Annotated in this window: 112 protein-coding genes and 2 tRNA genes (2 of these 114 running past the window's edge); 69 read left to right on the forward strand and 45 right to left on the reverse strand. The window is 55.0% G+C overall.

The window, feature by feature from the left end; genetic code table 11:
- The 4 genes in view from rutD to rutA are tightly spaced (at most 11 nt apart) and all read right to left on the reverse strand, a layout consistent with a single transcriptional unit that may run on beyond the window.
- Positions 1-572, reverse strand: partial view of a pyrimidine utilization protein D gene (rutD, locus tag INF61_RS03680; protein WP_193547533.1) — the 5' portion only. Its footprint begins 229 nt before the window's first position; 572 of the gene's 801 nt are visible here — the first part of the coding sequence; its start codon is at positions 570-572; its stop codon lies off the left edge, out of view.
- A gap of 7 nt (positions 573-579) precedes the next feature.
- The gene (rutC, locus tag INF61_RS03685) at positions 580-966 is read right to left on the reverse strand and encodes a pyrimidine utilization protein C (protein WP_015570870.1); all 387 of its coding nucleotides are present in this window, start codon (positions 964-966) and stop codon (positions 580-582) included.
- 11 nt (positions 967-977) lie between these two features.
- A complete protein-coding gene (gene rutB / locus INF61_RS03690) occupies positions 978-1,667 on the reverse strand; it encodes a pyrimidine utilization protein B (RefSeq protein ID WP_032670160.1) in 690 nt (229 codons plus the stop codon).
- On the reverse strand, positions 1,667-2,758 hold the full coding sequence (gene rutA / locus INF61_RS03695) for a pyrimidine utilization protein A (RefSeq protein WP_062938613.1): 1,092 nt from the start codon (positions 2,756-2,758) through the stop codon (positions 1,667-1,669). Before rutA ends, rutB begins: the two co-directional genes overlap by 1 nt.
- Positions 2,759-4,201: 1,443 nt before the next feature.
- On the opposite strand from rutA, the gene INF61_RS03700 reads away from it, so the two are divergent.
- Complete coding sequence (locus INF61_RS03700; protein WP_127850780.1) at positions 4,202-4,942, forward strand: hypothetical protein; 741 nt, start codon at positions 4,202-4,204, stop codon at positions 4,940-4,942.
- A 932-nt stretch (positions 4,943-5,874) separates the two neighbouring features.
- Here the strand turns inward: INF61_RS03700 and INF61_RS23095 are convergent.
- Entirely contained in the window at positions 5,875-6,048 is a 174-nt protein-coding gene (locus tag INF61_RS23095; RefSeq protein WP_015570867.1) for a VOC family protein, read from the reverse strand.
- Between the two features lie 429 nt (positions 6,049-6,477).
- Entirely contained in the window at positions 6,478-6,663 is a 186-nt protein-coding gene (locus INF61_RS23100; protein WP_015570866.1) for an N-acetyltransferase, read from the reverse strand.
- 502 nt (positions 6,664-7,165) lie between these two features.
- Here INF61_RS23100 and rutR point away from each other — a divergent pair.
- Positions 7,166-7,804, forward strand: a complete 639-nt coding sequence (gene rutR, locus INF61_RS03715; RefSeq protein WP_003858090.1) for an HTH-type transcriptional regulator RutR — start codon at positions 7,166-7,168, stop codon at positions 7,802-7,804.
- On the opposite strand, the gene INF61_RS03720 is transcribed toward rutR, so the two are convergent.
- Positions 7,801-8,196 carry a lysozyme inhibitor LprI family protein gene (locus tag INF61_RS03720; protein WP_017384770.1) on the reverse strand — a complete coding sequence of 132 codons (396 nt, stop codon included), beginning with the start codon at positions 8,194-8,196 and terminating at the stop codon, positions 7,801-7,803. The genes rutR and INF61_RS03720 overlap by 4 nt on opposite strands.
- Positions 8,197-8,295: 99 nt before the next feature.
- Positions 8,296-12,258 carry a trifunctional transcriptional regulator/proline dehydrogenase/L-glutamate gamma-semialdehyde dehydrogenase gene (gene putA / locus INF61_RS03725; RefSeq protein WP_193547534.1) on the reverse strand — a complete coding sequence of 1,321 codons (3,963 nt, stop codon included), beginning with the start codon at positions 12,256-12,258 and terminating at the stop codon, positions 8,296-8,298.
- Positions 12,259-12,680: 422 nt separating this feature from the next.
- On the opposite strand from putA, the gene putP reads away from it, so the two are divergent.
- Positions 12,681-14,189, forward strand: coding sequence for a sodium/proline symporter PutP (gene putP, locus INF61_RS03730; RefSeq protein ID WP_193547535.1), 1,509 nt, complete (start codon positions 12,681-12,683; stop codon positions 14,187-14,189).
- A gap of 72 nt (positions 14,190-14,261) precedes the next feature.
- Entirely contained in the window at positions 14,262-14,681 is a 420-nt protein-coding gene (locus tag INF61_RS03735) for a DUF3574 domain-containing protein (protein WP_048247562.1), read from the forward strand.
- A 72-nt stretch (positions 14,682-14,753) separates the two neighbouring features.
- Here INF61_RS03735 and INF61_RS03740 read toward each other — a convergent pair whose 3' ends face one another.
- Positions 14,754-15,938 carry a NupC/NupG family nucleoside CNT transporter gene (locus tag INF61_RS03740; protein WP_131492736.1) on the reverse strand — a complete coding sequence of 395 codons (1,185 nt, stop codon included), beginning with the start codon at positions 15,936-15,938 and terminating at the stop codon, positions 14,754-14,756.
- 251 nt (positions 15,939-16,189) lie between these two features.
- Between INF61_RS03740 and efeU the strand changes: the two genes are divergently transcribed.
- From efeU to INF61_RS03765, 5 genes are all read left to right on the forward strand, one after another.
- Positions 16,190-17,023 (forward strand): iron uptake transporter permease EfeU, encoded by an 834-nt coding sequence (gene efeU, locus INF61_RS03745; RefSeq protein ID WP_017384765.1) that lies wholly within the window; start codon positions 16,190-16,192, stop codon positions 17,021-17,023.
- Positions 17,024-17,063: 40 nt separating this feature from the next.
- A complete protein-coding gene (gene efeO, locus INF61_RS03750; protein ID WP_023303411.1) occupies positions 17,064-18,191 on the forward strand; it encodes an iron uptake system protein EfeO in 1,128 nt (375 codons plus the stop codon).
- 3 nt (positions 18,192-18,194) lie between these two features.
- Positions 18,195-19,478, forward strand: a complete 1,284-nt coding sequence (efeB, locus tag INF61_RS03755) for an iron uptake transporter deferrochelatase/peroxidase subunit (RefSeq protein WP_063413426.1) — start codon at positions 18,195-18,197, stop codon at positions 19,476-19,478.
- 499 nt (positions 19,479-19,977) lie between these two features.
- Complete coding sequence (gene phoH / locus INF61_RS03760) at positions 19,978-20,769, forward strand: phosphate starvation-inducible protein PhoH (RefSeq protein WP_032670149.1); 792 nt, start codon at positions 19,978-19,980, stop codon at positions 20,767-20,769.
- Between the two features lie 418 nt (positions 20,770-21,187).
- Positions 21,188-22,693 (forward strand): sodium:alanine symporter family protein, encoded by a 1,506-nt coding sequence (locus INF61_RS03765; protein ID WP_017384761.1) that lies wholly within the window; start codon positions 21,188-21,190, stop codon positions 22,691-22,693.
- Between the two features lie 244 nt (positions 22,694-22,937).
- On the opposite strand, the gene INF61_RS03770 is transcribed toward INF61_RS03765, so the two are convergent.
- From INF61_RS03770 to INF61_RS03780, 3 genes are all read right to left on the reverse strand, one after another.
- A tRNA-Ser gene (locus INF61_RS03770) sits at positions 22,938-23,025 on the reverse strand.
- A gap of 137 nt (positions 23,026-23,162) precedes the next feature.
- A complete protein-coding gene (locus tag INF61_RS03775; RefSeq protein ID WP_003858068.1) occupies positions 23,163-23,840 on the reverse strand; it encodes an isochorismatase family protein in 678 nt (225 codons plus the stop codon).
- A 19-nt stretch (positions 23,841-23,859) separates the two neighbouring features.
- Complete coding sequence (locus tag INF61_RS03780; RefSeq protein ID WP_015570855.1) at positions 23,860-24,720, reverse strand: pirin family protein; 861 nt, start codon at positions 24,718-24,720, stop codon at positions 23,860-23,862.
- A gap of 109 nt (positions 24,721-24,829) precedes the next feature.
- Between INF61_RS03780 and INF61_RS03785 the strand changes: the two genes are divergently transcribed.
- On the forward strand, positions 24,830-25,735 hold the full coding sequence (locus INF61_RS03785; protein ID WP_126291280.1) for a LysR family transcriptional regulator: 906 nt from the start codon (positions 24,830-24,832) through the stop codon (positions 25,733-25,735).
- Positions 25,736-25,855: 120 nt separating this feature from the next.
- On the opposite strand, the gene INF61_RS03790 is transcribed toward INF61_RS03785, so the two are convergent.
- A tRNA-Ser gene (locus tag INF61_RS03790) sits at positions 25,856-25,943 on the reverse strand.
- 229 nt (positions 25,944-26,172) lie between these two features.
- On the opposite strand from INF61_RS03790, the gene ghrA reads away from it, so the two are divergent.
- The 4 genes from ghrA (at position 26,173) to INF61_RS03810 (ending at position 29,086) form a co-directional block, all read left to right on the forward strand.
- A complete protein-coding gene (ghrA, locus tag INF61_RS03795) occupies positions 26,173-27,111 on the forward strand; it encodes a glyoxylate/hydroxypyruvate reductase GhrA (protein ID WP_040117483.1) in 939 nt (312 codons plus the stop codon).
- 84 nt (positions 27,112-27,195) lie between these two features.
- Positions 27,196-27,933 carry a phosphatase gene (locus INF61_RS03800; RefSeq protein ID WP_003858061.1) on the forward strand — a complete coding sequence of 246 codons (738 nt, stop codon included), beginning with the start codon at positions 27,196-27,198 and terminating at the stop codon, positions 27,931-27,933.
- 19 nt (positions 27,934-27,952) lie between these two features.
- On the forward strand, positions 27,953-28,507 hold the full coding sequence (locus INF61_RS03805) for a molecular chaperone (RefSeq protein WP_023296296.1): 555 nt from the start codon (positions 27,953-27,955) through the stop codon (positions 28,505-28,507).
- A 96-nt stretch (positions 28,508-28,603) separates the two neighbouring features.
- Positions 28,604-29,086 (forward strand): DUF1097 domain-containing protein, encoded by a 483-nt coding sequence (locus INF61_RS03810; RefSeq protein WP_072203222.1) that lies wholly within the window; start codon positions 28,604-28,606, stop codon positions 29,084-29,086.
- 43 nt (positions 29,087-29,129) lie between these two features.
- On the opposite strand, the gene csgG is transcribed toward INF61_RS03810, so the two are convergent.
- The 4 genes from csgG to csgD are packed head-to-tail and all read right to left on the reverse strand — an operon-like array spanning position 29,130 to position 31,477.
- Complete coding sequence (gene csgG / locus INF61_RS03815) at positions 29,130-29,963, reverse strand: curli production assembly/transport protein CsgG (RefSeq protein ID WP_003858055.1); 834 nt, start codon at positions 29,961-29,963, stop codon at positions 29,130-29,132.
- A gap of 26 nt (positions 29,964-29,989) precedes the next feature.
- A complete protein-coding gene (gene csgF / locus INF61_RS03820; protein ID WP_003858054.1) occupies positions 29,990-30,406 on the reverse strand; it encodes a curli production assembly/transport protein CsgF in 417 nt (138 codons plus the stop codon).
- Between the two features lie 26 nt (positions 30,407-30,432).
- Positions 30,433-30,822, reverse strand: a complete 390-nt coding sequence (gene csgE / locus INF61_RS03825) for a curli production assembly/transport protein CsgE (RefSeq protein ID WP_017384755.1) — start codon at positions 30,820-30,822, stop codon at positions 30,433-30,435.
- Positions 30,823-30,826: 4 nt separating this feature from the next.
- Positions 30,827-31,477, reverse strand: a complete 651-nt coding sequence (gene csgD, locus INF61_RS03830; protein WP_017384754.1) for a biofilm master transcriptional regulator CsgD — start codon at positions 31,475-31,477, stop codon at positions 30,827-30,829.
- Between the two features lie 743 nt (positions 31,478-32,220).
- On the opposite strand from csgD, the gene csgB reads away from it, so the two are divergent.
- From csgB to ymdB, 5 genes are all read left to right on the forward strand, one after another.
- Entirely contained in the window at positions 32,221-32,676 is a 456-nt protein-coding gene (gene csgB, locus INF61_RS03835) for a curli minor subunit CsgB (RefSeq protein WP_017384753.1), read from the forward strand.
- A gap of 39 nt (positions 32,677-32,715) precedes the next feature.
- Positions 32,716-33,171 carry a curli major subunit CsgA gene (csgA, locus tag INF61_RS03840; RefSeq protein WP_003858043.1) on the forward strand — a complete coding sequence of 152 codons (456 nt, stop codon included), beginning with the start codon at positions 32,716-32,718 and terminating at the stop codon, positions 33,169-33,171.
- Between the two features lie 56 nt (positions 33,172-33,227).
- Complete coding sequence (gene csgC, locus INF61_RS03845; RefSeq protein ID WP_017384752.1) at positions 33,228-33,560, forward strand: curli assembly chaperone CsgC; 333 nt, start codon at positions 33,228-33,230, stop codon at positions 33,558-33,560.
- A gap of 153 nt (positions 33,561-33,713) precedes the next feature.
- The gene (locus INF61_RS03850; RefSeq protein ID WP_017384751.1) at positions 33,714-34,034 is read left to right on the forward strand and encodes a type 1 fimbrial protein; all 321 of its coding nucleotides are present in this window, start codon (positions 33,714-33,716) and stop codon (positions 34,032-34,034) included.
- 80 nt (positions 34,035-34,114) lie between these two features.
- Positions 34,115-34,651 (forward strand): O-acetyl-ADP-ribose deacetylase, encoded by a 537-nt coding sequence (gene ymdB / locus INF61_RS03855; protein ID WP_015570849.1) that lies wholly within the window; start codon positions 34,115-34,117, stop codon positions 34,649-34,651.
- A 41-nt stretch (positions 34,652-34,692) separates the two neighbouring features.
- Here ymdB and mdoC read toward each other — a convergent pair whose 3' ends face one another.
- Positions 34,693-35,832: a glucans biosynthesis protein MdoC gene (mdoC, locus tag INF61_RS03860; protein WP_017384749.1), complete on the reverse strand. Its 1,140-nt coding sequence runs from the start codon at positions 35,830-35,832 to the stop codon at positions 34,693-34,695.
- A 255-nt stretch (positions 35,833-36,087) separates the two neighbouring features.
- Here mdoC and mdoG point away from each other — a divergent pair, with 255 nt between their 5' ends.
- From mdoG to INF61_RS03875, 3 genes are all read left to right on the forward strand, one after another.
- Positions 36,088-37,641 (forward strand): glucans biosynthesis protein MdoG, encoded by a 1,554-nt coding sequence (gene mdoG / locus INF61_RS03865; RefSeq protein ID WP_015570847.1) that lies wholly within the window; start codon positions 36,088-36,090, stop codon positions 37,639-37,641.
- The gene (gene mdoH, locus INF61_RS03870) at positions 37,634-40,162 is read left to right on the forward strand and encodes a glucans biosynthesis glucosyltransferase MdoH (RefSeq protein ID WP_015570846.1); all 2,529 of its coding nucleotides are present in this window, start codon (positions 37,634-37,636) and stop codon (positions 40,160-40,162) included. The genes mdoG and mdoH overlap by 8 nt, the downstream gene beginning before the upstream one ends.
- A gap of 84 nt (positions 40,163-40,246) precedes the next feature.
- A complete protein-coding gene (locus tag INF61_RS03875) occupies positions 40,247-40,474 on the forward strand; it encodes a YceK/YidQ family lipoprotein (RefSeq protein WP_003858030.1) in 228 nt (75 codons plus the stop codon).
- 7 nt (positions 40,475-40,481) lie between these two features.
- Here the strand turns inward: INF61_RS03875 and INF61_RS03880 are convergent, their stop codons facing one another.
- From INF61_RS03880 to INF61_RS03890, 3 genes are all read right to left on the reverse strand, one after another.
- A complete protein-coding gene (locus INF61_RS03880; RefSeq protein WP_003858026.1) occupies positions 40,482-40,856 on the reverse strand; it encodes a MysB family protein in 375 nt (124 codons plus the stop codon).
- A 79-nt stretch (positions 40,857-40,935) separates the two neighbouring features.
- Positions 40,936-42,171: a multidrug efflux MFS transporter MdtG gene (gene mdtG, locus INF61_RS03885; RefSeq protein WP_017384746.1), complete on the reverse strand. Its 1,236-nt coding sequence runs from the start codon at positions 42,169-42,171 to the stop codon at positions 40,936-40,938.
- 141 nt (positions 42,172-42,312) lie between these two features.
- Positions 42,313-43,239 carry a Kdo(2)-lipid IV(A) acyltransferase gene (locus INF61_RS03890; protein WP_003858019.1) on the reverse strand — a complete coding sequence of 309 codons (927 nt, stop codon included), beginning with the start codon at positions 43,237-43,239 and terminating at the stop codon, positions 42,313-42,315.
- A 218-nt stretch (positions 43,240-43,457) separates the two neighbouring features.
- Here INF61_RS03890 and INF61_RS03895 point away from each other — a divergent pair, with 218 nt between their 5' ends.
- Positions 43,458-44,507: a rhodanese-related sulfurtransferase gene (locus INF61_RS03895; protein ID WP_015570841.1), complete on the forward strand. Its 1,050-nt coding sequence runs from the start codon at positions 43,458-43,460 to the stop codon at positions 44,505-44,507.
- Between the two features lie 38 nt (positions 44,508-44,545).
- Here INF61_RS03895 and INF61_RS03900 read toward each other — a convergent pair whose 3' ends face one another.
- The 9 genes from INF61_RS03900 to mdtH form a co-directional block, all read right to left on the reverse strand.
- Entirely contained in the window at positions 44,546-45,124 is a 579-nt protein-coding gene (locus INF61_RS03900) for a YceI family protein (RefSeq protein WP_017384744.1), read from the reverse strand.
- Position 45,125: 1 nt separating this feature from the next.
- A complete protein-coding gene (locus INF61_RS03905; protein ID WP_017384743.1) occupies positions 45,126-45,692 on the reverse strand; it encodes a cytochrome b in 567 nt (188 codons plus the stop codon).
- A 226-nt stretch (positions 45,693-45,918) separates the two neighbouring features.
- The gene (locus tag INF61_RS03910) at positions 45,919-46,032 is read right to left on the reverse strand and encodes a YceO family protein (RefSeq protein ID WP_003858014.1); all 114 of its coding nucleotides are present in this window, start codon (positions 46,030-46,032) and stop codon (positions 45,919-45,921) included.
- 50 nt (positions 46,033-46,082) lie between these two features.
- On the reverse strand, positions 46,083-47,201 hold the full coding sequence (solA, locus tag INF61_RS03915; RefSeq protein ID WP_017693647.1) for an N-methyl-L-tryptophan oxidase: 1,119 nt from the start codon (positions 47,199-47,201) through the stop codon (positions 46,083-46,085).
- Positions 47,202-47,315: 114 nt separating this feature from the next.
- Positions 47,316-47,570 carry a biofilm formation regulator BssS gene (gene bssS / locus INF61_RS03920; protein WP_015570838.1) on the reverse strand — a complete coding sequence of 85 codons (255 nt, stop codon included), beginning with the start codon at positions 47,568-47,570 and terminating at the stop codon, positions 47,316-47,318.
- 274 nt (positions 47,571-47,844) lie between these two features.
- Positions 47,845-48,090, reverse strand: a complete 246-nt coding sequence (gene dinI / locus INF61_RS03925) for a DNA damage-inducible protein I (RefSeq protein ID WP_003858011.1) — start codon at positions 48,088-48,090, stop codon at positions 47,845-47,847.
- Positions 48,091-48,164: 74 nt separating this feature from the next.
- A complete protein-coding gene (gene pyrC / locus INF61_RS03930) occupies positions 48,165-49,211 on the reverse strand; it encodes a dihydroorotase (RefSeq protein WP_045347286.1) in 1,047 nt (348 codons plus the stop codon).
- Between the two features lie 128 nt (positions 49,212-49,339).
- On the reverse strand, positions 49,340-49,900 hold the full coding sequence (locus INF61_RS03935) for a lipoprotein (protein WP_017384739.1): 561 nt from the start codon (positions 49,898-49,900) through the stop codon (positions 49,340-49,342).
- A 98-nt stretch (positions 49,901-49,998) separates the two neighbouring features.
- Positions 49,999-51,207 carry a multidrug efflux MFS transporter MdtH gene (mdtH, locus tag INF61_RS03940; RefSeq protein WP_193547536.1) on the reverse strand — a complete coding sequence of 403 codons (1,209 nt, stop codon included), beginning with the start codon at positions 51,205-51,207 and terminating at the stop codon, positions 49,999-50,001.
- Positions 51,208-51,443: 236 nt separating this feature from the next.
- On the opposite strand from mdtH, the gene rimJ reads away from it, so the two are divergent.
- The 4 genes from rimJ (at position 51,444) to murJ (ending at position 55,279) form a co-directional block, all read left to right on the forward strand.
- Positions 51,444-52,028 carry a ribosomal protein S5-alanine N-acetyltransferase gene (gene rimJ, locus INF61_RS03945; RefSeq protein WP_003858007.1) on the forward strand — a complete coding sequence of 195 codons (585 nt, stop codon included), beginning with the start codon at positions 51,444-51,446 and terminating at the stop codon, positions 52,026-52,028.
- Positions 52,029-52,037: 9 nt separating this feature from the next.
- Entirely contained in the window at positions 52,038-52,688 is a 651-nt protein-coding gene (locus tag INF61_RS03950; protein ID WP_023303423.1) for a YceH family protein, read from the forward strand.
- 2 nt (positions 52,689-52,690) lie between these two features.
- Positions 52,691-53,614 carry a Gfo/Idh/MocA family protein gene (locus tag INF61_RS03955; protein WP_017384736.1) on the forward strand — a complete coding sequence of 308 codons (924 nt, stop codon included), beginning with the start codon at positions 52,691-52,693 and terminating at the stop codon, positions 53,612-53,614.
- Between the two features lie 129 nt (positions 53,615-53,743).
- Entirely contained in the window at positions 53,744-55,279 is a 1,536-nt protein-coding gene (gene murJ, locus INF61_RS03960) for a murein biosynthesis integral membrane protein MurJ (protein ID WP_193547537.1), read from the forward strand.
- A gap of 59 nt (positions 55,280-55,338) precedes the next feature.
- On the opposite strand, the gene flgN is transcribed toward murJ, so the two are convergent.
- From flgN to flgA, 3 genes are all read right to left on the reverse strand, one after another.
- Positions 55,339-55,764 (reverse strand): flagella biosynthesis chaperone FlgN, encoded by a 426-nt coding sequence (flgN, locus tag INF61_RS03965; RefSeq protein WP_003858003.1) that lies wholly within the window; start codon positions 55,762-55,764, stop codon positions 55,339-55,341.
- Between the two features lie 4 nt (positions 55,765-55,768).
- Positions 55,769-56,062 carry a flagellar biosynthesis anti-sigma factor FlgM gene (flgM, locus tag INF61_RS03970; protein WP_003858002.1) on the reverse strand — a complete coding sequence of 98 codons (294 nt, stop codon included), beginning with the start codon at positions 56,060-56,062 and terminating at the stop codon, positions 55,769-55,771.
- Between the two features lie 93 nt (positions 56,063-56,155).
- Positions 56,156-56,815, reverse strand: coding sequence for a flagellar basal body P-ring formation chaperone FlgA (gene flgA / locus INF61_RS03975; protein ID WP_023296301.1), 660 nt, complete (start codon positions 56,813-56,815; stop codon positions 56,156-56,158).
- Between the two features lie 157 nt (positions 56,816-56,972).
- Here flgA and flgB point away from each other — a divergent pair, with 157 nt between their 5' ends.
- From flgB to flgL, 11 genes are all read left to right on the forward strand, one after another.
- A complete protein-coding gene (flgB, locus tag INF61_RS03980; protein WP_003857999.1) occupies positions 56,973-57,389 on the forward strand; it encodes a flagellar basal body rod protein FlgB in 417 nt (138 codons plus the stop codon).
- Between the two features lie 3 nt (positions 57,390-57,392).
- Entirely contained in the window at positions 57,393-57,797 is a 405-nt protein-coding gene (gene flgC, locus INF61_RS03985; RefSeq protein ID WP_003857997.1) for a flagellar basal body rod protein FlgC, read from the forward strand.
- Positions 57,798-57,808: 11 nt separating this feature from the next.
- Entirely contained in the window at positions 57,809-58,519 is a 711-nt protein-coding gene (flgD, locus tag INF61_RS03990) for a flagellar hook assembly protein FlgD (protein ID WP_003857994.1), read from the forward strand.
- A gap of 26 nt (positions 58,520-58,545) precedes the next feature.
- Positions 58,546-59,754: a flagellar hook protein FlgE gene (gene flgE / locus INF61_RS03995; RefSeq protein WP_015570832.1), complete on the forward strand. Its 1,209-nt coding sequence runs from the start codon at positions 58,546-58,548 to the stop codon at positions 59,752-59,754.
- A 20-nt stretch (positions 59,755-59,774) separates the two neighbouring features.
- A complete protein-coding gene (locus INF61_RS04000) occupies positions 59,775-60,530 on the forward strand; it encodes a flagellar basal body rod protein FlgF (protein ID WP_003857990.1) in 756 nt (251 codons plus the stop codon).
- Positions 60,531-60,541: 11 nt separating this feature from the next.
- Positions 60,542-61,324, forward strand: coding sequence for a flagellar basal-body rod protein FlgG (gene flgG / locus INF61_RS04005; RefSeq protein WP_000625853.1), 783 nt, complete (start codon positions 60,542-60,544; stop codon positions 61,322-61,324).
- A gap of 57 nt (positions 61,325-61,381) precedes the next feature.
- Entirely contained in the window at positions 61,382-62,080 is a 699-nt protein-coding gene (gene flgH / locus INF61_RS04010) for a flagellar basal body L-ring protein FlgH (protein WP_003857987.1), read from the forward strand.
- Between the two features lie 12 nt (positions 62,081-62,092).
- A complete protein-coding gene (locus INF61_RS04015) occupies positions 62,093-63,190 on the forward strand; it encodes a flagellar basal body P-ring protein FlgI (protein WP_017384733.1) in 1,098 nt (365 codons plus the stop codon).
- The gene (gene flgJ, locus INF61_RS04020; protein ID WP_017384732.1) at positions 63,191-64,144 is read left to right on the forward strand and encodes a flagellar assembly peptidoglycan hydrolase FlgJ; all 954 of its coding nucleotides are present in this window, start codon (positions 63,191-63,193) and stop codon (positions 64,142-64,144) included.
- A 75-nt stretch (positions 64,145-64,219) separates the two neighbouring features.
- Positions 64,220-65,860, forward strand: coding sequence for a flagellar hook-associated protein FlgK (gene flgK / locus INF61_RS04025; protein WP_045141457.1), 1,641 nt, complete (start codon positions 64,220-64,222; stop codon positions 65,858-65,860).
- Between the two features lie 16 nt (positions 65,861-65,876).
- The gene (flgL, locus tag INF61_RS04030; protein WP_017693643.1) at positions 65,877-66,830 is read left to right on the forward strand and encodes a flagellar hook-associated protein FlgL; all 954 of its coding nucleotides are present in this window, start codon (positions 65,877-65,879) and stop codon (positions 66,828-66,830) included.
- Between the two features lie 75 nt (positions 66,831-66,905).
- Here flgL and INF61_RS04035 read toward each other — a convergent pair whose 3' ends face one another.
- Positions 66,906-68,117, reverse strand: a complete 1,212-nt coding sequence (locus tag INF61_RS04035) for an MFS transporter (RefSeq protein ID WP_048247544.1) — start codon at positions 68,115-68,117, stop codon at positions 66,906-66,908.
- A 94-nt stretch (positions 68,118-68,211) separates the two neighbouring features.
- On the opposite strand from INF61_RS04035, the gene INF61_RS04040 reads away from it, so the two are divergent.
- On the forward strand, positions 68,212-69,165 hold the full coding sequence (locus INF61_RS04040) for a LysR family transcriptional regulator (RefSeq protein ID WP_032671510.1): 954 nt from the start codon (positions 68,212-68,214) through the stop codon (positions 69,163-69,165).
- Positions 69,166-69,205: 40 nt separating this feature from the next.
- On the opposite strand, the gene rne is transcribed toward INF61_RS04040, so the two are convergent.
- Entirely contained in the window at positions 69,206-72,322 is a 3,117-nt protein-coding gene (gene rne / locus INF61_RS04045) for a ribonuclease E (RefSeq protein ID WP_023303426.1), read from the reverse strand.
- A 570-nt stretch (positions 72,323-72,892) separates the two neighbouring features.
- On the opposite strand from rne, the gene rluC reads away from it, so the two are divergent.
- Entirely contained in the window at positions 72,893-73,840 is a 948-nt protein-coding gene (gene rluC, locus INF61_RS04050) for a 23S rRNA pseudouridine(955/2504/2580) synthase RluC (protein WP_193547538.1), read from the forward strand.
- A 95-nt stretch (positions 73,841-73,935) separates the two neighbouring features.
- Here the strand turns inward: rluC and INF61_RS04055 are convergent, their stop codons facing one another.
- Positions 73,936-74,520, reverse strand: coding sequence for a nucleoside triphosphate pyrophosphatase (locus tag INF61_RS04055; protein WP_017693639.1), 585 nt, complete (start codon positions 74,518-74,520; stop codon positions 73,936-73,938).
- A 140-nt stretch (positions 74,521-74,660) separates the two neighbouring features.
- On the opposite strand from INF61_RS04055, the gene yceD reads away from it, so the two are divergent.
- From yceD to ptsG, 14 genes are all read left to right on the forward strand, one after another.
- Positions 74,661-75,182, forward strand: a complete 522-nt coding sequence (gene yceD / locus INF61_RS04060; protein ID WP_193547539.1) for a 23S rRNA accumulation protein YceD — start codon at positions 74,661-74,663, stop codon at positions 75,180-75,182.
- 16 nt (positions 75,183-75,198) lie between these two features.
- Positions 75,199-75,372: a 50S ribosomal protein L32 gene (gene rpmF / locus INF61_RS04065; protein ID WP_003857964.1), complete on the forward strand. Its 174-nt coding sequence runs from the start codon at positions 75,199-75,201 to the stop codon at positions 75,370-75,372.
- Between the two features lie 81 nt (positions 75,373-75,453).
- Positions 75,454-76,488 (forward strand): phosphate acyltransferase PlsX, encoded by a 1,035-nt coding sequence (plsX, locus tag INF61_RS04070; protein WP_017693638.1) that lies wholly within the window; start codon positions 75,454-75,456, stop codon positions 76,486-76,488.
- Positions 76,489-76,494: 6 nt separating this feature from the next.
- Positions 76,495-77,448 (forward strand): beta-ketoacyl-ACP synthase III, encoded by a 954-nt coding sequence (locus INF61_RS04075; protein WP_017384725.1) that lies wholly within the window; start codon positions 76,495-76,497, stop codon positions 77,446-77,448.
- A gap of 15 nt (positions 77,449-77,463) precedes the next feature.
- Positions 77,464-78,393 carry an ACP S-malonyltransferase gene (fabD, locus tag INF61_RS04080; protein WP_003857958.1) on the forward strand — a complete coding sequence of 310 codons (930 nt, stop codon included), beginning with the start codon at positions 77,464-77,466 and terminating at the stop codon, positions 78,391-78,393.
- A 12-nt stretch (positions 78,394-78,405) separates the two neighbouring features.
- Positions 78,406-79,140: a 3-oxoacyl-ACP reductase FabG gene (gene fabG, locus INF61_RS04085; RefSeq protein WP_003857956.1), complete on the forward strand. Its 735-nt coding sequence runs from the start codon at positions 78,406-78,408 to the stop codon at positions 79,138-79,140.
- A 154-nt stretch (positions 79,141-79,294) separates the two neighbouring features.
- Positions 79,295-79,531 (forward strand): acyl carrier protein, encoded by a 237-nt coding sequence (gene acpP, locus INF61_RS04090; RefSeq protein WP_003857954.1) that lies wholly within the window; start codon positions 79,295-79,297, stop codon positions 79,529-79,531.
- 91 nt (positions 79,532-79,622) lie between these two features.
- A complete protein-coding gene (gene fabF, locus INF61_RS04095; RefSeq protein WP_032104090.1) occupies positions 79,623-80,864 on the forward strand; it encodes a beta-ketoacyl-ACP synthase II in 1,242 nt (413 codons plus the stop codon).
- Between the two features lie 120 nt (positions 80,865-80,984).
- The gene (gene pabC / locus INF61_RS04100; protein WP_063135251.1) at positions 80,985-81,794 is read left to right on the forward strand and encodes an aminodeoxychorismate lyase; all 810 of its coding nucleotides are present in this window, start codon (positions 80,985-80,987) and stop codon (positions 81,792-81,794) included.
- 2 nt (positions 81,795-81,796) lie between these two features.
- Positions 81,797-82,819 carry a cell division protein YceG gene (yceG, locus tag INF61_RS04105; protein WP_017384722.1) on the forward strand — a complete coding sequence of 341 codons (1,023 nt, stop codon included), beginning with the start codon at positions 81,797-81,799 and terminating at the stop codon, positions 82,817-82,819.
- Complete coding sequence (gene tmk, locus INF61_RS04110) at positions 82,809-83,450, forward strand: dTMP kinase (RefSeq protein WP_192972382.1); 642 nt, start codon at positions 82,809-82,811, stop codon at positions 83,448-83,450. The genes yceG and tmk overlap by 11 nt, the downstream gene beginning before the upstream one ends.
- On the forward strand, positions 83,447-84,451 hold the full coding sequence (gene holB, locus INF61_RS04115) for a DNA polymerase III subunit delta' (protein ID WP_015570820.1): 1,005 nt from the start codon (positions 83,447-83,449) through the stop codon (positions 84,449-84,451). Before tmk ends, holB begins: the two co-directional genes overlap by 4 nt.
- A gap of 10 nt (positions 84,452-84,461) precedes the next feature.
- Positions 84,462-85,256 carry a metal-dependent hydrolase gene (locus tag INF61_RS04120; protein WP_193547540.1) on the forward strand — a complete coding sequence of 265 codons (795 nt, stop codon included), beginning with the start codon at positions 84,462-84,464 and terminating at the stop codon, positions 85,254-85,256.
- A gap of 297 nt (positions 85,257-85,553) precedes the next feature.
- Positions 85,554-86,987, forward strand: coding sequence for a PTS glucose transporter subunit IIBC (ptsG, locus tag INF61_RS04125; protein ID WP_003857942.1), 1,434 nt, complete (start codon positions 85,554-85,556; stop codon positions 86,985-86,987).
- Positions 86,988-87,128: 141 nt separating this feature from the next.
- Here the strand turns inward: ptsG and fhuE are convergent, their stop codons facing one another.
- Positions 87,129-89,318, reverse strand: coding sequence for a ferric-rhodotorulic acid/ferric-coprogen receptor FhuE (fhuE, locus tag INF61_RS04130; protein ID WP_017384719.1), 2,190 nt, complete (start codon positions 89,316-89,318; stop codon positions 87,129-87,131).
- 353 nt (positions 89,319-89,671) lie between these two features.
- Between fhuE and hinT the strand changes: the two genes are divergently transcribed.
- The 8 genes from hinT (at position 89,672) to INF61_RS04170 (ending at position 95,755) form a co-directional block, all read left to right on the forward strand.
- The gene (gene hinT / locus INF61_RS04135; protein ID WP_006809243.1) at positions 89,672-90,031 is read left to right on the forward strand and encodes a purine nucleoside phosphoramidase; all 360 of its coding nucleotides are present in this window, start codon (positions 89,672-89,674) and stop codon (positions 90,029-90,031) included.
- 1 nt (position 90,032) lies between these two features.
- Complete coding sequence (locus INF61_RS04140; protein ID WP_003857939.1) at positions 90,033-90,407, forward strand: YcfL family protein; 375 nt, start codon at positions 90,033-90,035, stop codon at positions 90,405-90,407.
- A gap of 13 nt (positions 90,408-90,420) precedes the next feature.
- Positions 90,421-91,065 carry a penicillin-binding protein activator LpoB gene (gene lpoB / locus INF61_RS04145; RefSeq protein WP_085929697.1) on the forward strand — a complete coding sequence of 215 codons (645 nt, stop codon included), beginning with the start codon at positions 90,421-90,423 and terminating at the stop codon, positions 91,063-91,065.
- A complete protein-coding gene (gene thiK, locus INF61_RS04150; RefSeq protein ID WP_047726881.1) occupies positions 91,046-91,870 on the forward strand; it encodes a thiamine kinase in 825 nt (274 codons plus the stop codon). The genes lpoB and thiK overlap by 20 nt, the downstream gene beginning before the upstream one ends.
- 11 nt (positions 91,871-91,881) lie before the next feature.
- Positions 91,882-92,907, forward strand: coding sequence for a beta-N-acetylhexosaminidase (nagZ, locus tag INF61_RS04155; RefSeq protein ID WP_045330557.1), 1,026 nt, complete (start codon positions 91,882-91,884; stop codon positions 92,905-92,907).
- 31 nt (positions 92,908-92,938) lie between these two features.
- A complete protein-coding gene (gene ycfP / locus INF61_RS04160) occupies positions 92,939-93,481 on the forward strand; it encodes an alpha/beta hydrolase YcfP (RefSeq protein WP_006809239.1) in 543 nt (180 codons plus the stop codon).
- Positions 93,482-93,717: 236 nt separating this feature from the next.
- Positions 93,718-95,022 carry an NAD(P)/FAD-dependent oxidoreductase gene (locus tag INF61_RS04165; protein ID WP_045338852.1) on the forward strand — a complete coding sequence of 435 codons (1,305 nt, stop codon included), beginning with the start codon at positions 93,718-93,720 and terminating at the stop codon, positions 95,020-95,022.
- A gap of 193 nt (positions 95,023-95,215) precedes the next feature.
- Positions 95,216-95,755: a glycine zipper 2TM domain-containing protein gene (locus INF61_RS04170; protein WP_017384715.1), complete on the forward strand. Its 540-nt coding sequence runs from the start codon at positions 95,216-95,218 to the stop codon at positions 95,753-95,755.
- 59 nt (positions 95,756-95,814) lie between these two features.
- Here the strand turns inward: INF61_RS04170 and INF61_RS04175 are convergent, their stop codons facing one another.
- Positions 95,815-96,450, reverse strand: a complete 636-nt coding sequence (locus tag INF61_RS04175; protein WP_015570813.1) for a TetR/AcrR family transcriptional regulator — start codon at positions 96,448-96,450, stop codon at positions 95,815-95,817.
- A gap of 245 nt (positions 96,451-96,695) precedes the next feature.
- Here INF61_RS04175 and bhsA point away from each other — a divergent pair, with 245 nt between their 5' ends.
- On the forward strand, positions 96,696-96,953 hold the full coding sequence (bhsA, locus tag INF61_RS04180) for a multiple stress resistance protein BhsA (protein WP_006809234.1): 258 nt from the start codon (positions 96,696-96,698) through the stop codon (positions 96,951-96,953).
- A 77-nt stretch (positions 96,954-97,030) separates the two neighbouring features.
- On the opposite strand, the gene INF61_RS04185 is transcribed toward bhsA, so the two are convergent.
- The 3 genes from INF61_RS04185 to INF61_RS04195 form a co-directional block, all read right to left on the reverse strand.
- Positions 97,031-97,996, reverse strand: a complete 966-nt coding sequence (locus tag INF61_RS04185; protein WP_023303432.1) for a L,D-transpeptidase family protein — start codon at positions 97,994-97,996, stop codon at positions 97,031-97,033.
- Positions 97,997-98,141: 145 nt separating this feature from the next.
- Positions 98,142-101,588 (reverse strand): transcription-repair coupling factor, encoded by a 3,447-nt coding sequence (mfd, locus tag INF61_RS04190; RefSeq protein WP_193547541.1) that lies wholly within the window; start codon positions 101,586-101,588, stop codon positions 98,142-98,144.
- 567 nt (positions 101,589-102,155) lie between these two features.
- Entirely contained in the window at positions 102,156-103,229 is a 1,074-nt protein-coding gene (locus INF61_RS04195; protein ID WP_193547542.1) for an acyltransferase family protein, read from the reverse strand.
- Between the two features lie 256 nt (positions 103,230-103,485).
- Here INF61_RS04195 and lolC point away from each other — a divergent pair, with 256 nt between their 5' ends.
- From lolC to cobB, 5 genes are read left to right on the forward strand one after another with little or no spacing between them, the layout of a single operon-like run.
- Positions 103,486-104,685 (forward strand): lipoprotein-releasing ABC transporter permease subunit LolC, encoded by a 1,200-nt coding sequence (gene lolC / locus INF61_RS04200; RefSeq protein ID WP_017384712.1) that lies wholly within the window; start codon positions 103,486-103,488, stop codon positions 104,683-104,685.
- Entirely contained in the window at positions 104,678-105,379 is a 702-nt protein-coding gene (lolD, locus tag INF61_RS04205) for a lipoprotein-releasing ABC transporter ATP-binding protein LolD (RefSeq protein ID WP_015570809.1), read from the forward strand. Before lolC ends, lolD begins: the two co-directional genes overlap by 8 nt.
- Positions 105,379-106,623, forward strand: a complete 1,245-nt coding sequence (lolE, locus tag INF61_RS04210) for a lipoprotein-releasing ABC transporter permease subunit LolE (RefSeq protein ID WP_017384711.1) — start codon at positions 105,379-105,381, stop codon at positions 106,621-106,623. Before lolD ends, lolE begins: the two co-directional genes overlap by 1 nt.
- A gap of 54 nt (positions 106,624-106,677) precedes the next feature.
- Positions 106,678-107,589 carry an N-acetylglucosamine kinase gene (gene nagK / locus INF61_RS04215; protein ID WP_047062615.1) on the forward strand — a complete coding sequence of 304 codons (912 nt, stop codon included), beginning with the start codon at positions 106,678-106,680 and terminating at the stop codon, positions 107,587-107,589.
- Between the two features lie 14 nt (positions 107,590-107,603).
- Positions 107,604-108,425, forward strand: a complete 822-nt coding sequence (cobB, locus tag INF61_RS04220) for a Sir2 family NAD+-dependent deacetylase (protein ID WP_006809226.1) — start codon at positions 107,604-107,606, stop codon at positions 108,423-108,425.
- A gap of 34 nt (positions 108,426-108,459) precedes the next feature.
- On the opposite strand, the gene potD is transcribed toward cobB, so the two are convergent.
- The 4 genes from potD to potA are packed head-to-tail and all read right to left on the reverse strand — an operon-like array spanning position 108,460 to position 112,268.
- On the reverse strand, positions 108,460-109,494 hold the full coding sequence (gene potD / locus INF61_RS04225; protein WP_015570806.1) for a spermidine/putrescine ABC transporter substrate-binding protein PotD: 1,035 nt from the start codon (positions 109,492-109,494) through the stop codon (positions 108,460-108,462).
- A complete protein-coding gene (potC, locus tag INF61_RS04230; RefSeq protein ID WP_015570805.1) occupies positions 109,491-110,282 on the reverse strand; it encodes a spermidine/putrescine ABC transporter permease PotC in 792 nt (263 codons plus the stop codon). Before potC ends, potD begins: the two co-directional genes overlap by 4 nt.
- Positions 110,279-111,136: a spermidine/putrescine ABC transporter permease PotB gene (gene potB / locus INF61_RS04235; protein ID WP_015570804.1), complete on the reverse strand. Its 858-nt coding sequence runs from the start codon at positions 111,134-111,136 to the stop codon at positions 110,279-110,281. The genes potC and potB overlap by 4 nt, the downstream gene beginning before the upstream one ends.
- The gene (potA, locus tag INF61_RS04240; protein ID WP_162837914.1) at positions 111,120-112,268 is read right to left on the reverse strand and encodes a spermidine/putrescine ABC transporter ATP-binding protein PotA; all 1,149 of its coding nucleotides are present in this window, start codon (positions 112,266-112,268) and stop codon (positions 111,120-111,122) included. The genes potB and potA overlap by 17 nt, the downstream gene beginning before the upstream one ends.
- A gap of 237 nt (positions 112,269-112,505) precedes the next feature.
- Between potA and pepT the strand changes: the two genes are divergently transcribed.
- A protein-coding gene (gene pepT, locus INF61_RS04245; RefSeq protein ID WP_006809220.1) for a peptidase T crosses the window boundary here: on the forward strand, positions 112,506-113,506 show its 5' portion. The gene runs 223 nt beyond the window's last position; the window shows 1,001 of its 1,224 coding nt (coding positions 1-1,001); the start codon lies at positions 112,506-112,508; its stop codon lies off the right edge, out of view.

Here is a 113,506-nt window from a genome sequence, read left to right on the forward strand (position 1 = left end):
CTGAAATCGGCCTGTTTCAGGGCATGCAGCCTGCGCAGCAGATTGGCTTTGCCCTGAAAATGGGCCAGCGCCAGCGCGTGCTCGGCCTCCAGCCGCGGGGCGCGGGCGGCCATCCAGTCTGCCGGGTAGAGGAACAACGGCTGTGCCTCTACCCACGCCTGCGCGCCGCCCGCATGCAGCAGACGTTCGCGAACGTCAAAACAGCGGCGGGTATGGGCATTGAGGGTCAGCCAGCCGTTGACGCAGACCAGCGCGGTGAGGGCGTCGGGCTTATCGATGGCCAGCCGCAGGCCGACCAGCGCCCCCAGCGCGTGGCCGACCACGCAGTAACGGGCGATCCCGGCCTCGGCTAACGCCAGCGCAAGCTCGTCGGCCATGTGTGCGAGGGTGTAGTCTTCCGGCAGGGTATCCGGGTTATTCCCCGTGCCCCGCTGGTCGTAGCACACCACCTGATACTCCTGCCCCAGCACGGCGAGCTGAGGCAGCCAGTAGCTGCCGCTGCCGCCGAGCCCGGCAATCAGTACCACCACGGGCGCGCCCGCAAAGGGGGGCGGTGAAATGGACAGTTTCATGGCCGCCTCACTTCGCAATGTGCGCAACGGTGGCAATTTCAACCAGCGCTTCGGGCTTTACCAGCCCGCACTGGATGCAAAACCGCGCCGGTTTATCGCCGGGGAAAAACTCCGCGTAAATCTCGTTAATCGCGGCGTAGTTTTTCCAGTCGGTGATAAAGATGCTGTTGAAGGTCACGTCCTCCATAGTGCCACCCGCCGTTTCGATCACGGTTTTGATCGTCTCCAGCACGTGGCGGGTTTGCGCCTTTGGGTCATCGATAAACACCACGTTGTTGTCTTTATCAAACGGCAGCGTGCCCGAGACATACACCACGCCGTCGGCGAGGGTGCCGGGGACAAACGGGGCAATCGGGGTGCTGGTGCCCGGCGGAATAATCACGGATTTCGGCATAGCGGTTCTCCTCAGGCGATGCGGGCGAGCGGCGGCGTCAGCGCGTCGCAGAAATCATTGACGTTACTGACCCAGCCAAAAAAGGTTTCGATATTGAACAGGGCGGCTTTCTGGGCAAAATCCGGTCCGGCCTGATGGGTGGCGTCTTCCAGCACCACCCCAAAATACTCGAGGAAAAAGCCGTCGCGCAGGGTCGACTCCACGCACACGTTGGTGGCTATGCCCGTAAAGACCAGATGACGAATGCCCCGGCTGCGCAGCAGGCTGTCGAGCGGGGTATTGAAAAAGCCGCTGTAGCGCGGTTTCGGCAGCACGATATCGCCGGGTTCCGGTACCAGCTCATCCACCAGCTGATAATCCCAGCCGCCTTTCGCCAGCAGCGTGCCCTGGAGTTCGGGCCGTTGGCGCATGGTTTTCAGGGCGTTGGATTTGTGAAAGTTGGGAGAGCCGGGACCGCCAGCCTCGACGTACTGGTCGTCCCAGCCGTTCTGGAACCAGACGATCAGCATGCCCGCAGCACGCGCGGCGCTCACGGCGGTTTTGATGTTCTCAATCACCGGCTGCGTGGTGGAGACGTCAAACCCGGCCAGATCCAGATACCCGCCTTTACTGGCATAGGCGTTTTGCATGTCCACCACGATCAGCGCGCTGCGCTGCGCGTCAAAGGTAATGGCTTCCGGGCGAGCGTTAAGGGTCGTCATTACGCCACCTCCTTCGTCACGGCAGGGATGTGGGCGCGGCACTGCATCAGCGGCTGGATGCGCTCGCCGAAGGTTTCCACGCCGGTGAGAAAATCATCGAAGGTCAGCAGCACGCCTTCGGCGCCGGGCACGGCAGCCACTTCGTCGAGCATTCTGGCCACGCTGGCATACGAGCCAACCAGCGTGCCCATGTTGATATTGACGGCAGACGTCGGGTCGGCCATCTGGCGCACATTGGTGTCCGCGCCGGAGCGGGTATCTTTCTGGCTCTGCTCGGTCAGCCAGCGCAGCGCGTCGTCATCCGCGCCGTCCTTGTATCGTTCCCATTTGGCGCGCGCGGCGTCGTCGGTTTCGTCGGCAATCACCATAAACAGCACGTAGGAGCCCACGTCGCGCCCGGTTTTGTCGGCGGCCGCTTTCATGCGTGCCGCGGTGGGCGCGAAGGCGGCAGGGGTGTTAACGCCTTTGCCGAAGCAGAAGTTGAAGTCGGCGTATTTCGCGGAAAATTCCATTCCCGCGTCGCTCTGCCCGGCGCAAATCACCTTCATCGGCACCGACGGCTGCGGGCTGACGCGGCAGTCGTTCATGGTGAAGAAGTCGCCTTTGAAATCGCTTTTGCCGGTGCCCCACAGATCGCGCAGCACCTGCACATATTCGGTCAGGTAGTCGTAGCGACGGGAGAAGTAATCGTCGCCCGGCCAGATCCCCATCTGCTCGTACTCCGGCTTTTGCCAGCCGGTGACCAGGTTAACGCCAAAGCGCCCCCCGGAGATGGAGTCGATGGTGGAGGCCATCCGCGCCACGATTGCCGGGGGAAGGGTAAGGGTGGCGGCGGTGGCGTAAATCTGGATGCGCGAGGTTACCGCCGCCAGGCCCGCCATTAGGGTGAAAGACTCCAGGTTGTGGTCCCAGAATTCGGTCTTACCGCCGAAACCGCGCAGCTTGATCATCGAGAGGGCAAAGTCGAAGTGGTAGTGCTCCGCTTTCTGCACGATGGCTTTATTCAGTTCAAAGGTCGGCATGTATTGCGGGGCAGTGGTCGAGATAAGCCAGCCGTTGTTGCCGATCGGTACAAATACGCCAATTTTCATCACGAACCTCTCTTCATCTCTGTGTGGGTGAAAGTCAGACGTGGCGCTGCATCCTGCATATCCTGTTCAGCCTCGTGAAAAGGGTTTTGCAAAGGGGATGCCAGTTTTTAAAAGGGCTTTATTGTTAATGTGTTAACGCAAGGTTGGTGAATAGAGTGCAAATAAAGTGGACTAAATGGTCAAAATAGATGCACGCAAACAGGCAACGGTGCGCGATGGCGGTGCAGGGGCGGTAAGGGATTGGGGAGCGGGTCGTCCGCATTGAGCAAAAAGCAAAAGTTAGTAATCGCTCTCGTTGCTGATGAGGGCCGCACCCGTGGCAGGATAAAAGGTGTTGTTATTCAATCTATCCAGGGTACAGATTCTCCAATATAAGTGTGTGTGTGCAGCAGCGGCAAGTCACCTTAACATCCTTTATCGTGATTGAAGTATTTACCTCTTGCAGAATTCCATTCTCATCAACAAACAGACCCGGATAAAAACTGCTTTCGCCAATGCAGAATAAATCCCTTCGCTGATGCTCATGTAGCGCGACCAACCAGAATACAGGCTCGGTGGTATCAAGACGTCCACATACTTCGCTGAATATTTCATTCCACGATTTGCCAATCTTTTTGATCAGAAAATAAAACAATGATGTGTAGTCTCGGCCATGCTTCTGTCCGCCATGTATTGACTCGCGCTTGGCCAGTAGTTCATCCCCGACTCTTTTACGATTACGTTCCCAGCAATATTCAGCACCTGGATTATTAGAATGGTGCCGCGTAGTCGTGTTGACGCTGCAATACAGTTTACGAGGCTTATTCTGTTTATGAGTACGCATAATCCGATCCCGTGCATCCTTTATTCTATGAGTTAGTAACTCCTGCCGGAGCTAGATTTAATAGTTGGAGACTGCATAAAAAATTGCCGTTTTTAAAGGTAACCTCATTTTGCTGAAATACCCTCCCATTGACAACAACTAAAAGCCCGCTGCTGGCTGTGAATTCAACGGTTCGGAGCAATCACCAGCTTGGACGTTCAGGTTGTTCTGTCCAATTTCAGGTAATGGGAAATTCACCCTGTAAATATATTTCACAAATCCATGTATCATGTGTATGAATTGTTTTCATGACCTGTTTCTTCTATAATTTGTGCCAGGACATAAACATCAAACATAATTTAGGTCGCAAAGATATGTATAAATGCCTCAGGTTGCCTTTTGACAAAGTAAAAATCGACAGAATGTGTGATGAGAAAGGTAACAATGCCTCATACGTAAGAATCACCTACAATGAGTTCTACTATTATTTAAGTTACTACGATCTGAGACCAGTCACACCAAATTTTAATTCCTTTGAATGCATTTCCAAAAACAGCGATCTTTATATCATTGTATATAAAATATCACCTAATAGCTATAGGATATGCTGGCTAGGAGATTGCGATTGCATCGAGTTCAGAATGATGGACACTGAAAGAAATCGTGGTAAATCTGCATCTTTAGCTGTATTGCTTGGTCTGATTTTATGTACACTTTCTATAGGTGCGTATTACTCATCTAGCACTGATATATTTGTATGTTATGTCCCATTTTTATTACTAAGTTTGTTTGGTTTTATCCTGACACTCCTTAATTTTTGTCATACATACTCAGATGAATTCATTCAATTTCGAGATTTGATGCGAAAAAACCTTATGCAAGAAAAAGATTTATTTTCCTCTGTGACAAACTTATCAAAAAGTTGCCAGCATAAACAAGATTACGAGCTAAACCTAAGATTACCTAAGGAACTCAACCGAAGAATAGTTACAATAGACTCTGTATACCGGGAGAGAAGAAAAGTAACTGTATACGAGCCCAATACTGGTTCAGATTTGTCTTATAGTACAAGTTATACAAAATGCATGGTGAATATGGTTTGTGATGGAGAAAAATTTACATTTGAGTATAAGGAGGCTTCTGGTGATCCAGCTCCATTTATTGCAAAGGGCGATAAAGCCAAACTATATTGGTATGGACCGGAACACGAAGTAATTCCTAGTGATCGTGAAGATATTACCTATGGAACACGACTTATCTGTTTACATAATATAACAACGGATAACTTTTATGAAAGTCGCATGTGTAATGAACCGGGTAATGTTTTCAAACTATCGCAGAAGGGAGGACGGGATATTTATAACCACTACTCGCAATGTTGATTAAAAAATCATCTATCATGCGATCCCACTAGATGCACTCCCAATAAGAGCTGGATGCAGCCATCGAGCCGCACCAGCCGTCTTTTCTTCACTCTTTTAATTCTCCGCAATCACTTGGACATACAGCATTTTATATCCACTGGGACTGATAACATATCAGTTCAAAAATATCCTATATAAAACAACTGCAACTAAACAAATAAATGCTGCTAGTGAGATTTTCCCAAGACCGGACTCGTATTTTAAAACCATAAAAACCAAAAGAAGAAAAGCCAGAGCAGGCAGTCTCCATACCACAAAAAACACCGTTAATTTTGGCATCATTGATTATACATCACTGATCCTTTCATTGTAATATCTGCTTCCTCGGGATGCTCAGACTGTTCTGTCTATATCCGTCAGAGCAGGGAGGCATTTAACGACGAAACTCCCGCAGCGTTAGCGAGGACAAAAAATGAGCTACGACTTCAGCCATAATAATCCCCCATACTGCAAAACTGGGTTTTCTACCGTGGTGCTTCGTGGGCCAATTTTCTGGGATTCAGACCCGGAACGCGCCATTTCAGCAATATTTCAGACCAGTTTTGTTGTAATCTAAAGCAGTCAGCTCTCGATCTTCCAGGATAAGTATCGCCTGTGTCCTTTTCCGTGTCACCCTGACAAACAGGAAGTTCCGTCCATTTATGTAAAATAACAGCCGATACACCTTCAGAAATCACGGTAGTTGACCGGCTGCTATGAGCAGAGGAACGGAAATACAGGAAATGATGTAAGCGCTTTTCATGATACAGAAAAAGTAATTATGCCAAACGCATTAATTGACCAACGCTTTTACTGAACTGATACCACCCGTCAGATGATCCTGCCTGAATATTTGCGCAGGATCGTCTATCAGCATTGGGGAAGTATATTAGCGACTATCGCGTCTCGTGTTAAACCGCCTCTATATTGTACCCATCAGGATCAAGGATGAACGCGGCGTAATATCCAGGGTGATAATGGGGCCTGTAACCCGGCGCACCATTATCTTTTCCACCTGCCTGGAGGGCGACACGGTGGAATGCCTCAACATCCTCTTTGTTTTTTGCATTGAAGGCAAGATGCATTCGGGGTGTGGAGGGAGTTCCCTGTGTTAACCAGAACGCACCGCCAGGATCTTGCCCTTCATCGAGTTGGGCGGGACCAAAACCTACCGCCTTGCCCGGAAATTCAAGCCGGATAACATGACCAAGACTGGCAAGAACATTTGTGTAACATTACTTACTGTCTTCAAGATTTATGACGTTGAATCCGGTGTGGTCAATCATTTTTTACTCTCGTCAGCAAAGAAGAATAACAGTAAAACATTAAACCATCGGGTGAGGTTGGATTTGGTATAAGAATTGGTGATTGCGTCTGTTCTTTACCTGTGTGAAACGATCTCTCCCAGAGCTGGTATGTTTGTTCTCTATTGATTCTCGCGCTGATATTTGTAAGGTCCACTCCTGACACGATGCAGCCAGCACCGAAGGTCCGCTGTGAGCGAAAATCGGACGTTATATACACATCCCCATTATCTTGAGTATGCTCCGCTGTGACTCTGTTTCGAAAACGATGTCGCTGATGTATTGCATCCCCTGCTTTTTATAGAATCTATGAGCATGTTCGTTTTGCTCGAGAACCTCCAACCATAAAAATTTTTTTCCATCACTTCGGGCAAGATCTATGACTTTTTTAAACATTAATTGACCGTAATGCTGATTCGTTTTAGTTGGGGCAAGGTAGAGTTTGTCAAGAAGAACACCACTAATGTCTGTATTAGGGATAGTCGCTTGCCATGTCAGCTTCGCAAAACTAATCGGCTGAACTATTTCCGCTATATACCAGCTTATGTTTTGTCATTAATATTCTGCTCAATAACAGGAAGAGAATATTCACATTCCAAATAATTATACAATCCTGATTCTGACTGCCACATATGCTTAAAGTGCGCTGGATAGATGCGATAGCCAAGCTCTTTTAGTAATACTGAATCGGCTAATGTTGCTTGTCGTATGACTAAAGGCATGGGAAAAGCCCTTACTTAACGAGAAAAAAGTGATATCAAATTTGTAATATAAGTGGGCTGTTAAGTCTACCTGTCCGTACATTTTCCTTTTTGATTTGGTGCAGCCCCGCTCCCCAAAATGTCGAGAGAAAGCAGGGCTTTTGCTATGCTATGGCAAACCAATAAGGAGAGCGAAAATGACACAAGGCGCAGTGAAAACACCCGGTAAACGTTCGCAGGCGGTGAGCGCCAAGAAACAGGCGATCCTCAGCGCTGCGCTGGAGACATTTTCGCAGTTTGGTATTCACGGCACGCGCCTTGAGCAGGTGGCCGAGCAGGCCGGGGTGTCCAAAACCAATCTGCTCTACTACTACCCGTCAAAAGAGGCGCTCTATATCGCGGTGATGCAGCAGATCCTCGATATCTGGCTGGCACCTCTCAAGGCGTTTCGCGAAGAGCTGGCCCCGCTGGTGGCGATAGAGGAGTACATACGCCTGAAGCTGGAGGTATCGCGTGATTACCCGCAGGCATCAAGGCTGTTCTGCCTGGAGATGTTGCAGGGCGCGCCGCTGTTGCAGGCGGAGCTGACGGGAGATCTAAAGCAGCTGGTGGACGATAAATCGGCCATTATTGCCGGATGGGTCGCCAGCGGAAAACTGGCGCCCGTCGATCCGCATCATCTGATCTTCATGATTTGGGCCTCAACCCAGCACTACGCTGACTTCGCGGCCCAGGTCGAGGCGGTGACTGGTAAAACGCTCCAGGACGAGGCGTTTTTCCAGAGCACCCTGGAAAACGTACAGCGGATGATTATCGAAGGGATCCGCGTGCGCTAGTTTCCCGGCGGAAGAGGACAGCTTAAGTCGCCCTCTTCACACTGCATCAGCGTGGCCAGAAACGCTTCGCGCTCCGCGGTTTTCTCCGCCAGACACTGGTTAACAATCATTGGCTGAACGCTCCCGCCTTCCGTACCCGAACCGATAAACGCACAGTCCGCGTCGCGCAGGCTAATCCACGCCTGCTGCGCCTTTTTCAGTAGATCGCGCTGAGGCGCTGCCGCACGTTTGATGGCGGCCTGATACGTCTCGTTGAGCTTTTTATCGGCGGCCTGGTACTGCTGCGCGCTACAGGTGTTCAGTTCAAGCTGGGTGGTCGCGTTATCGCACTCGTCGGCCAGCGCGCTGGCGCTCATGAGCAGGGCTGCACCTGCGAGAAATACTCTTTTCATCATCCCCTCCATGTAAAAAGCCGGATACGCTGTGCTTATCCGGCCTGGGCTGTTTTGTAGCCCCGGTAAGCGTAGCGTCACCGGGGAGAGTTTACACGATTAACCGATTGTCATCAGGCTGGCGTTACCTCCCGCCGCCGCGGTGTTGACGCTGAGCGAGCGCTCAACGTACAGACGCTCCAGCAGCAGGTTGGTCTCCCCGCGGGCGAAGCCCTGCACCGAGACAATCGCGCCGCTGCGGGCCGCCACCTGCTCGCACAGTTCGCGCAGCTGGTCAGAATCACCGTGGTAGATCACCGCGTCAAACGGCTGGGTCGGCAGGGCATCGGCTTTCGCAAAGCGAATGCGGGCCGAGACCGCTTTTGGCAGCTGTTTGGCGAGGTCACGATGCAGAGCATCTTCCGGCCACAGCACCTCACAGCCCGTTGCCGTTGCGGCTGCCAGCTGCACCAGCGCATCCTGCTCGTTATCCGCCACGCACAGCACACGCTCGCGCGGCATCAGCGTCCAGGTGTTGCGCTCACCGGTTGGACCCGGCAGCAAACGCTGTGTTCCCGCCTGCGCCAGCTCGCCGTACTGCTGTGCAATCGCATGCAGCTCGGGACGATTTTCAGCCCACTTAATCAGCGCGTCCAGCGGTTGGGTCAGCACGGCTTTCACCTGCGCATCCACCGGATATTCCGCGTCCTGACGCGCCAGCGTCACGCCCAGCGCATTTTCCGGACGGTTTGCCAGCAGACGGTACAGATAGAGCGGACCGCCCGCTTTCGGGCCGGTGCCGGAGAGACCTTCACCGCCGAATGGCTGCACGCCCACGACCGCGCCAACCATATTGCGGTTGACGTACAGGTTGCCGACTTTAGCATTGCCGGTCACCTGGGCAATAGTTTCGTCGATACGGGTATGCACGCCAAGCGTCAGGCCGTAACCCGAGGCGTTGATCTGATCGATCAGCTCGTTGAGGTTGTTACGGTTGTAGCGCACCACGTGCAGTACCGGACCGAAGACCTCTTTTTTCAGCTCGTCGAAGCTTGCCAGCTCAATCAGCGTTGGCGGCACGAAGGTGCCGGTCTGCCACTCGCGGGCATCTTCGCTGTTCTCGCGCACCGCCTGGAACACCGGACGGCCTTTGGCACGCATGGTCTGAATGTGGTTTTCGATGTTGGCTTTGGCTTCCGCGTCGATCACCGGCCCGATGTCGGTGGTGAGACGGCCCGGGTTGCCCATGCGGCATTCCGCCATCGCACCGCGCAGCATCTTCAGCGTGTGGTCAGCCACGTCATCCTGTAAGCACAGTACGCGCAGGGCGGAACAGCGCTGGCCCGCGCTGTCGAAAGCAGAGGCCAGCACGTCAACGACGACCTGCTCGGTGAGCGCGGAGGAGTCCACGATCATGGCGTTCATGCCGCCGGTTTCAGCGATCAGCGGGGTAGGACGGCCCTGCGCATCCAGACGGGTGGCGATGTTGCGTTGTAGCAGGGAGGCCACTTCGGTAGAACCGGTAAACATCACGCCGCGTACGCGGTTATCGGAGGTCAGTTTGGCCCCGACCGTTTCACCGCGCCCTGGCAGCAGCTGCACCACGCCCGCCGGTACGCCCGCTTCCAGCAGAATGTTAATGCCCTGGGCGGCGATCAGCGGGGTCTGCTCTGCCGGTTTCGCCAGCACGCTGTTGCCTGCGGCCAGCGCCGCGGCAATCTGGCCGGTGAAGATCGCCAGCGGGAAGTTCCACGGGCTGATACACACCACCGGGCCGAGCGGACGGTGGGTTTCGTTGTCGAAATCATCGCGCACCTGACCGGCGTAGTAGTGCAGGAAGTCGACCGCCTCGCGCACTTCGGCGATGGCGTTGCTGAAGGTTTTACCCGCTTCACGCACCAGAATGCCGATAAGCTGCTGCATCTGATCTTCCATCAGCACCGCCGCGCGTTCCAGAATGGCGGCACGCTCCTGCGGCGGGGTGGCAAACCAGATTGGCGCGTTGTTCACCGCGCTCTCCAGGGCCTGCTCCACTTCCGTTTCCGTGGCTTCGCGCACGTAGCCGACGATATCCTTCGGCTCTGCCGGGTTGATCACCGGCTGCATTTCACCGTCCTCAACGGACTGCTCAAGGATCGGCCTGGCCTGCCACTTCTGCAATGCGCTGTTTAGCAGGGCAGAAGAGAGCGACGCCAGACGGTGTTCGTTGGCGAGATCCAGACCCGCCGAGTTGACGCGACCTGCACCATACAGCTCGCGCGGCAGGGCAATCTTCGGATGCGGCAGACCAATCTGGCCTTCCTGCGCCGCCATCTTCTCAACGGCCTGTACCGGATCGGCCACCAGTTCGTCCAGCGGCAGGGTGGTATCGGCGATGCGGTTAACGAAGGAGGTGTTCGCCCCGTTCTCCAGCAGACGACGCACCAGGTAGGCCAGCAGGGTTTCGTGGGTACCTACCGGGGCATAGATTCGGCACGGACGGTTCAGCTTGCCGTCGGCCACTTTACCGGTCACTTGCTCGTACAGCGGTTCACCCATGCCGTGCAGGCACTGGAACTCGTACTGGCCCGGATAGTAGTTCTGACCCGCGAGGCTGTAGATCGCCGCCAGGGTGTGGGCGTTGTGGGTGGCGAACTGCGGATAAATCAGGTTCGGCACGCCGAGCAGTTTTTTCGCGCAGGCGAGGTAAGAGACGTCGGTATAGACCTTGCGGGTATAGACCGGATAACCTTCCAGACCTTCCATCTGGGCGCGTTTGATTTCGCTGTCCCAGTAGGCGCCCTTCACCAGACGGATCATCAGGCGGCGACGGCTGCGGCTGGCCAGGTCAATCAGGTAGTCAATGACGAACGGACAGCGTTTCTGGTAGGCCTGGATAACGAAACCAATCCCGTTCCAGCCCGCCAGCTCCGGCTCGAAGCACAGTTTTTCCAGCAGGTCGAGGGAGATCTCCAGACGGTCCGCCTCTTCGGCGTCGATGTTGATGCCGATGTCATACTGGCGCGCCAGCAGGGTCAGGGACTTCAGGCGCGGGTAGAGTTCTTCCATCACCCGGTCGTACTGCGCACGGCTGTAGCGCGGGTGCAGGGCGGAAAGCTTGATAGAGATGCCCGGACCTTCATAAATACCGCGACCGTTGGACGCTTTACCGATGGCGTGGATCGCCTGCTGGTAAGAGACCATGTAGGCCTGCGCGTCGGCGGCGGTCAGCGCCGCTTCACCCAGCATGTCGTAGGAGTAGCGGAAGCCTTTGTCTTCCAGCTTGCGGGCGTTCGCCAGCGCTTCGGCAATGGTTTCCCCGGTGACGAACTGCTCGCCCATCAGGCGCATCGCCATGTCCACGCCCTTGCGGATCAGCGGCTCGCCGCTCTTGCCGATGATGCGGTTCAGAGAGCGCGACAGGTTGGCTTCGTTATGGGTGGAGACCAGCTTGCCGGTAAACAGCAGGCCCCAGGTGGCGGCGTTAACGAACAGGGACGGACTGCGGCCAATGTGGGAGTGCCAGTTGCCGTTACTGATTTTGTCGCGGATCAGGGCATCGCGGGTGGCTTTATCCGGAATACGCAGCAGCGCTTCCGCCAGACACATCAGCGCCACGCCTTCCTGCGAGGAGAGGGAGAACTCCTGCAACAGACCCTGCACCATACCGGCGCGTCCGCTGGCGGTTTTCTGGTTACGCAGCTTGTCGGCAAGCTGATACGCGAGGCTGTGCGCCTGAGCGGCAACGGCTTCCGGCAGGCGCGCCTGCTCCAGCAGCATCGGCACGGCGTCGGTTTCGGCACGGCGGTAGGCGCTGGTAATGGCGGCGCGGCTGACGGACTGCGGCAGGATCTGCTCGGCAAATTCGAGGAACGGCTGGTGGTTCTCTTCAACGGCCGTCGCGGCCTCTTCGCTTTCGTTCGCTGCGCCCGCCAGCAGGGCAGGCAGCTCCGGCAGGCCTTCTTCACTCTCCAGTCTTTCCAGATAGTTAAAAATCGCCTGCTTGATTAACCAGTGCGGTGTGCGGTCGATGCGGGTTGCAGCGGTTTTAATCCGTTCGCGGGTTGCGTCATCCAGCTTAACCCCCATGGTGGTCATCCCCATGCCAAAACTCCTGTTGTTCTGTAATAGCGTTCTGTTGATAGCGTGAAATATCCACCATGTTGCAACTTTGTGCAACCGTGTTAAATGTGACCTGGTCTGCAAGCTGGAAAATGAATGGATTGTTAACGATTAGTTAGCTGTGAAAAAGAACGTGCGGCGGTTTCTGAGCCCAGTTTTTATGCGGTGCTTAACACTTTTTAAAGGTGCAACCCGTAAAAGCGTGAGCGAGTGCAACCTATAGGAAAGACGTATAAAACCAGGGATGAAATTCATGTAAATGCAGTGTTAAATCGTTTGTCAGTGGGATGCGTATACGGCAGGATAGCGCGCCCAACGGAAACACATACACACATCACTACGTTCCGGTGATGACATAACAAGGCAACCCGGACGGTTGTCGCTCGACATTTTGGAGAATTTGAATGGCTATTAGCACACCGATGCTGGTGACATTTCTCGTTTATATTTTTGGCATGATCCTGATAGGGTTTTTGGCATGGCGTTCAACGAAAAACTTTGACGACTACATCCTCGGCGGGCGCAGCTTAGGCCCGATGGTCACCGCACTCTCTGCGGGCGCTTCCGACATGAGCGGCTGGCTGCTGATGGGCCTGCCGGGCGCGATTTTCATCTCCGCTATCTCCGAAAGCTGGATCGCCATCGGCCTGACCGTTGGCGCGTGGATCAACTGGAAGCTGGTGGCAGGCCGTCTGCGCGTGCACACCGAAGCCAACAACAACGCCCTGACGCTGCCGGACTACTTCACCGGACGCTTTGAAGATAACAGCCGTATCCTGCGCATTATCTCCGCGGTGGTGATCCTGCTGTTCTTCACCATCTACTGTGCCTCCGGCATCGTGGCGGGCGCGCGCCTGTTCGAAAGCACCTTCGGCATGAGCTATGAAACCGCCCTGTGGGCCGGCGCCGCAGCAACCATCCTCTATACCTTCGTGGGCGGATTCCTGGCGGTAAGCTGGACCGATACCGTGCAGGCGAGCCTGATGATCTTCGCCCTGATCCTGACTCCGGTGATTGTCATTTTCACCGTCGGCGGCTTTGGCGAATCGCTGGAAGTGATCAAGCAGAAGAGCATCGAAAACGTCGATATGCTGAAAGGGTTGAACTTCGTCGCCATCGTCTCTCTGATGGGCTGGGGCCTGGGCTACTTCGGCCAGCCGCACATTCTGGCGCGCTTCATGGCGGCGGATTCTCACCACACCATCGTTCACGCGCGTCGCATCAGCATGACGTGGATGATCCTGTGTCTGGCGGGGGCGTGTGCGGTCGGCTTCTTCGGTATCGCGTACTTCAACAACAACCCGGCGCAGGCGGGCGCGGTGAACCAGAACGCCGAGCGCGTATTCATCGAGCTGGCGCAGATCCTGTTCAACCCGTGGATTGCCGGTATTCTGCTCTCCGCGATCCTCGCGGCGGTGATGTCCACCCTGAGCTGTCAGCTGCTGGTGTGCTCCAGCGCCATCACCGAAGACCTCTACAAAGCGTTCCTGCGTAAGGGCGCGAGCCAGAAAGAGCTGGTGTGGGTAGGGCGCTTTATGGTGCTGGTGGTTGCGCTGGTGGCGATTGCGCTGGCGGCAAACCCGGAAAACCGCGTCCTGGGGCTGGTGAGCTACGCCTGGGCGGGCTTCGGTGCGGCATTTGGTCCGGTGGTGCTGTTCTCTGTACTGTGGTCACGCATGACCCGCAACGGCGCGCTGGCGGGGATGATTATCGGTGCGGTAACCGTTATCGTCTGGAAACAGTTCGCGTGGCTGGGCCTGTACGAAATCATTCCGGGCTTCATCTTCGGCAGCCTCGGTATCGTGGTGTTTAGCCTGCTGGGTAAAGCGCCGTCTGCGTCTATGCAGAAACGCTTTGCGGAGGCGGACGCGCACTATCACTCAGCGCCGCCGTCTAAGCTCCAGGCTGAGTAATTTACCCCTCACCCTAACCCTCTCCCCGGTGGGGAGAGGGGATAGTCCTTTCACCTATGTGAGTCTTCATCAATGAGAATTAAAACAGGGTTAATGGTGGCAGCATTCGTGATGCTGGCGGGCTGTAGCGCACCCGCACAGCACGCGGCGGTGAAAACCTGCAAAGCAGAAAATCAGATGCAGCAGACCACGCTTTATTTCGGCTTAAACCGTCCTGCCGGGGCACAAATCACAGGCAACGAATGGCAGCAGTTTGTCGACCAGGACGTGACGCCACGCTTTCGCGATGGTTTAACGGTATTTGATGCGCGCGGTCAGTGGCTGGGGAATGATGGAAAAGTGGCGCGCGAGCCGAGCAAGGCATTGATGCTGATCCACGCTAAAGACGCGCAGAGTGAGAAGAATATCGAAGCGTTGCGCGGGATCTATAAGTCACGCTTCGCGCAGGAGTCGGTGATGCGGGTCGACCAGCCGGTGTGCGTGCAGTTTTAATGAAAACGGCGGGATAACCCGCCGTTGTTGTATCGTAGGCCCGTGCAAGCGAAGCGCCGCCGGGCACAAAACTTACAGCACCAACCCCGCAAAGCTTGCCGACAGCAGGCTTACCAGCGTTGCCCCGTATACAAGGCGTAAACCAAACCGCGACACCACGTTACCCTGTTGCTCATTCAGACCTTTTATTGCCCCCGCCACAATGCCAATGGAAGCGAAGTTAGCGAACGATACCAGGAACACGGACAAAATACCCAGCCCGCGCGGTGACATTTGATGGGCTATTTTTTGCAGCTCGATCATCGCCACAAATTCATTCGCCACCAGCTTGGTTGCCATAATGCTCCCCGCGTTTAAGGCATCGCTCAGCGGAATACCAATAAGCCACGCCAGCGGATAAAACACATAACCCAGAATCTGCTGGAAGCTCATGCCAAATATGCCGGAGAAGAGGGCGTTAATGGCGCTAATAAGGGCGATAAAGCCAATCAGCATCGCCAGAATAATCATCGCCACCTTAAAACCGGCCAGAATATACTCGCCCAGCATTTCAAAGAAGCTCTGGGATTCGTGCAGTTTTTCCAGCCTGATATCCGGCTCCGCTTCCGGGCGGGCCGGGTTAATAACCGAAAGAATAATAAAGGTGCTGAACATGTTCAGGATCAGCGCCGCGACGACAAATCTGGCGTCGAGCATAGTCATATAGGCCCCGACAATCGACAGCGAAACCGTCGACATGGCCGTGGCAGCCATCGTAAACAGACGACGCGAGGAGAGATCGCCCAGCACGCCTTTGTAGGCAATGAAGTTTTCCGACTGACCGAGGATCAGCGAACTCACCGCGTTAAAGGATTCCAGCTTGCCCATGCCGTTCAGTTTTGACAGCAGCGTCCCGATCACCCGAATAAAGATCGGCAGAATACGCCAGTGCTGAAGAATACCAATCAGCGCCGAGATAAAAATAATGGGGCAGAGCACGCCAAGGAAAATGAACGCCAGCCCTTTTTCACCCATCCCGCCAAAGACAAAATTCGTCCCTTCGGCAGCGAATTTAAGCAGCGACTCAAAGAAACCGGAAACGTATTTAATAATAAACAGGCCGCTTTCTGCGTGGAGGAAAAAGAACGCCAGCGCGATTTCGATCACGATCAGCTGTAAAACGAAACGAATACGAATTTTTCGGCGGTCGAAACTCACCAGCCAGGCGAGCGCAAGAATAATCACCAGCGCCAGCAGGAAATGGACAATTTTAAACATGGCTTATTTTCAGTTGGTTTTCGAGGCGGACATTTAGCCACAGCCCCGGTTAACCGTAAATGGGCATTTTCGTTATACCTTATAAACGTAACGGTTACTCAGGCAATTATTACTCCGCAATGCGTTTACATCTGGTCATCAAAACGCAACACATTTCGCTTGTTTTTCTTGTTGCCGTAATGATAATCACTATCACAAGAATTTACTTTTCTTTGCATCAGTTGACCGCGATAAACATTTAAGGTGTCGGCATGTTTGTTCCTTTTCTCATTATGTTACGTGAAGGCCTTGAAGCGGCCCTGATTGTTAGCCTTATCGCCAGTTATCTGAAGCGTACCCAGCGCGGACGCTGGATTGGCGTGATGTGGGTTGGGGTTTTCCTTGCTGCGGCGCTCTGCCTGGGCCTCGGTATCCTCATCAACGAAACCACCGGGGAGTTCCCGCAGAAAGAGCAGGAGCTGTTTGAAGGGATCGTCGCCGTGATTGCGGTGGTGATCCTCACCTGGATGGTGTTCTGGATGCGCAAGGTCTCCCGTAACGTGAAGGTACAGCTTGAGCAGGCGGTGGATAACGCCCTGCAAAAAGGCAACCACCACGGCTGGGCGCTGATCATGATGGTCTTTTTCGCCGTGGCGCGTGAAGGCCTGGAGTCTGTGTTCTTCCTGCTCGCGGCTTTTCAGCAGGACGTGGGCATCTGGCCGCCGCTGGGCGCGGTGCTCGGGCTGGCCACGGCGGTTGTGCTTGGCTTCCTGCTCTACTGGGGCGGCATTCGTCTTAACCTGGGCGCGTTCTTCAAGTGGACCAGCCTGTTTATTCTGCTGGTGGCCGCAGGGCTGGCGGCAGGGGCGATCCGCGCCTTCCACGAAGCGGGTCTGTGGAACCACTTCCAGGACGTGGCGTTCGATCTCAGCAACGTCCTGTCGACCCATTCACTGACCGGTACCCTGCTCGAAGGGATCTTCGGCTACCAGGAAACGCCGAGCGTCAGCGAAGTGGCGATGTACTTTATCTATCTGGTTCCGGCGCTGATCCTGTTCGCTATGCCGCCGCGTACCGGCTCGCAGACGTCGCGCGTAGCGCCGTAAGTGCTGTTTTAGTTACAACATACTTTTAAAGGGAAGAGTCATGGCCATTCAGTTCCGTCGTAGTGCGTTATGCGCAGGCATTGCCGCGCTGTTCGTGTCTGCCTTCACCGCTCAGGCGGCAGATATTCCGCAGGTAAAAGTCACCGTCAACGATAAACAGTGCGAGCCGATGACCATCACGGTTAACAGCGGTAAAACGCAGTTTATTATTCAGAACCACAGCCAGAAGGCGCTGGAGTGGGAAATCCTGAAAGGGGTGATGGTGGTGGAAGAGCGCGAGAATATCGCGCCGGGCTTCAGCCAGAAGATGACCGCAAATCTTCAGCCCGGGGAATATGACATGACCTGCGGCCTGCTGACTAACCCGAAAGGTAAGCTGATCGTCAAAGGCGCAGCGACGGCGGACGCGGCCAAAGGCACGGCGCTGCTGAGCCTCGGCGACGCCATTACCGCCTATAAAGCCTATGTCACCAAAGAGACAGCGGACCTGGTGGCAGGCACCAAAGCCTTTACCGACGCGGTGAAAGCGGGCGACATCGAAAAAGCGAAATCCCTGTATGCGCCTACCCGTCAGCACTACGAGCGCATTGAGCCGATTGCCGAACTGTTCTCTGACCTCGATGGCAGCATTGACGCCCGTGAAGACGACTACGAGCAGAAGGCCGCCGATCCGAAATTCACCGGCTTCCACCGTCTGGAAAAAGCCCTGTTTGGCGATAACTCCACCAGTGGGATGGAGAAATACGCCGAGCAGCTCAACAGCGACGTGCTGGAGCTGCAAAAACGCATCAGCGAGCTGGCATTCCCACCGTCGAAAGTGGTGGGTGGCGCAGCGGGCCTGATTGAAGAAGTGGCCGCCAGCAAAATCAGCGGTGAAGAAGATCGTTACAGCCACACCGACCTGTGGGACTTCCAGGCGAACGTCGACGGCGCACAGAAAATTGTCGATCTGCTGCGGCCTCAGCTGCAAAAAGAGAACGGCGAGTTGCTGGCGAAAGTGGATGCCAACTTTAAGAAAGTTGACGCTATCCTGGCGAAATACCGCACCAAAGACGGGTTCGAAACCTACGACAAGCTGACCGATGCTGACCGTAACGCGCTGAAAGGCCCGATAACCACCCTGGCGGAAGATCTCTCCCTGCTGCGTGGCGTACTGGGTCTGGATTAAGCGATGAACAAGCATGACGAATACGACGTGGCGGAACCTTCCCGACGTCGGTTGTTAAAAGGGGTAGGGGCGCTGGGCGGCGCGTTTGCCCTGGCGGGAGGCTGTCCGGTGGCGCATGCGGCAAAACCGCAAAGCGCCCCTGGCACGCTCTCCCCGGATGCGCGTATGGAAACGCAGCCGTTTTATGGTGAGCACCAGGCGGGGATCCTGACGCCACAGCAGGCCTCGATGATGCTGGTGGCTTTCGATTCGCTGGCGAGTGATAAAGTCGATCTTGAGCGTCTGTTCAGGCTGTTGACCACGCGTATTGCCTTCCTCACCGCCGGCGGTCCCGCACCGGAAACACCGAATCCGCGCCTGCCGCCGATGGATTCCGGCATCCTCGGCGCGTTTATCGCTCCCGATAATCTGACCATCACCGTGTCGGTGGGGGAATCGCTGTTTGATGATCGCTACGGACTGGCGAAGCAGAAGCCGAAAGCGCTGCAAAAAATGACGCGATTCCCGAATGATTCTCTCGACGCGGCGCTGTGCCACGGCGATCTGCTGTTGCAGATCTGCGCTAATACCCAGGATACGGTGATCCATGCCCTGCGCGATATTATCAAGCACACCCCGGATCTGCTGAGCGTGCGCTGGAAGCGGGAAGGTTTTATCTCTGACCACGCCGCGCGCAGTAAAGGGAAAGAGACGCCGGTCAACCTGCTGGGCTTCAAAGACGGCACCGCCAACCCGGACAGCAGCAATACCGCGTTGATGAAGAACGTGGTATGGGTGACGGCGGATCAGGGCGAACCGGCCTGGGCGGTCGGAGGCACCTATCAGGCGGTGCGTATCATTCAGTTCCACGTGGAGTTCTGGGACCGCACGCCGCTGAAAGAGCAGCAAACTATCTTCGGTCGCGATAAGCAAACCGGCGCACCGCTCGGCATGAAGCACGAGCACGATGAACCCGACTACGCCCGCGATCCGAACGGGGATGTCATCGCGCTGGACAGCCATATTCGCCTCGCCAATCCTCGCACCAAAGAGACGCAATCCAGCCTGATGATGCGCAGGGGCTACAGCTACTCGCTGGGGGTGACCAACTCCGGTCAGCTTGATATGGGACTGCTGTTTGTCTGCTATCAGCACGATCTGGAGAAGGGATTCCTCACCGTGCAGAAGCGGCTCAACGGCGAAGCGCTGGAGGAATATATTAAGCCCATCGGCGGCGGCTATTTCTTTGCCCTGCCCGGCGCGCGTGACGCGAACGCCTGGCTCGCTCAGGGTCTGATAGAAGCCTGATAATCGTCCCTGCGACAGTTCGCGGGGACATTATTTTTTCGAAGGACTATCTTATTGTTATATTTCTGTAATATTTCTATATAAGACTGATTTTCCATGTAGGGGCAGTCCTAAAGTTGCATTCAGGTAAAATAAATGTTGCATTTATGATAATTCCTGATGTACTTAAGAGAAGACAGCGGTAGTTCCCGGCAGTGATGCTAACTCACTATGGAGATCGCGAATGGTTGCGTCCTGTACTGGACAAGGTAAACACATCAACCGCAGTACCCGGCGCGGAGGCTCAGACTCCGGCAGCGATTTCTTCACCACCAAATTCTCTCCTTCACCTCAAGAACCTTTTTCTACCGACGTGCATAACGGTGCGCGTAGCCGTTGTATATCGTCATCCGGTAATGCAAGCAATGGCTTACAAGGAAGCCAACCCTCTGATGTTCGTGCGCATAATCGTGCCGATGCTGGCGCGTGTGATGAATACCAACAACTCAAGGTGCTATCCATGGGAAGACAGAAAGCAGTGATCAAAGCTCGTCGTGAAGCAAAACGTGTGCTGAGACGGGATTCACGTAGCCATAAGCAGCGTGAAGAAGAATCGGTCACCTCGCTTGTGCAGATGAGCGGCGTAGAATCCATTGGCATGGCGCGGGACAGCCGCGATGCATCGCCAATTGTGGCGCGGAATGAAGCTCAGGCGCACTACCTGAATGCTATCGAGAGTAAACAGCTCATCTTTGCAACCGGGGAAGCCGGATGCGGGAAAACCTGGATCAGCGCCGCCAAAGCGGCGGAGGCGCTGATTCATAAGGACGTGGAAAGGATCATCGTTACCCGTCCGGTACTGCAAGCGGATGAAGATCTGGGCTTCCTGCCCGGCGATATTTCCGAGAAGTTTGCCCCGTACTTCAGGCCCGTCTATGACGTGCTGGTGAAGCGGTTGGGCGCTTCCTTTATGCAGTACTGCCTGCGACCAGAGATTGGCAAGGTGGAAATCGCGCCGTTCGCCTATATGCGCGGACGTACATTTGAAAATGCGGTCGTTATTCTTGACGAGGCTCAGAACGTGACCGCTGCGCAAATGAAGATGTTTTTAACGCGCCTCGGGGAGAACGTGACGGTTATCGTCAACGGCGATATTACCCAGTGTGACCTGCCGTCGGGCGTGAAGTCCGGCCTGAGCGATGCCATGTCACGTTTTGATGAAGATGAGATGATAGGGGTGGTCCGCTTCACAAAAGAGGACTGCGTCCGCTCAGCGCTGTGCCAACGAACGCTGGAAGTGTACTCCGACTAAGATCATTTCACATTTTAAGTCATTTCTTCCCGGCGTTATGCCGGGAAGCTTCCTTTATTCCCTCTGCACGCGTGGCTTTTTTAAATCATATTTATTTCCTATAGCATTCAACAGGATTTACGCCCCGTTTTGCGGTAATAATAATATTACTGTTAATTTGCTGCGAACGCTTTTTATACAGGTCACGGAAATGTGATATGTATTTATAATACCCACAAAATATCTATGAATATAATGATCATGCTAATTATTGGTTTAAAATTAAACGTGAATGTTGTCACAGAACATGACTAAGCAGTAAAAATTAAGTTGGTGTCTTTTGGGTAATTATCTATGTTTCGTACTTGTTCAGACAAAATTCTAAAAAGAAACTCGCCAGGGGATCGTTTCCTCTGGAACATCACGCTAAGGGTCATACATGAACGAACTGGTTAGTGCAATTAATGGTGTTATCTGGAGCCCGGCGTTAATATTTTTATGTCTGGGTGTCGGCCTCTATTTCTCGCTGCGTAGTCGCTTTCTGCAATTACGGCATATAAAACTTATGATTACCCTGATGTTTCAGGGGCGTCCTACCGAGGCAGGCGTGTCGTCGTTTCAGGCGCTGACGATGACGCTGGCGGGCCGCGTGGGGACAGGGAATATTGCCGGTGTAGCGACCGCCATTACCTTTGGTGGACCCGGTGCGCTTTTCTGGATGTGGATCGTGGCATTTTTGGGGGCAAGCTCTGCTTTTGTCGAATCCACGTTAGGTCAGGTTTATAAAGAGAAAATTAACGGCGAATATCGTGGTGGTCCTGCCTTTTATATTGAGAAAGGGTTAGGCGTGAAGTGGTACGCATGGTTATTTGCCATCGTAACGATTTTCTCCTGCGGATTATTACTGCCAGGTGTGCAGGCAAACTCTATTGGTGCGAGCCTGGATATTGCCTTTGGTCTGAGCCCAAATGTCACGGCGGCGTTACTTGCTGTGCTGTTGAGTTTTATTATTTTTGGTGGCGTAAAAAGGATTGCCAGCTTTAGCAGTATGGTGGTTCCGTTTATGGCGCTCGGCTATATTATTGTGGCGTGCGTGATTATCGCTATCAATATTGATCAGCTTCCTTCAGTAATATTGCTGATCTGGAAAAGTGCTTTTGGCCTTGAAGCTGGGTTTGGCGCTATTCTGGGCCAGGCCATCATGTGGGGCGTCAAGCGTGGCGTCTATTCCAACGAGGCGGCGCAGGGTACCGGGCCACATGCCTCCTCGGCGGCGGCCGTAAGCCATCCGGTGAAACAGGGGCTGGTTCAGGCGTTCTCCGTGTACATCGACACGCTGTTTGTCTGCTCCGCGACCGGGTTTATGCTGTTGATCACCGGGCTGTATAACGTGCAGGGCGTCGACGGCGCAGCGCTCTATACCGGAATAGCGGGCGTGGCCGCAGGACCGGGATATGTCCAGACGGCAATGGAAAGTATGATGCCGGGCTTCGGTAATTATTTTGTTGCCATCGCGCTGTTCTTCTTTGCCTTCACCACGATCATTGCTTACTACTACATCGCTGAAACGAATATCGCCTACATCAACCGTAAGATTCACCGCCCGTGGCTGACGTTCCTGCTCAAGCTGTGTCTGATGGCTTCGACGGTATATGGCACGGTACGCACCGCGGATCTGGCCTGGGGATTAGGGGATATCGGCGTAGGGCTGATGGCATGGCTCAACATTATTGCCATCGTTCTGTTGCATAAAAAAGCGTTTGCCAGCCTGAAGGATTATGAAATCCAGAATGCACAGGGGTTGGATCCACACTTTGACCCGGTTCGGCTGGGGATTAAAAATGCGGATTACTGGCTGGAGGAGCGTAAGGATGAAGCGGGTTTGAATATTGGCCAGAGACTTGCTCCCGAGGGAAAGCAACCGGCTGGAAAGCTGAATAGCTGAGGAATGGTTGAGACAGGCCCGTGCTTTTGTACGGGCTTTTTTTTGTAGGTGAGGCAGCTCGTGTCGCACCGGGGGGGATTGACTCGCTTCGCTCGCCCTGCGGGCAGCCTGTTCGCTATGCTCTCAGTCTGTCCAACTGGCTGCTGCCAGTTGTCGAACCCCAGTCGGGGGTTCTCATCCCCCCCTTTTCGGAGAATATAAAAGAAAAAAGCCCGTACTTTCGTACGAGCTCTCATCTTAAATATGGCGGTGAGGGGGGGATTCGAACCCCCGATACGTTGCCGTATACACACTTTCCAGGCGTGCTCCTTCAGCCACTCGGACACCTCACCATATTGTTTTGCTGCCTGACCGCTTGGGGGGCAACGGGGCGCTACTATAGGGAGTTGCGCTAAAACGGTCAAGCAGATTTTCAGCATTCGTGCTTGTTCGGTTAAGCCTTAATCAGCTTATGTCACAGCGCACAGGATTAACGCTGCGAATCGAGCACTTCGCTATTTTTCACCACGTCCTGCGCTTTGCTGTAGCTTTCGATCAGCAGCTGGTAGGCAGGGAAGATGTGTGTGTACACCTCAGCCCATTCACCCGCATCTTCACGGTTCCACGTGCGCTGAATTTCGGAAGCAACGGCTGCCGTGTCCATCGGCACCACGCCTGCCTGCACCACGCGCGCCAGGGTGATCTCCTGCGCCATTTTGCTGTAGGTGCCGGAGGCATCAATCACCGCAAACACTTTATATCCGTCCGCCACCGCGCTGATGGACGGGAAGGCCATGCAGACGCTGGTGATCGTCCCCGCGATAATCAGCGTTTTGCGCCCGGTGGCTTTCACCGCCGCCACGAACTCCGGGTTATCCCAGGCGTTGATCTCACCCTTGCGTGCCACATACTGTGCGTGCGGCGCGTTGGCGTGGATCTCCGGGATAAGTGGGCCGTTCGGTCCCTGTGGAACCGACGCCGTGGTGATCACCGGGATCTTCGCCAGCGAGGCGATTTTTGCCAGCGCTGCTGCACGGGCGCGCAGCTCAGGCATTGGCATGTCTCCTACGGTCTGGAACAGCCCGCTCTGGTGATCGATAAGCAGCATAACGGCATCGTTTACGTCAATAACGGGACGTGCACCGTTGAAGTTTGCAGGGGTAGACATAATGCGCTCCTTATTACGTTTAGATTTGGCCAAAGCGGCCGGAGTTGAAATCGCGAATAGCCTCGGCAATTTCGGTTTTACTGTTCATCACAAACGGGCCATAGCCCACGATGGGTTCATTCAGCGGCTCCCCGGCCATCAGCAGCACTTTGGCATCGCTGCTGGCTTCTAGATGCAGTTTGTCACCGCTCTGACTCAGCACGACCAGTTGCGCCTCACCGGCAGGCGTGGTGCCGTTCACCGTCACGCTGCCTTCAACGACAACCAGCGCCGTGCTCCAGCCTTCGGGCTGATTGAGCGTCAGATGGCTACCCTGGCGCAGCGCGAGATCCCACACGTTCAGCGGTGAGAAGGTATGCGCCGGGCCGGTTACCTCTCCAAAACGGCCAGCAATCACGCGCAATGTTCCGCTGTTATCCGGCAGGGTGACCACCGGGATATCCGACTGAGTGATGCTCTGGTAGCCAGGCGTCGCCATTTTGTCTTTAGCGGGCAGGTTGACCCACAGCTGCATCATTTTCAGTTCACCGCCTTTCTGCGAAAACGCGCTGGAGTGGAACTCCTCATGCAAAATGCCTGCGCCTGCCGTCATCCACTGCACATCGCCTGGGCCAATAACGCCGCCTCTGCCAGTGGAATCACGGTGCTCCACTTCGCCTGAGTAGACGATGGTCACCGTTTCAAAACCGCGATGAGGATGCTCGCCCACGCCGCGTTTCGCGCCGTCCGCCGGGAAGGTATGCGGTCCGGCGTAGTCCAGCAGCAGGAACGGGCTCAGGGGCTCGCCGTGCGTCTGGTAAGAAAACATCGAACGAACCGGAAAACCGTCACCGACCCAGTGCGGACGAGGTGCGGTATACACGCCTGTTACGTTTTTCATGATTAACTCCTGATGTCCTGTTGATGGAATTAGCTTATATTCAGGGCTAATATCCCGGTAGATAGCAAAAATGACATTCACTGTTCCTTAAATGGAACAATGGAGGCGTATGCAGGATCTCAATGATTTCGTATGGTTTGTGAAGGTGGTGGAGCATGGCGGCTTTGCGGCGGCGGGGCGGGCGCTCGATCAGCCTAAGTCGAAACTGAGCCGTCGGATTGCGCAGCTGGAAGAACGCCTGGGCGTTCGGTTGATACAACGTACCACGCGGCAGTTTGCGGTGACGGAGGTGGGGCAGACATTCTATCAGCACTGTAAAGCCATGCTGGTGGAAGCTGAAGCTGCGGAGGAGGCGGTGGCTGCTTTACAGGCTGAGCCGCGCGGTCTGGTCCGGATCACCTGTCCTGTCACCTTGCTGCACGTTCACGTGGGGCCCATGCTGGCGCGGTTTATGGCGCGCTATCCAGGGATCAACCTCCAGCTCGAAGCCACCAACCGCCGGGTCGATCTGGTGGCGGAGGGGGTGGATGTGGCGATCCGCGTTCGTCCGCGCCCGTTTGATGACAGCGATCTGGTATTAAGGGTGCTGGCGGACAGGGGGCACTGTCTGGTTGCCGGGCCGGCACTGATTGAACGGATGGGCAACCCGGCGATGCCCTCTGAACTCAGCGAGTGGCCGGGGTTAAGTATGGGGGCGGGCAAGCACCTGCATAAGTGGGAATTGAGCGGGCCGGAGGGCGCAAAGGCAGAAATTCACTTCACGCCGCGCCTGGTGACTACCGACATGCTGGCGCTGCGGGAGGCGGCGATGGCGGGCGTGGGCGTGGTACAGCTGCCCATTTTGATGGTGAAGGATCAGCTGGCTTCAGGTGAACTTGTTCGGGTGCTGAATGCCTGGGAACCCAGACGGGAAGTGATCCACGCGGTGTATCCATCCCGGCGCGGCCTGCTGCCATCGGTCAGGACGCTGGTGGATTTTCTCACCGAAGAGTATGCAAAGATGGTTGAAGACTAGCTTTTTGTAGGTCGGGTAAGCGTAGCGCCACCCGACATAAAGAACGCAGGGAGCGAATCTCCTTACGGAGAATATAAAAGAAAAAAGCCCGTACTTTCGTACGAGCTCTTGTCTTGAATATGGCGGTGAGGGGGGGATTCGAACCCCCGATACGTTGCCGTATACACACTTTCCAGGCGTGCTCCTTCAGCCACTCGGACACCTCACCATATTGTCATCCCGTTGTTGTCGGGACGGGCGCTAATGTAAGGAAAAGCCGTACTGCCGTCAACCCACTTTTTCAGTAATTTAGCGTGTTTAGACAAACTTCAGGCAACCTGATTCCGAAATGTGCGAAATGCGCCTCTTTTATCAGCAACGCGGTTTAGCGATAAATTTGTTATGCTGGCAAGCCAGTTGAAAATGAAAATAAAACAGCGCAATAAAAGGCAATGACTATGGATATTATCTTCTATCACCCCACTTTTGATACGGCTTACTGGATTAACGCGCTCACGGCGGCACTGCCTGGCGCACGCGTTCGCGAATGGAAACAGGGCGATAATGAACATGCCGACTACGCGCTGGTCTGGCATCCCCCGGTCGAAATGCTTCAGGGACGCCGTTTGAAGGCGGTGTTTGCTCTTGGTGCGGGTGTGGATTCCATTCTCAGTAAGCTGAAGGCACACCCTGAAATGCTGCCGGAGGATATTCCCCTGTTTCGTCTGGAAGATACCGGTATGGGGCAGCAGATGCAGGAATATGCCGTGAGCCAGGTGCTGCACTGGTTCCGACGTTTCGACGATTATCAGGCGTTTAAACAGCAATCCCACTGGGAACCGCTTCCGGATTATCAGTATGAAGATTTCACCATCGGCATCCTCGGCGCGGGTGTACTGGGTTCGAAAGTCGCCGAAGCGCTCGCGCCGTGGGGCTTCCCACTGCGCTGCTGGAGCCGGAGCCGTAAGGATTATCCAGGCGTCGAGAGCTTTGCCGGAACGGACGAACTCCCGGCGTTCCTGAAAGGGACTCGCGTCCTTATTAACCTGCTGCCGAATACGGCGGAAACGGTCGGCATTATCAATGGCACGCTCCTCAACCAGTTGGCAGAAGACAGCTACTTAATGAACCTGGCGCGCGGGGTACACGTTGTGGAAGACGATCTGCTGAAAGCGCTGGATAGCGGTAAACTGAAAGGCGCAATGCTGGATGTGTATAGCCGCGAACCGCTGCCAAAAGACAGCCCGCTCTGGGCACATCCGCGCGTGGCGATGACGCCTCATATTGCGGCCGTGACGCGACCGGCGGAGGCCGTGGCGTACATCTCGCATACCATCAGCGAAATAGAGAAGGGCAACACGGTGACCGGACAGGTCGACAGACAGCGAGGCTACTGAGAGAAACCCGGCGTTCGCCGGGTTTTTGCTAATATTCGCCGCTGATAACTGCTATCCTTTGGAAAAACCGCAGAGGAGAGAAAGATGTATCCCGTTGACCTGCATATGCACACCGTCGCCAGTACCCACGCTTACAGTAACCTCCATGATTATATCGCTCAGGCGAAGCTGAAAGGCATTAAACTGTTTGCGATAACCGATCACGGTCCGGATATGGCGGATGCGCCGCACTACTGGCATTTTGTGAATATGCGTATCTGGCCACGCCTGGTGGACGGTATCGGGATACTGCGCGGCATCGAAGCGAACATCAAAAATACTGACGGTGAGATTGACTGCACCGGCCCGATGCTGACCTCGTTAGATCTGATCCTCGCCGGCTTCCACGAGCCGGTCTTTGCGCCCCAGGATAAAGAGACCAACACCGCAGCGATGATTGCCACTATTGCCAGCGGCAACGTGCACATTATCAGCCACCCGGGAAATCCGAAATACCCGATTGATATTCAGGCCGTGGCGCAGGCGGCAGCGAAGCACCGCGTGGCGCTGGAGATTAACAACTCCTCCTTTGTTCACTCGCGTAAGGGCAGTGAAGCCAACTGCCGCGAAGTGGCGGCGGCCGTGCGTGACGCGGGCGGCATGGTGGCGCTGGGCTCTGATTCACACACGGCCTTCACGCTGGGTGATTTCAGCGAGTGCCTGAAAATATTGCGGGACGTGAATTTCCCGGAAGAACAGATCCTGAACGTCACGCCGCGTCGTATGCTCGACTTCCTTGAGTCGCGCGGCATGGCACCGATTGATGAATTTGCCGATCTTTAATTAATAACGGAATAAAAACATGAATGAGTTTTCCATCCTTTGCCGCGTGCTGGGCACCTTATATTACCGCCAGCCGCAGGATCCGCTGCTGGTTCCGCTGTTTACCCTGATTCGTGAAGGTAAACTGGCGCAGAGCTGGCCGCTGGAACAGGATGAGTTGCTGGAACGCTTGCAAAAAAGCTGCGATATGCAGCAGATTTCAACGGATTACAACGCGCTGTTTGTGGGGGAAGAGTGTCGCGTGTCGCCGTATCGTTCTGCCTGGCAGGAAGGTGCGACCGAAGCGGAAGTTCGGACGTTTCTTTCAGAACGGGGCATGCCGCTGACGGATATGCCTGCCGATCATATCGGTACCCTGCTGCTGGCGGCCTCCTGGATTGAAGATAATGCAGGTGATGATGAGAACGAGGCGATTGAAACCCTGTTCGAAACGTATTTGCTTCCGTGGGTTGGCACCTTCCTGGGTAAAGTTGAAGCCCATGCCACCTCGCCGTTCTGGAGAGCGCTGGCTCCGCTGACGCGTGACGCCATCGCTGCCATGTGGGACGAGCTGGAAGAAGAGAACGAAGAGTGATTTGAATCACAAAAATCCTGCAACGATACATTTCAACTTGCACGTAATGTGCTTCTGATCTCATTTCTATGGTGCGCATCTGCTAAGATGCGCACCATGAACATACTACTTTGTATTGCAATCACGACTGGCATCCTCTCCGGCCTCTGGGGTTGGGTGGCTGTTTCTCTCGGCTTGTTGAGCTGGGCTGGTTTTCTTGGCTGCACGGCCTATTTCGCCTGCCCGCAGGGTGGTCTCAAAGGGCTCTTCATCTCCGGCTGTACTCTGATGAGCGGTGTGATTTGGGCGCTGGTCATTATGAAAGGCAGCGCGCTGGCGCCGCAGGTGGAAATCCTGGGGTACGCCATCACCGGCATTGTGGCCTTCCTGATGTGCGTTCAGGCAAAACATCTGCTGTTGTCCTTTGTGCCCGGCACGTTCATGGGTGCCTGCGCGACCTTTGCGGGGCAGGGGGACTGGAAGCTGGTGGTCCCTTCGCTCATGCTGGGGTTACTGTTTGGCTACGCCATGAAGAACAGCGGCCTCTGGCTTGCGGCCCGACGCGAGAAGAGCCAGAGCGTTCCTGCGGTAAGTAAATAAAAAAAGGCGAGACGGAAATCTCGCCTTTTTTATGCGCCGCCGATTATGACTCTGGCGGCACCGACATCTCTCGGTATTTCACCAGCACCGCATTACTCACGTCACTTTTATTCTGAAGATCCCACAAGCCGCGATCGATACCGTCATTAATCAGGAAAATCACGCCGGTTTCGATGGCCGACATCAGACACAGCATGACCGGCTCGTTAGAGGTATAGCCAATTTCACCCTCCAGCAGACGCTGGTAATCGATAAAGCGGAACACCCCGGCCTGCACTTCATAAGAGAGAATCGTTTTGCTGGTGGTCACGGAGGATAATATCTCACCCGTGCTCACGTTAACCACGCGCAGGTTGACGGCAATCTGATCCAGCTGATACTGCGTGTCGGCCCCGATGCCAAAGTAACGCGCACCCGCGCCGCCCGATTTCACGTTACTTTCGTAGCCGATAATCGAGCCTTCCACCATGATATTGGCTGCGGTGAGAGACTGTAGCGGCATGCGGTTATTGACGCCAACGGTACCATTCTCCTGCGCGGCACGAATGATTTTTCGTTCGTTAAGCAGGTTTTGCAGCCCCTGACGTTCCAGCGGGATAAACCAGCGAGAATCTTTCAGGGCGGTGACCAGCATCGCGGTGGCGCTCTGCGGTACGGCCGTCGAGAAGTTACTGGCCGGATACGGTTTGAACTGGCCCGTCTCATCCTGAATGTTATAGACCGAGACGAATATCTTCCCGGTAGGGACCGGCAGATGCGTCAGATCCCGGTAGCTCTGGGCACGGGGCATCAGGGTGGGTTTAGCGGCTTCTTTTGGCGGGGCAGTTAAACAACCGCTTAATAAGCACACTGCAACTAAAATAAAAAAGCGCTGCATAATAATTGTCCTTATTTCGGGGTTGTTTAGAAATCAGTTGAACTGGTCTGCAAACCGGAAACCTGGATTGTCGACGTTTTACCGGTTTTTCGGTCTGTCACATTTAACTGAAGCTGCCCATCTTTATTGGCAATATCGACGATAAAGTCGTTAGTGACCATCCGGCCGGGTTTTCCGGTATTAATGTTGGTTAATAAGCCACCTAATATTTGCGACTGGATGGCCTGAGTGAAATTATCCAGGGCCGACGGGGTCTCGATACCGAAATCATCGTCATAGCTGGGGTCTTTATAGGAGTTTTGAGCCTGAGCCTGGTTAAGCATAAAGGCTCCGTTATTCGGGTTGCCGCCAAAATTAGGGTTGCGGAACTGGAATGTCATATTTCCGGCCCAGCTCAACGGCGCAATGAGCATTAACGAAATCACTGTGTGTGCGAGACGCATTACAGCCTCCGAAATAGGTGTCGTTGCTAGAACTCATCTTTTGCTAAATCGCCTGTGCTCAAAAGGGCTTTGTCTAACTGTAGGCGGTTAATAGCTTCTTCTGTTTGTGCCAGCGCGAAAGCGACGTTCTGATCGAAGTCTCTTTTCGTTGGGAATAAAAAAGTCTGGTAAATAACGTCCTGATTAGCGGTTATTGTGATCCAGCTTCCCCACCGCGCACTGGGCCGTTCGTTGATGGTTAAGTTACCCGGATAATCGCTTTCCCACTTATCGCTGAAGGCACGATAAAAATTGTGTCCGACAGAGGTGACGGTGTGGTCGGTCAACAGTCCGGGAACTTCCACCTCAACAGCCTGAAGGTTTCCGGCAGCAAGCATAATGCCTGCGGCGGCAATCCAACTTAGGGTGCGTTTCATGCTATTAACGCCTGAGGTTATCGTTTGCCCACGACACCGCCTGCGTGCGATTTTTAACAGCTATCTTTTTGAAAAGATTATAAAGATGCGTCTTAACCGTATTTTCGCTGATAAATAACGAACGGGCGATTTCAATATTTGAAGCACCAATACGCAGTTTGTTCAGGATCTCTTTCTCACGGTGCGTCAGAAGTGCAGATTCTGAACTGTTATAGCGATAATTTCCGGAGTGGGTAATGAGGTAGCTGGCCAGTTTTTGCGAGAAATAACACTCCCCCCGCAAAATGCCCTGCAAACCCTCCACGACACGGTTTTCTTCTTCAGTGACGTAAAACACGCCGTTAATATGCGGCCAACTCTCAATATCGCGGAAAGGATACTCATCAGGCGTATTTAATAACAATACGCGGATATTATTGTTTTTCCTGCTTAAATTATCCTGCCAGTAATGGACCAGTTTTTTATCCGCTTCCATCATATCGAGAAGAATGATGCTGCCAGGAGCGATATCATCAAAAGAACGTTGAATATTATGCAGTTTCCCGTTAAGCGAGAGACATTGTTTTAAATGCTGCAATAACGCTGTCGCTTGTAGGGAAGGTTTTGTGATCAACAATAATGTATGACCGGGTAAGCTATGGACTTCATTAAACATGATGAAACCCCACGTTATTTATGACACCCGGCAGCTGCCCTCGTATTATTGAAAAAGGCACCAGAAGTACTGACAGGTGTGGCACTGCTGTGTGTAGTTAAAAAACCTTCCTCCAAAGGAGGCGGTAAAATTAAAAACAAATAACGTACTGCTGTTTTCAATCTAGCTATTGCAAACTTTAAAGCAAGTGTTAATCATGTAACATAATGTAAAATTCGATATTAAGTTGTGTATTTTGCAGGGTGAATAGATTTTAAGATAAGGGGAAAGTTGTACAGGTGTATAAACGTGCATAGATTTTGAAAGTCATACAATATATTATAAAGAATTGAATTATTGAGCTTTTAATTATTGTAAGCCAGCCGGTAAAAAGTATGAACTCAGCTAAAAAGTTAAGACTTCTCTAAGCTGGAAATTTTTCTTAAGAAAACTTGCTTCGTGTCACGCACCGGGCAAAAGACATTGCCATGTTTGTCTGTAGAAGCCGCTACAGGTTGGACAGCCTGTCTCGCTGTTGTCCAGGCGCTCAGACAAGAATTTATTTCTGCATTAGTGGTGTGTCGCGTCGTTTCAGGCGAGATTTACGACTTTGAGGTGAATGAGCATATAAAAATAAGGCACACGGGTGAGATATTAAATATGTTTCGGCAGACATACTCTTTTCCGTAACGCGGCGTTAACAAAACGAATCGCGTTAACGGGTAAAGACATACCTATTTTATAGCCAGGTCCAGGGTGACAGCATGAAAAACAAAATGTTGTTTATGATGTTTACATTACTGGGTGCGCCTGGGTTTGTAATCGCAGGTGATTCAGATTTAGCCAGTTCTGAATATAATTTTGCGATAAATGAATTAAGTAAAGCTTCATACAATCAGGCAGCCATTATTGGTCAACAGGGCTCAGGTAATAATGCTGATGTACGCCAGGGCGGTTCTAAATTGCTGTCCATTATTTCCCAAGAGGGCGGGAATAACCGCGCGCATGTTGATCAGTCAGGGACGTATAACCTTGCTTATATCGATCAGACCGGTAACGGCAACGATGCGAGTATTAAGCAGGGCGCTTTTGGCAACACCGCCATGATTATCCAGAAAGGCTCGGGTAACAGGGCGAATATAACGCAGTATGGTACGCAGAAAACAGCAGTTGTAGTACAGAGACAGTCGCAAATGGCTATTCGCGTTATTCAACGCTAGCGATGTGTGACGCCTTAATCAATCCGATGGGGGTTTACCATGAAACTTTTCAAAGTGGCAGTTATTGCAGCAATCGTAGTTTCTGGCAGTGCTTTCGCAGGTGCGGTACCACAATTTGGCGGCGGCCACGGTGGTGGCTGGGGTGGCGGCAATAACGGCCCTGACTCAACCCTGAGCATTTACCAGTACGGCGGCGGTAACTCCGCGCTTGCTTTGCAGACGGACGCCCGAGATTCTGAATTGACCATTACCCAGCACGGTGGCGGTAACGGCGCAGATGTTGGTCAGGGCTCTGATGACAGTTCTATCGATCTGCTGCAAAAAGGCTTTGGTAACAGCGCCACCATCGACCAGTGGAATAGCAAAGACTCTGTGATCAACGTGAAACAGTTCGGCGGCGGCAACGGCGCGGCGGTAGACCAGACAGCGTCCGGCTCAACGGTGACTGTGCACCAAGTTGGCTTTGGCAACAACGCGACCGCACATCAGTACTGATTCAATTCTGTACCAAAAAACAGGGCATGTGCCCTGTTTTTTTTCGGGAGGATCTCATGAGCACCTTCATTCTCCTTGCTGCGCTTGCCAGCCAGATAACGTTCAGCACCTCACAGCAGGCAAATATGACAACCATTATTCCTCAGGTCACGCTGGCAGACGCCTGCGAATGTCAGGTTGAGGTGTTATCTGTCCGACAGGGGCAAGCGGGACAAAGTACATCGCGGCAGAAAAATACTCTTTTTATACCCGCTAATCAGCCGATTGATTTAACGCGAATCAGTTTAAATATTCGTTCAGGGGATGCGGTAAAAATAATCGTCACCGTTTCCGATGGAAAATCGCTTCATTTATCACAGCAGTGGAACGCACCGGTAAGTACGCTTTAATAATTCATGAAATCAATGATTTAATAAAGTGGCGGCGCTGCACAGGTAAGCTATGCTGATATCAAGAACCCAGTCATCGGGTTGCTTAAATTGATACGTCATAACGGAGCGTTTTTACCCCTCAAGGACGAATTTCATTGAGGAGTACAAATAATGTTCAAATCCGCAGCGTGTATTATTTCTGGTCTGGGACTGATCCTGTCCTCTTTTTTATCTCCGGCTTATTCAGCAACTATAGAAAATGGTGGGGTGATTCATTTTCGTGGCGCGGTGGTCGCTGACCCGTGCGAAGTCACGCCCCGGCATCAGCAGTTTGCGATCTCCTGTCCGGAAAATAACCGTATGAAAACGCATACCATCAGTTATGACGAGGCGCTCCGGGGCCATCATCCTCATTCAGCTCTGGCCGCTGTCAGCATGAAATACCTGAATGAACAGAAAACGCTTGCGGTCGTTCAGGTCGATTACCGATAACCGACGTTTTTTTCACGGCAGTTTTTCTCCTTCTCCCTCTGCGATACACTGATGAAAAAGGCGGGTTGCAGAGGGTGTTTATGAGACCGCAAATCGACGTTATTCATGGCGATATCACGACGGTACACGTTGACGTGATCGTCAACGCAGCCAATTCCTCCCTGATGGGTGGGGGCGGGGTGGACGGTGCCATTCACCGGGCCGCAGGCCCTCAACTCCTTGAAGCATGCAAAACCGTGCGTCAGCAGCAGGGAGAGTGCCCGCCGGGGCATGCTGTTATTACGCTTGCAGGCGATCTCCCGGCCAAAGCGGTGATCCATACCGTTGGACCCGTCTGGCACGGTGGCGACCGCCATGAGGCTGAGATTCTGGAGCAGGCGTATCGGAACTGCCTGCGGCTTGCGGCGGATAACGGGTATAAGACCATGGCGTTCCCCGCCATTAGCACCGGCGTGTACGGTTATCCAAAGGAAGCGGCAGCTACAATCGCCGTGAATACCGTTTATCACTACCTTTCCCTCAAACCCATGCCGGAAAAAGTCATTTTTGTCTGTTTCGATGAGCACACCGCCGACCTGTATCAGCGGATTTTGACCGCGCGCAGCCAGGCATTTTGATGTCTGAAGTGCAAAAACGGCGCCCTGGAGGCGCCGTTTTGTTATCCCGCTTTAACCTGAGGTTTGCCTGAGAACAGGAAACGCAAAAGCGGGATCCGCAGATGGATTTCATACAACACGATGGCAATGCCAACCACAAAGACCAGGCCGGTGAAGAAGCCCAGCGCATTCGAGGCGATATGCGGCGTTATGTACGCCCCGAAAAACAGCGTCAGCGGATGGTGAACCAGGTAGATAAACAGCGAAGCATTAACGAAATAGGTGACGCGACTGGATTTAAAATTCAGCAGACGATGGCCAAGGGCGAACACCACGTTAACCATCCACAGGCCCATCAGCATCGTTATCACGCTCTCTGTCTCATACATCCACGCGTCCCCGCTGCCATAGCGCTGATTGAGAAGATAGGCGGCAAAGGCCAGCGCAGCACCCACCGCACACCAGGGGGAGGGGGTGGTAAACAGCGCTTTAAGCCGGGGATGAATAAATGCCAGCGCCCCAATCAGGAAGAAGGGAATGTAGAACAGGGTCTGCATCACCACGAAATTAAACAGCCCATCGCTCAGAATGGGAGGGTAGACAATGAGCAGGGTACGCCTGACGGCGGCATACGCGACCCCCAGCGCAAGAAACAGCAGAGACAGCTTGCCCAGGGTGATGTTGGCGAAGAAGGTCGAGGATGCGGTGCTCGCGCGCTGGCGCAGCTGGCTGAAGATCAACAAACTCACCGTGGTTAGCACCACCAGTACCAGCAGGAACCAGAGGTGGGAAATCAGCTCCCAGACCAGGGTATTGTATTTCTCATAGAAGGAGAGATTCGGCCAGTTTTCCGCCTTGCCTTTAACATGCTGCAACATGATGAACTGCGGCAGCGTCAGCAGCGGAATGGCCGTCAACATCGGTATGCCCACGCGCTCCACGCGCACTTTCCACCATCGTTTGAGGGGATAGCGCAAGAAGAGCATGTAAGAGAAATAACCGGAAATGACAAAAAACACCTGCATGCGGAAGGCATGGATAAAATCATTAAACAGCGTCAGCCACCAGGAGGGCATCTGGCTGTTCACGTGCCAGGTGTGGCTGGAATAGATCAGTGAAATATGAAAAGGGATCCCCAATAGCATGAGCCATGCGCGGATCGAGTCGAGGAAATATTCACGTTGTACAGGGGTTGTGCTCATATAACTTTGCGCATTCTCAGACTTTTCGCCTTATCCTTAAGGCTCATAATGGTTACATTCGGAGCCAACCCTACACCAAGACCGACACCCTGTCTCCAGGATAAGCACGCAAAGTGAAAAGCGGGTTCTTTCATTTGCTTAATCCATGAGCCAGCGAGCTGAACAAAGCAGTGATAATGTTGTCGGATTGCCTGAGTTTCCATTAAAATGGATCGGATCGATATAAGCACACAAAGGGGGAAGTGCTTACTTATTATGAAACATAAACCACAAATGATGAAAATGCGTTGGTTGGGTGTAGCAGTGCTGTTGTCACTGTATACCTCATCTGCACTGGCCTTTAACATCGATGATGTCGCAAAACAGGCTAAATCGATGGCGGGCAAGAGCTACGAAGCGCCAAAAAGTAACCTGCCCTCCGTTTTCCGCGACATGAAATACGCGGACTATCAGCAGATCCAGTTCAATCACGATAAAGCGTACTGGAACAATATTAAAACCCCGTTCAAGCTTGAATTTTACCACCAGGGTATGTACTTCGACACGCCGGTTGCCATCAACGAAGTGACGGCGACCGCGGTACGCAAAATCAAGTACAGCCCGGATTATTTCAATTTTGGCGATGTGCAACACGATAAAGACACGGTAAAAGACCTCGGCTTCGCAGGCTTCAAGGTGCTTTATCCGATTAACAGCAAAGATAAAAACGACGAAATCGTCAGCATGCTTGGCGCCAGCTACTTCCGCGTGATTGGCGCGGGGCAGGTGTACGGGCTTTCTGCGCGCGGTCTGGCAATTGATACCGCGCTGCCATCAGGTGAAGAATTTCCACGTTTTCGCGAGTTCTGGATCGAACGTCCAAAACCAACCGACAAACGTCTGACAATTTATGCGCTGCTGGACTCCCCTCGTGCGACAGGCGCTTATCGCTTCGTGATCATGCCAGGGCGTGACACGGTGGTTGACGTACAGTCTAAAGTTTACCTGCGCGATAAAGTGGGCAAACTGGGCGTCGCGCCGCTGACCAGCATGTTCCTGTTCGGGCCGAACCAGCCGTCTCCGGCGACCAACTTCCGTCCTGAACTGCATGATTCCAATGGCCTCTCCATTCATGCCGGTAACGGCGAGTGGATCTGGCGTCCGCTGAACAACCCGAAACACCTCGCCGTCAGCAGCTTTGCGATGGAAAACCCGCAGGGCTTTGGTCTGCTGCAACGTGGCCGTCAGTTCTCCCGCTTTGAAGATCTGGATGACCGCTACGATCTGCGTCCAAGCGCCTGGGTGACGCCGAAAGGCGACTGGGGTAAAGGCAAAGTTGAGCTGGTTGAAATTCCAACCAACGACGAAACCAACGATAACATCGTGGCGTACTGGACACCGGATCAGCTGCCGGAAGCCGGTAAAGAGATGAACTTCAAGTATGCGATCACCTTCAGCCGTGACGAAGACAAGCTGCACGCGCCGGATAACGCGTACGTGATGCAGACGCGTCGTTCGACGGGTGACGTGAAGCAGTCCAACCTGATTCGTCAGCCGGATGGCACGCTGGCATTTATCGTGGACTTCACCGGGCAGGATATGAAAAAACTGGCGCCGGATACTGCCGTGACAGCACAGGCCAGCATTGGCGATAACGGTGAAATCGTTGAGAACGCCGTGCGCTACAATCCGGTCACCAAAGGGTGGCGTTTGACCCTGCGCGTGAAGGTGAAAGATCCGAAACAGACCACTGAAATGCGCGCCGCGCTGGTCAGTAACGATAAGCCGCTGAGTGAAACCTGGAGCTATCAGCTACCTGCCAATGAATAATACATCTGAATATATTGATGCCATGCCGCTGACGGACATTGAAAAAGCGGCACTCCCTGCGAGCGACATCCGCGCGGTTCACACCGCGCTGGATGGTGAACATCGTCACTTTTCCCGTGATGATGATACGCCGCTGGGGTCAGTGAAGGCACGTCTGGAGCAGGCATGGCCGGACTCGCTGGCAGAAGGGCAGTTAATCAAGGATGACGAAGGGCGTGACCAGCTACAGGCGATGCCGAAGGCCACGCGTTCCTCCATGTTCCCCGATCCGTGGCGCACCAACCCGGTGGGCCGCTTCTGGGATCGCCTGCGTGGGCGAGACGTGACGCCGCGCTATCTGTCACGTCTGACCAAAGAACAGCAGGCGTCCGAGCAGAAATGGCGTACCGTGGGAACGATTCGTCGTTACATTCTGCTGCTGCTGACGCTGGCGCAGACGGTTGTCGCCACCTGGTACATGAAAACCATTCTGCCGTACCAGGGCTGGGCGTTAATTAACCCTGCTGACATGATTGGCCAGGATATCTGGGTCTCCTTCATGCAGCTGCTGCCGTATATTTTACAGAGCGGCATTCTTCTGCTGTTCGCTGTGCTGTTCTGTTGGGTCTCCGCCGGGTTCTGGACGGCGCTGATGGGCTTCCTGCAACTGCTGATGGGGCGTGACAAATACAGCATTTCCGCGTCGACGGTCGGGGATGAACCCCTCAATCCTGAGCACCGTACCGCGCTGATCATGCCTATCTGTAACGAAGACGTTGACCGCGTATTCGCCGGGCTGCGTGCCACCTGGGAGTCCGTGAAGGCGACCGGTAACGCGGCGCATTTCGACGTCTATATCCTGAGCGACAGCTACAATCCGGATATCTGCGTGGCGGAGCAAAAAGCCTGGATGGAACTGATTGCCGAGGTGCAGGGCGAAGGGCAGATCTTCTACCGTCGTCGTCGTCGTCGTGTTAAGCGTAAGAGCGGAAACATTGATGACTTCTGTCGTCGCTGGGGTAACCAGTACAGCTACATGGTGGTACTGGATGCAGACTCCGTGATGAGCGGCGACTGCCTGAGCGGGCTGGTCCGTCTGATGGAAGCCAACCCGAACGCGGGAATTATTCAGTCCTCGCCAAAAGCGTCCGGTATGGACACGCTGTATGCGCGCTGCCAGCAGTTTGCGACCCGCGTCTACGGGCCGCTGTTTACTGCCGGTCTGCACTTCTGGCAGCTGGGTGAATCTCACTACTGGGGCCACAACGCCATTATCCGCGTGAAGCCATTCATCGAGCACTGCGCCCTGGCGCCGCTGCCGGGTGAAGGGTCGTTTGCCGGGTCCATTCTGTCGCATGACTTTGTGGAAGCCGCGCTGATGCGTCGTGCAGGGTGGGGAGTCTGGATTGCCTACGATCTGCCTGGCTCGTATGAAGAGCTGCCGCCGAACCTGCTGGATGAGCTCAAACGCGACCGCCGCTGGTGTCACGGTAACCTGATGAACTTCCGCCTGTTCCTGGTGAAAGGGATGCACCCTGTTCACCGTGCGGTGTTCCTGACGGGCGTTATGTCCTATCTGTCTGCGCCGCTGTGGTTTATGTTCCTGGCGCTCTCAACCGCGTTGCAGGTTGTGCATGCCCTGACGGAGCCGCAGTATTTCCTGCAACCGCGCCAGCTGTTCCCGGTGTGGCCGCAGTGGCGTCCGGAGCTTGCGATCGCGCTGTTCGCGTCGACCATGGTGCTGCTGTTCCTGCCTAAGCTGCTCAGTATCATTCTGATCTGGTGCAAAGGTTCGAAGGAGTACGGTGGTTTCTGCCGCGTGACCCTTTCACTGCTGCTGGAAGTGCTGTTCTCGGTCCTGCTGGCCCCGGTGCGTATGCTGTTCCATACGGTGTTTGTGGTGAGCGCGTTCCTGGGATGGGAAGTGGTGTGGAATTCACCGCAGCGTGACGATGACTCTACGCCGTGGAGTGAAGCCTTTATGCGCCACGGCTCTCAGCTGCTGCTGGGCCTGGTGTGGGCCGTTGGTATGGCCTGGCTGGATCTGCGTTTCCTGTTCTGGCTGGCGCCAATCGTCTTCTCGCTGATCCTGTCGCCGTTTGTGTCGGTGATCTCCAGCCGTTCCACGGTGGGCCTGCGTACCAAACGCTGGAAGCTGTTCCTGATCCCGGAAGAGTATTCTCCGCCGCAGGTGCTGGTGGATACCGATACCTATCTGGAGCAGAACCGCAAACGCACGCTGGATGATGGCTTTATGCATGCCGTGTTTAACCCGTCATTCAACGCGCTGGCAACCGCGATGGCGACGGCGCGTCACCGCGCCAGCCAGGTGCTGGAGATCGCCCGCGATCGCCACGTTGAGCAGGCGCTGAACGAGACGCCAGAAAAGCTTAACCGCGACCGTCGTCTGGTGTTGTTGAGCGATCCGGTGACGATGGCACGGCTTCACTACCGCGTGTGGTCCGCGCCGGAGAGATACTCTTCGTGGGTGAACTACTACAAGGACGTGAAGCTCAATCCGCTGGCCCTGAAGGCGAAGTAAGTTGTTAAGTAGGGCGGGTAAGCGAAGCGCCACCCGCCAAATAAAATACCGGCTTAATCGCCGGTATTTTTTTAGAGGTCAGAAATGAAAGTAATCATTGTCGTCATGATGGCATGCCTGCTCAGCGGTTGCGGCAGCATCATCAGCCGCACCATCCCCGGGCAGGGCCACGGGAATCAGTACTACCCCGGCGTACAGTGGGATGTCCGTGATTCCGCATGGCGCTATCTCACCGTGCTCGATCTGCCGTTTTCGCTGATTTTCGACACGCTACTGCTGCCCATCGATGCCAGCCACGGCCCCTACGAGTAGCGGTGACTTATCGCTCGTCCCATTCGTCCGCTGCGGCCTGACCCTCTTCGGTATCCAGCGGCGGTTCGAGCTGAAACTCACCTTCGTCCCATTCGTGCAGCGTATTTTCTTCCAGCCACTCCTGACGTAACTCAATTTCGTCATAGTCGCCGTCGAATACCGCCTGTGCACCTTCACCACTGAGTATCGGCAGACATTCACCGTCTTCACCTTCATCAGCAAAGAATTCGGCCTGCCACATAATATCGCCGTCCTGTAGGACGTATTTTTGGATATTGAGTTGTTGCACGTCAGCATCTTCTTCCTCAATGCCGGGATTATCGGCGAGGAACTCTTCGCGAGCGGCATCAATTGCTTCTTCCAGCGTGGCGTACATGGTCATTGGTGTCTCCCTGTTTTTCGTGAAGGTATTCAGGGAAAGAATAGCTGATTATGTGATTTTGCAAGTATGAATGCGAAAATTAGCCGTCACGATGTTGTCTTATTCGCGCCGGGCGTAGCGCCCGGGATAAGCTGAGCCACGAATAAACGGCGTTGAACAGCACGACGCCTGCCGTCACGATAAAGACCGCCCGGAAACCGAAGCTGGCCGAAATCCCCGCGCCGACCAGCGGTCCGGTGACGTTACCCAGATCGCGAAACGACTGGTTATAGCTGAAAATACGACCGGCTATCTGGTTGGTGGAGTTATAGACCAGCAGCGTCTGTACAGCCGGGAGTAGCGCACCATCCGCAGCCCCCAGCAGGAAGCGCAGGACGCCGAGCTGCCACGGAGACTGCACCAACGCCATGGGGATCAGCAGCAGGACGGAGACGATCAGGGCGCAGATCAGGATCTTTTCCGGGCCGATACGGTCTCCCAGCTTGCCGAGCCTCGGCGCGCTCAGTAGCGCCGCCACGCCGGGAACAGAGGCGATTAGGCCGCTGATAAAGGCGATATTGCTGACGTTTCCCGCCAGGTCGCGTACGTAGAGCGTCAGTATAGGCGCGATTGAACCGGTGGCCACCTGGATAATCATGGTGGTTACAAACAGGCTCAGCACCAGCTTTGGGTTTTTCAGCGAGGCCAGCACATCCCGGGCGTGCAGCATCTCTTTTTTGGCCACGGGCGTGAAATTCTCGCGGATACAGATAAGCGTCACCAGGAAGCAGAGGAACAGCACGCTGGCGGTAATGAAGAATACCGGCCGCAGTCCGTAGTGGTCGGCCAGCAGCCCGCCCGCCAGTGGGCCCAGCAGTGCGCCGCTTACGCCGCCAGTGGATAGCGTGCCCAACGCCCAGCCGCTTTTCTGGCGCGGGATTTGGGTGGCGATCAGGGCGTTGGCGTTAGGGATAAATCCCCCGAGCAGGCCCAGAAGCGCGCGTAGTATCAGGAACTGCCAGACATTCTGCGCCACCCCCATCAGCAGCATAATGATCGCCATGCCGAGCGCGGAGCGCAGCAGCATAATTTTGCGGCCTTTGCGATCCGCCAGCCCACCCCAGAAAGGCGACGCAATGGCGGAGAACAGGAACGTAATGCTGAACACCAGGCCGGACCACATATTCAGGGCGCTATGTCCGGTGACGCCGAGCTGTTCAACGTAGAGGGGCAGGAAGGGCATCACCAGGCTAAAGGCGGCGCCAGTAAGAAAACAACCCAGCCACGCAACCGTCAGGTTACGTTTCCAGTTTATGGGAGCATCTGTGGGGGACATAACTATCCGCATAATGAGGTGCAGGGCACCGTGAACAGTGAGGTAATAAGCCTGCTAATTATGCGCCCGGGGTATGATTGCCGCAATGACGGGGAGCTTTTAAAGCTAAAACAACATGCGGCCCGGAAGGCCGCACGCAGGTTAATACCGGGAAGGGACGCCCTGAGGCCGAGTTTTAAAGCGGCGATGCAACCACATGTACTGCTCCGGCGCGAGCATAATGCATTTCTCGACAACGCCGTTCATCCAGCGGGCGGTGGTTTCTGCATCAATCAGCGGTGGCGCGAGTTCCGGCTCCAGCATGATGAGCTGATAGCCTGAACCGTCTGGTTTACGGCGCGGTACAAACGGCACGATAGCCGCTTTGGACATCCGCGCCAGCATCCAGGTCCCGGTGGTCGTCGCTGCATCTTCCACCGCAAAGAACGGGACAAACACGCTGGATTGCGGGCCATAGTCATGATCCGGGGCATACCAGACCACTTCACCTGATTTCAGGGCGCGGATCATCCCTTTCAGGTCTTTGCGATCGATCATGCTTTTATTGGAGCGCATGCGTCCGTTGGTCTGGATCAAATCGATCACCGGATTATCGTTAGGACGATAAACGCCAATACCCGGGGCCTGCATGCCGAACATGCGCGCGCCAATTTCGAGCGTCAGGAAATGAACGCCAATCAGCAGGACGCCAGTCTGGTTGGCCTGAAGAGTATGCACCGGCTCCATGCCGGTCCCGGCCACTTCCGTCCAGCGCGCCATGCGTTTATCCGACCAGAACCAGGCCATACCGGTCTCCATCAGCCCCATGCCGACAGATTCGAAGTTTTTAACCACCATGTCGTGGCGCTCAGATTCACTCATCTGAGGAAAACAAAGCTCAAGGTTACGATACGCGATCCTGGCGCGACGCTTCATAAACTGCTGAGCAATGCGGCCCAGTCCTTTACCCATGCGGAAAATGACGGGATAAGGCAGCTGTACAATTAGCCACAACAAGCCAATGCCTGACCATGTTAACCAATAGCGGGGATGCAAAAGCGCGGCAGTAAATTTCGGTAACTGGGTCATGTCTGTCCTGTGTTCTAACGTCCTGAAAGGATATTGTCTCATTTTTTAAGGCATAGCCAAAATGTCTGTCATCGAAACATGAAAGAATATGCAAATGTTAAGTCTGATTAATCAGGTTGACTGAAATGTAGCGTAAATTGTGTGGATGTAAATTGTCTTTGTTTGCTATATCATGCCGACCGATTTTTATTTCTCAACGATTGCAGGACTTGTACACCATGCCAGTGTTACACAACCGCGTTTCGAATGAGATGTTGAAAGCGCGTATGTTGGCCGAAACCGAACCGCGCACAACGATCTCTTTCTATAAGTATTTCACCATCGATGATCCCCAGGCGACCCGCGATGCGCTTTACCAGGCTTTCACCGCCCTGAACGTGTTTGGTCGCGTCTATCTGGCGCGTGAGGGGATTAACGCGCAGATCAGCGTGCCGGAAAGCAAGGTCAGCGCCTTCCGCGACCTCCTTTACGGGTTTGATCCGGCGCTTAACGGCTTACGCCTGAACATTGCGCTGGATGATGACGGTAAATCATTCTGGGTGCTGCGCATGAAGGTGCGCGAGCGTATTGTGGCGGATGGCATTGACGATCCGAGCTTCAATGCCGCTAATGTGGGGGAGTACCTGAAGGCCGCTGAAGTGAACGCGATGCTCGACGATCCGGATGCGGTGTTCATTGATATGCGTAACCACTACGAATATGAAGTGGGTCACTTCGAGAATGCGATGGAAATTCCTGCCGACACCTTCCGCGAGCAACTGCCAAAAGCCGTTGAGATGATGCAGGAGCATAAAGACAAAAAGATCGTTATGTACTGCACCGGGGGGATCCGCTGTGAAAAAGCCAGCGCCTGGATGAAGCACAACGGGTTTAATAAAGTCTGGCACATTGAGGGTGGGATCATTGAGTATGCCCGTCGCGCCCGTGAGCAGGGTTTACCGGTGCGTTTTATCGGTAAGAACTTTGTGTTTGACGAGCGTATGGGCGAGCGAATTTCAGAGGACGTGATCGCGCACTGCCACCAGTGCGGTACGCCGTGCGATACGCATACCAACTGCAAAAACGACGGATGTCATCTGCTGTTTATTCAGTGCCCTGCATGTGCCGAGAAGTTTAATGGCTGCTGTAGCGAGCTGTGCAGTGAAGAGAGTATCTTGCCTGAAGAAGAGCAACGTCGTCGCCGTGCCGGACGCGAGAACGGGAATAAGATCTTTAATAAATCCCGGGGCCGACTGAATACCAAACTGGGTATTCCGGACCCGGAGTAAAACACTGCCCGGCGGCGCGAAAGCCTGCCGGGCCTGTTTTATGACTTCTGCTGAACGCCTTCCACCGAAATAATCAACTCAACATCCTGCGATGCCGGGCCTAAATCCGTGGTGATATTAAAATCTTTCAGATGAATTTTGCCTGCGGCTTCAAAGCCAGCACGTTTGCCACCCCACGGATCGTCGCCCTGTCCAATTAATTTGGCATCCAGTGTGACCGGTTTTGTTACGCCGTTCAGCGTCAGATTACCGGTAATAGCGAGCTTATCACCGTCTTTCTTCACCTCTGTCGACGCGAAAGTAGCTTGCGGGAATTTGCCCACGTTCAGAAATTCAGCGCTGCGCAGATGTTTATCACGCTCGGCGTGATTAGTGTCGACGCTGTTGGTATTAATGGTGACGTTCACTTTATCGGCAGCAGGGTTTTTCTCGTCGAAAGTAAATGTGCCATCGAAATCATTGAATGTGCCATATAACCAGCTGTAACCCAGATGCTGAATACGGAAATTGACAAAGGCATGCTGGCCCTCCTTATCAATTTTATAGTCAGCGGCAATGGCCGAACCGGTGGTAAATAGCAGCGAACCTAATGCGATACCCAACAGGCGTTTTTTCATTTTATGCTCCAGAGTCAACTGACGAACGGCCAAGCATGCGCTTCAGCGTATCGTCTTTATCAATAAAGTGATGTTTCAGGGCCGCAAGGCCATGCAGGACAGACAGGATCACCACGCTCCATGCCAGCCACAGATGAACCACACCTGCGGTGTCAGCCTGTGAACCGGCGTCAGCCAGCGTGGCTGGGACGTCAAAAAGCCCAAACACGCTGATCGGTTTACCGTCTGCGGTCGAAATGAGATAGCCGCTGATCAGAATGGCGAACAGCAGGGCATAGAGTGCGATATGTGCGCCAACAGCGCTTATGCGGGTAAGGCGGCCATGGCTTTTGGGCGCTGGAGGGGGCGGAGAGATATGTCGCCAGATCACGCGAAAAACCAGACCCATCATCAGCAGAACCCCAATGCTTTTGTGCAATTCGGGGGCCTGATGATACCAACCGTCATAATAGCTTAATGTCACCATCCACAGGCCGAGACCAAACATGGCATAGACGGCAAGTGCAAATAGCCAGTGTAAACACATGGATATTATTCCGTAGCGACGGGAGGAGTTACGCCATTGCATATGAATTTCCGTTCTCAAATGACTGAGCAATAAAAATGGACGGGTTAAATAAATAATGCAACTGAAAAAAATGAATAATGTTTTTTATTTAATTTATTTCAGCGAATTTGAATGTGTTTCCGCAATGTATTTCAATCGCTTCGTTCAATAAATTTGAGGTGACGTTTTTTAAAAAATATAAGTTAAATAAATTTAAAGGAGTGTCAATAAACGTCAGCGAGAATTTTCAGAAGAATACAATATAGATAACGTCAATGATCGCCAGCAGCGACCAAAGAACAATGTAGAGCATGAAATGCTCGCGGATGTTATTGATAAGGTAATTCACCAGTCTGCGCATCATGCCCCTCTCGCTAAACAGGCCCCGGTTATTCGGAGCCTGTAGAGGTATTATCGGTTAAAGCGCGAGAGCGCGAAGGGCTTGAGATCAAACGAAGGCGCGATCCCCTGCGCAAACTGGGCGGCGATTTCACCTAACACAGAGGCAAATTTAAACCCGTGACCGCTGAGCCCGGTTACGAGCAGGGTGTTATCGTGTCCCGGCAGGGTGTCGATGATAAAATCTTCATCCGGGGTGTTGTCGTAGGTGCACGCTGCGCCGTAAAGCAACCCGCCTACGCCCGGCAGGATATTACGCAGGAATGTGAAGGCTTCGGAACCATCCTGCGGATAAGCACCGTAAGGCTTGCGTTCTTCCGCAGAGGAAATTACCTGCCCGCCGTTATGTTTGCCAATCTTGAGCGCGTCTTTTTCCGAGGGAAAACCGTAGAACTGGTCGCCATTGGGTAACTCGCCTGTAAACGCCGGGAATTTGTTCTGGCTGCTGTAACGCCCGTCAGACTGGAACCAGGAGAAGACTTTTCGCACCGGCTGGATGGGCAGGTCCGGCAGCAGTTTCGTCACCCACGTTCCCGCACTCACCAGCAGACGCGTGGCGGTATATTCACCTTCAGAGGTGGTGACGGTTGAACCCTCTGCATGGTGGGTGATGCCCGTGACCGGACAGTTGAACAACTGCGCGCAGCCCGCTTTGGCGGCGAGATCAATCCAGGTCTTAATGGCCGTTTCGCTGTGCAGCACGCCAGAGTTGGCTTCAAACAACCCAATGTAGTCGTCAGGGACAGAAATTTCCGGCCAGCGCGCCATGATGCCGTTTGCATCCAGACGCTCGACGTCCAGGCGGTAGGCTTTCGCGCTCTCCTCGACGGTCGCCAGAAACGTGGAGCTGGCTGGCCCCAGGTTAACGACCCCGGTGCGCTCAAAAATGCGATCTTCGGTGAGGGCGGTCAGCTCATCCCACAGCGTCTGAGCCCGAAGCACCAGCGGTACATAACGTTCACCTTCACCGTAAGCGTGACGGATCAGACGGGTATCGCCGTGATGGCTTCCTTCAGAGTGGGGGGGAAGGTGGGCGTCAATCATCAGCACTTTCAGACCCGCCTGCGTGGCGTAATAACCGGCGGCAGATCCTACGGAGCCGCTTCCGATAATGATTAAATCGTATTTCATAGGCTTCTCTTTACTAACGCTTTGTTAGCAGAGTAATTAACTAAGTGGGCTTATACAAGAGCGAAATAAATAAGGCACCGCGAGGGTGCCTGTTGAGTGAAAAGGGGCATAAGGTCAATGCCGTTTATACTCATTTTCCTGATAGTCGCCAGATTCTATTTTTGCGATGCCTGCTTCTAAAATAGAGATAAACTGACGGGCGACGTCTGTTGTAAGCCACAGCGTCTGTCCAACTTCCGCTTCATCACGGTTTTGCTGATTTGGGGTCTGGTAGTGCAAACGCAGCATCAGCGCATCGTAGCTGTCTACGGTGCTGATATCCCAGCCAACAAGCGGATGGGTCTGGATGACTTCACTATTCTTTTCCATTATAACCCCCTTAATGCGTGTTAGAAGACAACGACTTTGAGGTTCAATGCATGTTTTTCTGAAAGCAATTTCAGTATATCAATTAATAAGGGTTCAGAAGGAAAAAATAAACGGGTAGCAACACATTTTTATGCTTTTTAGGATTGTTCGAACAATAAAACGCCATCTTGTTCACGATTTTCTAAGAAGATGCTGAAATATTTTGAACTTTCAGGAGACGAAACGAAAAAAAGCCGGGGCGACCCGGCAAAAAAACACAATGAGGGAGCAAATTTTAATCAGTGATGAACCAGTCGTCGGCGCTTTCCCATGTTTCCTGCAAAATTTCGCTGATGCGTTCTTTGTCTTCTTTCGCGCCGCCGATGACGGAAAGATGGTTTGCTGTCGCATAACGTACCGTTACGGCGCCATCGTTTTCAGGAAAAGTGCTGTTAATACGTCGGGATAGTTCACCCGCCAGAGCGTCGAGTGCGCCAGCAGGCAGGACGGTGGATTTGGCTATGGTGACTTCGATACGCATAAATGCCCCCTGTGTAATATACTGTTTATTTATACAGTTATATTGTCGGTTTGACAACAGGGGGCGCGATTTTTTTAGCGTTTTACCGTCCAGTTTACGGTTTCACCGGCCAGGAAGGGGATCAGCGTATCGTCGGTGAGCGCAATCGACGCTTCAACCTGGCTTTCTTTGCGCTCCAGCTCAATGAACGTGTCATTGACCGGCAGACCGTAGAAACGCGGGCCGTTAAGGGAGCAGAAGGCTTCGAAATGGTCTAACGCATTCATCTCTTCAAACACGGTTGCGTAACTTGCCAGGGCGGTCGGGGCGTTAAAACAGCCTGCACAGCCGCAGCTCGCCTCTTTACGGTGACGGGCATGCGGGGCGGAATCCGTGCCGAGGAACGCGCGCGGGAAGCCGCTGGCGACCAGCTCACGTAGCGCCTGCTGGTGGATGTTGCGCTTGAGGATCGGCAGACAATACAGATGTGGGCGAACGCCGCCCACCAGCATGTGGTTACGGTTAAACATCAGGTGCTGCGGGGTGATGGTGGCGGCAATCAGCTCGTTTCCATCCCGGACATACTCTGCGGCATCTTTAGTCGTAATGTGTTCAAACACCACTTTCAGCCCCGGAAGACGCTGGCGCAGCGGCTCCATGACCGTTTCGATAAAACGTGCTTCGCGATCGAAAATATCAATGTCAGCGTGGGTCACTTCCCCGTGCACCAGCAGCGGCATGCCCAGTTTTTGCATACGCTCCAGAACAGGCATGATGGCATCAATACTGGTCACCCCATGGCTGGAGTTGGTGGTGGCATTCGCCGGGTAGAGCTTCGCGGCGTTGAATACACCTTCGTTAAACCCGCGCTCAACTTCATTCGGATCCAGCGAGTCCGTCAGGTAGCAGGTCATCAATGGGGTAAAATCGTGTCCGGCCGGAACGGCGTCAAGGATACGCTGGCGATAGGCAATCGCGGCCTCGACGGTAGTGACTGGCGGAACCAGGTTAGGCATAACAATCGCACGGCCATAAATTTCGCTGGTATACGGCACGACGGTTTTCAGCATGTCGCCATCACGAAGATGGATATGCCAGTCGTCTGGGCGGCGGATTTTGAGAACCTGGGATTGTACAGTCATGGAAGCTCCGGCTTGAAAGAGATCAGTCATAAGAGGGCTGTTTTTGCCGGACACAAATCATAAGCGGAAACGTTTTCGTTTGCACACTATTCCGTTAAAAAAAACGGGCGCCTGAGCGCCCGGAGTGTTTAGTCGGTGAAAGGGATGATGATTTCACCCGGTTTCACCTCTATCCCTTTGGCATATTTTTTCGCCAGAGATTCGCCTTTGCTCTTGTCTTCGCTCAGAACATAGGCAGGCTGTTGGTTAAAGTAGTTCTGCAACGACTGGTTGAGATACGGCATCAGCGTTTGCAGCACCGGTTTCATTTTTTCCGGCGTCACAACTGCATCGACGATTTCCATCTCTTGCAGGAAAATGGCCCCTTTCTCTTTATTAAAGACCGGCAGCGCCTTGAGCTTCAGCTTGATATCCGCTTTCTGATTGCCGAAGAGCGAGGTCATATCGAGGCTGGCATCGCCGGAAAGGGTGACTTTGTTAGGCTCCTCGCGCCCAATCTGGCTGGCGAGATTCGTCAGGACGATATGCGCATCCGCAAGGCCGGGCACGCCGATATCTTTTGAAAAGTTATTATGTTTTTCCAGCGCCTGATTAATTTCCTGCTCACTGACGGTGTACTGCGTAAGCTGGTTACATCCCACCAGCAGACCACTGACAATTAACGCAGCGGCAATAACGATCTTTTTCATGGCGTTCCTCAACATAAAATCGGCGCATCTGTCCTGATACGCCAGTATGTCAGGGTGATCCAACAGAAACCAGCAGAAAAAACTGATAATGAAAGGGGTCAGGCGCCAGGCTCCAGCATCCCGCGGGTGCTGCGTTTATCACTGAACTGCCACCAGAGGGCAATCAGCGTCATAAAGCCGACCATGCCGAGCATGACCCACGGCAGCTCCGGCTGATGGAGCTCTTTTCCGGCATCAAACAGCCAGCCACCACCGGTGTAACCCAGTGCGCCGCCAAGCGCCAGCCCGAGACGGCTGAAGCCCATGTAGCTGCCTCGGGCCCGGGCGTCGGCAAGTGACGCGCTCAGCGTTTCACGGGCTGGCTCGGCAATGATTGAGCCAATATAGAAGGTGCAGATGAGCATAAACAGTTGCTGAAGCGAACTCACCAGGCCGATGGGCATCATGCTCAGCGTCATCAGCAACAGCCCGGCCATCAGACGGTGCTCAAGTCGGAAACGGCGCTCGCTCCAGCGGGCAATCGGATAGAGCAGCGTCAGAGAGAGGCAGGCCTCAATGGCATACATCCATTTCACCGCTGCCGGCGTGCCGGCAATATCGTTAACCATAATGGGCAGCATCAGCATGACCTGCACGGCGAGCATGTAGTAGCCAGTCAGGGTTAACACATAGGTGACGAAGCGTTTATCGCTCAGCACGCGGTCAAGCCCTTCCCGCACAGGCGCCTTCACCGTCGACAGCTTCCACGCGGGCAGAAACAGACCGTTAAACAGCGCGCAGAGAATAAACAACACCGCGCCGGTGGCGCAGACCAGGCGGAAATCGTATTGCAGCAGCCAGCTTCCCAGCAGGGCGCCCACCACCGCGCCAGCGCTGTCCTGCATCATCAAAATGGAGAAGAAGAGCCCCCGGTGTTGCGGACGGATAAGCTTAACCACCAGCGCGGTACGCGGTGGGTCGAAAAGGGTGCCGCCAATCCCGGAAAGGAAACAGGAGAACCACAGCAGCCAGGGTTCATGAGCGATTGCCATGGTGGCGAATCCCGCCGCACGTAACAGCATGCCGGTGACGATCATCGGTTTCGCGCCGAAGCGGTCGGCTATTGCGCCGCCAAACACGCCCAGACCCTGTTGTACAAACTGGCGTAGACCCAGCGCGATCCCGACCATCAATGCCGCCCAGCCCATTTGATCGACAAAACGAATCGATATAAGCGGAAAAACGACAAAAAAGCCGAGCACGACCAGCATGTTATCGACGAGCAGGAAATATTTACCAAGGCTCCTGGCCTGTGATACGCGGGACATTTTCCCTCCAGGGAAAATAAAAGGTGAGCACGCTAACATTCTGCGGTGTCGCCGGGCTTTTTCCCATACCCGCTGGCGACAATATTTTTTTATCAAAAAGGTGCTTTGATAGAGAGTTCTCATCGAAAAATGTGAAAAGCGATCAAAATGGTATGTCACTGTTTTCACAGAAGGCACAGGCGCAGGTATAGTAAAGCTAACAGGCAGAGCAGAAGCGACGGGAAGGAGTGGTAACGATGTTTGGCTATCGCAGTAATGTGCCAAAAGTGCGTCTGACGACGGACAGGCTGGTCGTTCGTCTGGTGCATGAGCGTGATGCCTGGCGTCTGGCGGATTATTACGCCGAGAATCGCCAGTTTTTAAAACCCTGGGAACCCGTTCGGGACGAGAGCCACTGCTACCCCTCTGGCTGGCAGGCGCGCCTCAGTATGATTGCAGAATTTCATAAACAGGGAAGTGCGTTTTATTTCGCGCTTCTCGATCCGGAAGAGAAAGAGATCGTTGGCATTGCCAATTTTTCAAACGTGGTACGCGGGTCGTTTCACGCCTGTTACCTCGGGTATTCCATCGGTCAGAAATGGCAGGGGCAGGGGCTCATGTTTGAGGCGCTGACGGCGGCGATTCGCTACATGCAGCGCACGCAACATATCCATCGCATTATGGCCAACTACATGCCGCACAATAAGCGCAGCGGCGATCTGCTGGCCCGCCTGGGGTTTGAGAAAGAGGGCTATGCCAAAGATTATCTGCTGATTGACGGCGAGTGGCGGGACCATGTGCTCACCGCGCTCACCACCCAGGAGTGGACCGCGGGTCGTTAAGGAGAAAAAATGAAATATCAGTTAAATGGCGCCGAAGCGCGCGTGGTCGGCTGCCTTCTGGAAAAGCAGGTCACCACGCCGGAACAGTATCCTCTGTCCGTGAATTCCGTCACGATGGCCTGCAACCAGAAGACGAACCGTGAGCCGGTGATGAACCTTGGCGAGCACGAGGTGCAGGATATCCTTGATGAGCTGGTGAAGCGCCACTACCTGCGCACCGTCAGCGGCTTCGGTAATCGCGTCACTAAATATGAACAGCGCTTTTGTAATTCCGAATTTGGCGATTTAAAACTCAGTGCCGCGGAAGTGGCAGTGATCACCACGCTGCTGCTGCGCGGGGCGCAGACGCCGGGTGAACTGCGCACGCGCGCCTCCCGCATGCATGAGTTTCAGGATATGCAGGACGTTGAACAGACGCTGGAGCGATTAGCCTCACGCGAGGACGGTCCTTACGTGGTGCGTCTGCCACGCGAGCCGGGCAAGCGTGAAAGCCGCTACATGCACCTTTTTAGCGGCGACGTTGAGCCCTCTGCGCTGGCCGTAGAATCCGACACGCCAGCATCAAACGACAGCCTGAACGCGCGCGTGGCGGCCCTGGAAGACGAGGTTGCCGGGCTGAAGCAGCGTCTGGATGCGTTACTCGCACATCTGGGAGATTAATCGTGACAACATTACGCATTGGTGTTGTGGGGCTGGGAGGGATCGCGCAAAAAGCCTGGCTGCCCGTTTTAGGCGCCGCGTCCGACTGGACGCTGCAAGGGGCGTGGTCGCCCACCCGCGAGAAAGCAGAGCGCATCTGCAAAACCTGGCGCATCCCTTATGCCGGTTCGCTACAGGATTTAGCCCGTGAATGTGATGCGGTATTTGTGCATACCTCAACCGCGACGCACTACCAGGTGGTGAGCGAGTTGCTGAACGCAGGCGTTCACGTCTGCGTGGATAAACCCCTGGCGGAAAATGTACAGGATGCTGAGCGACTGATTGAGCTGGCCGCGCGTAAAAAGCTGACGCTGATGGTCGGCTTCAACCGCCGTTTTGCGCCGCTCTATCAGCAGCTTAAAGCGCAGTCCGGCTCGTTCGCCTCTCTGCGTATGGATAAGCACCGTACCGACAGCGTGGGACCGAACGACCTGCGCTTCACGCTGCTGGATGATTATCTCCACGTCGTGGATACGGCCCTGTGGCTGAGTAACGGAAAAGCCCAGCTGCAAAGCGGCACGCTGCTGACCAACGAGCAGGGTGAGATGGTTTACGCCGAACATCATTTTGCCGTTGAGCATTTGCAGGTGACGACCAGCATGCATCGTCGGGCGGGCAGCCAGCGCGAGTCCGTGCAGGCCGTTACGGATGGCGCGCTGTATGACGTCACCGATATGCGAGAGTGGCGGGAAGAGAAGGGCAATGGCGTGGTCGCGTTACCGGTTCCCGGCTGGCAAAGCACCCTGGAGCAGCGTGGCTTTGTGGGCTGCGCGCGTCACTTCATCACCTGCGTGCAGAATCAGACGGTTCCTGAAACGTCCGGGGAGCAGGCTATTCTGGCGCAGCGCATTGTGGAACGACTCTGGCGCGAAGCCATGTCGGAATAACGCGTTGTAACATCTGCCGATAGTAATTCGTTGAAATCCGGTTAGACTAAGCGCCGCTTGTTGGCTTTGCCGGGTGGCGCTAACGCTTGCCCGTCCTGGAAATCCGTAGGGTTGTGGAACTTCACGTTAATGAACTTATTAAAATCGCTGGCGGCCGTCAGCTCGATGACCATGTTTTCCCGCGTGCTTGGCTTTGCGCGCGATGCCATTGTGGCAAGGGTTTTTGGCGCCGGGATGGCGACTGACGCCTTTTTCGTCGCCTTTAAGCTGCCAAACCTGCTGCGCCGTATTTTTGCCGAAGGGGCCTTTTCACAGGCATTTGTTCCGATCCTCGCAGAATATAAAAGCAAACAGGGCGAAGATGCCACCCGCGTCTTTGTGGCCTACGTTTCCGGATTACTGACGCTGGCGCTGGCGATCGTGACCGTCCTGGGGATGCTGGCAGCGCCCTGGGTGATCATGGTGACGGCGCCGGGTTTTGCTGACACAGCGGATAAATTTGCCCTGACCACCCAACTGCTGCGTATAACCTTCCCCTATATTCTGCTGATTTCGCTGGCGTCGCTGGTGGGTGCCATCCTGAATACCTGGAACCGCTTCTCCGTTCCGGCCTTTGCCCCCACGTTCCTCAACGTCAGCATGATTGGCTTTGCGCTGTTCGCCGCGCCGCATTTTAACCCACCGGTGCTGGCGCTGGCCTGGGCCGTGACCGTCGGCGGCGTGTTACAGCTTGCTTACCAGCTTCCGCACCTGAAAAAAATCGGCATGCTGGTTCTGCCGCGCATTAATTTCAGAGATGCGGGCGCAATGCGCGTTATCAAACAGATGGGACCGGCGATACTCGGCGTGTCCGTTAGCCAGATCTCGCTGATCATCAATACCATCTTCGCCTCTTTCCTGGTGTCGGGCTCGGTGTCCTGGATGTACTACGCCGATCGTCTGATGGAGTTTCCATCCGGGGTGCTGGGCGTGGCGCTGGGGACTATTCTGCTGCCGTCGCTGTCGAAAAGTTTCGCCAGCGGCAACCACGATGAATACTGCCGCCTGATGGACTGGGGCCTGCGTCTCTGTTTTCTGCTGGCGCTGCCAAGCGCGGTGGCGCTGGGGATCCTGGCAAAACCGCTGACGGTTTCATTGTTCCAGTATGGAAAATTCACCGCCTTTGATGCCGCCATGACCCAGCGTGCGCTCGTAGCCTACTCGGTGGGGCTGATGGGGCTGATTGTCGTGAAGGTGCTTGCGCCCGGTTTCTATTCACGTCAGGACATCAAAACGCCGGTTAAGATTGCCATTGTGACGCTGATCATGACGCAGCTGATGAACCTGGCGTTTATTGGACCGCTGAAACACGCGGGGCTGTCACTGTCGATTGGTCTGGCGGCCTGTCTGAACGCCGGGCTGCTGTACTGGCAGCTGCGCAAGCAGGATATCTTCACACCGCAGCCGGGCTGGGCAAGCTTCCTGCTGCGTCTGGCGATTGCGGTAGTGGTGATGGCGGCCGCGCTGGTTGGCATGTTGTATGTCATGCCTGAGTGGGCGCAGGGCACCATGCCTTACCGCCTGATGCGTCTGATGGCCGTGGTGGTGGTCGGTGTGGTGGCGTACTTTGCCACGCTGGCGGTGCTTGGCTTCAAAGTGAAAGAGTTCACCCGCCGCACGGTATAAACGCCAAAAGGGGAGTTCACCAGAAGGTGCTCCCCGCTTCATGACGTGCCGCTACTGCGTCAAATCGAAATCTTTTTCCCACCCGTGATACGTGCCGTGGCCGTCTGACCATCCGCACCGTACAGCCCCGGCTCTTTATAGGGCTTTAACACTTCAAGCGCCTGCTGATTACGGATAATCTGTCCTTCCAGCAGCCAGCCGTTATGCTGGTTGAGATCGCGAAGATGCTGGGTTTTTTCTGTAATGGTCTGCCAGCGTTCGTTGATCTCATCATTGGCGCTGCGTTTCGCGTCTTGCTCAGCGCGTCGCTGTTTTTCCAGATAATCCAGGGTCGCCAGCAGCGAGCTTTTATCTTCAGTTATGCGTTGCAACGCGCTGCCGTTGATTTGACCAGAAGAGAGGTGGTGCTGTTCTGCATCCATCACCGTTTTCAGGTCGTTCAGGACCACCGTCATCTGATCCAGTATTTCTGACAGTCGACTCATACGGTTAGTTACTCTGGAGGAAACTCTGTGCGTCCTGAATCAGCGCATCAGCGATTTTGCTGGTATCCATTTTCAGTTCGCCGTTACGGATAGCCGTTTTCAGCGCTTCAACACGTTCCATATTGATATCGCTGCTGCCTGGCTGCATCAGCTTCGACTGCGCATCGCTCAGCGTGACGCTGGTGCTGTTAGCCGTCGACGTTTTTTCCAGACGCGTTTTTTGCGGGGCAGCCTCATTCGTTTCGCGAGGTTGTACAGTGCTAACCGGCTTCAGGGCTGATGTACGATCAATGCTCATAGTGTTGTCCTCATCGAGGGTTCGCGGCGTTTGCGCCTGACATCATCATTTGTTGAATATTTATCGGCAGTCGCCGCGAAATCTTTAAAAAGATTACAGGTTAATCAGAATATTCCCATCAGGACCGACCGTGCCGCTGACCACCTGGCCTGAGGACATTCTGACCCGGGCATTTTGTGCCACTGCGGCATTATTCAGCGCTTTTCCTTCACTGTTGATACTAAAGCCTTCGCCATTGGCGACCACCATCACCTGTTGTCCCGCTTTCACCCGCCACGCCTGGCGCAGCATGGATAGCTGTATCGCCTGTCCAGGAGCGACATCGCGCAGGCTGACCGCCTCCTGAGCCTGGTTGATATCCAGCATCGTCCGCGGTGGAAGCTGATCCAGACGGCCTCGCTTCAGCGTTACGCTGTCAGGTTGCAGCAGGCTGCCCCGGGGAATGGGAACGGCGGCGACAACATAATTGCCCGTCGCCTGAACCGCAACCTGTAAGTAGCGTTTTTCATTGGCGCAACGCGCCAGCACGTTCACGTTGCCCCATAAGCGGGTGCTGCCGGTCACGCTAAATGACGGGGCTTCGCAGGAAGGGTAAAGGTTAGGCGGGGTGCGCACGGTCACGCGTACGTCATCGCTGAAACCGGCCAGCTTCTGCGCAAAGAATGCATTGAGCTGGTCCTCTAACCCCTCAGCCTGCACCAGAGGGCTTAAAAGCAGTAGGGTCGCCGCCAGGCCACGTTTAAAAGTCCGCATCGCACGTTCCACCATGTCCAGAATTTAGCAAATTCTACCCGCAGTGGTTTTCCATCAACGCAACAAATAGCGACGCATTTTGCGCTTATTCCGTCGATAGGGGAGACGGGGTGAGATTTAAGCTGTGAACTGAAATTTTCTCATCAGCGGAGGAGACATGCTCGATAAACTCGACGCCGCGTTACGTTTTCAGCAGGAAGCGCTCAATTTACGCGCCCAGCGGCAGGAGATTTTAGCCGCCAATATCGCCAACGCGGATACCCCCGGGTATCAGGCGCGCGATATTGATTTTTCCAGTGAACTCAAAAAAGTGATGGAGCGTGGACGTGCCGAAGGAACGGGTGTCTCACTGGCCCTGACATCCTCACGTCATATTCCCGCTCAGGCGATGACCGCGCCAACGACCGACCTGCTTTACCGTATTCCCGATCAGCCCTCACTTGATGGCAATACCGTCGACATGGACCGGGAGCGCACACAGTTTGCCGATAACAGCCTGCAATACCAGACAGGTCTGACGCTACTCGGCGGGCAAATTAAAGGCATGATGACCGTCCTACAGGGGGGCAATTAGTAAATGGCCTTGCTGAATATTTTTGATATCGCCGGTTCGGCATTAACGGCGCAGTCCAAACGGCTGAACGTGGCCGCCAGTAACCTGGCCAACGCCGACAGCGTGACCGGCCCTGACGGGCAACCGTATCGCGCTAAACAGGTTGTCTTCCAGGTTGATGCTGCACCGGGTGCGGCAACGGGCGGCGTAAAAGTGGCGGACGTGGTTGAGAGCCAGGCACCCGACAAGCTGGTTTACGAGCCTGGCAACCCGCTCGCGGATGCCAGCGGCTACGTGAAAATGCCGAACGTGGATGTGGTCGGGGAGATGGTGAACTCCATGTCCGCGTCGCGCAGCTACCAGGCAAACGTCGAAGTGCTTAATACCGTGAAGAGCATGATGCTCAAAACACTCACTCTCGGCCAGTAAAGGAGACACGCATGTCCATCGCCGTAAACGTGAATGACCCGACAAATACCGGCGTCAACAGCACCAGCAGTGCGACCGGTTCCAGCTCTCTCACCGGGAGCAATGCCTCCGATTTACAGAGCAGCTTTCTGACCCTGCTGGTGGCGCAGCTGAAAAATCAGGACCCGACCAATCCGATGCAGAACAACGAACTGACCACGCAGCTTGCGCAGATCAGTACCGTCAGCGGCATTGAGAAACTGAACACCACGCTCGGCTCGGTCTCCGGTCAAATCGATAACAGCCAGTCCTTGCAGGCCGCCAACCTGATCGGTCACGGGGTGATGATCCCGGGGACCACGATTCTGGCGGGCACCAGCACTACCGATGGCACGTCCACCACCACCACGACGCCGTTTGGCGTTGAGTTGCAGCAGCCGGCCGACAAAGTCACCGCCACAATCAAAGACGCCAGCGGCAACGTGGTGCGCACGATTGAGATTGGCGAGCTTAAAGCGGGCGTTCATACCTTTACCTGGGATGGCAGCCTGACCGACGGCACTAAAGCGCCTAACGGCTCGTATCAGGTTGCGATTAGCGCCAGCAACGGCACCACTCAGCTGGTGGCTCAGCCGCTACAGTTTGCCCTGGTTCAGGGCGTCATCAAGGGTAGCGATGGCAACAAACTGGATTTGGGTACCTCCGGTACCACCACACTCGACGAAGTTCGGCAGATTATCTAAGCCTTAATACTTATCAGGAGTAAGTCATGGCCTTTTCTCAAGCGGTCAGCGGCCTGAATGCTGCGGCCACCAACCTGGACGTCATTGGCAACAACATCGCCAACTCCGCGACCTATGGTTTTAAATCCGGTTCTGCGTCTTTTGCAGATATGTTTGCAGGCTCTAAAGTGGGTCTGGGCGTGAAGGTGGCGGGTATCACCCAGGACTTCACCGACGGGACGACCACCAACACCGGTCGTGGTCTGGACGTCGCCATCAGCCAGAACGGTTTCTTCCGTATGGTGGATGCCAACGGTTCCGTGTTCTACAGCCGCAACGGCCAGTTCAAGCTGGATGAAAACCGTAACCTGGTGAACATGCAGGGGCTTCAGTTAACCGGTTATCCGGTTGCCGGCACACCGCCTACGGTGCAAACCGGTGCGAATCCGCAGGCGATCTCCATCCCAACGACGCTGATGGCGGCGAAGTCCACCACCACTGCCTCTCAGCAGATCAACCTGAACTCCACCGATACCGCGCCAACCGTCGCCTTCGATCCGTCCAACCCTGACTCTTACAACAAGAAAGGCACCGTGACGGTGTTTGACAGCCAGGGTAATGCGCACAACATGAACCTGTTTTATGTCAAAAACGAGACGCCAGCTAACTCCTGGAAAGTGTATTCGCAGGACGGCAGCGTAGCGGGAGATGCAGCGAAACTGGCAACCACGCTGACCTTTAACGAGAGTGGTGTGCTGACGGGTGGCGATGATATCAAGATCACAACGGGCACCGTTCCGGGCGCGACGCCAGCCACGTTTGACATGAGCTTCGCCAACTCCATGCAGCAAAACACCGGTGCGAACAACATCGTGGCGACGAGCCAGAACGGCTATAAGCCGGGCGATCTGGTGAGCTACCAGATCAACGATGACGGTACCGTTGTCGGTAACTATTCGAACGAACAGACCCAGGTGCTGGGCCAGATCGTACTGGCAAACTTCGCCAACAACGAAGGCCTGAAATCCGAAGGGGATAACGTCTGGTCTGCCACGCAGTCTTCCGGGGTTGCCCTGCTGGGAACCGCGGGTTCCGGTAACTTCGGCACGCTGACTAACGGTGCGCTGGAAGCCTCCAACGTCGATCTGAGTAAAGAGCTGGTGAACATGATCGTCGCGCAACGTAACTACCAGTCCAACGCGCAGACCATCAAAACCCAGGATCAGATCCTCAACACGCTGGTTAACCTGCGTTAAGCAGCTGACGGGAAAGCGCAATGGATCACGCAATATATACAGCGATGGGCGCAGCAAGCCAGACGCTCAATCAGCAGGCTGTTACCGCCAGCAACCTTGCGAACGCTTCCACGCCAGGTTTTCGTGCGCAGCTCAACGCGCTGCGTGCGGTGCCGGTAGAAGGGCTGTCATTGCCCACGCGTACGTTGGTCACCGCCTCCACGCCGGGCGCCGACATGACGCCAGGCCAGATGGATTACACCGCGCGTCCGCTGGACGTTGCCCTTCAGCAGGACGGCTGGCTGGCGGTGCAAACGGCTGACGGCGGGGAAGGGTATACCCGCAACGGTAATATCCAGGTGAGCGCCACCGGGCAGCTGACGATTCAGGGGCATCCGGTTATGGGCGAAGCCGGTCCGTTGACGGTGCCGGAAGGGTCAGAGCTGACCATTGCGGCAGACGGGACGATCTCGGCGTTAAACCCGGGCGACCCGGCGAACACCGTTGCGCCTGTCGGTCGTCTGAAGCTGGTGAAAGCGGAAGGCAACGAAGTACAGCGTGGCGATGACGGGATGTTCCGTCTGACCCAGGCGGCGCAGGCCACGCGTGGCGCCACGTTACAGGCCGACCCGACCATCCGCGTGATGTCCGGCGTGCTGGAAGGCAGTAACGTCAAACCGGTGGAAGCCATGACCGACATGATCGCCAGCGCCCGCCGCTTCGAAATGCAGATGAAAATCATCAGCAGCGTCGATGAAAACGCAGGCAAGGCTAACCAACTTCTGGCTATGAGTTAACAGGACTCCCTATGATCAGTTCTTTATGGATCGCGAAAACCGGTCTGGACGCACAGCAAACCAATATGGATGTGATTGCCAACAACCTGGCAAACGTCAGCACCAATGGTTTCAAGCGCCAGCGTGCGGTTTTCGAAGATTTGCTTTATCAAACGATTCGTCAGCCAGGGGCGCAGTCTTCTGAGCAAACCACGCTGCCGTCCGGTCTGCAAATTGGTACCGGCGTGCGCCCGGTCGCCACCGAGCGTCTGCACAGCCAGGGCAACCTGTCCCAGACCAACAACAGTAAAGACGTTGCCATTAAAGGTCAGGGTTTCTTCCAGGTGCAGCTGCCTGACGGGACCTCCGCCTATACCCGCGATGGTTCGTTCCAGGTGGATCAGAATGGTCAGCTGGTGACGGCGGGCGGTTTCCAGGTTCAGCCTGCGATCACCATCCCGGCGAACGCGCTGAGTATCACCATTGGTCGTGACGGCATCGTCAGCGTCACTCAGCAAGGTCAGGCCGCGCCGGTCCAGGTTGGACAGCTCAACCTGACCACCTTCATGAACGATACCGGACTGGAAAGCATCGGCGAGAACCTCTACACCGAAACGCAGTCTTCCGGCACGCCAAATGAAAGTACCCCGGGCCTGAACGGGGCGGGGCTGCTGTATCAGGGGTATGTGGAAACCTCGAACGTTAACGTGGCGGAAGAGCTGGTGAATATGATCCAGGTCCAGCGCGCCTATGAAATTAACAGTAAAGCAGTGTCGACGACCGACCAGATGCTGCAAAAACTGACGCAACTCTAAGGTGTAGCCCGGTGCGGTAAACGTCGCACCGGCTCCCTGTTTTCGAAGATGAAGGCAATGCAAAAAAACGCGGCGTTTCGTTATCCGATCCTGACTGTTCTGGCCGTCACCCTCAGCGGGTGTGCCTGGATCCCGTCTAAACCATTGGTACAGGGTGCGACTACCGCCCAACCCGTTCCCGGCCCCGCGCCGGTGGTGAACGGCTCTATTTTCCAGACCGCGCAGCCGATTAACTACGGTTATCAGCCGCTGTTTGAAGACCGTCGTCCGCGTAACGTTGGCGATACGCTGACCATTGTGTTGCAGGAAAACGTCAGTGCGAGTAAGAGCTCGTCGGCGAACGCCAGCCGCGACGGCAAAACCAATTTTGGCTTCGACACCGTGCCGCGCTATCTGCAAGGGCTGTTCGGCAACGCCCGTGCGGATGTGGAAGCCTCCGGCGGCAACACCTTTAACGGTAAAGGTGGTGCGAACGCCAGCAACACCTTCAGCGGAACGCTGACGGTTACGGTTGACCAGGTTCTGGTGAACGGCAACCTGCACGTGGTGGGCGAAAAACAGATCGCCATTAACCAGGGTACGGAATTCATTCGCTTCTCCGGTGTGGTTAACCCTCGCACTATCAGCGGCACCAACACCGTACCGTCCACCCAGGTGGCGGATGCGCGCATTGAGTACGTCGGCAACGGCTACATCAACGAAGCGCAAAATATGGGCTGGCTGCAACGCTTCTTCCTTAACTTATCGCCGATGTAAGCGAGGTGACCTATGTATAAATTTCTCTTCGCCGTGGCGCTGTCGCTGGTCGCTACCGTTGCGCAGGCCGATCGCATACGCGATCTCACCAGCGTGCAGGGCGTGCGCGAAAACTCGCTGATTGGCTACGGCCTGGTGGTGGGGCTGGATGGGACGGGTGACCAGACGACCCAGACGCCGTTCACCACCCAGAGCCTGAACAATATGCTCTCGCAGCTCGGTATTACCGTACCGGCCGGGACCAACATGCAGCTGAAAAACGTGGCGGCCGTGATGGTGACCGCGTCTTATCCGGCCTTTGCGCGTCAGGGGCAGACCATCGACGTGGTTGTCTCGTCGATGGGTAACGCCAAAAGCCTGCGCGGCGGTACGTTGCTGATGACGCCGCTGAAAGGCGTCGACAGCCAGGTGTATGCTCTGGCGCAGGGCAACATTCTGGTTGGCGGAGCAGGCGCGTCGGCGGGCGGCAGCAGCGTGCAGGTGAACCAGCTGAACGGGGGACGTATTACCAACGGCGCGATCATCGAACGTGAGCTGCCGACCCAGTTCGGCACCGGCAACACCATTAACCTGCAACTGAATAACGAAGACTTTACGATGGCGCAGCAGATCGCTGACACCATCAACCGCAGCCGGGGCTACGGCAGCGCCACCGCGCTGGATGCCCGTACCGTGCAGATCCGCACGTCAACCGGCAGCAGCAACCAGGTGCGGTTGCTGGCCGATATCCAGAATATGGAAGTGAACGTGCCGGTGCAGGATGCGAAAGTCATTATCAACTCCCGTACCGGCTCGGTGGTGATGAACCGCGAAGTGACGCTGGACAGCTGCGCCGTGGCGCAGGGCAATCTCTCCGTCACGGTTAACCGCTCGGCCAACGTCAGCCAGCCGGATACCCCGTTTGGTGGCGGTCAGACGGTAGTGACCCCGCAAACGCAGATTGATTTACGACAGAGCGGCGGTTCGTTGCAGAGCGTGCGCTCCAGCGCCAACCTGAACAGCGTGGTGCGTGCTCTGAATGCGCTGGGTGCAACGCCAATGGATCTGATGTCCATTCTGCAATCCATGCAAAGTGCAGGCTGCCTGCGCGCCAGACTGGAAATCATCTAAATGCTGACCGATAGCAAACTGTTGACCAGTGCCGCCTGGGATGCCCAGTCGCTCAACGAGCTGAAAACCAAAGCGGGCAAGGATCCGGCGGCGAATATCCGCCCGGTTGCCCGTCAGGTGGAAGGCATGTTCGTACAAATGATGTTGAAAAGCATGCGTGAAACCCTGCCGAAAGATGGCATGTTTAGCAGCGATTCCACGCGGCTTTACACCAGCATGTACGATCAGCAGATTGCCCAGCAAATGACCGCCGGAAAGGGGCTCGGCCTGGCGGACATGATCGTGAAGCAGACCGCAGCCGCTCAGGGGCTCCCGCCTGAAGAGGCCCCGCCGCAGGTGCCGCTGAAGTTTGATCTGGAAAAGGTGACCAGTTATCAAAATCAGGCGCTGACGCAGATGGTGCGTAAGGCGATGCCGAAGCCGGCAGAAACGCGTGACGAGCCGCTCTCCGGCGACAGCAAAGACTTCCTGGCGCAGCTCTCCCTGCCGGCGCGTCTTGCCAGTGAAGAGAGCGGCGTGCCGCACCATCTGATTCTGGCGCAGGCGGCGCTGGAGTCGGGCTGGGGGCAACGTCAGATCCGCAGGGAGAACGGTGAGCCGAGCTTCAACATCTTTGGCGTGAAGGCCACCTCCAGCTGGAAGGGGCCGACCACCGAGATCACTACCACCGAATATGAGAACGGTGCGGCAGTGAAGGTGAAAGCCAAATTCCGCGTCTACAGCTCGTATCTGGAAGCGTTGTCGGATTATGTCGGGCTGCTGAGCCGGAATCCGCGCTACACCGCCGTGACCCAGGCCGCCACGCCAGAGCAGGGCGCTCAGGCATTGCAGAATGCTGGCTACGCGACCGATCCAAACTATGCGCGCAAGCTGACCAGCATGATCCAGCAGCTGAAATCCATGTCTGAGAAGGTCAGCAAAGCGTATAGCACAGATCTCGAAAATCTGTTCTGAAAGTTCTCAAGTCCCGGTGGAGGTTGCCGATAACCTTCATCAGGACTCGTGTCTGAACGTATAAAAGGAACCCCCATGTCCAGTTTGATTAACAGCGCCATGAGTGGCCTCAGTGCTGCGCAGTCGGCACTCAATACCGTCAGTAATAATATTTCAAGCTACAACGTGGCAGGTTATACCCGCCAGACCACCATTCTGGGGGCATCAAACAGCACCCTGACCGGCGGTGGCTGGGTGGGTAACGGGGTCTATGTCTCCGGTGTTCAGCGTGAATATGATGCGTTTATCACCAACCAGCTGCGCGCGGCGCAGAACCAGAGCAGTGGGCTGACCACGCGCTACCAGCAGATGTCAAAAATTGACGATGTGCTTTCTGATACCACGAACTCGCTTTCTGCCAACCTCCAGGATTTCTTTAAAAGCCTGCAAACGCTGGTGAGTAACGCAGAAGATCCGGCTGCTCGCCAGACGGTACTCGGGAAGGCGGATGGTCTGGTAAACCAGTTTAAAACCAACGATCAATATCTCCGCGATCAGGATGCGCAGGTCAATACGGCGATTTCTACCAGCGTCGATCAGATCAATAACTACGCGAAACAGATTGCCAATCTTAACGATCAGATCTCCCGACTGACTGGCGTCGGTGCGGGCGCATCTCCGAACGAACTGCTCGATCAGCGCGATCAGCTGGTGAGTGAACTGAACAAGATTGTCGGTGTGGACGTCACCGTACAGGACAGCGGCACCTACAACATCTCTATCGCCAACGGTTACACCCTGGTACAGGGCAGCAACGCCAGCCAGCTGGCGGCGGTGAAATCCAGTGCGGACCCAGCGCGTACAACAATTGCGTATGTGGATGCCGCAGCGGGCAACGTGGAGATCTCAGAAAAACAGATCACCACGGGGTCGCTTGGCGGGCTGTTAACGTTCCGTTCTCAGGATCTGGATCAGGCGCGAAACACACTTAACCAGATGGCGCTGGCGTTTGCGGATGCCATGAATACCCAGCACCAGGCGGGCTTTGATGCCAACGGGGATGCAGGCGGCAAGCTGTTTGATTTTGGCTCGCCGGCAGTGCTGAGTAACGGTAAAAACACCGGAAGCGCGTCCGTTACGGCCACGATGACGGACAGTACAAAGGTCCAGGCGACAAACTATAAAGTTGAGTACAACGGTACTGACTGGACAATCACGCGTCTGTCGGACAATACCAGCTTCACGGCCAAGCCTGACGGCAGCGGTAATCTGTCGTTTGATGGTCTCAACGTTAAGATTAGCGGCTCAGCCGATAATAAAGACAGTTTCATCGTCAAACCGGTGAATGACGTCATTGTGAATATGGACGTAGCGATCAGCGACGAATCCAAACTGGCGATGGCTTCCGCGAAAGGAAGCGGCGAAAGCGACAATACCAATGGCCAGAAGCTGCTGGATTTACAGAGCGCCAAATTGGTGGGAGGGAACAAAACCTTTAACGATGCTTATGCCGCGCTGGTCAGTACGGTGGGCAGCACCACGGCGTCGCTGAAAACCAGCAGCGAAACCAAAGTTAACGTGGTGACGCAGCTGACCAAACAACAGCAGTCAATCTCCGGGGTTAACCTGGATGAAGAGTATGGCAACCTGCAACGCTATCAGCAGTACTATCTGGCGAATGCGCAGGTGCTGCAAACGGCGAGCACGCTGTTTGATGCATTGATCAATATCCGCTAAGGCTGAGGCATAAAAAATGCGTATTAGTACTCAAATGATGTATGAGCAAAGCATGCGCGGCGTGACGAACTCCCAAAGTCTCTGGCTCAGCTACGGCGAGCAGATGTCTACGGGGAAGCGTATCAACCGTCCGTCTGACGATCCGATTGCCGCCTCGCAGGCCGTTGTGCTCTCTCAGGCCCAAACGCAAAACAGCCAGTATGCGCTGGCACGTTCTTTCGCTACGACGAAAGTCTCGCTGGAAGAGAACGTGTTATCGCAAGTGACAACCGCCATCCAGGCTGCTCAGGAAAAGATTGTCAATGCGGGCAACGGTACGTTAAGTGACGATGACCGCGCTTCGCTGGCCACAAACCTGCAAGGTATTCGCGATCAGCTCATGAACCTGGCTAACAGCACGGACGGTAACGGTCGCTATATTTTTTCCGGTTACAAGACCGAAGCGGCGGCTTTCGACCAGACTACGGGTGATTATAAGGGCGGCGGAACGCCAATCAGCCAGCAGGTTGACTCCGCGCGCACGATGCAAATTAGCCATACGGGCACTGAAGTTTTCGATAGCTTCACCAGCAATGCCAAGCCAGAGCCAGATGGTAGTGCGCCGGAAACGAATTTGTTCAAGATCCTCGACTCCGCAATTGAAGCGCTGAATACGCCGATTGGGGAGGACGAAACGAAAGCCGAGGCGTTTACGGCGGCTATTGATAAAGCCAACCGTGGCCTGAGCAACTCCCTCAACAACGTGCTGACCGTGCGCGCCGACCTCGGCATCAAGCTGGATGAGCTGGGCAAGCTGGACGCTCTGGGTGAAGACCGCGCGCTGGGTCAGACGCAGCAGATGAGTAACCTGGTTGACGTGGACTGGAACTCGGTGATTTCGTCCTACACCATGCAGCAGGCGGCGTTGCAGGCCTCGTATAAAGCCTTTAGCGATATGCAGGGTATGTCTTTGTTCCAGATGAACAAATAAGACTCTGACCTGTTTGACATGTCTTGAAACTGGGCATGTTTTGACTGCCCAACCCGTCCGGGTTGGGCATTTTTTTTACACACTTTCAGCCTGTGCGGACAGCACCCTGGCGCTTTCAACCACTCTGATAGCCAGCGCAATGGCGCCACACAGGGTTGCCAGAGCCACCACGCCAGACCAGCCCGCCAGCGTATAGATATTGCTGCCTACTGCCGAACCTAGCGCCATTCCGATGAAAATGACGGTAAACAGCAGGGCGTTCAGGCGTCCGCGGGCCTGCGGCTCAAGGCTATAGACCAGGTTCTGGTGGGCCACGAGGCTGGACTGCAAGCCGAGATCGAAACCGACCGCGGAGAGGGCAATCAGGATCAACTGACCGTGTACACCCAGTGCCGGCATCAGGAACATCAGGGCAAACGAGAGGGTCACCAGCGCGGCACCCAGTTGGGTGACTTTACCGGCGCCCAGCTTATCGGCAAGACCACCCGCCAGCGGTGCGGCCAGCGCGCCAGCGGCTCCGGCAATACCAAATCCACCCGCTATGGCACTGCCAAGGTGATACCGTTCCAGCAGCATGACCGCCAGCGTTGACCAGAATGCGCTAAAGGCAATCGACAGAAAACCCTGGGCCAGCGCGGCCCGACGCAGCGCCGGATATCGGCGCCAGAGGTGTTCCATGGAGCGCATCAGCGCCGGGTAGCTCAGCGTGGAGTGAACGGCGAAGCGGGGAAGCACGGCCCACATCACCACGCCAATAAAGGCAATACTTGCGGCGGCCAGCTGATACATCACCCGCCAGCCAAAGGCCTCACCCACCACGCCGCTCACGGTTCTGGAGAGCAAAATCCCCAGCAGCAGGCCGGTCATCACCGTGCCGACCGTTTTTCCCTGTTTACCTTCCGGCGCGAGGATCGCTGCGGCCGGGACAATATCCTGCGCCATGGTGGCGGCCATGCCAATCAGCAGGCTGGTGAGCAGCAGGGAGTGCAGTTGTCCGGTCAGGCTACAACCCAGCAGGAACAGCGCCAGAGCCGCACTTTTTATCAGGATCAGCGTTCTGCGGTCATGACGATCGCCGAGCGGGAGCAGAAACAGGATGCCCAGGGCATAACCCGCCTGGGTGAGCGTCGGGACCATGCCCATGCCTTCGATGCTCAGATGCAGGTCTGAGCCCATCAGCGGCAGCAGAGGCTGGGCATAATAGATGGATGCCACGCTAAAGCCCGCACCGAGCGCCAGCATTAAGATTACCCAGCGGCTTACTGCCCGGGTGGTGGTTGTGTTCATAAGATGTACCTCATTCGTCGTGTGCGGCTATTTTTTATCAGTACGCCTTGTGACGGTAGCGGGCGCGGTGGTAAAACGCTTATACGTGTGGCGTATGGGTAAAAATGGTATGAAAAGGTCTGAGCGTATAGATCGGGTAGAACTGATGCGAACGTTTGTTCGCATTGTGGAGGCGGGGTCTCTTTCTGCGGCGGCACGTCAGCTGGCAACAACCCAGGCCACGGTGAGCCGACGGTTGCAGTCGCTTGAGACCATGCTGGGAGTACGCCTGATGCTGCGCACAACCCATACGACCCGGCTGACCGATGACGGCGAACGCTGCTATCAGCATGCCCGACGGGTGATTGACAGCTGGCTGGCGCTGGAAGACGAGGTAGGGCAGACGGAAGATGAACCGGTTGGGGTGCTGAGGGTGCGCGCCCCGCACGCGTTTGGCCAGGATCAGCTTCTGAAACCGTTAACCGAATTTTTACAGCGCTATCCCCAGCTTTCTGTAGAGTGGATGCTCAACGATCGCTCGGTTGATTTCCTCGGCGACAACCTTGACTGTGCTATTCGGGTGGGTGTGGAAGTCGATCCGGCAACCGTGTCCGTGCTGCTGGCTGAAGTGCCGCGCTCGGTGGTGGCTTCACCGGAATTACTGGCCCGTTATCCCGCGGTTAAAACGCCGGAAGATTTGCAGCAGCTTCCCTGGATTGCCATCAGCTCTTTTTATCAACGCCATGTGGAGCTTTTCCACGATGCATCATCCGCCCCGGCGCGGGTTACCATTACGCCACGCCTGAGTACAGACAGCCTGTATGTGGCGCGCAATACGGCACTCACCGGGCTTGGCGTGGCGGTGGTATCCAGCTGGACGGTACAGGATGATATTCAGGAAGGAAGACTGGTGCATCTACTGCCAGAGTGGCAGCCGGCAGCGTTACCGGTACATCTGGTTTACCCCTGGTCTCGTTATTATCCGGCGCGCTTGCGGCGTTTTCTGGAGCTGATGCGGCAGATAATGCCGGAGGTCACCGGAATGAGAAAGCCCCTGCAACAGCCATAAAAAAGCCGACCCGAAGGTCGGCTTTCAGTCTTAGCGTGCGTTATTCAACAGGCTGAGGACGAGTAGCTGGCGCAGTAGCCATGTGCGTTGCACTGTGACCACCGGCAGCACCTTTGCCTTCGAAGTTGAATGCCGGACGAACCCAGTCGCTATGGCGTGGCGCTTCAGGTACATACTCAGGTGCCGGGGCGCGAGTCATCGGCGCGGTAGCAACGTGAGCAGGCGCTGGAGCGGCAACGACCTCAACCGGCTCGGATTTCACTTCAGCCTCTTTGACCTCTTCGACAACAGGCTCAACCTGAATCTCGACGTCCTGAACAACCTCTTCCGTCACCGTTTCGACGGTAACGTCTGCGGGTTCTTCTGCTGCGGAGACCGGCTCAGCTTCCTCCGCGACTTCTTCAGCCACCACGGTATCTTCTTCGGCAATGATCTGCGGAGCGGCATCAACCGGCGCAGCAATGACTTCAGGATGGGTCGTTTCCACTTCCACAGCCTGCGGTGCCACCGTGTCAACAACTTGCGGTTCGACCACGGTTGCCGCTTCAGTCACGACGTCTTCCACCGCTGCTACCGGTGCAATCACCTCTTCGGTCACAGCCTGTTCTTCAACAGCCTGCTCCGGGCGAGCAACCGGATAACGGATCCAGACTTTACCGGATGCCATCTCAGGTGACGCGCACGCCACGGTCAGCGGCATTGGCGACTGAGTCGGGTAACGCTCGTCACGGTAGCGACGACGACGCTGACCGCTCACGCGCAGATGACGCGGAGAACGACGGGAGCGACGCGGCATACCTGCGTTGTCACGGTTTTCGCTGCTTTCGTCCTGCTCAACCTGATTTTCCACTACGGCTGGCAGGTCAACTTTTGCAACCTGGGTACCCGTTGTGCTTTCTGCTGCTTCAACCGCGATAACGTCGTTTTCTTCCGTCTGAACAGCACCCACACGTACTTTCTGGGTCAGCTGACGCTGCTTACGACGCGGCATAACCTGAGTACGCTCTTCCTGCTCCGTGTCCTGCTGTTCAACAGGCGCTTCGCGGTTCAGGTTTTTGACTTCCTGCTGGGCCTGGCGTTTCTCGTCGTTACGACGACGGTTACGCTCGCGGCGAGGTTGCTGCTCGTCACGCTGTTTGCTCTTCTCGGACTCATCGCCCGCCTGCTGGCGAATCTCACGATCTTCAACGTTCTGCTGTTGCTTCTCGCGACGGTTGCGACGGTTGTCCTCGCGTTGTTCACGACCTTCGTTGTTCTCGGAACGATTATCACGGCGTTCGTTACGATCGCTACGGTCGTTGCGGTCATTACGATCGCGACGATTGTTCTGACGCTTACGACGGTCCTGCTGACGCTCTGGTTTCGCTTCTTTTGGCGCTTCTTTCGGCTGCTCAGGCTGAACTTCTTCGCCAGCAAACATTTTTTTCAACGCGCCGAAGATGCGGCTCAGGAGACCCGGCTGCTCAGGCTGCGCTTTTGGCGCGGCAGGGGCCGCCTTTTGCACGGCAGGTTTTGCCGCTGGTTTTTCCAGCGTCGCTTCCGGCGGGGCTTCCGGCATGATGAAGGTTGCTAATGCAGGCTGCTCAGGCAGTTTACGCTCGGCAGGCTCTTCATCCGATGGCAGCGCCATTTCTTCTTCATGCAGCTTCGGCAGCAGGTAGCTGAGGGTGCTTGTCTCTTCGCCTTTACGCACGCGCAGCACGTGATAGTGCGGGGTTTGCATCTCGTCGTTTGGCACGATGATGCAGCGAACGCCGCCCTGACGCGCTTCGATTGCGCTTACCGCTGCACGTTTTTCGTTCAGCAGGTAGGAGGCAATCGGCACCGGAACGATGGCGTGAACCTCTTTGGTGTTCTCTTTCAGCGCTTCTTCTTCAATCAGACGCAGAATAGAGAGGGAGAGCGATTCATTGTCACGCACGGTACCCGTACCGGAACAGCGCGGGCAGACGTGATGGCTGGACTCGCCGAGTGACGGGCTCAGACGCTGACGGGACATTTCCAGCAGGCCGAAGCGCGAGATATGGCTAATCTGGATACGTGCGCGATCCTGGCGCACCGCTTCACGCAGACGGTTTTCAACCGCACGCTGGTGGCGAACCGGGGTCATGTCGATGAAGTCGATAACAATCAGACCACCCAGGTCGCGCAGGCGGAGCTGGCGGGCGATTTCATCAGCGGCTTCAAGGTTGGTGTTGAAGGCGGTCTCTTCGATGTCGCCGCCACGAGTTGCACGCGCGGAGTTGATGTCGATAGCGGTCAGCGCTTCGGTGGTATCAATTACGATAGAACCGCCGGACGGCAGACGCACTTCACGCTGGAAGGCAGACTCGATCTGGGATTCAATCTGATAGTGGCTGAACAGCGGGATTTCACCGGTGTACAGTTTAATTTTGCTGGTGAAATCCGGGCGACCCAGCGCGGCGATGTGCTGGCGAGCCAGCTCAAGCACTTTCGGGTTATCAATCAGAATTTCACCGATGTCCTGACGTAGATAATCACGGAAGGCACGCACAATAACGTTGCTTTCCTGGTGGATCAGGAACGGAGCAGGACGGCTCTCAGCCGCTTTCTTGATGGCTTCCCAGTGCTTCAGACGGAAGCTCAGGTCCCACTGCAACGCTTCGGCAGATTTGCCGACGCCTGCGGTGCGCACGATAAGGCCCATGCCGTCTGGCAGCTCGAGACTTGCCAGCGCTTCTTTCAGCTCGGTACGGTCATCGCCTTCGATACGGCGAGAGATGCCACCCGCACGCGGGTTGTTTGGCATCAATACCAGATAACTTCCTGCCAGGCTGATAAAGGTGGTCAGTGCGGCACCTTTGTTGCCACGCTCTTCTTTATCGATCTGGACGATAACTTCCTGACCTTCACGCAGAACATCTTTAATGTTCGGACGGCCATGGGAGTTGTAGTTTGCAGGAAAATATTCGCGGGCGATTTCTTTGAGAGGAAGGAAACCGTGACGCTCAGCACCGTAATCGACAAATGCAGCTTCAAGGCTTGGTTCAATGCGGGTGATTTTGCCTTTGTAAATGTTCGCTTTTTTCTGTTCGTGTCCAGGACTTTCGATATCCAGATCGTACAGGCGCTGCCCATCCACAAGGGCGACACGCAACTCTTCTTGCTGAGTTGCGTTGATTAACATTCTTTTCATCGTAACTTACTCGTTATTCTTACATTGACGACAAAGCTGCGGGCAAGGTGACGCTTTCCGGGGTATGAACCGATGGCCTCGTGTCTATTCACGTCGCCAACCTCACGGTTGTCGCTCGCTTAAGAGGCGCAGAGTGTCGGTTGCCTGTGTTTCATACGGAAACACAGCGCAATTATCAGGGGAATTGCCTGGGAAAACTCTCCAGAGAACAATCCTTATACCGGGAAGTACTGCAACCCGCAGCCCGCTAACTGCCTGAAAGATCAATACGTCTTACGCCATTGCTGCGTGGATGATCGGTCAGACAAAATTGGTCATTCCGTCGACATCCTTACAAAACCCGGATTTAACGCGGAAAACGGATTCATTATTCCACTGCTCGCCGGGTTATAGCAAGATGACTTTTACCAATTATCACCCGGTTACTCACAGTTTCTTCACTTCAACGGGGTGATTGGTTTAATAACCACCAAATCGATTGCGCGAAAGGGGAGTGGTCCGGATAAAAGTAAATATAAGCATAGAAAAATGAGTGGCGCTAATGTCTGACGCTATTTAGAATCGCCAACCATGAAAACAGAGACTCCAGCCGTAAAAATGGTTGCCATCGCCGACGACGAGGCGGGGCAACGTATCGATAATTTTTTGCGCACCCAGTTGAAGGGCGTGCCAAAAAGTATGATTTATCGCATCTTGCGTAAGGGCGAGGTGCGGGTGAACAAAAAACGCGTGAAGCCAGAGTATAAGCTCGAGGCGGGCGATGAAATCCGGATTCCACCGGTACGTGTTGCAGAGCGTGAAGAAGAGGTCGTTTCTCCGAAGCTGCAAAAAGTCGCGGCCCTGAGCGACGTTATCCTTTATGAGGACGACCACATTCTGGTGCTGAATAAACCGTCCGGAACGGCGGTACACGGGGGGAGCGGTCTGAGCTTCGGCGTGATTGAAGGGTTACGCGCGCTGCGCCCGGAAGCGCGTTTCCTCGAACTGGTTCACCGTCTTGACCGCGATACCTCTGGCGTGCTGCTGGTGGCGAAAAAACGTTCTGCGCTGCGTTCACTGCATGAACAGCTGCGCGAAAAAGGGATGCAGAAAGATTACCTGGCGCTGGTGCGCGGCCAGTGGCAGTCCCACGTGAAAGTGGTGCAGGCGCCGCTGCTGAAAAATATTCTGCAAAGCGGCGAGCGCATTGTTCGTGTTAATCAGGAAGGGAAACCGTCTGAGACGCGCTTTAAAGTTGAAGAGCGCTACGAATTCGCCACGCTGGTGCGCTGTAGTCCGGTGACGGGGCGTACCCACCAGATTCGCGTCCATACCCAGTTTGCGGGCCATCCGATTGCGTTTGATGACCGCTATGGCGATCGCGAATTTGATAAGCAGCTGGCGGGAACAGGGCTGTCGCGTCTGTTCCTGCACGCGGCAGCGCTGAAATTTACCCATCCTAATACCGGCGAAGTTATCCGTATTGAAGCGCCGCTGGATGAGCAGCTCAAACGCTGTCTGAAAGTTCTGCGCGGCTAAGGTAAATGTAAAACGGCAATGTATATTGCCGTTTTTTATGTTTGCCCCCTCTCCCTGTGGGAGAGGGCCGGGGTGAGGGCATCAGGCCGCAGGGATCACATCGTCAGCGGATTACACTCTTCTCGCCTTAACATCTGGCACAGTGCAATCAGCGGCAACCCCACCAGCGTGTTGGGATCGCGGCCATCGAGCTTGTCGAACAACGCAATCCCTAGTCCTTCACTTTTAAAGCTCCCTGCACAGTTTAGCGGACGTTCCCGACGCACATAATCCATAATCTCCTGCTCGCTAAGATGACGGAAGTGCACATCAAACGGCTCGCACTCGGTTTGCAGATGACCGGAAGCCGAATTATAAAGCGCCAGGCCGGTATAAAAGGTCACGATACCGCCTCGCGCACGCAACAGCTGCTGGCAGGCGTTTTCTTCCGTATGCGGTTTGCCGGTGATTTCGCCGTCCAGCACACAAACCTGATCGGAGCCTATAATCAGATGTGCGGGGTAACGTACGGCCAGCGACTGTGCTTTCTCTTTCGCGAGACGGGTCACCAGATGACGCGGTGACTCGCCCGGCTGTGGCGTTTCATCCACCTCCGGCGCAGCGCATTCAAACGGGATCCCGAGCTTTTCCAGCAGCATTCGGCGATAAGGTGAAGTGGAAGCAAGGACGAGATTTGGCATATTTTTATCACCAGATATAGCGTATCGATGCCAGCCATTTTAAACTACAGGCCGCAATGTGTGCGAATAATTGGCAAAAGGCAGCTCTGGTTGCCTTTTTCTTTGACTCTATGACGTTACAAAGTTAATATGCGCGCCCTATGCAAAAGGTAAAATTACCCCTGACTCTTGATCCGGTTCGTACGGCTCAAAAACGCCTCGATTACGAAGGAATCTATTCTTCCGATCAGGCTGAGCGTATTGCCGAATCTGTAGTCAGTGTGGACAGTGATGTAGAATGCTCCATGTCGTTCGCTATCGACAACCAGCGTCTCGCCGTGTTAACCGGTGATGCAAAGGTGACGGTAACGCTCGAATGTCAGCGTTGCGGGAAACCGTTTGTACAGCATGTTCACACAACGTATTGTTTTAGTCCGGTTCGTTCTGACGAACAGGCTGAAGCACTCCCGGAAGCGTATGAGCCGATTGAGGTTAACGAATTCGGTGAAATCGATCTTCTGGCGCTGGTTGAAGATGAAGTCATCCTCTCCCTGCCAGTCGTTCCGGTGCATGATTCTGAACACTGTGAAGTGTCCGAGGCGGACATGGTCTTTGGGGAACTGCCTGATGAAGCGCAAAAACCAAACCCATTTGCCGTATTAGCCAGCTTAACGCGTAAGTAATTGAGGAGTAAGGTCCATGGCCGTACAACAGAATAAACCAACCCGTTCCAAACGTGGCATGCGTCGTTCCCATGACGCGCTGACCGCAGTTACCAGCCTGTCTGTAGACAAGACTTCTGGTGAGAAACACCTGCGTCACCACATCACCGCTGACGGTTTCTACCGCGGCCGCAAGGTTATCACTAAGTAATCACGCGTCAGCGTGATTAGGCTTAGTGAGGAACTTCCCCGTGCAAACGGGGAGTTTACCGAACCAGGCTGCGACGATACCTTGACACGTCTAACCCTGGCGTTAGATGTCATGGGGGGAGATTTTGGCCCTACCGTGACAGTGCCTGCAGCATTGCAGGCACTGAATTCTAATTCGCAACTCACACTTCTTTTAGTCGGTAATCCCGACACAATCACGCCATTACTTGCAAAAGCTGACTTTGAACAACGTTCGCGTCTGCAGATTATTCCTGCGCAGTCAGTTATTGCCAGTGATGCCCGGCCATCGCAGGCTATTCGTAATAGCCGCGGCAGCTCTATGCGAATGGCGCTGGAGCTGGTGAAAGAAGGGCGAGCGCAGGCTTGCGTCAGCGCGGGAAATACTGGCGCGCTGATGGGGCTGTCGAAATTATTGCTCAAGCCGATTGAGGGCATTGAGCGTCCGGCGCTGGTGACGGTATTACCGCATCAGCAGAAGGGCAAAACGGTGGTGCTGGATCTGGGCGCTAACGTGGATTGTGATAGTACAATGCTGGCTCAGTTTGCCGTTATGGGGTCGGTGCTGGCTGAAGACGTGGTCGGGATTAACAATCCCCGCGTTGCATTACTGAATATTGGTGAAGAAGAGACCAAAGGCCTGGACAGTATCCGCGACGCTGCGGAAATACTCAAACAGGTCCCCTCCATCAACTATATTGGTTATCTCGAAGCCAATGAGTTGCTGACGGGCAAAACGGATGTATTAGTGTGTGATGGCTTCACCGGAAACGTGACGTTGAAGACCATGGAAGGGGTCGTACGAATGTTCCTTTCTCTGCTGAAATCGCAGGGAGAAGGTAAAAAAAGGTCCTGGTGGCTGATTTTATTAAAGCGTTGGTTACAAAAAAGCCTGACGCGGCGATTCAGTCACCTCAACCCCGACCAGTATAATGGCGCCTGTCTGTTAGGATTGCGCGGCATCGTGATTAAGAGTCATGGCGCCGCCAATCAGCGAGCATTTACCGTCGCGATTGAACAGGCAGTGCAGGCGGTGCAGCGACAAGTCCCTCAGAGGATTGCCGCTCGCCTGGGATCTGTATTAGCTAAAAGTGACTGAGCGTACATGTATACGAAGATTTTAGGTACCGGCAGCTACCTGCCAAAACAAGTGCGTACCAACGCCGATCTTGAAAAAATGGTAGATACGTCTGACGAGTGGATTGTCACGCGCACAGGTATCCGTGAACGTCGTATCGCCGCGCCAGACGAAACTGTGTCCACCATGGGCTACGAAGCCGCTCAGCGAGCGCTTGAGATGGCTGGCATTGATAAAGAACAGATCGGGCTTATTGTGGTGGCGACAACCTCTGCCACGCATGCCTTCCCAAGCGCAGCGTGCCAGGTGCAGAACATGCTCGGCATCAAAGGCTGCCCGGCATTTGATGTTGCAGCAGCGTGCGCGGGTTTCACCTATGCGCTGAGCATCGCCGATCAGTATGTAAAATCGGGCGCCGTAAAATATGCGCTGGTGATCGGCGCTGATGTTCTGGCGCGTACCTGCGATCCAACCGATCGCGGCACGATCATTATTTTTGGCGATGGCGCGGGCGCGGTGCTGCTGGGGCAGTCCGAAGAGCCGGGCATCATCTCCACGCACTTGCATGCCGATGGCCGCTACGGCGAGCTGTTAACGCTGCCTAACGCCGATCGCGTTAATCCTGATAACTCCATTTACCTCACCATGGCAGGTAATGAAGTATTCAAGGTGGCGGTGACTGAGCTTGCGCATATTGTCGATGAGACGCTGGAAGCCAATAACCTTGAACGCACCGCACTCGACTGGCTGGTGCCGCATCAGGCGAACCTGCGTATCATCAGCGCGACGGCGAAGAAGCTGGGCATGTCTATGGATAACGTTGTGGTGACGCTTGATCGCCACGGCAACACCTCTGCGGCATCGGTACCGTGCGCATTTGACGAAGCGGTACGCGATGGACGAATTAAACGGGGCCAACTGGTCTTGCTTGAAGCCTTTGGTGGCGGGTTCACCTGGGGTTCCGCGCTGGTTCGTTTCTAGGATAAGGATTAAAAAATGACGCAATTTGCTTTTGTGTTCCCGGGACAGGGCTCGCAAACTGTTGGGATGTTGTCTGAAATGGCAGCAAACTATCCGGTTATTGAAGAGACTTTCCGTGAAGCCTCTGACGCGCTGGGTTATGATCTGTGGGCGCTGACCCAACAGGGCCCCGCTGAAGAGCTGAACAAAACCTGGCAGACTCAACCGGCACTGCTGGCAGCCTCCGTCGCATTGTGGCGCGTATGGCAGCAGCAGGGCGGCAAAGCGCCGACGCTGATGGCGGGTCATAGCCTGGGTGAATACTCTGCGCTGGTCTGCGCAGGGGTGATTGCCTTCGCTGACGCGGTACGCCTGGTTGAATTGCGTGGTAAATTCATGCAGGAAGCGGTGCCAGAGGGCACGGGCGGCATGTCTGCCATCATCGGTCTGGATGATGCTTCTATCGCTAAAGCCTGTGAAGAATCTGCTGAAGGTCAGGTCGTTTCTCCGGTAAACTTTAACTCGCCAGGCCAGGTGGTAATCGCGGGTCATAAAGAAGCGGTTGAGCGTGCAGGCGCTGCCTGTAAAGCTGCGGGCGCAAAACGTGCACTGCCCCTGCCGGTGAGCGTACCGTCTCACTGCGCGCTGATGAAGCCCGCTGCCGATAAGCTGGCGGTTGAGCTGGAAAAAATGACCTTTAACGCACCGACGATTTCCGTTGTGAATAACGTCGATGTGAAGTGCGAAACCGCGCCGGAGGCTATCCGTAACGCGCTGGTTCGCCAGCTCTACAGCCCGGTTCAGTGGACTAAAACCGTTGAATTTATGGCGTCTCAGGGCGTTGAACATCTGTATGAAGTTGGTCCAGGTAAGGTACTTACCGGTCTGACAAAACGTATTGTAGATACCCTGACTGCCTCGGCGATTAACGAGCCGGAAGCCATGAAAGCGGCACTCTCGCAATAAAAGAGGAATACCATGAGTTTTGAAGGAAAAATTGCCCTGGTGACCGGCGCAAGCCGCGGTATTGGGCGCGCTATTGCTGAAACACTGGTTGCGCGCGGCGCGACGGTGATCGGGACTGCGACCAGTGAGAATGGCGCACAGGCCATCAGCGACTATCTGGGTGCGAACGGTAAAGGTCTGGTACTGAATGTGACTGAACCAGCATCTATCGAATCTGTTCTGGAAAATATTCGCGCAGAGTTTGGCGAAGTGGATATTCTGGTCAATAATGCCGGGATCACTCGCGACAACCTGCTGATGCGAATGAAAGACGACGAGTGGAACGATATTATCGAAACCAACCTGTCATCTGTATTCCGTCTGTCAAAAGCGGTAATGCGCGCTATGATGAAAAAGCGTCATGGTCGTATTATCACTGTAGGTTCTGTGGTTGGTACCATGGGAAATGCTGGTCAGGCTAACTACGCTGCGGCGAAAGCAGGTCTGATCGGTTTCAGTAAGTCGCTGGCGCGTGAAGTCGCGTCCCGCGGAATTACTGTAAACGTTGTTGCTCCGGGCTTTATTGAAACGGACATGACGCGTGCGCTGACTGATGAGCAGCGTGCGGGTACGCTGGCGGCAGTTCCGGCGGGTCGTCTTGGCGACCCTAAAGAAATCGCCAGCGCGGTTGCATTTTTAGCCTCTGACGAAGCGGGTTACATCACTGGTGAAACCCTCCACGTCAACGGCGGGATGTACATGGTTTAATCACGATCGAAAATATTTGCGTTATTTGGGCAAATGGCCTCAAAATAACGTAAAATCGTGGTAAGACCTGCCGGGATTTAGTTGCAAATTTTTCAACATTTTATACACTACGAAAACCATCGCGAAAGCGAGTTTTGATAGGAAATTTAAGAGTATGAGCACTATCGAAGAACGCGTTAAGAAAATTATCGGCGAACAGCTGGGCGTTAAGCAGGAAGAAGTTGTGAACTCCGCTTCCTTTGTTGAAGACCTGGGCGCAGATTCTCTTGACACCGTTGAGCTGGTAATGGCTCTGGAAGAAGAGTTTGATACTGAGATTCCGGACGAAGAAGCTGAGAAAATCACCACCGTTCAGGCTGCCATTGATTACATCAACGGTCACCAGGCGTAAGTGAACATCTCCAGGCGGTCATTCGACCGCCTGAGTTTTATCTTTTGTTGTCCCACGAATCTCTTTTTTTATCCCTCCCTGGAGGACAAGCGTGTCTAAGCGTCGTGTAGTTGTGACCGGACTTGGCATGTTGTCTCCTGTCGGCAATACCGTAGAGTCCACCTGGAAAGCTCTCCTTGCCGGTCAGAGCGGCATCAGCCTAATCGACCATTTCGATACTAGCGCCTATGCAACGAAATTTGCTGGCTTAGTAAAGGATTTTAACTGTGAAGAGATCATCTCGCGCAAAGAACAGCGCAAGATGGATGCCTTCATTCAATATGGAATTGTCGCTGGCGTTCAGGCCATGCAGGATTCTGGCCTTGAGATTACGGAAGAGAACGCGACCCGTATCGGCGCCGCTATCGGCTCCGGGATTGGCGGTCTTGGTCTGATTGAAGAAAACCATACATCTCTGATGAATGGCGGCCCGCGTAAAATCAGCCCGTTCTTCGTTCCGTCTACGATTGTCAACATGGTGGCAGGTCACCTGACCATTATGTTCGGCCTGCGTGGCCCAAGCATCTCAATCGCGACAGCCTGTACGTCTGGCGTGCATAACATCGGCCAGGCCGCGCGTATCATTGCGTACGGCGATGCAGATGCTATGGTTGCGGGCGGCGCTGAAAAAGCCAGTACCCCGCTGGGCGTCGGTGGCTTCGGTGCAGCGCGTGCGCTCTCTACCCGAAACGATAATCCCCAGGCGGCGAGCCGTCCGTGGGATAAAGACCGTGATGGTTTCGTGCTGGGTGACGGTGCAGGCATGATCGTACTGGAAGAGTACGAACACGCGAAAAAACGTGGCGCAAAAATTTATGCTGAAGTTGTTGGCTTTGGCATGAGCAGCGATGCTTATCACATGACGTCTCCTCCAGAGAACGGTGCAGGCGCTGCGCTGGCGATGGAAAACGCCATCCGCGATGCGGGCATTACGCCGGCACAGATTGGCTACGTTAACGCCCATGGGACGTCTACACCTGCGGGCGATAAAGCAGAAGCGCAGGCTGTTAAGTCTATCTTCGGCGAATCTGCCGGCCGCGTAATGGTAAGCTCCACGAAATCCATGACCGGTCACCTGCTGGGTGCTGCGGGGGCAGTAGAGTCAATCTACTCAATTCTCGCGCTGCGCGATCAGGCTGTACCGCCAACCATCAACCTGGATAATCCGGATGAAGGTTGCGATCTGGACTTCGTTCCTCACGAAGCACGCCAGGTTAGCGGTATGGAGTATACCCTGTGTAACTCCTTCGGCTTCGGTGGGACTAACGGTTCTCTGATCTTCAAAAAGGTCTGAGTCTGGTTAGTCGCTGACGATAAAAAAGGTCCGCTTGCCGGGCCTTTTTTATTAGGTGAAATCCCCTTGTCCGGCTGCTCACATCCTGCCAGACTGAGCCTCCACGCATAAGGAGCCACCATGTTTTTAATTAATGGCCTTGAGCAAGACACGCTGCCGGCAAGCGACAGGGCGACCCAGTTTGGCGATGGCTGTTTCACGACTGCGCGTATTCTCGACGGTGGCGTGTGTCTGCTCGGGACCCATATCCTTCGTTTACAAAAAGCCTGCGAAGCACTACTGATCCCCTTCTCGCAGTGGGACATTCTTGAAAGTGAAATGCGTCGGCTGGCGTCAGATAAAGCAAGCGGCGTCCTGAAAGTCATTATTAGCCGCGGGAGCGGTGGCCGGGGCTATAGCGGTTCTGCCTGTCTGCATCCTACGCGGGTCCTTTCCGTTTCAGATTATCCTTCCCATTATGCGCACTGGCGTGAAGAGGGCGTAGCCCTGGCATTAAGTCCGGTACGTCTGGGGCGAAACCCGATGCTCGCTGGCATAAAACATCTCAACCGCCTTGAACAGGTGCTTATTCGTACTCATCTTGAGCAGACGGAGGCCGGGGAGGCGCTGGTTCTTGACAGCGAAGGGTACATTACGGAATGCTGTGCGGCTAATTTACTCTGGCGGAAGGGCAGTGACGTGTTCACGCCTTCGCTGGAGCAGGCCGGCGTCAACGGTATTATGCGACAGTTTTGTCTGCACCAGCTGGCACGCGCAGGCTTTCGCGTTGTCGAAGTCAACGCTAAGGAAGAGGCGCTGCTGTCTGCCGATGAAGTCGTAATCTGCAATGCGCTGATGCCCGTTGTCCCCGTTCGCGCTTATGGCCGCAAATGCTGGTCATCCCGCGAGCTGTTCCAGTTTCTGGCCCCGTTATGTGAGCAAACCAGGTAGTCATGAAGAAAATGTTACGCTTTGTCCTCCTTCTTATCGTTGCGTTCGGTATCGCTGGCGGAGCGGGAGTGTGGAAAGTCCGTCAGCTGGCGGAGAGTCAGATCCTGATTAAAGACGAGACGATTTTTACCCTGAAAGCGGGTACCGGGCGGCAGGCGCTTGGTCAGCAGCTGTATGACGACAAAATTATCAATCGCCCACGCGTATTCCAGTGGCTGCTGCGTATTGAACCGGACCTGTCCCATTTCAAGGCCGGCACCTATCGCTTTACCCCTGGCATGACTGTGCGCGAGATGCTGCAACTGCTGGAGAGTGGTAAAGAAGCCCAGTTCCCGCTGCGTTTTGTGGAAGGTATGCGTCTGAGCGATTACCTCAGGCAGCTGCGGGACGCGCCATACATTAAGCATACGCTGAAAGATGACCGCTACCAGACCGTGGCAGACGCCTTAAAATTCGAACATCCCGAGTGGGTGGAAGGCTGGTTCTGGCCCGATACGTGGATGTATACGGCAGGCACGACGGATGTGGCCATTCTGAAGCGCGCGCACAACAAAATGGTCGCGGCGGTAGACGCTGCCTGGAAAGGGCGAGCAGAGGGCCTGCCTTATAAAGATCAAAACCAGTTCATGACGATGGCCTCGATCATCGAGAAAGAGACGGCCGTTGCTGCCGAACGTGACCAGGTTGCCTCGGTGTTTATTAACCGTCTGCGCATCGGCATGCGTTTGCAAACCGATCCTACCGTTATCTACGGCATGGGCGAAAACTACAACGGCAGGATTTCCAGAAAAGATCTGGAGACGCCAACGGCGTATAATACCTACGTGATTAGCGGCCTGCCGCCTGGACCGATCGCGACGCCGAGTGAAGCATCGTTGAAGGCCGCCGCGCACCCGGCCAAAACGCCGTATCTCTATTTTGTGGCTGACGGAAAAGGGGGGCATACGTTTAATACCAACCTGGCCAGCCACAATCGCTCCGTTCAGGACTATCTGAAGGCACTTAAGGAAAAAAATGCGCAGTAAATACATTGTCATTGAGGGACTCGAAGGGGCGGGCAAAACCACCGCCCGTAACGTGGTGGTGGATACGCTTACGTCGCTTGGCGTCGCCGACATGGTCTTCACCCGCGAGCCGGGCGGTACGCAGCTGGCGGAAAAACTGCGCAGCCTGGTACTGGATATCAAATCCGTTGGTGATGAAATTATTACCGACAAAGCGGAAGTGCTGATGTTCTATGCGGCGCGCGTTCAACTGGTGGAGACGGTGATCAAACCCGCTCTGGCAGAAGGGAAATGGGTGATTGGCGATCGCCACGATCTCTCAACCCAGGCGTATCAGGGCGGTGGCCGGGGTATCGATCAGGCCATGCTGGCTACGCTTCGCGACGCGGTTCTGGGCGATTTCCGTCCTGACCTGACGCTGTATCTGGACGTAACTCCTGAGGTGGGCCTGAAGCGCGCCCGTGCCCGCGGCGAACTGGACCGCATTGAGCAGGAGTCTTTTGATTTCTTTAACCGCACCCGTGCGCGTTATCTGGAACTGGCCGGGCAGGACAAGACCATTCGTACCATCGATGCGACGCAATCCCTTGAAGACGTTACGCGTGATATTCAGCAGACCGTTACGCAGTGGCTACAGGAGCAGCAGGCATGAAATGGTATCCGTGGTTGCGCCCACACTTTGAACAGCTGATCGGCAGCTATCAGGTTGGTCGGGGGCATCATGCGTTACTGATCCAGGCGCTGCCGGGAATGGGTGATGATGCGTTGATTTACGCCATCACCCGCTTTCTGATGTGCCAACAGCCGGAAGGACATAAAAGCTGCGGTAAATGCCGGGGTTGCCAGCTTATGCAGGCGGGCACGCATCCTGACTATTACACCCTCGAACCCGAGAAGGGCAAAAATACGCTCGGTATCGACGCGGTGCGTGAGGTCAGTGAGAAACTGTACGAATATGCGCGTCTGGGGGGGGCGAAAGTGGTGTGGCTGAAAGACGCCGCGCTGCTCACGGAAGCCGCAGCCAACGCCCTGTTAAAAACCCTGGAAGAGCCGCCAGAGAATACCTGGTTTTTCCTCTCCTGCCGCGAGCCGGAACGCTTGCTGGCGACGCTGCGCAGTCGCTGCCGTCTTCACCACCTCGCTGTCCCTCAGGAATCCTGGGCGCTCGCCTGGCTTGAGCGAGAAGTGACGGTGTCACAAGACGCGGCGCGCTCGGCGTTGCGCCTGTGCAGCGGTGCGCCTGCGGCTGCGCTGGCCTTATTGCAGCCGGAAGTGTGGTCCCAGCGTGAAACGCTATGTCGTGCGGTTGAATCAGCCCTCGACAGCCATGACTGGCTGAGCGTGCTGCCAGCGCTGAACAGCGATCAGGCACCGGAACGGCTGCACTGGCTGGCCGCACTGCTGCTGGATGCGCTCAAAATCCAGCAGGGGGCGACGCTTCTGACTAACCCTGACGTGTGGGCGCTGGTCACCACGCTGGCGAATCGCCTGTCAGGGCAGTCGCTGCACGCTATCCTTCATGATATCTGCCAGAGTCGTGAACAACTTTTGACGGTAACCGGTCTCAATCGCGAGCTTTTACTGACCGACCAGTTACTGCGTATCGAACACTACCTGCAACCGGGTGTCATACCGCCGGTTTCCCACCTCTGAGAGAGACATTATGTTTTTAGTCGACTCACACTGCCATCTCGATGGCCTGGATTATCAGTCCCTGCATAAAAATGTGGACGACGTGCTGGCGAAAGCCGCCGCGCGCGATGTGAAATTTTGCCTGGCCGTGGCGACCACGTTGCCGGGTTACCGCGCCATGCGTGAACTGGTAGGCGAGCGCGATAATGTCGTCTTCTCCTGCGGCGTGCATCCGCTGAATCAGGATGAAGCGTACGACGTTGAGGATTTACGCCGTCTTGCCGCAGAAGAGGGCGTAGTGGCGATGGGCGAGACCGGTCTCGACTATTTCTACACCCCGGAAACGAAACCTCGCCAGCAGGAATCCTTCCGCAACCACATCCGTATTGGCCGTGAACTGAATAAGCCTGTTATCGTTCATACCCGCGATGCGCGCGCCGACACGCTGGCGAACCTGCGGGAAGAAAAGGTGACGGATTGCGGTGGCGTACTACACTGTTTCACTGAAGACAGAGAAACGGCGGGTAAGCTGCTTGATTTAGGCTTTTATATCTCGTTCTCGGGGATTGTAACGTTCCGGAATGCTGAGCAACTGCGTGATGCGGCGCGATATGTTCCGCTGGATCGTATTCTGGTGGAAACCGATTCCCCGTACCTGGCACCGGTGCCTCATCGCGGCAAAGAAAATCAGCCAGCGATGACCCGGGATGTCGCTGAGTATATGGCCGTTCTGAAAGGTGTCAGTATTGAAGAGCTGGCTCGCGTGACAACGGAAAACTTCGCTAGTCTGTTCCATATCGACCCCGCCCACCTGCAATCTGTCTGATACGCCTGTTATTTTTAGGCTCGTAATTAATAAGTAAAACGAGTAAAGTTCACCGCCTCATTTGGGGCGGTGATGGCGTTTTTAGACACATCCAGACATGCTTTATGTAAATATCTGCAAGTTTTTTGGCCGTCTTGAACTGAAACGTGATAGCCGTCAAACAAACTCAGAGGGAATTATTTTACTCTGTGTAATAAATAAAGGGCGCTTAGATGTCCTGTCCACGGCGCGGTACTCCCCCCGGGCCAATGCGTGAAAACGTAAAAAAAGCACAAATACTCAGGAGCACTCTCAATTATGTTTAAGAATGCATTTGCTAACCTGCAAAAGGTCGGTAAATCGCTGATGCTGCCAGTATCCGTACTGCCTATCGCAGGTATCCTGCTGGGTGTCGGTTCTGCAAACTTCAGCTGGCTGCCAGCCGTAGTTTCCCACGTGATGGCCGAAGCAGGCGGTTCTGTTTTTGCTAACATGCCGCTGATCTTCGCTATCGGTGTTGCTCTGGGCTTCACCAATAACGACGGTGTATCCGCGCTGGCGTCCGTTGTTGCTTACGGCATCATGGTGAAAACCATGGCTGTGGTTGCGCCGCTGGTACTGCATTTACCTGCTGAAGAGATTGCCGCTAAGCATCTGGCGGACACCGGTGTTCTCGGTGGTATCATCTCCGGTGCGATTGCAGCGTATATGTTTAACCGCTTTTATCGCATCAAGCTGCCTGAGTATCTGGGCTTCTTCGCGGGTAAACGTTTTGTGCCGATCATTTCTGGTCTGGCCGCGATTTTCACCGGTGTGGTTCTGTCTTTCATCTGGCCACCAATCGGTACGGCAATCCAGACCTTCTCTCAGTGGGCGGCTTACCAGAACCCGGTTGTGGCGTTCGGTATCTACGGCTTCATTGAGCGCTGCCTGGTACCATTTGGTCTGCACCACATCTGGAACGTTCCATTCCAGATGCAGATTGGTGAATACACCAACGCAGCAGGCCAGGTGTTCCACGGCGACATCCCACGCTACATGGCGGGTGACCCAACGGCAGGTAAACTGTCTGGTGGCTTCCTGTTCAAAATGTACGGTCTGCCGGCCGCCGCAATTGCGATCTGGCACTCTGCTAAACCAGAGAACCGTGCAAAAGTGGGCGGTATCATGATCTCCGCAGCGCTGACCTCGTTCCTGACCGGTATCACCGAGCCGATCGAGTTCTCCTTCATGTTCGTTGCACCGATCCTGTACATCATCCACGCGGTACTGGCAGGTCTGGCATTCCCAATCTGTATCCTGCTGGGTATGCGTGACGGTACGTCCTTCTCTCACGGTCTGATCGACTTCATCGTTCTGTCCGGTAACAGCAGCAAGCTGTGGCTGTTCCCAATTGTGGGTGCGGGCTACGCAGTGGTGTACTACACCGTCTTCCGCGTGCTGATCAAAGCACTGGACCTGAAAACGCCGGGTCGTGAAGATGCAACGGAAGACAGCAAAGCCGGTGCGACCAGCGAAATGGCGCCTGCTCTGGTAGCTGCCTTCGGTGGTAAAGAGAACATCACTAACCTGGACGCGTGTATCACTCGTCTGCGTGTGAGCGTTGCCGACGTTGCGAAAGTAGACCAGCCGGGTCTGAAAAAACTGGGCGCAGCGGGCGTCGTTGTTGCTGGTTCTGGTGTTCAGGCAATCTTCGGTACGAAATCCGATAACCTGAAAACCGAAATGGATGAGTACATCCGCAACAACTAAGCTGTGACCTGGGGAGACTAAGGCAGCCGAATGGCTGCCTTTTTTATTACTGCGGTTTGTGGTGCCGGGTGGCGGCTGCGTCTTACCCGGCCTACGTGATGGGTAGGGCCGGTAAGCGCAGCGCCACCGGGCTTCTGTCACTCAGAAATCGTAGCTCGCGCTCACCGAGACGTTCAGCGGCGCGCCATACACTACATAAGAACCGACGTAATCGTAATACTCTTTGTCGAACAGGTTGTTGACGTTAGCCTGCACCGCAAAATCTTTGGTGACCTGATAACGGCTGAACAGGTTCACCAGCCCATAGCTGCCTTGCTCCGCGCGGGAACGTCCTGCCGGGCCACCTTCCACGTCCGTCCACACTTTGTTCTGCCAGTTTACGCCGCCGCCCACGGTCAGTTCCGGCAGCATTGGCAACTGATAGCGGGTGAAGAGCTTCATGGTTGTGCGCGGCTGATCGGCGCTGACGGCGTTGCCATTCTTATCTTCTGCGATGTAACGCGTCGCGCCGAAGGTCAGCTGCCAGTTATCGGTCAGGGCACCGTTGAGCTCGAACTCGACCCCTTTGCTGACCACCCCGTCCAGCGATTCATAGATCGACTCACCGCTCGGCATGTAGGTATAGGTGTTGCTGGCGACGTTATCCTGCTCAATGCGGAAAATCGCCAGCGAGGTGGTGAGACGGGTATTAAACCAGTCCGCCTTCACCCCGGCTTCGTAGCTTTTACCCGTGGTAGGGTCAAGATAACGTCCGCTGGCATCGCGCTTATCCTGCGGCTGGAAGATAGAGGTATAGCTGACGTAGGTCGACCAGTCCTCATTGATGTCATACACCAGGCCGGCGTACGGCGTTACATCATCTTTGGTGCTTTCCAGACGGGTATTCGGCGATCCTGCCGGGTTATAACGAATATTGTATTGGGTGTAGCGCGCGCCCAGGATCAGGTGTAGCGGATCGGCCAGCGAGAAACGAGCCGACGAATAGGCTGAAGACTGGCGAATATCATCCTTGCTGTAGAGTTTCCACGGCGTCCACTGCGGATCGGCGATGTTCCCGTTCCAGTTCTTAAAGTTGCCGACATCAACCATGCCGTATACCGCATCCGGCATGGAGTTGTCGTAATGGTTACGCTGACGGCTGAAGCTGCCGCCGAACATCATTTCGTGCTGACGGCCAAAGAGATCGAAGCCGCCGCGCAGGAAGGCGTCAACCGCATCCTGTTTACGTTCTCCACGGTTCCAGCCGCCATAACCCACCAGACCCGCGCCAGTCTCTTTATCCGGATAGCCGGACATATACATCAGTTTGGAGTCGAAGTTGGTTTCAGCATGCATACCGTTGATGTGCGCTTCCCAGCCATTATCGAAACGCTGAGTCAGGTTAGCGAAGATGCGGGTGCTGTCTTTATCTGAATAAGCCCAGTCAGGCGCGACGGTCTGGCTGCGATTGTAGTGGGTCTTACTTCCGTCGCTGTACCAGGTCGGCAGCCCGCCCCATGTCGGGTCGGCGGTATGGCTTTCCTGATATTCATACCCTACCGAGAGGGTGGTGCTGTCGGTGACATCCGCGTCCATCACGCCGTAGAGGAATTTCTTCCGGTAGTGGTAGTTATCCACGAAGCTGTCGTTGTCCTGATAACCGGTGATCAGACGGCCTCGTACCTTACCTGACTCTACCAGCGGCGCCTGGAGATCCAGCACGTAGCGCTGCTTGTCCCAGCTGCCGTAACTGGCGGAGACGTTACCTTTAAATTCCGGGCTGTCCGCATGCTTACGCACCATATTAACGTACGCAGCCGGGTTGCCCGTGCCGGACATCAGGCCGGTGGCGCCGCGAACCACTTCGATGCGGTCATAAATCGCGGTATCCGCGGCGGTATCACCAAAGTTCCACACTTCACTGATGGAGGTTGGCAGGTCGTCATAGGCGTAGTTGCTGACGAAAAAGCCGCGTGAGTAAAACACGGTACGGTCGCTGTCCTGCACCTGGGCCGTAATGCCCGTGGTATTCGTCAGCACCTGTCCGATGGATTGCAGATTCTGGTCAGCCATACGTTGCTGGCTGATAACGCTGACGGACTGTGGGATGTCGCGGGGAACCAGCAACAGTTTGGTGCCGGTGGTGGTGGTTTTTACGCTGTAATCCTGATCCTGGCTGGCAGAAAGATCCTGTGTGTTGTCAAAACCCCCGTCTACGACGACGGTATCTTCGGTGGTTGAAGCAGCGAAAGCGGCGGTTGGCGTCAATGCCATAGCAATGCAGGCGGCCAGCAACGAAGGTGTTGCGGCAGGCTGATGTTGCCCATCCCTGGTGTGATTAATGAAAGACATCATCAAACCCTTAGTGAATGGTGAAGGTAATTCGCGACAGTCCCGCTAGCACGGGCTGACGTCGTTTTCTATGTTAAAAATGCGCATGAAAATGCAAATGCGAAATATACGCATTGTGATTAACGCTGTAAACAGATGTTTCGGGATGAACTGAAATAAGGTTTCAGAAAAGAAATGTCCTAAAGCGATGCCTCTTCAGCCAGATGGCGGACAATCAGGAAAGAAATCACGGGAGAAGGTTGAAAGGACAGGAGAAACTCGCTCATACTCTTGTCTTGTGTCACGCAGTAAATCAGACAATGTGTGTTAACAACGGACGCACGACGCCAGATTAAACTTAAAAGGAAAAGGTCATGGCTGAAGAAACGATTTTCAGTAAAATTATCCGCCGCGAAATTCCGTCGGATATTGTCTATCAGGATGAACTGGTCACGGCTTTCCGCGACATTTCTCCCCAGGCGCCGACGCACATCCTTATTATTCCCAATATTCTGATCCCGACCGTTAATGACGTTAAAACCGAGCATGAAGTGGCGCTGGGCCGTATGCTTACGGTAGCCGCGAAAATCGCAGAGCAGGAAGGGATTGCTGAGGACGGATACCGTCTGATCATGAACTGTAATCGCCATGGCGGCCAGGAAGTCTATCATATTCATATGCATCTGCTGGGTGGACGTCCACTGGGACCGATGCTGGCACATAAAGGTCTTTAATATGTTAACTGGGCGTATTGCAGCGCTGATCGTGACGCTGGTAATGGTTGGGTGCAGCGCGCGTCCCGCCATCCCGGTCAGTGAAGAACAGACGCTGGTGATGGAGTCCTCAGTGCTTGCTGCGGGCATCACGGCGGAGAAACCTTCGCTGACCATAAGCGAAATCCAGTCTTCAGCCTCCTCTACGCTCTATAACGAAAGGCAAGAGCCAGTGACGGTGCATTATCGCTTCTACTGGTATGACGTGAGAGGTCTTGAGATGCACCCGCTTGAGGCGCCGCGCAGCGTGACCATCCCGGCAAGATCGTCAGTCACGCTCTACGGCAGCGCCAGCTATCTGGGTGCACATAAGGTGAGACTTTATCTTTATTTGTAAGGAGTGAACCTTGATTAAAACAATGAGCCGTTATGCGCTCCTGAGTGCTTTTGCACTCTTTCTGGCGGGTTGTGTGACGCGAACGGAAGAACCAGCACCGGTAGATCAGGCGAAGCCGGGAACGGAACAGCCAACAACGCCAGCGCAGCCTGTTCCAACCGTGCCGTCTGTACCGACCATTCCGGCGCAGCCTGGCCCGATCGAACATCCGGACGACACCGCACAGCCTGCGCCGCGAGTACGCCACTATGACTGGAACGGCGCAATGCAGCCGATGGTGGGCAAAATGTTGCAGGCACAGGGCGTTACGCCCGGCAGCGTGCTGCTGGTGGACAGCGTGAACAACCGTACAAACGGTTCCCTGAATGCGGGAGAAGCGACGGAAACCCTGCGCAACGCGCTGGCAAACAACGGTAAATTTACGCTGGTCTCAGCTCAGCAGCTCGCGGTCGCCAAGCAGCAGCTTGGTCTGTCGCCTCAGGACAGCCTGGGTTCGCGCAGTAAAGCGATTGGTATTGCCCGCAACGTTGGCGCGCAGTATGTCCTTTATTCTAACGCGACAGGCAACGTGAACACGCCGTCGTTGCAGATGCAGTTAATGCTGGTTCAGACCGGCGAAATTATCTGGTCAGGTAAAGGTGCCGTTACGCAACAATAAGCGCACGCGTCATGACGTCCTGACGCGTTATTTCCCTCAGTACCGTGTTATCGCGCCGCAAGCCCCCGCCGGGCTTGGCGGCGCGAGTTGCATTATTGAGCGTGGCGACCATCGGCTGGTTTTACGTCAGCATCACGATGCCGCCGCGCCTGCCTCCCATTTTCGTCGCCAGTTCCGCGCCCTGAAGCGCCTGCCCGCCGACCTTGCGCCACAACCTCATCTCTTTATCAGAGACTGGATGGCGGTGGCGTTTATTGCGGGTGAGATCAAAAGCGAGCTTCCCGATACGCCTGCGCTTGCAGCCATGCTGTATCATCTGCATTGCCAGCCGCGTCTGGGCTGGCGGGTAACGTTACTTCCTTTGCTGGATCACTACTGGCAGCAGGCTGCGCCTGGACGACGCTCGCCCTACTGGCTGGCGCAGCTTAAGCGGCTACGCAGAGCGGGAGAGCCGCAGGCGTTACGTCTGGCGCCGCTGCATATGGATGTCCACGCGGGTAATATCGTTCATACCACGGCAGGCGAGAAACTTATCGACTGGGAATATGCCGGAGACGGTGACGTGGCGCTCGAACTCGCTGCGGTCTGGATGCCTGATGAGGCGTCGCGCGAGCAGCTGATAACCGCCTATGCCCGAAACGCCAACATCAATGCGCTCACCCTTGCGCGGCAGGTCGCGCGCTGGCGTCCGTGGGTGTTGATGCTGATGGCGGGATGGTTTGAAATGCGCCTTCAGCAGACAGATGACAAACAATTTATTGCGCTGGCAAATGATGCCTGGCGTCAGTTACAAACGAAAGGATAAGAGAGGTAGGTGTGGGTCCAGTAATGTTGGATGTCGAAGGGTTTGAGCTGGATGCGGAAGAGCGCGAAATTCTGGCGCATCCGCTGGTAGGGGGGCTGATTCTTTTCACCCGCAATTATCATGATCCGGAGCAGTTGCGTGAGCTGGTTCGCCAGATCCGTGCGGCGTCGCGCAATCACCTGGTGGTGGCCGTAGACCAGGAAGGTGGGCGTGTGCAGCGTTTCCGCGAAGGGTTTACCCGTTTACCCGCCGCGCAATCTTTTGCTGCGCTGCTGGGGATCGAAGAGGGCGGTCAACTGGCGCAGGACGCCGGCTGGCTGATGGCCAGCGAGATGATCGCCATGGATATCGACATCAGCTTCGCCCCGGTGCTGGACGTAGGACACATTAGCGCGGCAATTGGTGAGCGTTCGTATCATGACGATCCGCGTATTGCGCTGGCAATGGCGACGCGCTTTATTGACGGTATGCATGCTGCGGGCATGAAAACCACCGGCAAACATTTCCCGGGCCACGGGGCGGTGACGGCGGATTCCCATAAAGAAACCCCGCGCGATCCGCGCCCGGAAACAGACATTCGCGCTAAAGACATGTCGGTTTTCCGCTCGCTGATCGCTGATAACAAGCTGGATGCCATCATGCCTGCGCACGTCATCTACAGTGAGGTCGATCCGCGTCCGGCCAGCGGCTCTCCGCACTGGCTGAAAACCGTACTGCGTCAGGAATTAGGCTTCAATGGCGTAATTTTCTCTGACGATTTATCCATGGAGGGGGCGGCAATTATGGGTAGCTATGCCGAACGTGGGCAGGCTTCGCTGGATGCGGGTTGCGATATGATCCTCGTCTGCAATAATCGTAAAGGGGCGGTGAGCGTGCTGGATAACCTGTCGCCGATCAATGCTGAACGTGTTACACAATTGTATCATAAAGGTTCATTTAGTCGTCAGGAGCTGATGGACTCGGCGCGCTGGAAAACGGTAAACGCCCGGCTTGAAGCCCTGAACGAGCGCTGGCAGGCACATAAAGCAGCCCTTTAATTCATCCCGGAAGGCGTAGCGTGGTGAGACGATGATCATTTATTTACACGGTTTTGACTCAAACAGTCCTGGTAATCATGAGAAAGTGCTGCAATTGCAGTTTATCGATCCGGATGTCCGGCTGATCAGTTACAGCACACGTCATCCGAAGCATGACATGCAGCATCTGCTTAAAGAAGTGGATAAAATGTTGCAGCTCAATATCGACGATCGCCCGCTGATCTGCGGCGTGGGGTTAGGAGGATACTGGGCAGAGCGCATCGGTTTTTTGTGCGATATCCGTCAGGTCATTTTTAATCCTAACCTCTTTCCGAACGAAAACATGGAAGGCAAAATCGATCGCCCGGAGGAGTACGCCGACATCGCAACTAAATGCGTGAGCAATTTCCGTGAAAAGAACCGCGATCGGTGTCTTGTGATCCTCTCCCGCAACGATGAAGCGCTGAACAGCTCCCGCGCCGCCGAGCTTCTGCACCATTACTACGAAATTGTCTGGGACGAAGAGCAGACCCACAAGTTCAAAAACATTTCCCCGCACTTGCAGCGTATTAAAGCCTTTAAAACGCTGGGCTGATCTCCCTGAACCTGATAAAGGCCCGGTACGTGAAAGCGTACCGGGCCTCTTTTTTGTCAGAGTTGTCTACTTTTAAACCATCAAAACTTGATACATATCAATTTTGGTATGACCAATGCGCCTGACGTGCTATTCTCAATGAATCTGAATGGTTTCAGCGCAGTAACCTGTTGTTAATTAAGGGTTATTTATATAACTTTTAATTAACAATTGGTTAATAATTTGAGGGGGTCACGTTGACTACGCCATTGAAAAAGATAGTGATTGTCGGCGGTGGTGCTGGCGGACTGGAGCTGGCGACACAGCTGGGTAAGAAGCTGGGTCGTGGTAAGAAAGCCAAAATCACGCTGGTGGATCGTAACCACAGTCATCTGTGGAAGCCGTTACTGCACGAAGTGGCGACCGGGTCGCTGGATGAGGGCGTGGATGCGCTGAGCTATCTGGCGCATGCGCGTAACCACCATTTCCAGTTCCAGCTGGGTTCGGTGGTGGATATCAATCGTGAAAACAAAACCATCACGCTGGCTGAGCTGCGTGATGATAAAGGCGAGTTGCTGGTTCCTGAGCGCAAGCTGGCCTATGACACGCTGGTGATGGCCCTGGGCAGTACCTCCAATGATTTCAACACCCCAGGCGTAAAAGAGCACTGCATCTTCCTGGATAACCCGCATCAGGCGCGTCGTTTCCATCAGGAGATGCTTAACCTGTTCCTGAAGTACACCAATAACATGGGTGCTAACGGCAAGGTCAACATTGCTATCGTGGGCGGCGGCGCAACGGGCGTTGAATTATCGGCGGAGTTGCACAATGCGGTCAAACAGCTGCACAGCTACGGCTACAAAGGGCTGACTAACGAAGCGCTGAATGTGACGCTGGTGGAAGCAGGTGAACGTATTCTGCCTGCGCTGCCGCCGCGTATTTCCGGCGCGGCGCACAACGAGCTGACCAAACTGGGCGTGCGCGTGCTGACCCAGACCATGGTGACCAGCGCGGATGAGGGCGGCCTGCATACCAAAGACGGCGAATATATCCAGGCCGACCTGATGGTTTGGGCTGCGGGGATCAAAGCGCCTGATTTCATGAAAGATATCGGTGGGCTGGAGACGAACCGCATTAACCAGCTGGTGACAGAGCTGACGCTGCAAACCACGCGCGATCCGGACATCTTCGCCATTGGCGACTGTGCCTCCTGCGCACGTCCGGAAGGCGGATTTGTACCGCCTCGCGCTCAGGCCGCGCACCAGATGGCAAGCCTCGTGCTGCATAACATCCTGGCGCAGATGAAAGGCAAACCGATGAAAGCCTATGTCTACAAAGACCACGGCTCTCTGGTGTCGCTCTCAAACTTCTCCACCGTGGGCAGCCTGATGGGTAACCTGATGCGCGGCTCCATGATGGTGGAAGGGCGCATCGCCCGCTTCGTGTACATTTCTCTGTACCGTATGCACCAGATTGCGCTGCACGGCTACTTCAAAACCGGCCTGATGATGCTGGTTGGCCGCATCAACCGCGTGATCCGTCCACGCCTGAAGCTGCACTAATTTCTCTCTCCCTCCGGGCCCTCCGGGGGGAATTCTTAGCACATCATGCTGTGCATTTCCCTCCTGACGCTTAAGAGTTCTCTTAAACCCACGTTGTCCCGGTCAACAGCCCTGATTTTGATCCTTTATCTTATTGGCGAAGCGTTTATTGCGCTGCAAAATTGCTACCAATTGCAACAAAGGAGGAAGTCCCGTGAATAAATCAATGTTGGCGGGTATAGGGATTGGCGTCGCAGCTGCGTTAGGTGTGGCTGCCGTTGCCAGTCTGAACGTACTTGATCGTGGCCCGCAGTATGCGCAGGTGGTTTCCGCTACACCGATCAAAGAGACGGTCAAGACGCCTCGTCAGGAGTGCCGTAATGTTTCTGTCACCCACCGTCGTCCGGTTCAGGATGAAAACCGTATCGCTGGCTCCGTGCTGGGCGCGGTTGCTGGTGGGGTGATTGGTCATCAGTTTGGTGGCGGCCGTGGTAAGGATGTCGCGACGGTGGTTGGTGCGCTGGGTGGCGGTTATGCCGGTAACCAGGTACAGGGCGCGATGCAGGAAAATGATACCTACACCACAACGCAGCAGCGCTGTAAAACCGTGTATGACAAGTCTGAAAAAATGTTGGGCTACGACGTAACCTACAAAATTGGCGATCAGCAGGGCAAAATCCGCATGGATAAAGATCCTGGCACGCAGATCCCTCTCGACAGCAACGGTCAGCTGATACTGAATAACAAAGTGTAAAAAAGATGTTCTCTGAACTTAGCTCCTCATGCGCTCAGGCTGAGGAGCTTTTTTTTGCGTCAGAGTTTAAGAAGTTCAGGCCACAGGCGCAGCGTTGTTTGCGTAATCCCCTGCAATTTTTCCAGCGTCGCGCCTTCACGGGCGCTGATGGACATCCCCTGTAAAATACAGCTCAGATACTGGGAAAGCTCCTGCGGACGGCAATGCGCCGGTATTTCGCCGCGCTGCTGACGCTGAGCCAGAAACGTGCTGAGCGTCTCCTCCTGCATCGCATGTCGCGATTTGACCGTGTTGGCAATCTCTTTAGACGATGCCGCGAGGGTCGCGGAGGTGTTGATCATAAAACAGCCCGCAGGCGTGTCCTTGCTGGTATAGCAGGTCGCGATTGCCGTGAAATAATCCTGCAATGCCTGCTCAACCGTTTTTTCTTCGCAGAACAGCTGGGCTTCATGTTTTGCCGCGAAGCGCGCGATGTATCTGTCCAGAACGGCCCGGAATAAGCCTTCTTTGTTGGTGAACTCTGCGTACAGGGTAGGGGCTTTCGCGCCCGTTGCTTCCACAAGATCGGAAAGCGACGTAGCTTCATACCCATGCTGCCAGAAGAGCGTCATGGCCTTATCGAGCGCCGCATCCCTGTCGAACACTTTTGGTCGGCCACGGCTTTTCTTCGCGCAACGCGTAACATCGGTTGTCATGTGCCGTTGGTCCTCTGTTGTTTTGTTGAATAGTCATTATAAAAATAAACGTCTGCAACGACCAGCGGTGATTTCTGAAAAATAATTTAATTTTATCTTTATGAAATATAAGGCAAATGAAATTAATTTAACGACCATTATAAAAATGGGTTGACGTGTGACCTGGATCACATCTATCATTTACCTATCGATCGTTAACTAAATAACTAACGACCACTACATCATCTGCCTAAAGGTATAAAATCATGAAAAACGTTAAAACCCTCATCGCTGCCGCCGTTCTGAGTTCACTCTCTTTCGCAAGCTTCGCTGCTGTTGAAGTGCAATCCACGCCAGCAGACCAGCAGAAAGTCGGTACCATCTCTGCCACTGCCGGGACTAATCTGGGCTCTCTGGAAGATCAGCTGGCACAAAAAGCTGACGAAATGGGTGCGAAATCATTCCGCATCACCTCTGTGACCGGTCCTAACACCCTGCACGGTACCGCTGTTATCTACAAATAAGCGTAACGCAACCCTCCGTTATGCCACTGCAATAAAAAACGCCCTGCTGATGCAGGGCGTTTGTCGTTATTACTGCTTTACATTGATTGCTGAGCAACCTCATGATGCCGCGTGACATCGGTTGGCATCCCCGAGCGCGCTTCCATCGCCCGCTCCATCACCGCGCCATCGGTATTGGCATTCGTTTTAAAGCTCACCATCGAGGCATTCAGATTAATCGGCAGCGTCTGCGGATCGTCATTGATGTTTTTCGATAGCGGCTGGTGGATCTCAACCAGACGAACGCCACCCGGCTCTTCAGACACTTTAATCGGCGTATTAATGATATTCACTTTCGTGCCAGGGGCGATCACGCGGTAGAGCGTTTTGATATCGTCATCGCGCAGGCGAATGCAGCCGGAGCTGACGCGCATCCCGATCCCGAAATCCGCATTCGTTCCGTGCAGAAGATAAACCCCACCGTATGCCGCCAGGCGAATCGCATGGTGCCCCATCGGATTATCCGGGCCAGCAGGCACCACGGCAGGCAGGTCGATACCTTGAGCTTTATAACGGGCGCGAATGTTTGCCGTCGGGGTCCAGGTTGGATTAGCGCGCTTATCAGAGACGGTGGTGACCATGGTAGGCGTGAGCGTATCGCCCCCCAACTGACCAATGCCGATAGGGTAGACGGTCACTTCGTTCTTGCCTGGCGGGTAGTAATACAGACGCAGCTCGGCGAGATTAATCACAATGCCCTGACGCGGCGCGTCCGGCAGGATGGTTTGCAGCGGAATCGTCAGTACGCTGCCTGCCCGGGGCACGTATGGATCTACGCCCGGGTTGGCCTGCAACAGCGCCAGGAACCCGACGTTATATTTTTTGGCAATCGCTTCCAGCGAACCGCCATCGTTTTCAACCACGTGAAAGCGGTTTTCACCTACGACGTTGCTGCCGGCAGGCGGAAGAGGCCAGGTATTTGCGCGAGCAGGGAGCGCGACGGCAACCGTCGCGGCCAGCGCAAACAGAGTTAACCAGCGGGTAAAACGCGAAGAAATCATCATTATCATAATCCATACAAATGATAAGGTTATTGTTTTATAAGGCGTTAATGATAATTATGGCGAATGTATAGTCGGGAAGTTCGGGCGAAGTGCAAAGAGTTTGTAAATTGTCCCCCCGCCAGCCGGGCGCTGGCGGGGGATACCGTTATGCGATGGCGTTCTCTTCCAGCTGACGCATAAAGTTACGCACCCAGTCCATGCGGGTTTTACGTTCCGTCAGATCCTGAGTAAATTTCAGACGCGTCGGGCCATCAAGACGGAAATGCTGCGGCTGTTTTTGCAGGAGGCCAATCAGCCACATCGGATCGACGTGGTTCTTCTCGGCAAACTCAATGACGCCGCCTTTCTCATTGCCTTCAAGCTTGCGAATGCCCAGCTTCTGCGCCTGCTGACGCAGGCGGGCAATATCCAGCAGGTTGCGCGCCGCATCGGGCAATATCCCAAAACGGTCAATCAGTTCGACTTTGATCTCTTCCAGCTCGCCTTCGCTTTTCGCGCTGGCAATGCGTTTGTAGAACGACAGACGGGTATTCACGTCAGGAATAAAATCATCCGGCAGCAGAGAAGGCATGCGCAGTTCCACTTCGGTCTGCTGGCTGGTGAGATCTTCCAGAGACGGTTCACGTCCGGCTTTAAGCGCGTCGACGGCATTTTCCAGCAGCTCCATATACAGCGAGAAACCGATGGTTTCCATGGAGCCGCTCTGGTCTTCACCCAGCAGCTCACCGGCGCCGCGGATCTCCAGGTCGTGGGTCGCCAGCGCAAAGCCAGCACCCAGATCTTCCAGCGAGGCGATAGCTTCCAGACGCTTTTGCGCGTCGGTGGTCATCGCCTTCGGATGCGGCGTCAGCAGCCAGGCGTAGGCCTGATGGTGCGAGCGCCCGACGCGCCCGCGCAGCTGGTGCAGCTGGGCCAGGCCGAAGTGATCCGCACGTTCGATGATGATGGTGTTCGCCGTCGGAATGTCGATCCCGGTCTCAATGATGGTGGTACACACCAGCACGTTGAAACGCTGGTGGTGGAAATCGTTCATCACCCGCTCCAGCTCACGCTCGCGCATCTGGCCGTGACCAATGGCGATGCGCGCTTCCGGTACCAGCTCTGCCAGCCTGTCGGCGGCTTTCTGAATATTTTCGACGTCGTTATAAAGGTAATACACCTGGCCGCCGCGCAGCACTTCGCGCAGGATCGCCTCGCGCACCACCAGATTGTCGTACTCGCGAACAAAGGTTTTCACCGCCAGACGGCGCGCCGGTGGGGTGGCGATTATCGACAGATCGCGCATGCCGCTCATCGCCATGTTCAGGGTGCGCGGGATCGGCGTTGCGGTCAGGGTCAGAATGTCGACGTCGGCGCGCATCGCTTTGATGCGCTCTTTATGGCGCACCCCGAAGCGGTGCTCTTCATCCACGATCAGCAGCCCCAGATCTTTCCACTTCACGTCGCTTTGCAGCAGCTTGTGAGTGCCGATCAGAATATCAATTTTGCCTTCGCTTGCCTGTTCCAGGATTTGCGTCTGCTCTTTGGCGCTGCGAAAACGCGACAGCATCTCAATGCGCACCGGCCAGTTGGCGAAGCGGTCGCGGAAGTTGTCGAAGTGCTGCTGGGCGAGGAGGGTAGTCGGCACCAGCACCGCCACCTGCTTGTTGTTTTCCACCGCCAAAAAGGCGGCACGCATCGCCACTTCGGTTTTGCCGAAGCCCACGTCACCGCAGACCAAGCGGTCCATGGCCAGCGGCTGGCACATGTCGCTCAGCACGGCGTTAATGGCCTGGGCCTGATCCGGCGTAGTTTCAAACGGGAAGCTGTCGCAGAACAGCTGATACTGCTCTTTATCATGCTTAAACGCATAGCCCTCTTTGGCCGCACGCTGGGCGTAAATATCCAGCAGCTCGGCGGCCACGTCGCGCACTTTTTCCGCTGCCTTCTGGCGCGCACGCGCCCAGGCATCGCCGCCCAGCTTATGCAGCGGCGCGTTGTCTTCCGCGCCCCCGGCGTAGCGACTGATCAGGTGCAGGGACGACACCGGCACGTACAGTTTGGCGTCGTTGGCGTAGGTCAGCATCAGGTATTCACCTTTGATGCCGCCTGCTTCGAGGGTGGTCATCCCCTGATAGCGACCCACCCCGTGTTCCAGGTGAACGATCGGCTGACCGGGGTGCAGTTCGGCCAGGTTACGGATCAGGGTGTCCGGGTTGATGGTGCGACGGCTGTCCTGACGACGGCGCGCGACGCGCTCGCCCAGCAGGTCGCTTTCACAAATCAACGCCAGGTTATTGAGTGTATCAATGAATCCGTGCTCGGCGGCGCCGATCATCAGGTAACGGCCATTTCCGGTCGCTTCGCTCAGGCGAAGAATGCGCTTCGGCGCAACTTTGATCCGTCCCAGCAGTTCGCCCAGCGCTTCACGGCGACCCTCACTTTCAACGGAGAAGACCACCGGCCCGGTGAAGGACTCAAGAAACTTGCGCAGATTATCAAGCGGGGATTTCTGCTGCGCCTGGACGGCCAGGTCAGGCAGCGTCCGGAACGCGAGATTGGTGTTCGCCGCCTTCACGGCAAGCGCGTCGGTTTTGAGCTGCATGCGCGGCCAGCGTTTCAGCTCGGCGTTGAGCTCGTCGGTACGTAGCCACAGCATTTCCGGCGGCAGCAGCGGACGCATCGGGTCAACGCCCCGGTTTTCAAAGCGGGCGCGCGTTTCGCTTTCAAAGCGGCTGGCACTGACGTCGATATCCCCGGTGTTAACAATCAGCGTATTCGCCGGGAAGTAGCTGAACAGCGCCGGCAGCGGTTCGTTAAAGAACAGGGGCTGCCAGTACTCGATCCCGGCCGGAAGGGTGCCCTTGCTGACTTGCTGGTAGATATGTTCGGCATCGCGCTTCACGTCGAACCTGTCGCGCCACTGGCTGCGGAACAGCTCGATGGCGGTTTTATCCGTCGGGAACTCATGGGCGGGCAGTAGGTTAATGGAGTCCACTTCCTCCAGCGTGCGCTGGGTGTCAGCGTCGAACACGCGCAGGCTGTCGATCTCATCATCAAAGAAATCCAGACGATATGGCCGATCGCTGCCCATCGGATAGAGATCCAGCAGCGCACCGCGCGTCGCGTATTCGCCGTGCTCCATCACCTGGTCGACATGTCGATAGCCGGCTCCGTCCAGCTGCACGCGCAGGGCATCGCGCGACAGGCGTTGGCCTTTTTTCATCACCAGCGCATGGCCGTGCAAATAGCTGTGCGGACAGACGCGCTGCATCAGGGTGTTCACCGGTACAATCAGCACGCCGCGCTGCATGGTGGGAAGCTGATACAGCGTCGACAGGCGCGAAGAGATGATCTCCTGGTGCGGAGAAAAACTGTCGTAGGGAAGCGTTTCCCAGTCGGCCAGGCTGAACACCAGGCTATCGGTGAACTGACGAATTTCGTCGTGCAGGCGCAGAGCGTTTTGCATGTCCGGGGCAACCAGCACCACCGGCCCTGGATGCCGCTCAGCAATTTCCGCCACCAGGGTGGCGCAGGCCGCGCCCGTGAGTTCGCCCAGCTGGCGCTGGTCGCCCGCTTTGACAGGCAAGGAGTAACGATAGTGTTCAGGCATGGCTATGTCAGAGTCTCTTGGGGATATACCAACAGTATTGGGGCATATCACTGATACGCAATGTCTTTATTATCCTCGATCGTTTTACATAAGCAAATCGTAACCGCACAAGAGGGAAAGTGCCCCCGGATGGGTAGAGGGTTCCTCAGTAATTTGAAAGCAGAAGCAATAACGTTGTCTTCAGACTAACTGAGGGCTTTCAGCGATGCTCTGGTCCGGCTGTAAATCGCTGAGGCGTTTCCTGAAGGCCGGGGCGAGGCGCAGGGATGCGCCGAGAGGGCGTGGCCTGCATGGATGCAGGCTCATGCCCGACCCGATAGCCGGAAGGAATAAGCCGAGGGTATCGCGAAGCGACGATTTACCGCCGGGAGCCCGGGTTGCCAGGGTGGTGGCGACTGAGCCACCCTGGCACGTTCACCGCTCGTGCGGTTATAGAATAGCAAGGAATATAAGGTGAACGGAACGAGCACCACAGCTGTATGTTCACCCTCACCCCAGCCCTCTCCCATAGGGAGAGGGAGCCGTCTGTGCAGGCCTTATTTTGTAGTCCGCATGGGACAGGGTTAGTTAGCGGGTCGTGGGCACGGGCGAAAGCCGCGCGGGAGGGGAGAAGAAAAGATCGCCAAAGAGGGCGGTCGAGAGCTTACGTGCCCCCAGCCCAACCAGCGTGCAGACGAGCAGGCTGATAAATGGATAAACCAGAATCAGCGTTAACTCCGCCCAAATCGGCCAGTACGCCGCATTCATTTCGCGGATCAGGAGCAGGCTAAACGCCTCAATTAAAATGCGGTGGGTGGTATAAATCGCGATGGTGTTTGAACCGATGACGTTCAGCAGATTATTGGGATGAACGGCATAACGCTGCTCGAAGCTGTAAAAGAGCTTCATGATAACCACGATTGACAGCAGAGAGAGCGGCAGAGGGACATTAGCGAACCACAGCACCACCGACACCGCACCAGAGGCGATGAGGATCAGCCAGCTGCGGCGCAAATTCATCCCTTTCATCCACGCCATCAACTGCGCGCCATACCATGCGCCGAGGCTGTAGTAGACCATGTTGCGCACCACGCTGTTCATTCCCCACCACGGTAACGGCAGGAAGTTGATGGCGATGCTTGCCAGCGCCAGAAGCCCCAGCATCGGCAGTTTCCAGCGGCTCAGCAGCTTACAGAGCGTAAAGTAGACCACTAAGGCGTACAAATACCATAGGCTGGTGCTGGCCGTGAGCATTCCCCGTACAAACCCTGAAACGGAATCGGCGTAGGCCGCATTGGATGCTGTCGCCAGCTCTCGCTCGGGGGCGAGCCAGGCATTCAGATGAGTCAGCGCCTGCCATTGCAGGACGCCCCACAGGGCCAAAACCCAGACAATGCTCCAGATCCGCTTGTCGAGACTGGTGCGCCAGTTCACCTCGTCAATATATCGACGGATCAAATAGCCGGAGATAAAGAAAAACACCGGCATACGGAACGGGGCAAGGTAAAGATTAAAGTAGACCCAGCATTTGGCGAGCAGGCCCGATAACGGATGCTGTAGCTCGTCCAGGTGAGGATAAAAGGTGATCACCGAGTGGTAAATCACCACCAGGCAGATGCACAGACCTTTTATCTGGTTAATCCATAATGCTTTTTGTTTCATTGTGCGTGACGACCTTGTTGCCATAAACGAAAGGACGATTGTTGTAAAATGAAACCCTGATGTAACGGGTAACAGTCTGTATCAGGACGATTTTAGGAAAAGGTGGAGGCTGTCTGGCGGAAGTTCAGTCAGTAGCATGATGATTTATCTGAATTTTTCGGAAAAATGATTACCGAATCTTACGGTTTCAGTCATTTACGCTTAGCGGATTCGCTTATATACTCGTGGGTCTGCTATCAGCAAACAGACGGATTTCATGTATCAACCTGTCGCACTCTTTATAGGCTTACGTTACATGCGTGGGCGCGCCGCGGACCGCTTCGGTCGCTTTGTCTCCTGGCTTTCGACTATTGGCATTACGCTTGGCGTGATGGCACTGGTGACGGTGCTTTCCGTCATGAACGGCTTCGAGCGCGAGCTGCAAAACAATATCCTGGGGCTGATGCCGCAGGCCGTTCTCTCTTCCACTCAGGGTTCCGTTAATCCGCAACAGCTGCCGGAAAGCGCGGTGAAGTTACAGGGTGTCACGCGCGTTGCGCCGCTCACGACGGGCGATGTGGTGCTGCAAAGCGCCCGTAGCGTGGCGGTCGGGGTGATGCTGGGTATCGATCCGGCGCAAAAAGATCCGCTGACGCCGTTCCTGGTCAATGTGAAACAAACCGACCTGGAAGCGGGTAAATACAACGTCATCCTCGGCGAGCAGCTTGCCGGGCAGCTCGGGGTCAACCGTGGCGATCAGCTGCGTGTGATGGTGCCGTCAGCCAGTCAGTTTACGCCGATGGGGCGTCTGCCAAGCCAGCGCCTGTTCAACGTGATTGGCACGTTTGCGGCGAACAGCGAAGTTGATGGTTACCAGATGCTGGTGAACATTCAGGACGCCTCGCGTCTGATGCGCTACCCGGCGGGAAATATCACCGGCTGGCGTCTGTGGCTTGATGCGCCGCTGAAGGTGGATACCCTTAGCCAGCAGACGCTACCGGAAGGGACGAAATGGCAGGACTGGCGCGACCGGAAGGGCGAACTTTTCCAGGCCGTGCGCATGGAGAAAAACATGATGGGGCTGCTGCTGAGCCTGATCGTGGCCGTTGCCGCGTTTAATATCATCACCTCGCTCGGGCTGATGGTGATGGAGAAGCAAGGCGAAGTCGCCATTCTGCAAACTCAGGGGCTGACTCCGCGCCAGATCATGGCGGTATTTATGGTCCAGGGCGCCAGCGCCGGCATCATCGGCGCGCTGCTCGGCGCGGCGCTGGGGGCGCTGCTCGCCAGCCAGCTCAACAATCTCATGCCGATTATTGGCGCGCTGCTTGATGGCGCGGCGCTGCCGGTGGCTATCGAGCCGCTCCAGGTGGTCGGTATTGCGCTGGCCGCGATGGCCATTGCGCTGCTCTCTACGCTTTATCCTTCCTGGCGGGCTGCCGCCACTCAACCCGCTGAGGCTTTACGTTATGAATAAGATCCTGTTGCAGTGCGACAACCTGTCCAAACGCTATCAGGAAGGCACTGTGCAGACCGACGTGTTGCACAATGTGAGTTTTAGCGTGGGTGAAGGCGAGATGATGGCGATTGTCGGCAGCTCCGGTTCCGGTAAAAGTACGTTGCTGCATCTGCTTGGCGGGCTGGACACGCCAACCGAAGGCGATGTGATCTTCTCCGGGCAGCCGCTGAGTAAAATGTCGTCTACGGCGAAAGCCGAGCTGCGTAACCGCGAGCTGGGCTTTATCTATCAGTTCCACCATCTGCTGCCGGACTTTACGGCGCTGGAAAACGTCGCAATGCCGCTGCTGATTGGTAAAAAGAAACCCGCGGAAATTAATGCCCGCGCCAGCGACATGCTAAAAGCGGTAGGGCTGGGTCATCGCGGAAATCACCGTCCGTCTGAGCTTTCCGGCGGCGAGCGTCAGCGTGTGGCCATCGCCCGTGCGCTGGTCAACAACCCGCGCCTGGTGCTGGCGGATGAACCGACAGGTAACCTCGATGCGCGTAACGCAGACAGCATTTTCCAGCTTCTCGGCGAACTGAACGCCGCGCAGGGAACCGCGTTTCTGGTGGTCACCCACGATTTACAACTGGCTAAGCGGATGGGGCGTCAGCTGGAAATGCGCGACGGTCGTCTGAATGCTGAACTGACGCTGATGGGAGCGGAGTAATGGCTTCACCGTTATCGTTACTCATCGGGTTACGCTTTAGCCGCGGTCGTCGCCGGAGCGGGATGGTATCCCTTATCTCCGTGATCTCCACCATCGGTATCGCCCTGGGCGTGGCGGTGTTGATCGTGGGCTTAAGCGCCATGAACGGCTTTGAGCGTGAACTGAATAACCGCATTCTGGCCGTTGTCCCCCACGGTGAAATCGAGCCGGTTAACCAGCCGTGGTCCAGCTGGCGTGATGCCCTTAACAAAGTGGAAAAGGTGCCCGGCATTGCGGCGGCTGCACCTTACATCAATTTTACCGGGCTGGTAGAGAGCGGGGTAAACCTGCGCGCCATTCAGGTGAAAGGGGTAAATCCTCGTCAGGAAGAGCGTCTGAGCGCGCTGCCGCGCTATGTGCAAAATGGCGCATGGGCAAACTTTAAGGCTGGCGAGCAGCAGATCATCATGGGCAAAGGCGTTGCCGATGCGCTGAAGGTGAAGCAGGGCGACTGGGTCTCGATCATGATCCCGAACGCCAGCGCTGATCACAAATTGCAGCAGCCTAAGCGCGTACGTCTGCACGTCACCGGTATTTTGCAACTGAGCGGCCAGCTCGATCACAGCTTCGCGATGGTGCCGCTGGAAGATGCGCGCCAGTATCTGGATATGAGCGACAGCGTGACGGGCATTGCCATTAAGGTTAACGACGTCTTCAACGCCAATAAACTGGTGCGTGACGCTGGCAGCGTGACCAATAACTATGTCTACATCAAAAGCTGGATCGGCACTTACGGGTATATGTACCGTGATATCCAGATGATCCGCGCGATTATGTATCTGGCGATGGTGCTGGTGATTGGGGTGGCGTGTTTTAATATCGTCTCGACGCTGGTCATGGCCGTTAAGGATAAGAGCGGCGACATCGCCGTGCTGCGTACCTTAGGGGCGAAAGACGGTCTTATTCGCGCCATCTTCGTCTGGTACGGTTTGCTGGCGGGGCTGTTTGGCAGCCTCTGCGGCGTGGCGATCGGCGTGGTGGTTTCCCTTCAGCTGACGCCGATTATCAACGGGATTGAAGCGCTTATTGGCCATCAGTTCCTGTCAGGCGATATCTATTTTATTGACTTCCTGCCGTCTGAACTGCACTGGCTGGACGTTATTTATGTGCTGGTTACAGCACTTTTACTGAGTCTGCTGGCAAGCTGGTATCCGGCGCGTCGCGCAAGCCGAATTGATCCGGCGAGGGTATTAAGTGGCCAGTAATTTCGTCATGGTTTAGCGGTCTTTTGGCCGCTGAATCAAACAGAGGAATGCATCATGTATTACGGATTTGATATTGGCGGCACCAAGATTGCGCTCGGCGTGTTCGATAAAGACCTTAAGCTACAATGGGAAACCCGCGTACCCACGCCGCGCGAAAGCTACGATGAATTTTTAACCGCCATTGCCGCGCTGGTGGCGCAAGCGGATGAACGCTTTGGCGTCAAAGGCAGCGTCGGCATTGGTATTCCGGGTATGCCCGAAACCGACGATGGCACGCTGTATGCCGCCAACGTTCCTGCTGCCAGCGGCAAACCGCTGCGTGCCGATCTTTCTGCTCTCCTTGAGCGCGACGTGCGCTTAGACAACGATGCCAACTGTTTTGCTCTCTCAGAGGCCTGGGACGACGAGTTTCGTCGCTATCCGCTGGTGATGGGGCTGATCCTCGGAACCGGCGTGGGGGGCGGGATAGTCATTAACGGTAAACCCATTACCGGGCGCAGCTACATTACCGGCGAATTTGGTCATATCCGTCTGCCGGTGGATGCGTTGGATGTTGTCGGACGTGATTTCCCGTTGATCCGCTGCGGTTGTGGTCAGCACGGTTGTATTGAGAGTTACCTTTCAGGCCGTGGGTTTGCATGGCTTTATGAACACTTCTATCATCAGAAACATGACGCCCCCGAAATCATTACCCTGTGGGAACAAGGGGATGCGCAGGCGCGAGAGCACGTTGAACGCTATCTCGACCTGCTGGCCGTGTGCCTGGGGAATATCCTGACCATCGTCGACCCGGATCTGCTGGTGATCGGGGGAGGGCTGTCAAATTTCACTGCGATTACGGAACAGTTGTCCGGGCGTCTGCCCCGACATTTATTGCCGGTCGCCCGCGTGCCGCGCATTGAACGCGCGCGACACGGGGACGCAGGAGGCATGCGCGGAGCCGCATTCCTTCATCTCACCGATTAGTTTACGAGGTTATTATGCTGTCGCGTCGCCAGGGTCGACTCAGCCGTTTTCGCAAAAATAAACGCCGCTTACGTGAACGCCTGCGTCAGCGGATCTTTTTCAGAGACAGGATGATGCCAGAAGCGATGGATAAACCCAGAGTGGTGGTGTTGACCGGGGCGGGGATCTCCGCCGAATCCGGTATTCAGACCTTCCGCGCGGCGGACGGACTATGGGAAGAACACCGAGTTGAAGATGTGGCGACGCCGGAAGGTTTCGCCCGCGACCCGGCGCTGGTGCAGGCGTTCTACAACGCCCGCCGTCGCCAGCTTCAGCAGCCGGAGATTGCGCCGAATGCGGCGCACCTGGCGCTGGCAAAGCTGGAGGAAGCGCTGGGGGATCGTTTTCTGCTGGTCACGCAGAACATCGACAATCTTCACGAAAGGGCCGGAAACCACAACATCATTCACATGCACGGCGAACTGCTCAAGGTGCGGTGCGCATGGAGTGGTCAGGTGCTGGACTGGAAAGAGGACGTGCTGGACGAAGACCGCTGCCACTGCTGTCAGTTCCCTTCGCGTCTGCGTCCGCATGTGGTCTGGTTTGGCGAAATGCCGCTGGGAATGGATGAGATCTACAGCGCCCTGGCTATGGCGGACGTCTTTATCGCCATTGGTACCTCAGGACATGTCTATCCGGCGGCAGGATTTGTTCACGAAGCGCGACTGCAAGGTGCCCATACGGTGGAGCTTAATCTGGAGCCAAGCCAGGTCGGGAGCGAGTTTGAAGAGAAACATTACGGTCTGGCGAGCGAGGTGGTGCCAGCCTTTGTGGATAAACTCCTCAAGGGACTGTAAGAGTAACGGGCGACATTGCGTCGCCCGTTATGCATTAACGGCCTGCTTTTAGCTTCTGATAATACTCTTCATACAGGCGGCTCGCGTCACCGACGTCGTTCTGCCATTCCCCTTTGCTGATGGTTTCAGCGTCCGGATAAAGCGATTTATCATTTGCCACTTCAGGGCTTAACAGCTTCCGCGCGGCCAGGTTTGGCGTCGGGTAGCCGATGGTTTCCGCCACCTCTTTTGCCACATCCGGGCGCAGCAGGAAATTGATCAGCTTCAGGGCGCCCTCGACGTTTTTCGCATTCGCCGGGATCGCGAGGCTGTCCATCCAGAAGATGCCGCCCTCCTTCGGCCAGACCACCTCCAGCGGCGTCCCGGCCTGACGCGCCACAAACGCAGAGCCGTTCCAGACCATACCCAGATTCACTTCACCTTCCATATACGGGTTAGCCGGGTTATCCGAGTTGAACGCCGCCACGTTTGGCATCAGCTTTTTCAGTTCGTTATACGCCGCTTCGATCTCTTTCGGATCGGTGGTGTTACCGGAATAGCCGAGTTTACGCAGCGCAACCTGGAACACTTCGCGCGCATCGTCGGTTAACAGCAGGCTGCTTTTGTATTCCGGCTTCCACAGGTCAGCCCAGGATGAAACCGTTTTTGGATCAATGGCATCGCTGTTGACGCCAATTGCCGTCGCGCCCCAGATGTACGGAATGGAGTAGTCGTTATTCGGGTCGAACGGCTTGTTTAGCATCTCAGGATCGAGGTTTGAAAAATTGGTTAGCTTCGTTTTGTCGATCTTCTGGATCATGCCTTCTTTGCGCATCTTGTCGACGAAATAGGTCGACGGCACCACCAGGTCATACGCGCCATCTTTATAGGTTTTGAGCTTGGCGTACATGGTTTCATTTGACTCGTAGGTCGAATAGATCACCTTGATGCCCGTCTCTTTGGTGAACTGCTCCAGCAGGCCCGGCGGCACATACTCGGTCCAGTTGTAGAAATAGAGCGTTTTGCTGTCATCAGCATGCGCGGCGCCCATTCCGAGCACCAGTGCCGCAGCGGCAAGCATTTTTTTCATTTCTGTGTCCCCTGAGATTTTGTTTTATCACGAGCAATAACCTGGCTGGCAATTACCAGAACCAGCGATAACACCAACAGAATAGTCGCCAGCGCGTTCACTTCGGGTGAAACACCGACTTTAACCATTGAGTAGATCTTCAACGGCAGAATTTCATAGCTCGGCCCGGTGACGAAGGAGGACACGACCACGTCGTCCATCGACAGGGTAAAGCTGAGCAGCCATCCTGCTGCCACGGCGGGCATCGCCAGCGGCAGAATGATTTTGCGCAGAATGGTCATCTCGCTCGCACCCAGATCTTTCGCCGCTTCCAGCATGCGTACGTCGAACCCTTTCAGACGCGCGTAGACGGTTACCACCACAAACGGCAGACAGAAGGTGATATGCGAGAACAGCAGCGACCAGAAACCGAGCTGGACGCCCAGCAGCATAAACAGCACCAGCAGTGAAATGGCCATCACGATATCCGGGGACATCATCACCACAAACAGCATGCCACTGACGAACGGCTTACCGCGAAAACGGTAGCGGTACAGCGCCACGGCGGTCAGTGAGCCAATCAGCGTCGCGAAGGTGGCAGAAAATACCGCCATCGTCAGCGAGTGCTGAGCGGCCTGTAGCAGGCTGTCATTGTTCATCAGCAGGCCATACCATTTGGTGGTAAACCCTTGCCAGTTGATCCCGAAGCGTGAGCTGTTAAAAGAGTTCACGATCAAAATGATTATCGGAATATAGAGATACGCATAAATGGCGGTCATAAAACCGCCGCGAAGCAGTCGACCGATCATTCCAGCTCCACCTTCTTATTCAGCAGGCGTGATGCACGCCAGTAAACCAGCAGCATCAGTCCCATCACCACCGTCAGCGTTATGCTGGTGGCCGAGCCGAACGGCCAGTCGCGGATATTCAGGAACTGGCTCTTAATCACGTTACCGATCAGCAGGTTTTTCGCCCCGCCCATCAGGTCCGATACGTAGAACAGGCCCATCGCAGGCAGCATGACCAGCAGACAGCCGGCGATAATACCCGGCATGGTCAGCGGAATAATGATGCGGACAAAGGTTTGTAACTTACTGGCACCCAGGTCTTTCGCCGCTTCCAGCAGCGGTTTATCGAGCTTTTCAATGCTGGAGTAGAGCGGCATCACCATAAACGGCAGCAGGATATAGACCAGGCCGACAATTACCGCGCCCGGGGTGAACATGATGCGGATCGGCGTCTCGATCACCCCCAGCCACAGCAGGAACTCGTTCAGATAACCTTTGGTGCTGAGAAAGATTTTCAGCCCGTAGATGCGGATTAACGAGTTGGTCCAGAAGGGTACAATCAGTAAAAACAGCAGCAGCGGCCGCACTTTTTGCGGCAGGCGGGCCAGGAACCAGGCGAATGGATACCCCAGCACCAGACAGGCGAGGGTGGCAATCAGCGCCATATTGAGCGAGTGCAGCAGCACGTCAAAATAGAGCGGATCGAGCAGGCGCGCGTAGTTGTCCAGCGTAAAGACCATCGTCACGAAGTTCGCGTCGTCGCGGGTCAGGAAGCTGGTCACGATGATCATCAGGTTGGGAAGAAAGACAAACAACACAAGCCAACCGACGATCGTGGCAATCACCACATTCTGGAACTTACTTGTGTTCTTCATCAGCCAGTACAACCTCCCAGCTTTCTACCCAGTTGATGACCATTTTCTGATCCAGCGAGTGGTCGAAGTCCGGATCGTCCTCGTTAAAGAACTCGCTGACCATCACCATTTTGCCGTTTTCCAGTTCCACAACGGATTCGAGGGTCATCCCTTTGTAGTTGCGTTCGCGAACGTAACCGATCAGACCTTCGACGTCAGCCGTGTCGTGGATCTCATCAACGCGGAGATCTTCCGGGCGCAGCAGGACGTTGAGCTTTTGCCCCTTCTCGACGGCAAAGTTGACGGTAATATTGCATTCGCGGCCTTCCACGTTCGCGCGAACGCGCTGCTCGTCCAGACGCTCGATCACCGTGGCGTTAAAGATATTGATTTCGCCAATAAAGCTGGCGACGAACAGGTTTTTCGGCTCTTCGTAAATTTCACGCGGGGTGCCATCCTGCTCAATCTTGCCGTCGCGCATCACCACGATACGGTCTGACATGGTCAGGGCTTCTTCCTGATCGTGCGTGACAAACACGAACGTGATGCCGAGCTTACGCTGAAGCGCTTTCAGCTCGTTCTGCATCTGCTTGCGCAGCTTGTAGTCCAGCGCGGAGAGGGATTCATCCAGCAGGAGCAGGCGAGGTTTGTTGACCACGGCGCGGGCAATGGCCACACGCTGCTGCTGACCACCGGAAAGTTGATGCGGCTTGCGCTGGGCGAACGCCTCCAGCTGTACCATGCGCAGGGCTTCGGTAACCCGAGGTGGGATCTCGCTGGCCGGTGTTTTTTGCATCCGCAGGCCAAACGCCACGTTCTCAAACACGGTCATGTGCGGGAACAGGGCATAGCTCTGAAAGACGGTATTGACGTGGCGATCTTCGGCTGGAACCTGGGTTATGTCCTGGTTCTCAAGATGGATATGGCCGTTATCGACGCTTTCCAGCCCGGCGATAAGGCGCAGGACGGTGGTTTTGCCGCAGCCGGAGGGGCCGAGCAGCGTGAGAAACTCACCGTCATTGATGGTCAGATTAAGGTCGGAAATGACATCTTTGCCATCGAAACTTTTACGAATTCGTTCCAGTTGCACCAGCGGTGAAAGGGAACGGGGTTGTGTATTCAATTTTCGCGCTGTCCCATATAGACGCCTCAGGCAGCAGACTGAAGCGGGGTTTGTGTGTAACCACCTTGGTGACTCGTAATGAGGGCGGACATTCTACGGCAAACCCATTGAATCGCCAATCCTTCTCACTTATTCATAAGCTACATTTATTAACGCACAACGATATAAACGTAAAAAGTTCTCGTTTGCGGGATAAAAGTGACCTGACGCAATATTTGCGTTTTGCTGCTTAATGATAATGTTGTCACAAAAAGTGAGGGTGACTGCATGGATAAACTACTTGAGCGTTTCTTACATTACGTTTCGCTGGATACCCAATCTAAGCCGGGGGTCCGACAGGTGCCAAGCACCGAAGGCCAGTGGAAGCTGCTAAATCTGCTGAAAGAGCAGCTGGAGGCCATGGGGCTGGTTGATGTCACGCTCAGCGAAAAAGGGACCGTGATGGGAACGCTGCCGGCGAATATTGACGGCGATATCCCGGCAATTGGCTTTATTTCTCATGTCGATACCTCACCTGATTTTAGCGGTAAACACGTAAACCCGCAGATTGTTGAAAACTACCGCGGCGGTGATATTGCGCTGGGCATTGGCGACGAAGTGCTGTCGCCGGTGATGTTCCCGGTACTGCATCAGCTGCTGGGGCAGACGTTAATCACCACTGACGGCAAAACCTTGCTGGGGGCCGATGACAAAGCGGGCATCGCCGAGATCATGACGGCGCTGGCGGTGCTGAAGGGCAAAAATATCCCACATGGCGATATCCGCGTGGCCTTCACGCCGGATGAAGAGGTTGGAAAAGGCGCAAAACACTTTGACGTTGAGGCGTTTAACGCGCAGTGGGCCTACACCGTCGACGGTGGCGGCGTGGGTGAACTGGAGTATGAAAACTTTAACGCGGCATCGGTAACGATCAAAATCGTCGGGAATAACGTGCACCCGGGGTCTGCGAAAGGGGTGATGGTGAATGCGCTGTCGCTGGCTGCGCGTATTCATGCGGAAGTGCCCGCCGAAGAGAGCCCGGAGATGACGGAAGGGTATGAGGGTTTTTATCATCTGACCAGCATCAAGGGGACCGTGGACAGCGCGCAGATGCACTATATTGTCCGCGATTTCGACCGCAAAGCCTTTGAAGCGCGCAAACGTAAGATGATGGAGATCGCGAAAAAGGTCGGCAAGGGGCTGCATCCGGATTGCTATATTGAACTCATCATCGAAGACAGCTATTACAATATGCGCGATAAGGTGATGGAGCATCCGCATATTCTTGA

The organism is Enterobacter cloacae complex sp. P18RS, from assembly GCF_014982105.1.
GTDB classification, from domain to species: domain Bacteria; phylum Pseudomonadota; class Gammaproteobacteria; order Enterobacterales; family Enterobacteriaceae; genus Enterobacter; species Enterobacter hormaechei_C.

Excerpts from the sequence above, each read along its gene's own strand:
- INF61_RS03775 (WP_003858068.1), bottom strand. The coding sequence starts at position 23,840 with ATGTCTACCCCTGCAAACTTCAACGGTGCACGTCCCGTTATTGACGTA.
- csgB (WP_017384753.1), top strand. The coding sequence starts at position 32,221 with ATGAAAAACAAAATGTTGTTTATGATGTTTACATTACTGGGTGCGCCT.
- ymdB (WP_015570849.1), top strand. The coding sequence starts at position 34,115 with ATGAGACCGCAAATCGACGTTATTCATGGCGATATCACGACGGTACAC.
- INF61_RS03780 (WP_015570855.1), bottom strand. The coding sequence starts at position 24,720 with ATGAAAAACGTAACAGGCGTGTATACCGCACCTCGTCCGCACTGGGTC.
- dinI (WP_003858011.1), bottom strand. The coding sequence starts at position 48,090 with ATGCGTATCGAAGTCACCATAGCCAAATCCACCGTCCTGCCTGCTGGC.
- lolE (WP_017384711.1), top strand. The coding sequence starts at position 105,379 with ATGGCTTCACCGTTATCGTTACTCATCGGGTTACGCTTTAGCCGCGGT.
- INF61_RS03910 (WP_003858014.1), bottom strand. The coding sequence starts at position 46,032 with ATGCGCAGACTGGTGAATTACCTTATCAATAACATCCGCGAGCATTTC.
- INF61_RS03720 (WP_017384770.1), bottom strand. The coding sequence starts at position 8,196 with ATGAAAAGAGTATTTCTCGCAGGTGCAGCCCTGCTCATGAGCGCCAGC.
- INF61_RS03800 (WP_003858061.1), top strand. The coding sequence starts at position 27,196 with ATGTATCCCGTTGACCTGCATATGCACACCGTCGCCAGTACCCACGCT.
- flgK (WP_045141457.1), top strand. The coding sequence starts at position 64,220 with ATGTCCAGTTTGATTAACAGCGCCATGAGTGGCCTCAGTGCTGCGCAG.
- flgN (WP_003858003.1), bottom strand. The coding sequence starts at position 55,764 with ATGAGTCGACTGTCAGAAATACTGGATCAGATGACGGTGGTCCTGAAC.
- tmk (WP_192972382.1), top strand. The coding sequence starts at position 82,809 with ATGCGCAGTAAATACATTGTCATTGAGGGACTCGAAGGGGCGGGCAAA.
- INF61_RS03805 (WP_023296296.1), top strand. The coding sequence starts at position 27,953 with ATGAATGAGTTTTCCATCCTTTGCCGCGTGCTGGGCACCTTATATTAC.
- phoH (WP_032670149.1), top strand. The coding sequence starts at position 19,978 with ATGGGAAGACAGAAAGCAGTGATCAAAGCTCGTCGTGAAGCAAAACGT.
- solA (WP_017693647.1), bottom strand. The coding sequence starts at position 47,201 with ATGAAATACGATTTAATCATTATCGGAAGCGGCTCCGTAGGATCTGCC.
- potD (WP_015570806.1), bottom strand. The coding sequence starts at position 109,494 with ATGAAAAAAATGCTTGCCGCTGCGGCACTGGTGCTCGGAATGGGCGCC.
- flgE (WP_015570832.1), top strand. The coding sequence starts at position 58,546 with ATGGCCTTTTCTCAAGCGGTCAGCGGCCTGAATGCTGCGGCCACCAAC.
- INF61_RS04035 (WP_048247544.1), bottom strand. The coding sequence starts at position 68,117 with ATGAACACAACCACCACCCGGGCAGTAAGCCGCTGGGTAATCTTAATG.
- mdoC (WP_017384749.1), bottom strand. The coding sequence starts at position 35,832 with ATGAGCACAACCCCTGTACAACGTGAATATTTCCTCGACTCGATCCGC.
- rne (WP_023303426.1), bottom strand. The coding sequence starts at position 72,322 with ATGAAAAGAATGTTAATCAACGCAACTCAGCAAGAAGAGTTGCGTGTC.
- hinT (WP_006809243.1), top strand. The coding sequence starts at position 89,672 with ATGGCTGAAGAAACGATTTTCAGTAAAATTATCCGCCGCGAAATTCCG.
- rutA (WP_062938613.1), bottom strand. The coding sequence starts at position 2,758 with ATGAAAATTGGCGTATTTGTACCGATCGGCAACAACGGCTGGCTTATC.
- mdtH (WP_193547536.1), bottom strand. The coding sequence starts at position 51,207 with ATGTCCCGCGTATCACAGGCCAGGAGCCTTGGTAAATATTTCCTGCTC.
- flgJ (WP_017384732.1), top strand. The coding sequence starts at position 63,191 with ATGCTGACCGATAGCAAACTGTTGACCAGTGCCGCCTGGGATGCCCAG.
- INF61_RS04075 (WP_017384725.1), top strand. The coding sequence starts at position 76,495 with ATGTATACGAAGATTTTAGGTACCGGCAGCTACCTGCCAAAACAAGTG.
- INF61_RS04120 (WP_193547540.1), top strand. The coding sequence starts at position 84,462 with ATGTTTTTAGTCGACTCACACTGCCATCTCGATGGCCTGGATTATCAG.
- fabG (WP_003857956.1), top strand. The coding sequence starts at position 78,406 with ATGAGTTTTGAAGGAAAAATTGCCCTGGTGACCGGCGCAAGCCGCGGT.
- flgB (WP_003857999.1), top strand. The coding sequence starts at position 56,973 with ATGCTCGATAAACTCGACGCCGCGTTACGTTTTCAGCAGGAAGCGCTC.
- flgL (WP_017693643.1), top strand. The coding sequence starts at position 65,877 with ATGCGTATTAGTACTCAAATGATGTATGAGCAAAGCATGCGCGGCGTG.
- INF61_RS03735 (WP_048247562.1), top strand. The coding sequence starts at position 14,262 with ATGAGAATTAAAACAGGGTTAATGGTGGCAGCATTCGTGATGCTGGCG.
- pyrC (WP_045347286.1), bottom strand. The coding sequence starts at position 49,211 with ATGACTGTACAATCCCAGGTTCTCAAAATCCGCCGCCCAGACGACTGG.
- efeU (WP_017384765.1), top strand. The coding sequence starts at position 16,190 with ATGTTTGTTCCTTTTCTCATTATGTTACGTGAAGGCCTTGAAGCGGCC.
- flgC (WP_003857997.1), top strand. The coding sequence starts at position 57,393 with ATGGCCTTGCTGAATATTTTTGATATCGCCGGTTCGGCATTAACGGCG.
- fabD (WP_003857958.1), top strand. The coding sequence starts at position 77,464 with ATGACGCAATTTGCTTTTGTGTTCCCGGGACAGGGCTCGCAAACTGTT.
- INF61_RS23095 (WP_015570867.1), bottom strand. The coding sequence starts at position 6,048 with ATGCATCTTGCCTTCAATGCAAAAAACAAAGAGGATGTTGAGGCATTC.
- csgF (WP_003858054.1), bottom strand. The coding sequence starts at position 30,406 with ATGCGTCTCGCACACACAGTGATTTCGTTAATGCTCATTGCGCCGTTG.
- nagK (WP_047062615.1), top strand. The coding sequence starts at position 106,678 with ATGTATTACGGATTTGATATTGGCGGCACCAAGATTGCGCTCGGCGTG.
- INF61_RS03700 (WP_127850780.1), top strand. The coding sequence starts at position 4,202 with ATGATGGACACTGAAAGAAATCGTGGTAAATCTGCATCTTTAGCTGTA.
- csgA (WP_003858043.1), top strand. The coding sequence starts at position 32,716 with ATGAAACTTTTCAAAGTGGCAGTTATTGCAGCAATCGTAGTTTCTGGC.
- INF61_RS04140 (WP_003857939.1), top strand. The coding sequence starts at position 90,033 with ATGTTAACTGGGCGTATTGCAGCGCTGATCGTGACGCTGGTAATGGTT.
- lolD (WP_015570809.1), top strand. The coding sequence starts at position 104,678 with ATGAATAAGATCCTGTTGCAGTGCGACAACCTGTCCAAACGCTATCAG.
- INF61_RS04185 (WP_023303432.1), bottom strand. The coding sequence starts at position 97,996 with ATGATGATTTCTTCGCGTTTTACCCGCTGGTTAACTCTGTTTGCGCTG.
- mdtG (WP_017384746.1), bottom strand. The coding sequence starts at position 42,171 with ATGTCCCCCACAGATGCTCCCATAAACTGGAAACGTAACCTGACGGTT.
- INF61_RS03765 (WP_017384761.1), top strand. The coding sequence starts at position 21,188 with ATGAACGAACTGGTTAGTGCAATTAATGGTGTTATCTGGAGCCCGGCG.
- cobB (WP_006809226.1), top strand. The coding sequence starts at position 107,604 with ATGCTGTCGCGTCGCCAGGGTCGACTCAGCCGTTTTCGCAAAAATAAA.
- mdoH (WP_015570846.1), top strand. The coding sequence starts at position 37,634 with ATGAATAATACATCTGAATATATTGATGCCATGCCGCTGACGGACATT.
- bssS (WP_015570838.1), bottom strand. The coding sequence starts at position 47,570 with ATGGAAAAGAATAGTGAAGTCATCCAGACCCATCCGCTTGTTGGCTGG.
- INF61_RS03895 (WP_015570841.1), top strand. The coding sequence starts at position 43,458 with ATGCCAGTGTTACACAACCGCGTTTCGAATGAGATGTTGAAAGCGCGT.
- efeO (WP_023303411.1), top strand. The coding sequence starts at position 17,064 with ATGGCCATTCAGTTCCGTCGTAGTGCGTTATGCGCAGGCATTGCCGCG.
- INF61_RS03785 (WP_126291280.1), top strand. The coding sequence starts at position 24,830 with ATGCAGGATCTCAATGATTTCGTATGGTTTGTGAAGGTGGTGGAGCAT.
- putP (WP_193547535.1), top strand. The coding sequence starts at position 12,681 with ATGGCTATTAGCACACCGATGCTGGTGACATTTCTCGTTTATATTTTT.
- INF61_RS04015 (WP_017384733.1), top strand. The coding sequence starts at position 62,093 with ATGTATAAATTTCTCTTCGCCGTGGCGCTGTCGCTGGTCGCTACCGTT.
- mfd (WP_193547541.1), bottom strand. The coding sequence starts at position 101,588 with ATGCCTGAACACTATCGTTACTCCTTGCCTGTCAAAGCGGGCGACCAG.
- INF61_RS03890 (WP_003858019.1), bottom strand. The coding sequence starts at position 43,239 with ATGACCCAGTTACCGAAATTTACTGCCGCGCTTTTGCATCCCCGCTAT.
- INF61_RS03740 (WP_131492736.1), bottom strand. The coding sequence starts at position 15,938 with ATGTTTAAAATTGTCCATTTCCTGCTGGCGCTGGTGATTATTCTTGCG.
- holB (WP_015570820.1), top strand. The coding sequence starts at position 83,447 with ATGAAATGGTATCCGTGGTTGCGCCCACACTTTGAACAGCTGATCGGC.
- ycfP (WP_006809239.1), top strand. The coding sequence starts at position 92,939 with ATGATCATTTATTTACACGGTTTTGACTCAAACAGTCCTGGTAATCAT.
- bhsA (WP_006809234.1), top strand. The coding sequence starts at position 96,696 with ATGAAAAACGTTAAAACCCTCATCGCTGCCGCCGTTCTGAGTTCACTC.
- INF61_RS03950 (WP_023303423.1), top strand. The coding sequence starts at position 52,038 with ATGAAATATCAGTTAAATGGCGCCGAAGCGCGCGTGGTCGGCTGCCTT.
- potB (WP_015570804.1), bottom strand. The coding sequence starts at position 111,136 with ATGAAGAACACAAGTAAGTTCCAGAATGTGGTGATTGCCACGATCGTC.
- INF61_RS03875 (WP_003858030.1), top strand. The coding sequence starts at position 40,247 with ATGAAAGTAATCATTGTCGTCATGATGGCATGCCTGCTCAGCGGTTGC.
- INF61_RS03900 (WP_017384744.1), bottom strand. The coding sequence starts at position 45,124 with ATGAAAAAACGCCTGTTGGGTATCGCATTAGGTTCGCTGCTATTTACC.
- INF61_RS03935 (WP_017384739.1), bottom strand. The coding sequence starts at position 49,900 with ATGAAAAAGATCGTTATTGCCGCTGCGTTAATTGTCAGTGGTCTGCTG.
- flgG (WP_000625853.1), top strand. The coding sequence starts at position 60,542 with ATGATCAGTTCTTTATGGATCGCGAAAACCGGTCTGGACGCACAGCAA.
- rluC (WP_193547538.1), top strand. The coding sequence starts at position 72,893 with ATGAAAACAGAGACTCCAGCCGTAAAAATGGTTGCCATCGCCGACGAC.
- rpmF (WP_003857964.1), top strand. The coding sequence starts at position 75,199 with ATGGCCGTACAACAGAATAAACCAACCCGTTCCAAACGTGGCATGCGT.
- lolC (WP_017384712.1), top strand. The coding sequence starts at position 103,486 with ATGTATCAACCTGTCGCACTCTTTATAGGCTTACGTTACATGCGTGGG.
- pabC (WP_063135251.1), top strand. The coding sequence starts at position 80,985 with ATGTTTTTAATTAATGGCCTTGAGCAAGACACGCTGCCGGCAAGCGAC.
- rutB (WP_032670160.1), bottom strand. The coding sequence starts at position 1,667 with ATGACGACCCTTAACGCTCGCCCGGAAGCCATTACCTTTGACGCGCAG.
- INF61_RS04040 (WP_032671510.1), top strand. The coding sequence starts at position 68,212 with ATGGGTAAAAATGGTATGAAAAGGTCTGAGCGTATAGATCGGGTAGAA.
- INF61_RS03905 (WP_017384743.1), bottom strand. The coding sequence starts at position 45,692 with ATGCAATGGCGTAACTCCTCCCGTCGCTACGGAATAATATCCATGTGT.
- INF61_RS03880 (WP_003858026.1), bottom strand. The coding sequence starts at position 40,856 with ATGACCATGTACGCCACGCTGGAAGAAGCAATTGATGCCGCTCGCGAA.
- INF61_RS04175 (WP_015570813.1), bottom strand. The coding sequence starts at position 96,450 with ATGACAACCGATGTTACGCGTTGCGCGAAGAAAAGCCGTGGCCGACCA.
- rutC (WP_015570870.1), bottom strand. The coding sequence starts at position 966 with ATGCCGAAATCCGTGATTATTCCGCCGGGCACCAGCACCCCGATTGCC.
- csgC (WP_017384752.1), top strand. The coding sequence starts at position 33,228 with ATGAGCACCTTCATTCTCCTTGCTGCGCTTGCCAGCCAGATAACGTTC.
- flgM (WP_003858002.1), bottom strand. The coding sequence starts at position 56,062 with ATGAGCATTGATCGTACATCAGCCCTGAAGCCGGTTAGCACTGTACAA.
- INF61_RS23100 (WP_015570866.1), bottom strand. The coding sequence starts at position 6,663 with ATGTTTAAAAAAGTCATAGATCTTGCCCGAAGTGATGGAAAAAAATTT.
- flgH (WP_003857987.1), top strand. The coding sequence starts at position 61,382 with ATGCAAAAAAACGCGGCGTTTCGTTATCCGATCCTGACTGTTCTGGCC.
- yceG (WP_017384722.1), top strand. The coding sequence starts at position 81,797 with ATGAAGAAAATGTTACGCTTTGTCCTCCTTCTTATCGTTGCGTTCGGT.
- ptsG (WP_003857942.1), top strand. The coding sequence starts at position 85,554 with ATGTTTAAGAATGCATTTGCTAACCTGCAAAAGGTCGGTAAATCGCTG.
- acpP (WP_003857954.1), top strand. The coding sequence starts at position 79,295 with ATGAGCACTATCGAAGAACGCGTTAAGAAAATTATCGGCGAACAGCTG.
- putA (WP_193547534.1), bottom strand. The coding sequence starts at position 12,258 with ATGGGGATGACCACCATGGGGGTTAAGCTGGATGACGCAACCCGCGAA.
- mdoG (WP_015570847.1), top strand. The coding sequence starts at position 36,088 with ATGAAACATAAACCACAAATGATGAAAATGCGTTGGTTGGGTGTAGCA.
- INF61_RS04055 (WP_017693639.1), bottom strand. The coding sequence starts at position 74,520 with ATGCCAAATCTCGTCCTTGCTTCCACTTCACCTTATCGCCGAATGCTG.
- potC (WP_015570805.1), bottom strand. The coding sequence starts at position 110,282 with ATGATCGGTCGACTGCTTCGCGGCGGTTTTATGACCGCCATTTATGCG.
- INF61_RS03850 (WP_017384751.1), top strand. The coding sequence starts at position 33,714 with ATGTTCAAATCCGCAGCGTGTATTATTTCTGGTCTGGGACTGATCCTG.
- rimJ (WP_003858007.1), top strand. The coding sequence starts at position 51,444 with ATGTTTGGCTATCGCAGTAATGTGCCAAAAGTGCGTCTGACGACGGAC.
- flgA (WP_023296301.1), bottom strand. The coding sequence starts at position 56,815 with ATGCGGACTTTTAAACGTGGCCTGGCGGCGACCCTACTGCTTTTAAGC.
- murJ (WP_193547537.1), top strand. The coding sequence starts at position 53,744 with ATGAACTTATTAAAATCGCTGGCGGCCGTCAGCTCGATGACCATGTTT.
- fhuE (WP_017384719.1), bottom strand. The coding sequence starts at position 89,318 with ATGTCTTTCATTAATCACACCAGGGATGGGCAACATCAGCCTGCCGCA.
- csgE (WP_017384755.1), bottom strand. The coding sequence starts at position 30,822 with ATGAAACGCACCCTAAGTTGGATTGCCGCCGCAGGCATTATGCTTGCT.
- rutR (WP_003858090.1), top strand. The coding sequence starts at position 7,166 with ATGACACAAGGCGCAGTGAAAACACCCGGTAAACGTTCGCAGGCGGTG.
- csgD (WP_017384754.1), bottom strand. The coding sequence starts at position 31,477 with ATGTTTAATGAAGTCCATAGCTTACCCGGTCATACATTATTGTTGATC.
- efeB (WP_063413426.1), top strand. The coding sequence starts at position 18,195 with ATGAACAAGCATGACGAATACGACGTGGCGGAACCTTCCCGACGTCGG.
- INF61_RS04195 (WP_193547542.1), bottom strand. The coding sequence starts at position 103,229 with ATGAAACAAAAAGCATTATGGATTAACCAGATAAAAGGTCTGTGCATC.
- INF61_RS04000 (WP_003857990.1), top strand. The coding sequence starts at position 59,775 with ATGGATCACGCAATATATACAGCGATGGGCGCAGCAAGCCAGACGCTC.
- yceD (WP_193547539.1), top strand. The coding sequence starts at position 74,661 with ATGCAAAAGGTAAAATTACCCCTGACTCTTGATCCGGTTCGTACGGCT.
- flgD (WP_003857994.1), top strand. The coding sequence starts at position 57,809 with ATGTCCATCGCCGTAAACGTGAATGACCCGACAAATACCGGCGTCAAC.
- INF61_RS03810 (WP_072203222.1), top strand. The coding sequence starts at position 28,604 with ATGAACATACTACTTTGTATTGCAATCACGACTGGCATCCTCTCCGGC.
- ghrA (WP_040117483.1), top strand. The coding sequence starts at position 26,173 with ATGGATATTATCTTCTATCACCCCACTTTTGATACGGCTTACTGGATT.
- csgG (WP_003858055.1), bottom strand. The coding sequence starts at position 29,963 with ATGCAGCGCTTTTTTATTTTAGTTGCAGTGTGCTTATTAAGCGGTTGT.